This is a genomic window from Agrobacterium sp. A3-95 (assembly GCF_053521785.1).
In genome coordinates, this window is record NZ_JBNWDR010000002.1 from 115,343 (window position 1) to 229,215 (window position 113,873).

Annotated in this window: 103 protein-coding genes, 1 tRNA gene and 1 pseudogene (2 of these 105 running past the window's edge); 66 read left to right on the top strand and 39 right to left on the bottom strand. The window is 58.3% G+C overall.

What is annotated here, in order from left to right; translation table 11 throughout:
* The 10 genes from ACQZ5Y_RS06025 to ACQZ5Y_RS06070 all read left to right on the top strand — a co-directional run.
* Positions 1–234: the end of an ABC transporter ATP-binding protein gene (locus ACQZ5Y_RS06025; protein ID WP_174060147.1), read on the top strand. Its footprint begins 1,407 nt before the window's first position; the window shows 234 of its 1,641 coding nt (coding positions 1,408–1,641); the start codon falls outside the window, past its left edge; the stop codon is at positions 232–234.
* Positions 231–1,112, top strand: coding sequence for a dihydrodipicolinate synthase family protein (locus ACQZ5Y_RS06030; protein WP_038494355.1), 882 nt, complete (start codon positions 231–233; stop codon positions 1,110–1,112). The genes ACQZ5Y_RS06025 and ACQZ5Y_RS06030 overlap by 4 nt, the downstream gene beginning before the upstream one ends.
* Positions 1,113–1,309: 197 nt before the next feature.
* Positions 1,310–1,399: transfer RNA gene (locus ACQZ5Y_RS06035), tRNA-Ser, on the top strand.
* 151 nt (positions 1,400–1,550) lie between these two features.
* Positions 1,551–1,964, top strand: a complete 414-nt coding sequence (locus ACQZ5Y_RS06040) for a DUF6538 domain-containing protein (RefSeq protein ID WP_174060146.1) — start codon at positions 1,551–1,553, stop codon at positions 1,962–1,964.
* Positions 1,961–3,367: a site-specific integrase gene (locus tag ACQZ5Y_RS06045; RefSeq protein WP_174060145.1), complete on the top strand. Its 1,407-nt coding sequence runs from the start codon at positions 1,961–1,963 to the stop codon at positions 3,365–3,367. Before ACQZ5Y_RS06040 ends, ACQZ5Y_RS06045 begins: the two co-directional genes overlap by 4 nt.
* A 193-nt stretch (positions 3,368–3,560) precedes the next feature.
* Entirely contained in the window at positions 3,561–6,770 is a 3,210-nt protein-coding gene (locus ACQZ5Y_RS06050; protein WP_174060144.1) for a helicase-related protein, read from the top strand.
* Positions 6,767–7,552 carry a DUF4391 domain-containing protein gene (locus ACQZ5Y_RS06055; RefSeq protein WP_174060143.1) on the top strand — a complete coding sequence of 262 codons (786 nt, stop codon included), beginning with the start codon at positions 6,767–6,769 and terminating at the stop codon, positions 7,550–7,552. Before ACQZ5Y_RS06050 ends, ACQZ5Y_RS06055 begins: the two co-directional genes overlap by 4 nt.
* Complete coding sequence (locus tag ACQZ5Y_RS06060; protein ID WP_174060142.1) at positions 7,549–9,486, top strand: GmrSD restriction endonuclease domain-containing protein; 1,938 nt, start codon at positions 7,549–7,551, stop codon at positions 9,484–9,486. Before ACQZ5Y_RS06055 ends, ACQZ5Y_RS06060 begins: the two co-directional genes overlap by 4 nt.
* 35 nt (positions 9,487–9,521) lie before the next feature.
* Positions 9,522–11,600, top strand: coding sequence for a site-specific DNA-methyltransferase (locus ACQZ5Y_RS06065; RefSeq protein WP_174060141.1), 2,079 nt, complete (start codon positions 9,522–9,524; stop codon positions 11,598–11,600).
* Positions 11,601–11,611: 11 nt separating this feature from the next.
* On the top strand, positions 11,612–14,644 hold the full coding sequence (locus tag ACQZ5Y_RS06070) for a type III restriction-modification system endonuclease (protein WP_174060140.1): 3,033 nt from the start codon (positions 11,612–11,614) through the stop codon (positions 14,642–14,644).
* Between the two features lie 153 nt (positions 14,645–14,797).
* On the opposite strand, the gene ACQZ5Y_RS06075 is transcribed toward ACQZ5Y_RS06070, so the two are convergent.
* From ACQZ5Y_RS06075 to ACQZ5Y_RS06125, 11 genes are all read right to left on the bottom strand, one after another.
* Entirely contained in the window at positions 14,798–16,636 is a 1,839-nt protein-coding gene (locus tag ACQZ5Y_RS06075) for an ATP-binding protein (protein WP_174060139.1), read from the bottom strand.
* The gene (locus ACQZ5Y_RS06080) at positions 16,633–17,838 is read right to left on the bottom strand and encodes an SIR2 family protein (protein ID WP_174060138.1); all 1,206 of its coding nucleotides are present in this window, start codon (positions 17,836–17,838) and stop codon (positions 16,633–16,635) included. Before ACQZ5Y_RS06080 ends, ACQZ5Y_RS06075 begins: the two co-directional genes overlap by 4 nt.
* Before the next feature lie 239 nt (positions 17,839–18,077).
* Positions 18,078–18,413: a hypothetical protein gene (locus ACQZ5Y_RS06085; RefSeq protein WP_174060137.1), complete on the bottom strand. Its 336-nt coding sequence runs from the start codon at positions 18,411–18,413 to the stop codon at positions 18,078–18,080.
* A gap of 613 nt (positions 18,414–19,026) precedes the next feature.
* Positions 19,027–20,547, bottom strand: a complete 1,521-nt coding sequence (locus ACQZ5Y_RS06090) for an ATP-binding protein (RefSeq protein ID WP_174060136.1) — start codon at positions 20,545–20,547, stop codon at positions 19,027–19,029.
* Between the two features lie 68 nt (positions 20,548–20,615).
* Positions 20,616–20,963, bottom strand: coding sequence for a hypothetical protein (locus ACQZ5Y_RS06095; RefSeq protein ID WP_174060135.1), 348 nt, complete (start codon positions 20,961–20,963; stop codon positions 20,616–20,618).
* On the bottom strand, positions 20,963–21,382 hold the full coding sequence (locus ACQZ5Y_RS06100) for a hypothetical protein (RefSeq protein WP_174060134.1): 420 nt from the start codon (positions 21,380–21,382) through the stop codon (positions 20,963–20,965). The genes ACQZ5Y_RS06095 and ACQZ5Y_RS06100 overlap by 1 nt, the downstream gene beginning before the upstream one ends.
* A gap of 81 nt (positions 21,383–21,463) precedes the next feature.
* Entirely contained in the window at positions 21,464–22,366 is a 903-nt protein-coding gene (locus ACQZ5Y_RS06105) for a hypothetical protein (protein WP_174060133.1), read from the bottom strand.
* A gap of 525 nt (positions 22,367–22,891) precedes the next feature.
* Positions 22,892–23,698: a hypothetical protein gene (locus tag ACQZ5Y_RS06110; RefSeq protein WP_174060132.1), complete on the bottom strand. Its 807-nt coding sequence runs from the start codon at positions 23,696–23,698 to the stop codon at positions 22,892–22,894.
* Positions 23,699–23,872: 174 nt separating this feature from the next.
* A complete protein-coding gene (locus ACQZ5Y_RS06115) occupies positions 23,873–24,001 on the bottom strand; it encodes a hypothetical protein (protein ID WP_272871257.1) in 129 nt (42 codons plus the stop codon).
* A 481-nt stretch (positions 24,002–24,482) separates the two neighbouring features.
* The gene (locus tag ACQZ5Y_RS06120) at positions 24,483–25,727 is read right to left on the bottom strand and encodes a type II toxin-antitoxin system HipA family toxin (RefSeq protein ID WP_174060131.1); all 1,245 of its coding nucleotides are present in this window, start codon (positions 25,725–25,727) and stop codon (positions 24,483–24,485) included.
* 12 nt (positions 25,728–25,739) lie between these two features.
* A complete protein-coding gene (locus tag ACQZ5Y_RS06125; protein WP_174060130.1) occupies positions 25,740–26,006 on the bottom strand; it encodes a helix-turn-helix transcriptional regulator in 267 nt (88 codons plus the stop codon).
* A 368-nt stretch (positions 26,007–26,374) separates the two neighbouring features.
* On the opposite strand from ACQZ5Y_RS06125, the gene ACQZ5Y_RS06130 reads away from it, so the two are divergent.
* The 24 genes and pseudogenes from ACQZ5Y_RS06130 to ACQZ5Y_RS06245 all read left to right on the top strand — a co-directional run.
* Positions 26,375–26,752, top strand: a complete 378-nt coding sequence (locus ACQZ5Y_RS06130; protein ID WP_174060129.1) for an HNH endonuclease — start codon at positions 26,375–26,377, stop codon at positions 26,750–26,752.
* 508 nt (positions 26,753–27,260) lie between these two features.
* Positions 27,261–27,623 carry a hypothetical protein gene (locus ACQZ5Y_RS06135; RefSeq protein WP_174060185.1) on the top strand — a complete coding sequence of 121 codons (363 nt, stop codon included), beginning with the start codon at positions 27,261–27,263 and terminating at the stop codon, positions 27,621–27,623.
* A gap of 296 nt (positions 27,624–27,919) precedes the next feature.
* Positions 27,920–28,597 (top strand): helix-turn-helix domain-containing protein, encoded by a 678-nt coding sequence (locus ACQZ5Y_RS06140; protein ID WP_019564961.1) that lies wholly within the window; start codon positions 27,920–27,922, stop codon positions 28,595–28,597.
* A gap of 96 nt (positions 28,598–28,693) precedes the next feature.
* A complete protein-coding gene (locus ACQZ5Y_RS06145) occupies positions 28,694–29,599 on the top strand; it encodes a class II glutamine amidotransferase (RefSeq protein ID WP_019564960.1) in 906 nt (301 codons plus the stop codon).
* A 35-nt stretch (positions 29,600–29,634) separates the two neighbouring features.
* Complete coding sequence (locus tag ACQZ5Y_RS06150; RefSeq protein ID WP_003511508.1) at positions 29,635–30,321, top strand: GltB/FmdC/FwdC-like GXGXG domain-containing protein; 687 nt, start codon at positions 29,635–29,637, stop codon at positions 30,319–30,321.
* Between the two features lie 16 nt (positions 30,322–30,337).
* Positions 30,338–31,666: an FMN-binding glutamate synthase family protein gene (locus tag ACQZ5Y_RS06155; RefSeq protein WP_003511507.1), complete on the top strand. Its 1,329-nt coding sequence runs from the start codon at positions 30,338–30,340 to the stop codon at positions 31,664–31,666.
* Positions 31,667–31,749: 83 nt separating this feature from the next.
* The gene (glnT, locus tag ACQZ5Y_RS06160) at positions 31,750–33,057 is read left to right on the top strand and encodes a type III glutamate--ammonia ligase (protein WP_065688023.1); all 1,308 of its coding nucleotides are present in this window, start codon (positions 31,750–31,752) and stop codon (positions 33,055–33,057) included.
* A gap of 91 nt (positions 33,058–33,148) precedes the next feature.
* Positions 33,149–34,033, top strand: a complete 885-nt coding sequence (gene purU / locus ACQZ5Y_RS06165; protein ID WP_003511505.1) for a formyltetrahydrofolate deformylase — start codon at positions 33,149–33,151, stop codon at positions 34,031–34,033.
* Between the two features lie 144 nt (positions 34,034–34,177).
* Positions 34,178–34,873 carry a GntR family transcriptional regulator gene (locus ACQZ5Y_RS06170; RefSeq protein WP_003511504.1) on the top strand — a complete coding sequence of 232 codons (696 nt, stop codon included), beginning with the start codon at positions 34,178–34,180 and terminating at the stop codon, positions 34,871–34,873.
* Between the two features lie 183 nt (positions 34,874–35,056).
* Positions 35,057–35,917, top strand: coding sequence for a transporter substrate-binding domain-containing protein (locus tag ACQZ5Y_RS06175; RefSeq protein ID WP_013761897.1), 861 nt, complete (start codon positions 35,057–35,059; stop codon positions 35,915–35,917).
* A 76-nt stretch (positions 35,918–35,993) separates the two neighbouring features.
* A complete protein-coding gene (locus ACQZ5Y_RS06180) occupies positions 35,994–36,683 on the top strand; it encodes an ABC transporter permease subunit (RefSeq protein WP_174060128.1) in 690 nt (229 codons plus the stop codon).
* A 29-nt stretch (positions 36,684–36,712) separates the two neighbouring features.
* Entirely contained in the window at positions 36,713–37,444 is a 732-nt protein-coding gene (locus ACQZ5Y_RS06185) for an amino acid ABC transporter ATP-binding protein (protein WP_025595347.1), read from the top strand.
* A gap of 97 nt (positions 37,445–37,541) precedes the next feature.
* On the top strand, positions 37,542–38,720 hold the full coding sequence (locus tag ACQZ5Y_RS06190; protein ID WP_003511500.1) for an iron-containing alcohol dehydrogenase: 1,179 nt from the start codon (positions 37,542–37,544) through the stop codon (positions 38,718–38,720).
* A 118-nt stretch (positions 38,721–38,838) separates the two neighbouring features.
* Positions 38,839–39,441 carry an amino acid synthesis family protein gene (locus ACQZ5Y_RS06195; protein WP_003511499.1) on the top strand — a complete coding sequence of 201 codons (603 nt, stop codon included), beginning with the start codon at positions 38,839–38,841 and terminating at the stop codon, positions 39,439–39,441.
* 11 nt (positions 39,442–39,452) lie between these two features.
* Complete coding sequence (locus tag ACQZ5Y_RS06200; RefSeq protein ID WP_174060127.1) at positions 39,453–40,298, top strand: alpha/beta fold hydrolase; 846 nt, start codon at positions 39,453–39,455, stop codon at positions 40,296–40,298.
* Complete coding sequence (locus tag ACQZ5Y_RS06205) at positions 40,295–41,233, top strand: flavin reductase family protein (RefSeq protein WP_174060126.1); 939 nt, start codon at positions 40,295–40,297, stop codon at positions 41,231–41,233. The genes ACQZ5Y_RS06200 and ACQZ5Y_RS06205 overlap by 4 nt, the downstream gene beginning before the upstream one ends.
* Positions 41,230–42,270: an LLM class flavin-dependent oxidoreductase gene (locus tag ACQZ5Y_RS06210; RefSeq protein ID WP_174060125.1), complete on the top strand. Its 1,041-nt coding sequence runs from the start codon at positions 41,230–41,232 to the stop codon at positions 42,268–42,270. The genes ACQZ5Y_RS06205 and ACQZ5Y_RS06210 overlap by 4 nt, the downstream gene beginning before the upstream one ends.
* 4 nt (positions 42,271–42,274) lie before the next feature.
* The gene (locus ACQZ5Y_RS06215; RefSeq protein WP_174060124.1) at positions 42,275–43,741 is read left to right on the top strand and encodes an aldehyde dehydrogenase; all 1,467 of its coding nucleotides are present in this window, start codon (positions 42,275–42,277) and stop codon (positions 43,739–43,741) included.
* Positions 43,742–43,745: 4 nt separating this feature from the next.
* The gene (locus ACQZ5Y_RS06220; RefSeq protein WP_111799713.1) at positions 43,746–44,060 is read left to right on the top strand and encodes an NIPSNAP family protein; all 315 of its coding nucleotides are present in this window, start codon (positions 43,746–43,748) and stop codon (positions 44,058–44,060) included.
* 56 nt (positions 44,061–44,116) lie between these two features.
* Entirely contained in the window at positions 44,117–45,127 is a 1,011-nt protein-coding gene (locus tag ACQZ5Y_RS06225) for an ABC transporter substrate-binding protein (protein WP_026330721.1), read from the top strand.
* A gap of 109 nt (positions 45,128–45,236) precedes the next feature.
* Positions 45,237–46,064, top strand: coding sequence for an ABC transporter permease (locus ACQZ5Y_RS06230; protein ID WP_419458307.1), 828 nt, complete (start codon positions 45,237–45,239; stop codon positions 46,062–46,064).
* Position 46,065: 1 nt separating this feature from the next.
* On the top strand, positions 46,066–46,866 hold the full coding sequence (locus ACQZ5Y_RS06235; protein ID WP_013761889.1) for an ABC transporter permease: 801 nt from the start codon (positions 46,066–46,068) through the stop codon (positions 46,864–46,866).
* Positions 46,863–47,945, top strand: a complete 1,083-nt coding sequence (locus ACQZ5Y_RS06240; RefSeq protein WP_174060123.1) for an ABC transporter ATP-binding protein — start codon at positions 46,863–46,865, stop codon at positions 47,943–47,945. The genes ACQZ5Y_RS06235 and ACQZ5Y_RS06240 overlap by 4 nt, the downstream gene beginning before the upstream one ends.
* Positions 47,946–47,981: 36 nt before the next feature.
* Positions 47,982–48,116 (top strand): annotated as a pseudogene (locus tag ACQZ5Y_RS06245) (aldehyde dehydrogenase family protein); the annotation flags it as partial.
* 38 nt (positions 48,117–48,154) lie between these two features.
* Here the strand turns inward: ACQZ5Y_RS06245 and ACQZ5Y_RS06250 are convergent.
* The 3 genes from ACQZ5Y_RS06250 to ACQZ5Y_RS06260 form a co-directional block, all read right to left on the bottom strand.
* Positions 48,155–48,784 (bottom strand): LysE family translocator, encoded by a 630-nt coding sequence (locus tag ACQZ5Y_RS06250; RefSeq protein WP_035199708.1) that lies wholly within the window; start codon positions 48,782–48,784, stop codon positions 48,155–48,157.
* On the bottom strand, positions 48,784–49,239 hold the full coding sequence (locus ACQZ5Y_RS06255; protein ID WP_013761886.1) for an Lrp/AsnC family transcriptional regulator: 456 nt from the start codon (positions 49,237–49,239) through the stop codon (positions 48,784–48,786). Before ACQZ5Y_RS06255 ends, ACQZ5Y_RS06250 begins: the two co-directional genes overlap by 1 nt.
* 147 nt (positions 49,240–49,386) lie before the next feature.
* The gene (locus tag ACQZ5Y_RS06260; RefSeq protein WP_174060121.1) at positions 49,387–50,289 is read right to left on the bottom strand and encodes a LysR substrate-binding domain-containing protein; all 903 of its coding nucleotides are present in this window, start codon (positions 50,287–50,289) and stop codon (positions 49,387–49,389) included.
* Positions 50,290–50,396: 107 nt separating this feature from the next.
* Between ACQZ5Y_RS06260 and ACQZ5Y_RS06265 the strand changes: the two genes are divergently transcribed.
* Genes ACQZ5Y_RS06265 through ACQZ5Y_RS06275 form a run of 3 tightly spaced genes read left to right on the top strand, consistent with a single transcriptional unit; the run spans position 50,397 to position 51,801 of the window.
* The gene (locus ACQZ5Y_RS06265; protein WP_111795509.1) at positions 50,397–50,798 is read left to right on the top strand and encodes a tautomerase family protein; all 402 of its coding nucleotides are present in this window, start codon (positions 50,397–50,399) and stop codon (positions 50,796–50,798) included.
* The gene (locus ACQZ5Y_RS06270) at positions 50,795–51,229 is read left to right on the top strand and encodes a cupin domain-containing protein (protein WP_075807632.1); all 435 of its coding nucleotides are present in this window, start codon (positions 50,795–50,797) and stop codon (positions 51,227–51,229) included. Before ACQZ5Y_RS06265 ends, ACQZ5Y_RS06270 begins: the two co-directional genes overlap by 4 nt.
* Positions 51,226–51,801 carry a DUF4865 family protein gene (locus ACQZ5Y_RS06275; protein WP_174060120.1) on the top strand — a complete coding sequence of 192 codons (576 nt, stop codon included), beginning with the start codon at positions 51,226–51,228 and terminating at the stop codon, positions 51,799–51,801. The genes ACQZ5Y_RS06270 and ACQZ5Y_RS06275 overlap by 4 nt, the downstream gene beginning before the upstream one ends.
* A gap of 47 nt (positions 51,802–51,848) precedes the next feature.
* On the opposite strand, the gene ACQZ5Y_RS06280 is transcribed toward ACQZ5Y_RS06275, so the two are convergent.
* Entirely contained in the window at positions 51,849–52,880 is a 1,032-nt protein-coding gene (locus tag ACQZ5Y_RS06280) for a fatty acid desaturase (protein WP_065662440.1), read from the bottom strand.
* A gap of 570 nt (positions 52,881–53,450) precedes the next feature.
* The gene (locus ACQZ5Y_RS06285; RefSeq protein ID WP_003511481.1) at positions 53,451–54,065 is read right to left on the bottom strand and encodes a TetR/AcrR family transcriptional regulator; all 615 of its coding nucleotides are present in this window, start codon (positions 54,063–54,065) and stop codon (positions 53,451–53,453) included.
* 306 nt (positions 54,066–54,371) lie between these two features.
* On the opposite strand from ACQZ5Y_RS06285, the gene ACQZ5Y_RS06290 reads away from it, so the two are divergent.
* From ACQZ5Y_RS06290 to ACQZ5Y_RS06305, 4 genes are all read left to right on the top strand, one after another.
* Positions 54,372–55,448: an efflux RND transporter periplasmic adaptor subunit gene (locus ACQZ5Y_RS06290; protein ID WP_025595357.1), complete on the top strand. Its 1,077-nt coding sequence runs from the start codon at positions 54,372–54,374 to the stop codon at positions 55,446–55,448.
* Positions 55,448–56,533: an efflux RND transporter periplasmic adaptor subunit gene (locus tag ACQZ5Y_RS06295; protein WP_019564938.1), complete on the top strand. Its 1,086-nt coding sequence runs from the start codon at positions 55,448–55,450 to the stop codon at positions 56,531–56,533. Before ACQZ5Y_RS06290 ends, ACQZ5Y_RS06295 begins: the two co-directional genes overlap by 1 nt.
* Positions 56,530–59,601, top strand: a complete 3,072-nt coding sequence (locus tag ACQZ5Y_RS06300) for an efflux RND transporter permease subunit (RefSeq protein ID WP_174060119.1) — start codon at positions 56,530–56,532, stop codon at positions 59,599–59,601. Before ACQZ5Y_RS06295 ends, ACQZ5Y_RS06300 begins: the two co-directional genes overlap by 4 nt.
* Before the next feature lie 217 nt (positions 59,602–59,818).
* The gene (locus tag ACQZ5Y_RS06305; protein WP_019564936.1) at positions 59,819–60,535 is read left to right on the top strand and encodes a FadR/GntR family transcriptional regulator; all 717 of its coding nucleotides are present in this window, start codon (positions 59,819–59,821) and stop codon (positions 60,533–60,535) included.
* On the opposite strand, the gene ACQZ5Y_RS06310 is transcribed toward ACQZ5Y_RS06305, so the two are convergent.
* Entirely contained in the window at positions 60,504–61,916 is a 1,413-nt protein-coding gene (locus tag ACQZ5Y_RS06310) for an aspartate ammonia-lyase (RefSeq protein ID WP_174060184.1), read from the bottom strand. The genes ACQZ5Y_RS06305 and ACQZ5Y_RS06310 overlap by 32 nt on opposite strands.
* A 289-nt stretch (positions 61,917–62,205) precedes the next feature.
* Between ACQZ5Y_RS06310 and ACQZ5Y_RS06315 the strand changes: the two genes are divergently transcribed.
* From ACQZ5Y_RS06315 to ACQZ5Y_RS06360, 10 genes are all read left to right on the top strand, one after another.
* The gene (locus tag ACQZ5Y_RS06315; protein WP_019564934.1) at positions 62,206–63,663 is read left to right on the top strand and encodes an amino acid permease; all 1,458 of its coding nucleotides are present in this window, start codon (positions 62,206–62,208) and stop codon (positions 63,661–63,663) included.
* Positions 63,660–64,613, top strand: coding sequence for an asparaginase (locus ACQZ5Y_RS06320; RefSeq protein WP_174060118.1), 954 nt, complete (start codon positions 63,660–63,662; stop codon positions 64,611–64,613). The genes ACQZ5Y_RS06315 and ACQZ5Y_RS06320 overlap by 4 nt, the downstream gene beginning before the upstream one ends.
* Before the next feature lie 166 nt (positions 64,614–64,779).
* The gene (locus tag ACQZ5Y_RS06325; protein ID WP_003497749.1) at positions 64,780–64,917 is read left to right on the top strand and encodes a hypothetical protein; all 138 of its coding nucleotides are present in this window, start codon (positions 64,780–64,782) and stop codon (positions 64,915–64,917) included.
* Positions 64,918–64,929: 12 nt separating this feature from the next.
* Positions 64,930–65,019: a K(+)-transporting ATPase subunit F gene (gene kdpF, locus ACQZ5Y_RS06330; RefSeq protein WP_003511473.1), complete on the top strand. Its 90-nt coding sequence runs from the start codon at positions 64,930–64,932 to the stop codon at positions 65,017–65,019.
* A 33-nt stretch (positions 65,020–65,052) separates the two neighbouring features.
* The gene (gene kdpA / locus ACQZ5Y_RS06335; protein ID WP_174060117.1) at positions 65,053–66,756 is read left to right on the top strand and encodes a potassium-transporting ATPase subunit KdpA; all 1,704 of its coding nucleotides are present in this window, start codon (positions 65,053–65,055) and stop codon (positions 66,754–66,756) included.
* Positions 66,757–66,765: 9 nt separating this feature from the next.
* The gene (locus ACQZ5Y_RS06340; protein WP_173994119.1) at positions 66,766–66,930 is read left to right on the top strand and encodes a hypothetical protein; all 165 of its coding nucleotides are present in this window, start codon (positions 66,766–66,768) and stop codon (positions 66,928–66,930) included.
* A gap of 44 nt (positions 66,931–66,974) precedes the next feature.
* Entirely contained in the window at positions 66,975–69,059 is a 2,085-nt protein-coding gene (kdpB, locus tag ACQZ5Y_RS06345) for a potassium-transporting ATPase subunit KdpB (protein WP_035199695.1), read from the top strand.
* A gap of 11 nt (positions 69,060–69,070) precedes the next feature.
* Entirely contained in the window at positions 69,071–69,637 is a 567-nt protein-coding gene (gene kdpC / locus ACQZ5Y_RS06350) for a potassium-transporting ATPase subunit KdpC (RefSeq protein WP_174060116.1), read from the top strand.
* Positions 69,638–69,691: 54 nt separating this feature from the next.
* The gene (locus ACQZ5Y_RS06355) at positions 69,692–72,394 is read left to right on the top strand and encodes a DUF4118 domain-containing protein (RefSeq protein ID WP_174060115.1); all 2,703 of its coding nucleotides are present in this window, start codon (positions 69,692–69,694) and stop codon (positions 72,392–72,394) included.
* 18 nt (positions 72,395–72,412) lie between these two features.
* On the top strand, positions 72,413–73,102 hold the full coding sequence (locus ACQZ5Y_RS06360; protein ID WP_025595366.1) for a response regulator transcription factor: 690 nt from the start codon (positions 72,413–72,415) through the stop codon (positions 73,100–73,102).
* Between the two features lie 36 nt (positions 73,103–73,138).
* Here the strand turns inward: ACQZ5Y_RS06360 and ACQZ5Y_RS06365 are convergent, their stop codons facing one another.
* A complete protein-coding gene (locus ACQZ5Y_RS06365; RefSeq protein ID WP_038494281.1) occupies positions 73,139–74,191 on the bottom strand; it encodes a threonine aldolase family protein in 1,053 nt (350 codons plus the stop codon).
* Between the two features lie 371 nt (positions 74,192–74,562).
* Here ACQZ5Y_RS06365 and gltB point away from each other — a divergent pair, with 371 nt between their 5' ends.
* From gltB to ACQZ5Y_RS06380, 3 genes are read left to right on the top strand one after another with little or no spacing between them, the layout of a single operon-like run.
* Positions 74,563–79,308, top strand: coding sequence for a glutamate synthase large subunit (gene gltB / locus ACQZ5Y_RS06370; RefSeq protein ID WP_003511466.1), 4,746 nt, complete (start codon positions 74,563–74,565; stop codon positions 79,306–79,308).
* A gap of 8 nt (positions 79,309–79,316) precedes the next feature.
* The gene (locus ACQZ5Y_RS06375) at positions 79,317–79,475 is read left to right on the top strand and encodes a hypothetical protein (RefSeq protein ID WP_155846257.1); all 159 of its coding nucleotides are present in this window, start codon (positions 79,317–79,319) and stop codon (positions 79,473–79,475) included.
* Positions 79,476–79,490: 15 nt separating this feature from the next.
* Entirely contained in the window at positions 79,491–80,945 is a 1,455-nt protein-coding gene (locus ACQZ5Y_RS06380; protein WP_003511464.1) for a glutamate synthase subunit beta, read from the top strand.
* A gap of 181 nt (positions 80,946–81,126) precedes the next feature.
* On the opposite strand, the gene ACQZ5Y_RS06385 is transcribed toward ACQZ5Y_RS06380, so the two are convergent.
* The 4 genes from ACQZ5Y_RS06385 to ACQZ5Y_RS06400 form a co-directional block, all read right to left on the bottom strand.
* The gene (locus ACQZ5Y_RS06385) at positions 81,127–82,482 is read right to left on the bottom strand and encodes a sensor histidine kinase (RefSeq protein ID WP_003511463.1); all 1,356 of its coding nucleotides are present in this window, start codon (positions 82,480–82,482) and stop codon (positions 81,127–81,129) included.
* Positions 82,479–83,153, bottom strand: a complete 675-nt coding sequence (locus ACQZ5Y_RS06390) for a response regulator transcription factor (RefSeq protein WP_003511462.1) — start codon at positions 83,151–83,153, stop codon at positions 82,479–82,481. Before ACQZ5Y_RS06390 ends, ACQZ5Y_RS06385 begins: the two co-directional genes overlap by 4 nt.
* 206 nt (positions 83,154–83,359) lie before the next feature.
* Positions 83,360–84,595, bottom strand: coding sequence for a DUF459 domain-containing protein (locus tag ACQZ5Y_RS06395; protein ID WP_174060114.1), 1,236 nt, complete (start codon positions 84,593–84,595; stop codon positions 83,360–83,362).
* Positions 84,596–84,659: 64 nt separating this feature from the next.
* Entirely contained in the window at positions 84,660–85,883 is a 1,224-nt protein-coding gene (locus ACQZ5Y_RS06400; RefSeq protein WP_003511460.1) for a lytic murein transglycosylase, read from the bottom strand.
* Between the two features lie 195 nt (positions 85,884–86,078).
* Here ACQZ5Y_RS06400 and galU point away from each other — a divergent pair, with 195 nt between their 5' ends.
* Positions 86,079–86,966: a UTP--glucose-1-phosphate uridylyltransferase GalU gene (galU, locus tag ACQZ5Y_RS06405; protein ID WP_025595371.1), complete on the top strand. Its 888-nt coding sequence runs from the start codon at positions 86,079–86,081 to the stop codon at positions 86,964–86,966.
* 59 nt (positions 86,967–87,025) lie between these two features.
* Here the strand turns inward: galU and uppP are convergent, their stop codons facing one another.
* Positions 87,026–88,504: a polysaccharide biosynthesis protein UppP gene (uppP, locus tag ACQZ5Y_RS06410; protein ID WP_019564925.1), complete on the bottom strand. Its 1,479-nt coding sequence runs from the start codon at positions 88,502–88,504 to the stop codon at positions 87,026–87,028.
* A 404-nt stretch (positions 88,505–88,908) separates the two neighbouring features.
* On the opposite strand from uppP, the gene ACQZ5Y_RS06415 reads away from it, so the two are divergent.
* The gene (locus ACQZ5Y_RS06415; protein WP_013761857.1) at positions 88,909–89,274 is read left to right on the top strand and encodes a PAS domain-containing protein; all 366 of its coding nucleotides are present in this window, start codon (positions 88,909–88,911) and stop codon (positions 89,272–89,274) included.
* A 60-nt stretch (positions 89,275–89,334) separates the two neighbouring features.
* Positions 89,335–90,330: a KpsF/GutQ family sugar-phosphate isomerase gene (locus ACQZ5Y_RS06420; protein WP_013761856.1), complete on the top strand. Its 996-nt coding sequence runs from the start codon at positions 89,335–89,337 to the stop codon at positions 90,328–90,330.
* 3 nt (positions 90,331–90,333) lie between these two features.
* Here ACQZ5Y_RS06420 and ACQZ5Y_RS06425 read toward each other — a convergent pair whose 3' ends face one another.
* The 6 genes from ACQZ5Y_RS06425 to ACQZ5Y_RS06450 all read right to left on the bottom strand — a co-directional run bounded on the left by ACQZ5Y_RS06425 (position 90,334) and on the right by ACQZ5Y_RS06450 (position 97,421).
* Complete coding sequence (locus ACQZ5Y_RS06425) at positions 90,334–90,801, bottom strand: NfeD family protein (protein ID WP_013761855.1); 468 nt, start codon at positions 90,799–90,801, stop codon at positions 90,334–90,336.
* 2 nt (positions 90,802–90,803) lie between these two features.
* Complete coding sequence (locus ACQZ5Y_RS06430) at positions 90,804–91,853, bottom strand: SPFH domain-containing protein (RefSeq protein ID WP_003511451.1); 1,050 nt, start codon at positions 91,851–91,853, stop codon at positions 90,804–90,806.
* A 60-nt stretch (positions 91,854–91,913) separates the two neighbouring features.
* Entirely contained in the window at positions 91,914–92,948 is a 1,035-nt protein-coding gene (gene hemH / locus ACQZ5Y_RS06435) for a ferrochelatase (protein WP_174060113.1), read from the bottom strand.
* Between the two features lie 355 nt (positions 92,949–93,303).
* Complete coding sequence (locus ACQZ5Y_RS06440) at positions 93,304–95,235, bottom strand: 5'-nucleotidase C-terminal domain-containing protein (RefSeq protein ID WP_174060112.1); 1,932 nt, start codon at positions 95,233–95,235, stop codon at positions 93,304–93,306.
* Positions 95,236–95,452: 217 nt separating this feature from the next.
* The gene (gene omp10 / locus ACQZ5Y_RS06445; protein ID WP_003511448.1) at positions 95,453–95,827 is read right to left on the bottom strand and encodes an outer membrane lipoprotein Omp10; all 375 of its coding nucleotides are present in this window, start codon (positions 95,825–95,827) and stop codon (positions 95,453–95,455) included.
* Between the two features lie 148 nt (positions 95,828–95,975).
* A complete protein-coding gene (locus ACQZ5Y_RS06450; protein ID WP_174060111.1) occupies positions 95,976–97,421 on the bottom strand; it encodes a homospermidine synthase in 1,446 nt (481 codons plus the stop codon).
* A 323-nt stretch (positions 97,422–97,744) separates the two neighbouring features.
* Here ACQZ5Y_RS06450 and ACQZ5Y_RS06455 point away from each other — a divergent pair, with 323 nt between their 5' ends.
* On the top strand, positions 97,745–98,653 hold the full coding sequence (locus ACQZ5Y_RS06455) for a sensor domain-containing diguanylate cyclase (RefSeq protein ID WP_003511446.1): 909 nt from the start codon (positions 97,745–97,747) through the stop codon (positions 98,651–98,653).
* Here the strand turns inward: ACQZ5Y_RS06455 and ACQZ5Y_RS06460 are convergent.
* Positions 98,650–99,285, bottom strand: a complete 636-nt coding sequence (locus ACQZ5Y_RS06460) for an aminotransferase class IV family protein (protein WP_174060110.1) — start codon at positions 99,283–99,285, stop codon at positions 98,650–98,652. The genes ACQZ5Y_RS06455 and ACQZ5Y_RS06460 overlap by 4 nt on opposite strands.
* A gap of 43 nt (positions 99,286–99,328) precedes the next feature.
* Positions 99,329–101,179, bottom strand: a complete 1,851-nt coding sequence (locus tag ACQZ5Y_RS06465; RefSeq protein ID WP_174060109.1) for a M3 family oligoendopeptidase — start codon at positions 101,177–101,179, stop codon at positions 99,329–99,331.
* A gap of 169 nt (positions 101,180–101,348) precedes the next feature.
* On the opposite strand from ACQZ5Y_RS06465, the gene ACQZ5Y_RS06470 reads away from it, so the two are divergent.
* Together ACQZ5Y_RS06470 and ACQZ5Y_RS06475 are read left to right on the top strand one after the other, a co-directional pair.
* A complete protein-coding gene (locus ACQZ5Y_RS06470) occupies positions 101,349–102,893 on the top strand; it encodes a sigma-54-dependent transcriptional regulator (protein ID WP_174060108.1) in 1,545 nt (514 codons plus the stop codon).
* A gap of 176 nt (positions 102,894–103,069) precedes the next feature.
* The gene (locus ACQZ5Y_RS06475) at positions 103,070–104,977 is read left to right on the top strand and encodes a DUF882 domain-containing protein (protein ID WP_019564917.1); all 1,908 of its coding nucleotides are present in this window, start codon (positions 103,070–103,072) and stop codon (positions 104,975–104,977) included.
* Between the two features lie 85 nt (positions 104,978–105,062).
* Here the strand turns inward: ACQZ5Y_RS06475 and pyk are convergent, their stop codons facing one another.
* A complete protein-coding gene (gene pyk / locus ACQZ5Y_RS06480) occupies positions 105,063–106,502 on the bottom strand; it encodes a pyruvate kinase (protein WP_003511440.1) in 1,440 nt (479 codons plus the stop codon).
* The gene (locus ACQZ5Y_RS06485; RefSeq protein ID WP_370647635.1) at positions 106,502–106,906 is read right to left on the bottom strand and encodes a DUF1036 domain-containing protein; all 405 of its coding nucleotides are present in this window, start codon (positions 106,904–106,906) and stop codon (positions 106,502–106,504) included. The genes pyk and ACQZ5Y_RS06485 overlap by 1 nt, the downstream gene beginning before the upstream one ends.
* Positions 106,907–107,179: 273 nt before the next feature.
* Here ACQZ5Y_RS06485 and ACQZ5Y_RS06490 point away from each other — a divergent pair, with 273 nt between their 5' ends.
* The 3 genes from ACQZ5Y_RS06490 to ACQZ5Y_RS06500 all read left to right on the top strand — a co-directional run bounded on the left by ACQZ5Y_RS06490 (position 107,180) and on the right by ACQZ5Y_RS06500 (position 108,698).
* Positions 107,180–107,968 (top strand): N-formylglutamate amidohydrolase, encoded by a 789-nt coding sequence (locus tag ACQZ5Y_RS06490; RefSeq protein WP_035199675.1) that lies wholly within the window; start codon positions 107,180–107,182, stop codon positions 107,966–107,968.
* Positions 107,969–107,983: 15 nt separating this feature from the next.
* Positions 107,984–108,289 carry a DUF1244 domain-containing protein gene (locus ACQZ5Y_RS06495; RefSeq protein ID WP_038494246.1) on the top strand — a complete coding sequence of 102 codons (306 nt, stop codon included), beginning with the start codon at positions 107,984–107,986 and terminating at the stop codon, positions 108,287–108,289.
* Between the two features lie 151 nt (positions 108,290–108,440).
* Positions 108,441–108,698: a DUF2312 domain-containing protein gene (locus ACQZ5Y_RS06500; RefSeq protein ID WP_006314683.1), complete on the top strand. Its 258-nt coding sequence runs from the start codon at positions 108,441–108,443 to the stop codon at positions 108,696–108,698.
* 69 nt (positions 108,699–108,767) lie between these two features.
* Here ACQZ5Y_RS06500 and ACQZ5Y_RS06505 read toward each other — a convergent pair whose 3' ends face one another.
* The 5 genes from ACQZ5Y_RS06505 to ACQZ5Y_RS06525 all read right to left on the bottom strand — a co-directional run bounded on the left by ACQZ5Y_RS06505 (position 108,768) and on the right by ACQZ5Y_RS06525 (position 111,679).
* The gene (locus ACQZ5Y_RS06505) at positions 108,768–109,388 is read right to left on the bottom strand and encodes a tetratricopeptide repeat protein (protein WP_174060107.1); all 621 of its coding nucleotides are present in this window, start codon (positions 109,386–109,388) and stop codon (positions 108,768–108,770) included.
* A 100-nt stretch (positions 109,389–109,488) separates the two neighbouring features.
* Positions 109,489–109,614, bottom strand: a complete 126-nt coding sequence (gene ykgO, locus ACQZ5Y_RS06510) for a type B 50S ribosomal protein L36 (RefSeq protein WP_003497670.1) — start codon at positions 109,612–109,614, stop codon at positions 109,489–109,491.
* 139 nt (positions 109,615–109,753) lie between these two features.
* The gene (locus ACQZ5Y_RS06515; RefSeq protein WP_112496007.1) at positions 109,754–110,842 is read right to left on the bottom strand and encodes a 5-(carboxyamino)imidazole ribonucleotide synthase; all 1,089 of its coding nucleotides are present in this window, start codon (positions 110,840–110,842) and stop codon (positions 109,754–109,756) included.
* Positions 110,843–110,853: 11 nt separating this feature from the next.
* A complete protein-coding gene (gene purE, locus ACQZ5Y_RS06520) occupies positions 110,854–111,321 on the bottom strand; it encodes a 5-(carboxyamino)imidazole ribonucleotide mutase (RefSeq protein ID WP_035202505.1) in 468 nt (155 codons plus the stop codon).
* Between the two features lie 154 nt (positions 111,322–111,475).
* Positions 111,476–111,679 (bottom strand): YdcH family protein, encoded by a 204-nt coding sequence (locus ACQZ5Y_RS06525; protein ID WP_003511431.1) that lies wholly within the window; start codon positions 111,677–111,679, stop codon positions 111,476–111,478.
* 236 nt (positions 111,680–111,915) lie between these two features.
* Between ACQZ5Y_RS06525 and ACQZ5Y_RS06530 the strand changes: the two genes are divergently transcribed.
* Positions 111,916–112,092 (top strand): YdcH family protein, encoded by a 177-nt coding sequence (locus tag ACQZ5Y_RS06530; protein WP_003511430.1) that lies wholly within the window; start codon positions 111,916–111,918, stop codon positions 112,090–112,092.
* Positions 112,093–112,192: 100 nt separating this feature from the next.
* Here the strand turns inward: ACQZ5Y_RS06530 and ACQZ5Y_RS06535 are convergent, their stop codons facing one another.
* Positions 112,193–112,957: a sulfite exporter TauE/SafE family protein gene (locus tag ACQZ5Y_RS06535; RefSeq protein WP_003511429.1), complete on the bottom strand. Its 765-nt coding sequence runs from the start codon at positions 112,955–112,957 to the stop codon at positions 112,193–112,195.
* 103 nt (positions 112,958–113,060) lie between these two features.
* On the opposite strand from ACQZ5Y_RS06535, the gene ACQZ5Y_RS06540 reads away from it, so the two are divergent.
* Together ACQZ5Y_RS06540 and ACQZ5Y_RS06545 are read left to right on the top strand one after the other, a co-directional pair.
* The gene (locus ACQZ5Y_RS06540; RefSeq protein ID WP_003511427.1) at positions 113,061–113,714 is read left to right on the top strand and encodes a thiamine phosphate synthase; all 654 of its coding nucleotides are present in this window, start codon (positions 113,061–113,063) and stop codon (positions 113,712–113,714) included.
* 8 nt (positions 113,715–113,722) lie between these two features.
* Positions 113,723–113,873 carry the start of a tetratricopeptide repeat protein gene (locus tag ACQZ5Y_RS06545; RefSeq protein ID WP_019564913.1) on the top strand. It continues 950 nt past the right edge of the window, so 151 of the gene's 1,101 nt are visible here — the first part of the coding sequence; its start codon is at positions 113,723–113,725; its stop codon lies off the right edge, out of view.

Sequence of the window (113,873 nt, forward strand, 5' to 3'; positions counted from 1 at the left end):
ATCTTCATCGCGCATGACCTGCCGGTGGTCCGCGATTTTGCCGATCACGTCATGGTCATGCAGCGGGGAGAGGTTGTGGAATTCGGGACTGTCCGGCAGGTTTTCGAAGCGCCGCGCGAGGGCTATACGCGCGCACTTCTTTCCGCCAGCCTCGATCCCGACCCCGATATGCAGTCTGTGCGTCGGATCGATGCCGATCACACTATTGGAAATCCAAGCGGAGTTCTTTCATGACCAAACAAGCCTTCGTCGCGCTCGTGACCTGTTTCAACGAGGACGAAACCATCAATTACGAAGCGACCCGTGCGCAGGTGCGCCGTCAGGTGGCGGCCGGCAACAACATCATGTGCGCCGGAACTAACGGCGATTTCACCGCACTGACGCATGAAGAAAAAATCCGGCTGACGGAAGAGGTGGTGGACGAAGTTGCGGGCCGTGCGAAGGTCATCGTCAACGCCGGCATGCCCGCCACTTTCGAAACGCTGCAACTCGCCAAAGCCTTCGACCGCATCGGCGTAGACGGTATTGCCGTCATCACACCCTTCTTCATCGCCTGCACCCAGGATGGGCTGATCCGCCATTTCTCGACTGTAGCCGACGCCGTCGAAACACCGGTCTATCTTTACGATATTCCCGCCCGAACCCAGAACCACATAGAGCCGGAAACCGCCCGCAAACTTGCCGCCCATGGCAACATTGCCGGCATCAAGGATTCGGGCGGTGCGCAGCAGACGCTGGAAGCCTATCTACAGGTAGCAAAGGAGATGCCCGGTTTCGAAGTCTATTCCGGCCCGGATCATCTCGTTCTCTGGTCGTTGCAGAACGGTGCCGCCGGCTGCATCTCCGGCCTCGGCAACGCGCTCCCGGATGTACTTGCCGGCATTCTCAATGCTTTCAACGCCAGCGATATCGCCGAGGCCGAACGCCAGCAGGCGATCTATACGGATTTTCGCACCGATCTCTATGCGCTCGGTTTTGCGCCCGCCATGGTCAAGCGCTCGCTTTACCTTCAGGACCCATCCGTCGGCGCCAGCCGGCAACCCGCCCTTCTGCCGGATCAGGAACAGGACGATCGGATCGTGGAAATCTTACGTCGCTATCACCAGCTGTGACGCCACCGCCCGAATGTGACGTGCAGGAGTGAAGCCGTGTGGCGCCACGTGAAAAATATCCACAAAACGGCCAGAAGCCGAAGCATTTATACAGCCTTGTCCGGGACGAATAATTTGTGACACAAACACGAAATTTCCCTTGTCAGTCCCGCCATTGATGTTTATGAGGAGCGCGCAACGCAAGCGTTCGCGCATGCGGAGAGGTGGCAGAGTGGTCGAATGCACCGCACTCGAAATGCGGCATACCTGCAAGGGTATCGTGGGTTCGAATCCCACCCTCTCCGCCAGAACTTGGGTCACTCTTCCCCAATTACCCGCAAGCCCATGAGTTTCCTAGCCAATTCCTGACCGACTGCCCTAACCAGAGGCACTCCAGTCATGAATGTATCGCGCATTGTATCGCTCCATGTACAGTCCGATGTATCGCCGGACGCGGAAATGATTTCCGCGAAGAAACGGAATCGCAAGCTTAAAACGCGATCTTCCGGGCTCTATCTGGTCAGAAGCGGCGGCATCTACCTTTTTCAGATCAGATTGCCGAAACGCATCGGCGGCGGCGCAGGCTCGCGACCGATACGCATCAGCCTCGGTGCTCTGCCGCATCAGGAAGCCAGGGAACTTGCCGACGCGCTCGCTGCGTTGGCACGGACCGTGTTCAGGGAGATTGAAGAGAGAATGGCTGGCTACGAAGGACCCGATCTGGCGCACATCGTGAGCGGTCTCGCCGACGAGGACATCCCTGCCGACGACTGGCCGTTCGAATTCGCGACGCTGATTCTCAAAGGCGGACTATTCGACTTGCGCGAGCCTGCTCGCGCCCCGACGCCGGAAGAGGCAAAGGTCTCGAGATGATGCGCGGGCTTGTGCGCATCGGTCGGGAGGTTTCGGCGAAGCAGTCCGGGCAGCCTCATGATGAGATGATTGCCGACAACGCAGACATGCTCGTCGCACGGCATATCGCCAAATATGACGAAATGGCCGGGCCTGTCTCGATTCCCGAGCAGCTCTATTCATCGACCCAGATGCCCATGCCATCCGCTCCGACCGCGATGCCAGTTGCGCCTTCGATCAAGCGATCGAAGAAAGGGCCGATTTCGCGTTCGGAAACGCCTGCATTCAAGGAGGATCGCCGAACCGTCGAACGCAAGCCGTCTACGAAACCGCTGTTCAGCCAGATTGCAACCGAGTATCTGACGCTCCGTCAATCGGGCAAGTCTGGGAAAAGCACGGACCTCGACATCGCGGAATTCCGTCTCAATCTGTTCGTCGAGCTGATCGGCGACCATCCGATCGACACATACACGCCGACGGACCTGCAGGCATTCATCGAGCTTCTGAAATTCTGGCCAGCACGGCAGAAAGACCGGGATGAGAGCCTGACGCCGTGGCAGATCATTGCCGAAAATCAGGATTTCCATCTCGAAACACTTGCACTCAAAACTTTGCAGGAGGGATATGTAGCCGTCGTGAAGACGGTTTTCGGCTCCAGAACGACCACCTATGACTATGCCAATCCAGTCGCCGGTGCGAAACTTGTCTACCCGGATTCCGCTCGCGACCCTCTTCGCACAGAGCCGCTGTCGGTCAAGAAGATTGGTCTACTGCTCAAAACAGGTGTCGAGCAGGGCATGATGGATACGGCAATGCTGCCACTGCTCGGTCTTTTGACAGGACGACGGCTCGGCCTGCTGGTTCATCTCCAGGGGATCGATTTCCGCGAAAAGTTCGACGGCGTCTGGGTCGCGCAGACCGGGGGCATCGTCTACCGCGACGGCGTCTGGCGGCGAGTGCCTTACAAAACGGACGCCAGTGTCAGCTTCTTCGTGCTGCACAATTTCCTGGTCGAAATCGGTTTTCCGCAATGGGCGAAAGAGCAGGGCGACGCGTTCATTTTCCGTGAACTGATGAGACTGGACGACCCCAGCAAGAGTGCGTCGTCCTACATGTCACGTCTCATGGAAGAGGCTGGCATCAAGGATGTTGCACAGGAGAAGTTTCACTCGCTGCGGGCAGCGTTCATTTCGACCTCCGGTGACAAAGGTATCGAAGCGCGTGATCGCAAGCTTCAGGCGGGTCACGAGCTGGGTGCCGATGAGCACGAGCTGTATGGCTTCCAAACCTTGACCGAAACAAAGGCCCGCCAGATCGCTTACATGCCGCTGCCCGACATCGATCTGACATCTTACCAGGGCCTGGATTTCGACAGGTTGGCGATGGCGAAGAGAACTCGGGGACGTCGGGCTAAACAGGCTTGACCTCCTCGGTCCCTGAAAACCACCCATGACCTTCTCTATCTTCCCTCGCGCCCCTGTAGCTCGGAGTAGGGGCGTAACATCAAAAAGTTGAAGAATCGGATTTACAATCAGGAGGATAATGAATGAAATGAGCTGATCGAAATATCTGGGGGCTTTTGCCGTCTCCAACAGCTCTAGCCGGCCGGGACTGACTATGGACTTAATCAAGAATACTGGCCGCGAGCGAGTTCTCGACAAGCTGGAGGAGTGGCTGAAGGCAGGCTCGGCGGTCGACATCATGTCCCCCAGCCTGTCGCTACATGCCTTCGCTGAAGTCCGCGAACTCTTAAAGAGGGCAGACTCGGTAAGATTACTGCTAGAGGACCGAGCCCCCCTAACCCCCTTGTTGTTCGGTGGTCATTCTGACATTGGCTATCGGAACAAGCTCCAGGGTCGATGGCACGCCAAATCCACCCTTGATTGGCTTGGACGCCATGTTCAGGTCCGCTACGCTGATAGGCTACCCCAATCCATGGCCATCGTCCGTAACGCTAGCCTGAGCAGGGCCGCGATCGGCGCATGTTCGCTGACAACTGAGGGGTTGGGTATAACACCGGGAAGCCGATTGGGATTGGTGCAGGCAACATCCACGGATGAGGAAACTGCAGCCTTCTCATCATGGTTCCAAAACGCCTGGGATACCGTTCCGCGCAGGCCCGATGCCGATGATCTGGAACGCGTTCTTGCCGACGCAGCATCTCAACGCGCGCCATCCCTAATCTACTTCAAGTTTCTGTTCGAAATGTTCAAGGATTTGGGGGATGAGCTTGATGAGGAGCGCATCGTAAAATCCGCTACTGGCATCCGGAACACTACCGTCTGGAAGAAGCTCTTCAAATTCCAACGAGATGGCGTCGTCGGGGCAATCGACAAGCTAGAGCGCATCGGAGGATGTATCATTGCCGATAGCGTCGGCCTGGGTAAGACATTCGAAGCGCTCGCGGTGATCAAGTATTACGAGCTCCGCAATGATCGCGTCCTGGTGCTCTGCCCCAAGCGGCTACGCGATAACTGGACCCTCTACAAAGCCAACGATCGACGAAATAGCCTTGCGAGCGATCGCTTCAATTACGATGTTCTCAATCACACCGATTTGTCACGGGATGGCGGCACCTCGGGTGATATCGATCTCTCGCACGTAAACTGGGGGAACTACGACCTCGTGGTGATCGACGAGTCCCATAATTTCCGCAACAAGGCGACCCATAAGGACCGCGACACCCGCTACGATCACTTAATGAAGCGCGTGATCAAGGCGGGTGTGAAGACCAAGGTCCTGATGCTGTCTGCAACGCCGGTAAACAACAGGCTAGCGGACCTGAAGAACCAGATCGCCTTCATGACCGAAGGTAGCGATATCGCCCTGATCGATCACGGTATCCCGAGCATTGAAGCAACCATCCGCAAGGCTCAGGGTCAGTTCAATAGGTGGCTCGACCTGCCCGAGGGTGAGCGTCGCACATCGCGCCTGATGGACATGCTGGGTTTTGACTACTTCAAGCTGCTGGACATGTTGACCATTGCCCGATCCCGGAAACACGTGCAGCGCTATTACGGCACGGCAGAGACAGGCCACTTTCCTGATCGCTTGCAGCCGATCAACGTTAAGGCAGATGTCGATCTGGCAGGCGAGTTCCGTCCGATCCGCGAGATCAACAACGAGATCAGGCGGCTTACGCTCGGAGCCTATGCGCCGCTGCGTTACGTGGTGCCGGACAAGCAAGAGGCCTACGACGCGAAATACAGCACCAAGATTCGTGGAGGCGAAAGCTATTTTCGTCAGGCAGACCGTGAGGAAAGCCTTATCCACCTGATGCGCGTCAATCTGCTCAAGCGGATGGAAAGCTCGGTGGCCTCCTTTGCTCTCACGATCAAGCGTCAGCTCGATGACGTGAACGCGTTGCTTGCCAAAATCGAGGCTCATGATGAATCCATTGATGAGCTTGCGATCGACGATGTGGACATCGACGACCCTGCCTTTGAGACGCTCCTCGTCGGCCGCAAGGTCAAGGTTCTCTTGCAGGACGTCGATCGGGTACGCTGGCAGCAGGACCTGATTGAAGATAGGAACCGCCTGGCTACGCTGCTGTCGGCTGCACGCTCTGTGTCCGCAGATCGCGACGCAAAGCTATCGGAGCTGAAAGTACTGATCACCCGCAAAGTTCAGGCACCTATCAACGGCGAGAACAGGAAGATATTGCTGTTCACCGCCTTTGCGGACACCGCTGACTACCTTTACCGTGAGCTCGGCGAGTGGGCACATGCGACGCTTGGAATCCATACCGCCGTGGTAACCGGCACTGGCGCAAACAAGACTACGCTTCAGAGCCTTCGCTCGGACATGAGCTCCATCCTCAGTGCCTTCTCGCCCCGATCTAAGGAACGGCCTCCAGAAATGGCTGGTGAGGGAGAGATCGATCTTCTGATCGGCACAGACTGCATTTCGGAAGGCCAGAACCTCCAGGACTGCGATTTCCTCGTCAATTACGACATCCATTGGAATCCTGTGCGCATCATTCAGCGCTTTGGCCGCGTTGACCGTATCGGCTCGACGAACCAACGTATTCAGCTCGTGAATTTCTGGCCGAACATCGAGCTCGACGAGTACCTCGACCTGGAATCGAGAGTGAGTGGACGCATGGTCCTCCTTGATGTGTCCGCAACCGGTGAGGAAAACGTCATCGAGTTCCAGGCCGGTAATCAGATGAACGACCTGGAATACCGCCGTGCTCAGTTGCAGAAGATGCAGGACTCGGTGATTGACCTCGAAGACCTGTCCAGCGGCGTTTCCATTGCCGACCTCACGCTCAATGATTTTCGCATCGACCTCGCAGGTTATCTGCGCGATCACCGTGAGCGGCTCGAGGCATTGCCACTTGGTACCTACGCTGTGGTTTCACCGCCTGAGGACGAGTTTGTCAGTGCCGAAAACGTAATCTCGCCTGGGGCCATTTTCTGCCTGCGCGCGGTCGGCGAGGCTGCGGAGCGGTTGGCGGAACCGGGCTATCCGCTCAAGCCGCACTTCGTTGTTCATGTCAGCGACGAGGGAGAGGCGCTTTTGCCATACACCCGTGCGAAGCAGGTTCTGGACCGCCTCAAGAAGGTTTCCATCGGACGCGATCTGCCTGATGCCCAGGCCTGCGGCCGGTTCGACAAATCCACCCGCTTCGGGCGGGACATGGAGCCCTATCAAAAGCTCCTGGCTCGGGCCGTCGCCTCGATTGCGGGAAAGAGCGAGGAGCGTGCGGTCGCTAGCCTGTTCTCTCCAGGTGGTACGCATGCATTGAAGGGGGAGTTCGCCGGCATCAACGATTTCGAGGTCGTCGCATTCCTCGTGATCCTTCCGGAGACAAGCGCGGAATGAATGCAGCGGCCTGCATCAGTGCTGTCGTTGACGCTCTCGGGTTACCCGCGAATGCGCGCGTTGACATTCGCGTGCCGAAGAAAATGCTTGTTGAACAGGGCGCACCGACGTCGACCGACAAGCGCGCTATTCAAGATGGCATTGATGAACTGCTGTGGTTCGCGGCCTGCAAGCCCGGAACTGTCGGCGTTCCGACCTTCGCGGACGATGTACGTGAGTATGTTGAAATCGCTGTCATTGGCTGTGCCTTCCGAGCTGGAGCGAAAAGTAGACGGCTAATAGAACTCATCCATCGCGCGATCCCCTATCCTGTCATTTTGATCACGGCGGATGATCAAGGGATCGATGTGTCCATGGCTCATAAGCGGCGCGCCCAAAACGAGGCTGCCAAGGTCGTCGTGGATAGAAATGCAGCCACACGCCTAACCGAACCGACGACGCCGACCCCGAGTGAGAAGGCCTTCCTGGATAGCCTCGAGCTTTCGAAGCAATCGCAACGGGACTTGTACGCACTGTACGACGGATGGCTGGCACGGGTTGAGGCGATGAATGCGGCCAACCTGGTCGGCTCCTTCTCGGTGACGAAGGACGAGCACCAGATCATGCGCCGCCGAGCGGCAATTGAGGACTACGAGAGACTGGACAAAGAAAACTCCCTTTTGCGGTCGCAGGCGGCAAAGGCGAAACAGATCAGTCAGCGCGTCGACCTGAACCAAAAGATAAAGGCGATCGAACGCGAAATGGAACAAGCAAAGCAGGCAATGGGGGGCGAGCAGCCATGAAGATTTCGACCATTCTGGACCATATCGATAGTGGGCATATGGCCTTGCCGGAATTCCAGCGAGGATATGTCTGGAACACCGAACAGGTGCGTGGCCTGTTTACCTCGCTCTACCGACGCCACCCCGTCGGCGGGCTGCTGGTCTGGGCAACGGAAGCCGTTACCGCAAATCATCGCGGCGACGGCCAGCTCGCCTCCGGGATCGTGAAGCTATTGCTGGATGGCCAGCAGCGGGTCACCTCCCTCTACGGTGTCGTCCGCGGCAAGCCACCTGCGTTCTTCGACGGCAACGCCAAGGCCTTTACGGGCCTGTATTTCAACCTTGCCTCGGAGACGTTCGAGTTCTTCCAGCCGTTGAAAATGTCTGGAGACCCTCTCTGGATCGACGTGTCGGCTCTGATGAAGTCAGGCCATGATGGCGTTGGAAAGATCATGGCCTCGCTCGGGCCGACACCACCCGGAGAGTACTATGGCCGCCTAAGCCGGCTGCTGGGCATCCTGGAAATCAACCTTCATGAAGAAGAGGTCACGGGGACGGACAAGACCCTCGACGTGGTCGTCGATATATTCAACAAGGTGAACAGTGGCGGCACCAAGCTTTCCAAGGGCGATCTGGCGCTGGCCAAAATCTGCGCGGAGTGGCCTGAGGCCCGCACGGAGATGAAGGGCAAGCTGAAGGCTTGGAACCGAGCGGGTTACGACTTCAATCTCGATTGGCTCCTGCGATCGATCAACACCGTGCTAACCGGTGAGGCCAAATTCCTCTATCTGCACAATCAGTCCGCCACCGACATTCAGGACGGCCTCAAGCGGGCCACCAAGCGCATTGACGCCTGCCTCAATCTCATTTCCGGCAGGCTTGGATTGGATCACGCTCGGGTTTTCTTCGGTCGCTTCGCTGTTCCCGTGATCGTGCGCTATCTGGATCAAAAGGGCGGTGCGCTGGATGAGGTCGAGCGGGACAAGCTTCTGTTTTGGTTCGCGCAGGCTGGAATGTGGGGCCGTTACTCAGGCTCGACTGAATCCTTCCTGGATAAAGACCTCGAGGCGCTGGAAGGCCCCGACGGCGGCCTCGACAAACTCCTGGAGCAGTTGCGGCTGTGGCATGGTGGATTGCGGGTCGAGAAGGGCCATTTCACTGGATGGAGCCTCGGTGCCCGCTTCTACCCCGTGCTTTACATGCTGACACGGATGGGAGCGTCCAAGGACTGGGGAACGGGTATCGAATTGAAATCCGGGCTGCTGGGCAAAATGAATGCGCTTGAAGTCCACCACATCTTTCCGAAGGCGCAACTCTACAAACAAAAGGTCCCGCGTTCGCAAGTGAACGCGATTGCCAATTTCTGCTTTCTGACCAAGGATACCAATCTCAGCATCCGCGACACGCTGCCTGAGGTCTATTTCCCGAAGATCGAGTCCAAGCACCCGGGCGCTTTGGCATCCCAGTGGATTCCGATGGACGAGTCCTTGTGGAAGATTGACCGTTATGCCGACTTCCTTGAGGCCCGAAAGGAACTGCTGGCGGCCGAGGCGAACAAGCGGTTCGCCTCGCTGCTGCATGGCGATGACAGATGGATTGCCGAACCTGCGCGGGTATCAACGATTTCCACGACGGCTGCGGCCGGTGGCATATCCAGCGCCGATGAGGAGGCAGACCTGCAGGCGATCAATGATTGGGCCGTCGAGCAAGGTTTCACCGACGGTGTCATCGCCTATGACCATTCGAACCCGGAGACAGGCGACCAGATCGCTGTTTTCGACCTCGTCTGGCCAAACGGACTCCAGGAGGAGTTGTCAGAACCGGTCGCCGTGCTACTGAACGAAAACGACGAGACCATTGCCCTTGCGAGTGCCGCCGGCTTCCGCTGCTTCACCAGCGCCGCCGCGTTCAAGGACTACGTCAACAAGGAAATGTTGGGACAACTGGCGGCGTAAGGCGGCTGTTTGGCAATGACTGAAATGGATGTGCGATGAAGAAGCTTGAACTGAACGACCCTGAGACGAAGAGCGCCGATGTTGTCTCGGACAATCTAAGCGCATTGCAGTCGCTTTTCCCTGATGTCTTCCGTGAGGGCAAAATCGATTTCGACGTCCTCAAGCAACTTCTCGGCGATGCGGTCGATGACCGGGATGAGAAGTACGGTTTGAACTGGCACGGAAAGCGGAAGGCGCGTCAGATCGCTCTGACGCCTTCCGTCGGCACCCTTTTGCCTAGCCCCGGGGAGAGCGTTGACTGGAATGCCACCCAGAATCTGATGATCGAGGGCGACAACTTGGAAGCGTTGAAGCTCTTGCAAAAGAGCTACGCTGGAAAAGTGAAGCTCATCTACATTGATCCACCGTACAACACCGGCAAAGATTTCGTTTATCCGGACGACTTCCGCGACAGCATTAAAAACTATCTTGAGCTAACCGGGCAGGTCGATAGCGGTGGCAAAAAGGCGACGTCCAACACTGAGACTTCAGGTCGCTTTCATACTGATTGGCTGAACATGATCCTGCCGCGCCTCAAGGCAGCTAAGACGCTCCTACGACGTGATGGCGTTATTCTCATCAGCATTGACAACCAAGAAATTTCCAACCTCCGACTGCTTTGTGATGAGATATTTGGCGCGGAGAACTTTGTCTCATGCTTCGTGTGGGAGAAGGGAAGGAAGAACGACGCCAAGCTCGTGTCAAACGGCCACGAGTATATTTTGGTCTATGCGAATTCTCTCGGTTATCTACAAGAATTGAAGATTAAGTGGCGAGAAGAGAAGCCTGGAGCCCGCGAAATCTGGGAGAAGTATTTAGAATTGCGTGCGGAACACGGAGGCGACGACCGGGCCATAGAGCGTGACCTCCAAGCTTGGTTCGCGGCACTTCCGAAGACACATCCTGCTAAGAAATGGAGCCGCTACAAAAGGGTCGATAAGAATGGCCCATGGAGAGACCGAGACATCTCATGGCCCGGTGGTGGCGGACCTCGGTACGATGTTCCTCACCCCGCGACAGGAGAAGCATGTGCGGTACCTGAAGCGGGCTGGCGCTATGCAAATTACGCGGAAATGAGTCGTCAAATCAAACTTGGCCTTGTTGAATTCCGGGAAGACCATACAGAGCCACCATTTAGAAAGGCGCATATCCGACCAATCCCTGAGGAAGATGACACGCCCGAGATTGAGGAATTAGAAGACGACAACGATGATGAAGGAGAAGAGGAGTTCGCTACCCAAGTCCGAGGATCGTATTTCTATAAGCAGTCCCAGGTCTCTGTAAAAGCGTTGCGAAATCTCATGGGGGCGCAGGTCTTCAATAATCCAAAGGATTTTGAAGAAATTGCGCGGCTTATTGACTATGCCACGGTTGGCGATCCTACTGCTATAGTTCTGGACTTCTTCGCAGGCAGCGGTACGACTGGCCAGTCCGTTTGGTCGCTAAACGTTCGAGACGGTGGACGGCGTCGATTCATATTAGTTCAATTGCCCGAGCCGCTTGCCCCGTCGAAAAAGGATCAGAAGGCCTCAGCAAACTACTGTGACAAGCTTGAAAAGCCGCGAACTATTGCCGAACTCACAAAGGAGCGCCTGCGTCGGGCGGGACAGAAATTCAAAGATGATACCTCATTTGAAGGCGACCTCGGTTTTCGCGTCTTCAAACTCTCCCGGTCGAACATCCGTGCATGGGAGCCAATCTCGTCCGACGTCGAAGGGACGTTGCTTGCCAATGCCGAGCACATTGTCCCTGGTCGCACCGAGCAGGATATCTTGTATGAACTCCTGCTCAAACTCGGTCTCGATCTCTGCGTCTCTATCGAGACGCAGCAGATAGCCGGCAAATCCGTTCACGCTATCGGCGGGGGCGCACTGATGGTTTGCCTTGCAGACGGATTGACGAAGGATGTCGTTGAAAGCCTTTCGGCGGGCATTGTCGCATGGTGGAAAGACCTTGCCCCGGCCGTTGATACCCGGACCGTGTTCAAGGACTCCGGCTTTGCTGACGACGTTGCCAAAACCAATATGGCGGCGATCCTCAACCAGAACGGCATTCTCGACGTTCGCAGTCTTTAAGGGAGGGCGGGATGAAGCTTCATTTTGAATCCGACCTCGACTATCAAAAGGCTGCGATTGAGGCTGTTTGCCAGCTGTTTCGCGGTCAGGAGACAAACCGCACCGAGTTTACCGTGACGCGACGCTCAGTTGGCGGCGTGCAGGGCGAGTTGGGCCTCGTGGAAAATGCGCTCGGCATCGGCAACCGGCTGACTCTGCTCGACGACGAAATCATGTCCAACCTCAAGGACATCCAGTTGCGAAACGGCCTGCCACCATCGGGCTCGTTGACCTCTGGCGATTTCACCGTGGAAATGGAAACCGGCACAGGCAAGACCTATGTCTATCTCCGCTCGGTCTTCGAACTCAACAAGCGGTTCGGCTTTACGAAATTCGTGATCGTAGTCCCGTCTGTCGCCATCAAGGAAGGCGTCAACAAGACGCTACAGATCACCGAGGATCACTTCAAGGCGCTCTATTCGGGCCAGCCTTACGACTATTTCCTCTACGACTCGTCCAAGCTCGGCCAGGTGCGCAATTTCGCGACCAGTCCGACCATTCAGATCATGGTGGTCACGGTTGGGGCGATCAACAAGCAGGAGGTGAACAACCTCTACAAGGACAGCGAGAAGACTGGCGGCGAAGCGCCGATCGACCTGATCCGGGCCACGCGCCCGATCATCATCGTGGATGAGCCCCAGAGCGTTGACGGTGGCCTTCAGGGCCGCGGCAAGCAGGCTCTCGACGCCATGAACCCGCTCTGCACGTTGCGCTATTCCGCGACCCACGTGAACAAGCATCACATGGTCTATCGGCTGGATGCCGTCGACGCCTATGACCGCAAGCTGGTGAAGCAGATCGAGGTCGCTTCGCTAGAGGTCGAGGGAGGTCACAACAAGGCCTATCTGCGGTTCTTGTCCGCGCGCAATGTGAAGGGAACGATTTACGCCCGGGTTGAAGTCGACGTTCAAAGGAGCGGTCGCGTTCAACGCGAGGAGATCACCGTTCATGATGGCGACAACCTGGAAGAGGAAACCGGCCGCGCCATCTACAAGGACTGCCGCATTGGAGAAATACGCCTCGCGGGCAGCTCGTCCTTTCTCGAGGTCAGAACTGCGGGTTCCGAGGACTTCCTGGAACCGGGGCAAGCCATCGGTGACGTCGATGCCAACGCAATCAAGCGGCTGATGATCCGACGCACCATTCAGGAACATCTGGAGAAGGAAAAACGCCTTGCGCCCCTCGGGATCAAGGTGCTCAGCCTTTTCTTCATCGATACGGTCGAGCACTACCGCTCCTACGACGACAACGGAAATGCGGTGAAGGGCAAATATGCGACGATCTTCGAAGAGGAATACCGCCGGGCGGCCAAGCTTCCGGAGTTCGTGAGCCTGTTCAAGGAGGTGGACGTCAGCTCCGACGCTCAGGAGGTGCATGACGGCTATTTCTCCATCGACAAGAACAAGCGGTGGACGGATACGGCCGAAAACAACCAGGCCAATCGGGATAGTGCTGAACGCGCCTATAACCTGATCATGAGGGAAAAGGAGAAGCTGCTCAGCTTCGACACCAAGCTCAAATTCATCTTTTCGCACTCGGCGCTGAAGGAAGGCTGGGACAACCCCAATGTCTTCCAGATTTGCGCGCTGCGCGAGATGGGCACCGAGCGGGAGCGCCGGCAGACGATCGGACGCGGACTTCGGCTCTGCGTTAACCAGCAGGGCGAGCGACTACGGGGCTTTGAGGTGAACACTCTGACGGTGATCGCCACCGAGAGCTACGAGTCCTTTGCCGAAAATCTTCAAAAGGAGATAGAGGCCGACACAGGCATCCGCTTCGGGATTGTCGAGGAGCATCTGTTCGCGAATATTCCGATGGTTGCCGAAACCCCGCCGCAGCAGGGACCGGGGATGGAAGAGGAAGGCGCAGAATACGATGCGGGCGTTCCTGACGTCCTGGGGTATGAACGTTCTTCGGACATCTATCGCCACCTGCGTGCCTTGGACTTTATCGACCGCCACGGCAAAGTGCAGGATAGCCTCAAGACAGCCATCAAAACCGGGACCCTTGCACTGCCGGCCGGCCTTGAACCATACCTCCCGGCCGTCACGGGAATCTTGCGAAAGGTCGCAGGCCGCCTTGAAGTCAAGAACGCCGACGAGCGCAAGCCGGTGGCGATCCGCAAGGAGGTCTTTCACAGCGAGGAGTTTCGTGCGCTGTGGGACCGGATCAAACATACGACGACCTATCGGGTTCAATTCGACAATGAGAAACTCATTGCCGATTGCGCGCGGCATATCGCCAATGGGCCGCCGATCGCGAAGGCTCGCGTGACGGTACGGAAGGCCGATCTCGCGATCGGCCAAGGCGGGGTTCTCGCCAAGGAGACGTCAACCTCTGGTCCGATCGCCATTGAAGAGGGCGACATCGTCCTTCCCGACCTGTTGACCGATCTTCAGGATCGGACACAGCTAACGCGGCGCAGTCTCGTTACGATCCTGATCGAGAGCGGGCGGCTATCGGACTTCAAGAGGAATCCGCAGGCGTTCATCGAATTGGCGGCGGACATCATCAATCGCACGAAGCGCTTGGCGCTTGTGGATGGCATCAAGTACCAGCGGATCGGTGACCAAGACTTCTACGCCCAGGAACTGTTCGAGCGAGAAGAGCTGACCGGCTACCTGAAGAACATGCTGACCAACACCCAGAAGTCGGTTTACGAGCATGTCATTCACGACTCTGCGGGCGTGGAGCGGACTTTCGCCGAGCAGATGGAAAAGAACGACGCCGTGAAGGTCTATGCGAAGCTTCCAGGCTGGTTCAAAATTCCGACACCTCTCGGCACCTACAACCCCGATTGGGCTGTACTGCTAGAGGTCGACGGCCGAGAGCGCCTGTATTTCGTTGTTGAAACAAAGGCCAGCTTGTTCACCGACGATCTCCGTGACCAGGAGGCCGCGAAGATCGCTTGTGGCGAAGCGCATTTCCAGGCTTTGGTGCGAGACAACAATCCGGCGAAATACGTCCATGCGACAAAGCTCGAGGATGTGTTCGACCACGTTTAGTTAGTGTGCTTGATGTGCTTGACGAACTGCGCTCCCGGCACCGCCAGCGCGCCGGGGGGCTGGCTTTAACAGTTATCTCTGATCACGCGTGCGCTATTCGAGAAGCACATGTGGCAATAACTTCCTGAAGCGGAAATAATTTCCTCTGCATGGCTATGATCGTGACGACATCCGAGTAGCAACTACACCCAACGCTTCCGCGTCCGGAAATCCCTCTGCCCAACCCGCAGCAAAAGATATGTCGTTGGAATTGGGCCGCTTGTCCGGTGGCAAGTGGGTTAATTTGATCCTTGCGGGAAGAGCTGCGGCCTCTCCCACGAATAGGGCCTCACGTCGCGGCAAGGACGGAAGCAGCTTGATGAGACCGGCCATCGTGTCAGGTAAAAAGCGGCCCACATGCTCTTGGTCTCGGCCGTTGGTCAAACGCAAGACTACCCAAGAATTGCACTGCGAAAGCACTGTGCTCTCAACGTCAGATGGACGCTGAGACACGAGCATCAAGCCTATGCCGTATTTCCGCCCCTCACGGGCAATCCTGCGTATTGCATCCTGGGCAGCGGCATACTGGGCCTCGCCGCGGTCAGGGACATATCGGTGAGCTTCTTCGCATACGACAAGAATGGGGTCCTTCTCGCGTTCTTCTCGTGTCTGCGCAAGCTTGTAGGAGAATAGCAACCTAGCTATCGCAGCCGTCAATGGTCCAGCAACCTCGGTCGGAAGGCCAGAAATATCTATGATGCGAATAGGAGCGTCGGGTCTTTCTGCATCAGCCCCTACGAATTGTGCAAGGATGTCGGCGAGGCTCGGATCGCCAGCCACATGATTGCGCATCAGAAAATGAATGCGTGCGTCAAGCCTCAGTACAGACAACTTGTCGAGGATGGATGCAAACTTTTGCTGATACTCACTATCAGTAACCGGCTCCCAACCTCCCTTTGACCAACGGTTATTTTGGCAGACTTCAATGTGTCTTGTGAATTCGTCCAAATCAAAAGGAAGAGGCCAATCTCGGTCGAATGTTGCAATTGCCGTTGGATTTTGATCCGGAGCAGCACGCGGAAGATCAGGGTGTCCTCCTGCTGCCTTTCTCGCCGCATCATTCGCATCGACTACCAGCCCAGCCCTGTGCATTCGAGCATGTGCCAACGCCTTGTAGACAACATTGGCTTGAGATGTCGCTTCGAACTCCCCCTTTCCTACGACCAGTCGGCGGAACTCATCGCTGGACATCAACCAATAGGGCAATTTTATTTGTCGGCTGCCTGCCGCGCTCCCGCCAGCATCATCATATGCACGGAATACAATTGCCTTGTCTCCGAATGCCGAACCATATTCCCCATGCGGGTCAATAATGACCACCCGCGGCTTTGAAACCGGACCGTCTTGAACCGCTTGATGCGCCAACACGGCATGAAGAATGGCAGCCACTGCAGTTGATTTACCCGATCCGGTGGAACCGAGCACTGCAAAATGCTGCCCAAAGAGTTTATCCATGTCGGCATGGCACGCAACGCCTTCAGCTCCGACGTAGCCACCAAAGCTGATAAAACGATTTGGACCGCCGCCACCTTGCTTTTCGATGGCTGTGTAAAGACGGCGTGTCTCCGACGAAGTAACCAGGTAAGCTGCTTGCAACGGAAGTGGCGAATTGCGGACACCCCTATCAAATGACAGAATCTCTTCGGCCCTTTGCCAGCGCGCTTCTCCAAAGAGGTCGGCCTCGAGCACTCGGCGATCCATGGCTTCGGCTGCACCTTGCGCTGCAGCCTCCTCCTCAGTCTGCAATCGCAGGAGCCGCACCATTGCGAAGAGGACGGTTCGCCCCATATGCAGTTTGATAAGACTACCGATCTGCCCGACAGAATATACGGTCCCGCCGTGGGTCTGAACGAGTTCAGTCAGGCTACGCCGAAGAGATATCTTCAACGTCGTACCCGAGGTTTCAAAAACGGTGCCGATCTGCAGATTCGGATCAAGATCAAAGTCGCTCATTCCATCGCCTCTGCAATATCGGTAGGCAAGCCATTCTCCAGCAGTGAAGTGGTGCCCTCAAAGCTCCACCAATCCCGCTTTATGGTGGCTGTGGGCGGGAAGAAGGGTCCCGCACTCCCTCGATAGAGGCCGTCTTCTGCGAGAACGAATACCCTCTCGCCCGCATTGCTTTCTCCCCAGGCTTTCAGTTTGGGAGTGCGGCTTTTGGAGAGCGCTACAAGGGTTGTTTTGCTGTCAACATGAAGCAACTGGTGCTCAATGATTGCATCAATGTGATCGTCGCCGAACGAATAACCGCAGACGAAAAGGACCTGCTGCCGCTCCGCAGACAGAAGACCTCGAAAACGTTGAAACAGGAAGCCAAACGGGTCTTCGCGCGACGCCATATATTTCGTGGACTGCGGATAGATGACCACATTGCCGTTGGCATCGGACCGATCTGGGTAAGCGTCATCATGGCGAACCCTGAATACGCGTCCGCTCTCCTGACCACTTCTGTACCAGTCGATCGAACCGTGGAGCTTCGTGATTACGGCTTTGATGATAGACACGCCCGCCACCAATTGGAGAGACTGCTCATCCCAACCTGCAATTGCGCCGCCTGAAAACCCGTCAACGTAGGGAACAAGCTCGAGCGCTAGCGCATCTTCAATAAGCGTATCGTAATTCGTTGTTATGAATTGGATCGCTTCTCGGCGCTCATCGAGACCCGCCCGATTGACCCTGTATAGCGCTCGAACAAACCGACGGTGGTGCTCGATTTTGACGATTGGTTTGCCAGGCTTGCCTTCCTGCTCGGCTAACGTTCCGGATGCAGGAATGTATCCCCAACGCAAGATGTCCCTAATGTGTCGTAGAATCGTATGATGCGCTGCCTGTAGTTTCGTTTTATGCACCCGATGACCATCGACGAATGCCGAGGCATCTTTTGCGCGTTCTGCAAGCGCCACCAGATCACCGAAATGACTGAGAACATGTTCTATATGTAAGTTGCCGGGCAGATCATCTCGAACCGCCTTGACCAATTCAAACGCTTCTGAATCCTCTGGATTTTTCTCGAGAAGATAAAAAACGCGGTCAGTCAAAGGATACATAAGAGGCAATCCGGCACTGTAGCTAATACCAGCGCCGGTGAGCCATACTTGCCGTGGCGAGCGGATGTGGCGATCCAACTGACGCGCGGCTTCTACATCGCTGCTCATAATTCCCCCTCAAAATGTCCCCGAACTTGATAACTTTTGGTTGAAGCTCCAGCAAGAAATAACTTCTCGCCGAAGGAAACCCGTCCACCAGTGACCCATTATCTCGATTCTTCTGCAAACGCCGTGATCAGGAGTAATGGGGGGAAGACGTTGGGAAGTATGGAACGCCGTTTGCAGAACGATGCTGCAAGCCTTCAGAGGAAGTGCGAGCTGACATCGCCGCACCCGCGCCATCAACATCACGGTTGAGAGCCCAAAGGCCGAGGCTTGAGATGCCATTTGGGCCGAAACGGAAACAGGCCATCCGAGTACCGATCGGCCAGGTCTTCGAAGACATCCTCGCTTTCCCGGACATCGAAGCCCTGGCGTTCGAGCTCGCCGACAATGGCTTCGGACAGCTTGTCCAGTGCAAGTCGCGCATCTTTCCGTCCCTGAGCGGCCGTGATCATCTGCCAAAGCAGCACCCTCGCCAGATCGTCACGAGACGGCCGACGTCGGGCCTTGGCCTCATCCCTGACATTCTGCTGGCGGACCGCCTGCTCTGCGTTGCGTTGTTTCTTCGATTTCCGGGGCATTGCCTGTCTCCTTGTTGTGGAGCCTCAGCCTCGGTGCCGGCCACGCAAGGAACAAGCGCGGCTGCATGTTTGACATTTCGGACAGGGAGGCTGGATCGTCTCCAGTCGCCAGCCGAGCGGCCTCCGCCTGCAAACGCGGTCTGCCGGAATCGCCGACCGCGACTTCGGTAACGACAAAATTGGAACAGGAATCGCGGAAAGGTAAATTGAGATGATGTGTTTCGAGTTGCCCAGAACGTAGACCAAGGCATGGCGCTTTGATCTGATGGGAATTGATTTGCAGCAGAATTGATCCGGCGTGAAGTGCATTGCCGCCACAGTGAGATGCCGCCTTCGTGGGTGGACAGCATCACAACTCTCGGCAACGTACCCTGAAGCCTCCAACCACCTCTCCGGCACACATCGTCATCGTGTTCCTGCCGCCTCCGCCACCTCCGACGGGCTGTCGATGACAAGCAACGGGAACTCGGCGCGACGGCACTCGGGCGGATGTAGGAATCGAACTATCGCAGATCAGAATCGATTTCCGCGACTTCGGAATCGGCATTCGGGAACGGTGAATCGCAGTGGCGCCGGCAGGAATCGCGGTTTCGGAGCCCCCCGTCGGTTTTCGTCAGGTCGGTGGACCAGGGGATGCGATGAGCAGGCGCGTGATCTCCTCGCCCGTCATGACCCCGACGTCAATGCCGGCCAGCGCCTCCGTATCCGGCATGGGAATGGCGACATGCTTTTCGAGCCGTCCGGATCGCAGCAGTGCCGGATCGATCTTTTCGGGGAGGTTTGTCGCCGCAACGACGATCACGCCATCGGTCTTAGAAGTCCCGTCAAGAAGCTCAAGCAGCCGGTTGATCAACGAGCGCCAGTAGTCATCATGCTGCTCCCGTCTACCTGCCGAACGGCTTCCGATGTTGTCGATTTCGTCGATGAACAGGATGACCGGAGCATTTTCCCGTGCCAGCTCGAAGGCACTGGACATGCGCTTCAGGACGTCACCGAGATAACCAGGCTCAAGCCAGGAAGCTACCGACGTCACCAGTAGCGGAATCTGCAAACTGTTGCAGAGCGCGCGGGCATAGGTCGTCTTGCCGGTGCCGGGCGGTCCCGACAGCATCAGTTTCGTACTCATCTCGCTCCAAGCCAGTCCACCGTCGCGCCAGAGCTGAAGGTCTGTCTTGAGGTCGAGCGCCCAGTCGCGAGCATCGCCATAACCCGAAAGCGTCTCGACCCGCAGTTGACGCAGCCGGCTGTGTTCCGGATTGGCCGGATCAACGGATACGCTGCCACTGCCCTCCTCCACAGATGTCTCCGCAGGCATCTCAGGCTGAACGACGTCGATCCCATCCACGGATTTTGGCGAGTCGTCGCCGTCCTTGATCAAAAACCGGCTCTTGACCTTCGGCCGTCCCGACCGATCGCTGCCGCGCCCGGAGCCGCGGCCATCGTCGTCATCATCGCCCGACTTGTCGGCGGAGCGCGCCCGTTCGCCGAGGACTTCGAGGATCGACAGGATGTGTTCGAGACCGCGCCCGGGGCGAATTGCCAGCGCCAGCGCGTCGATCGAAAGACCCTCAAGATCAAGCGCCATCTTTTCCATCCGTCGCAGCGACTGCTTCGGCGCGATGCCGCAGCACGTCTGCAGGAGTTCCGCCATCAGTTCATGATCGAGACCACCGGTCTCAAGAACGAGATCGGCCGTCATCGACGCAAAGGGCGGAAGCGCGGTCTTTGTCTCATCGGCAAGAACCACGGGCGCTGACCGCTCCAGCAGGACATCCACCAGGAACCGGCTCAACGACCGTTCGACCGCCTTCGGCACATCGGTGCCGGCGAGTGTCTTAATCGTCTTACGGGTCTTGCCCCGGCGACGGTCTCCATAGCCATCATACAGCGGACTGCTGCGATGAACGTCTTCGAGTTTCGTCCAGTATGGCAAGATCAAGCCATCTTCAAGTATTAGACCGAATCGGCGCTCGAAACGGCCAACCGGCGCTTTGATCAGCACGAAGGCTCCCGCTTTCCGAAGGACGGCTGAGAGCGCCGAAAGATCAGAAACGCTTGAGCCGACGGCACGGGCAACCAGCAAGGCGACGGCAACATGGGCGACGGTCGGCGGAGCAACGTGTTCCCGAAGCAACGCCAGGAATTCTCTGGACGCCGATGGCGTCTTCTCCGGAACCTTCGCGGCAACGACCGGTCCCGATTTCAGGCGGCCCGCGGCCGCACGATCGGTCCTGGCCTTCGTGGCAGAACGTTTTCATGGGGCGGTTCTCCGGGAAAGTCCTGGATCAGCACGTCAATCGCCGTCGTCTTGTGTGGCGCTTTCCCGAGACGACGCATGAGTTCTGCGCGCGCCCTGGCAGGGTCGGCGTCAAGCAGACGCAAGGATTGCTCCGGGACACGCCAGACCGTGCCGGACGTCTCATCGCCGGCAACGATGAAGTCCGCCTCCAGCAATCCGACGACTGACGCGCGCTCGTACAGATCGAGGATGGCCAGCCGACGGATGCGACCAAGTAGATAGCGTTTGATGTGATCGGTCAGCGTTTCCATCACGCGCCCTCCTCTGTTCCATGAATACCGTGAGGTGTAGGCATCCCATCGACCGCCAGCAGCTTGCGATTGCCCTCGAGCCAATTGCGCAGCATCCGCGCCATCGGATCGCCGGCCGCGCACAGCGTGAAGAGTTGCTCACGGAAGATTTTCGGGACGCTGCTCATAGCGATGCCTTTGCGCCGGGCAAAGCCAATCACAACCTGAGCGACGATGGCTGGATCGGGCAAGGCTGTGGGCGTTGCCCCGCACATGGCCATGGCCTGAGGAATGGCTTGTGACCTGGAAGTCACTCCGCAGTTCGTCGCCTCTTGCAACTTCGCCAGTCGCTTCTGCTGGCTGGATGGCTTCGGCATCGAAGGTACATCGTGCGCAAGGTTGTTTGGGAAAGGGATCACGTTGGAAGGGTGTCGGCTCATGACAGACGTCTCCTGTCGCCGAACAGCACGGTCGGCGCGAACGAATGGAACGGAAGGCGGAATGGAACGTCGGTGGACCGGTTAGCCCGTGCCGGCCTGTGGGACGCGGGCAAACCCGACCCGGATTTGCCCGCGTCCAGCTGGCTGATGGACCTCGGTGATCGAGCCAGAGTCGCACGTCTCGTTTCCGTTGGCGTCTGCAATGTCCGCCGGGGCACCTCGGCGACCCGGCTCCTTAGACCCGGCAAAGGCATTCCGAGCCAGTTTCCAGTTCTCGTCGATCCGGCCATGGAAGCGTTCACGCAGCATACCGATCGCCTTCCCCGCCCCGCCGACCTCGACAAGATGATCGAGATCGCTGAGCGGCCAGACGCCACCGGCAATGTCGGCGCGCTGGTTTTCCGCGTTCAGGATGACGACGCGAACTTCTTCGGCCACCAGCCGATGATGGTCGCGGTACAGAAGATCGGGAACAACGAGGGCCGCCGCGAGCATGCGGGATTTCAGGTCGTTGATGCGGGAGACTTCGTACGAGCCGAGGCTGCGCTTGACATCGATCACATGAGCGAGCTTCGTCTTCCGGTTCACGAGGATCAGGTCTGGCGTATAGGTTTTGCGCCCGCCGGTGTCGGCATCGAGCGTCAGGGATCGAAAATGTTTCGGATCGTTTTTCTCGACCAGCTCGAGCGCCGTCTTGGTGACCGGTAGCCGCAGATTTTGCGTCAGCACCACGAGGTCCGGGTTCAGGTCGGCGATGATACCGATGCCGCGCTCGAGCAGCCGCCCTTCCTGGATGGGAATGGCACGCAGGATCGCGGCCGCGTCAGAGACACCGCCGGCAAGCGCCATGGAAAGAGCGCCGGTAGAGAAGGGCTGCGACGAAAGCTCGTCGATGAGGACGTCGAAGCGCGGCCGGAGGGCGTCGAGATCGACGACGTGCGGATAGGCTGGCGCGCCAGGCGCACCGGAAAGAATGGTCGTCATGGTATTGCTCCTGCTGACGGTAGCGATCGGCCGGTAAACTTCAGGCGCACGGCGTCCGACACGGAAATGATTTCCGCATCCGGTGGCCGGCTGACTTCAAACGAAGCCGTGTCCGAAGTCAGGGACGATCAGTTGAATGAGATCAGGCAAGCGCCAGACCGGAGACGTGCGCGAGCGCACAGCATGCCAACCGGCGCTGCGGCGTAGCGCGGTCATCAACAGGATCAGGAGACGGAGAAGCTTCCCGTTCGGAAGCGAAGCAGATATGGGTCGACATAGCCCAAGGCCTTTCGAGAGAAGGTTGCGGGTCAGGCCCTCGTTGGTGTTGGTAGCACCGGCGGGGGCCGCTAAGTGTCTGCAGATATTCGATTTCTGCTGACCCTGTCGACATAGCCCGGAGAATCGGGTCCGGCAAGCCGGTCAGAACGCATCCGGAACAAAGAGCCCCGGTATGGTTAACGGGGCACACGGCAGCCAGCGGACAAAAAAAGCCCCGCACGGTGGCGGGGCTCCTGGACGTCATCTTCAAGCTGCCAGCGTCTTGTACTGGCGTTTCATGGGCTTGAGATCAAAAACGATCTGGCTCCTGATCTCATTCCGGCGCTCGGGTGACACGACCTCGAGGGCATTCTCGACGGTTGCCTGTACCTTGGAGGGCATGTCTTCGAATGCGAGCAGCCCATCGTCAGCCTCCTTATCGAGCGGAGTGGCGGCATCCGCACGGTCCTCCCCGTCAGCGTCGCCTTGCAAGGCCTCACCGTGGACGACGAAGCGAAGCAGAGGAATGACCTCGGTCTGAAGCCAGGCGACAAAGTCTTCCCTGCCCGGCCAGCCGTTATCTCCACCCATGGCGGAAAAAAGCTCCTGCACCTTGCGCCAGGTCGTGCCTTCCGTCAGCCTGGCCGGCCGCCAGTTGACGCTCGCAACCATCGCCGGCTGCAAGGGGGCCGCGATGCTGTTGATCAGATCATGCGCGTGCTTGCAGTCGTCCATGATCAATTTCTGCAGCGGACCCTTGAACACGGCACGGTTCTGCGCCAGCGGTTCCATGGCCTTCTCGACGCGTTTCAGGATGCCGGTTCTCAGCTGAAGGAACTTCACCGAGTCCTCCTCGACTTTCAGCTCGGCTATCTTGCGCAGACCGGCCATTCCGCCGACGTCGACGACCGCTTCATTCGTCGCCTTCTTCGCGGGCATCGCACCGACCATGGTTTTCACCTGGGCGACGGTGAGGTGCTCGCCAGCTTCGATTGCCGAGATGACCCGCTCGACGTCCGGCTGTTCGGCGTAGGCCAGCACGAACAGAGTGGTCGGTGCGACGGCAGCGGTCACGAGCCGATCCTTGTATTCGGACAGGTGCTCATAAACGGCGATATAGTTGCGCGCCGTCTTCGGCGTGAACTTGCAGATGGCTTTGACCCATGCGCCAAACGCCCTTTCCGGAAGAATGGATTTTGCGCGCGCGAGGTAGCCGCCGAGTTCGAGGGACTGCTCGGTCGTTCGGCGTCAGAGCGACAGGATGCCTTCCCCGAGAACTTTCAGTTCACCTTCCTGCTCCGGGCTGATCTCGTCAGCGCCGGTCGCGGCCTCCGCCGCCAGCCTGGCTGCGATCTTCTTTTGCGTGTATTTTGCCATGTCTTCCTATCTCCATGTTTCATCCGGTCTTCAGTAGCGACCGTGAGATAATGATGACATGAAATTTCGAAAGCCGTTACAACCGACATTGTCAACACATTGAAAAACAATAGTAAACCTGAGGGTTTCCAAATTTATTCCCATTTTGAGACGGAAATTATTCAATGAATCCGGTGTGCATTTTTTCTGAAATTATTCTCAATACAGGAATTTCTAATGCACTGCATGGTTGTTGTCGGGGTTCTCGGATATGGTGTTGACGCCTCCGCTAACCAGGCAGCACGTCTCAAATGTCATGTTCGCCATCGATCGCGAGACCTTGTCGTCGACAACGAGCAGGCAACCTGTTTTTTCCCCGCTGCTTCGGAAAATCCGGCTCCACCCCAGCACGCGGGCGAAATGGGTTTTTGGAGCCAACAAAATCGCTCCACCTCCGCCTTGTCTCCAACCGACGTCAAAGCACGGGGCAGGGCGATACCGGCTACCCGCCAGCCTGTCGTCCGATCCGCTGGCACCTCTTGCGAATGACAAACAGGAGGTTCTCCCCAAAATCTCGATGATACGAGGGATAGCGCTCTGTCTCCCCCAAGGCCTCTTCGAGCTTTGAGGCAACCCTGTCGGAGAGCTCCCGTATCCGTTTTGTCACGACAGCAGGGCTGAGGCCGACGGCCGATGCGAACTGCCGCCAGTCATTGCCGTGAAGTTCGTTGGCATTGCTCTTGATCGCGATCTGTTGTGGGAGCGACTGGTCAACCTGGTTGTAGACTGCCGCGCACATCAGGTCGTAGAGCGGCGCGAGTTTGGCTGTTCCGGCGGCACCGACGAGAACCGAATAGTTCTTGGCGTGGGAATCGGAGTTGTAGATCAGAATGTTGAACATGACGGCGTCCAACAGCTTCAGTCTTTCGGCGGGCGACACGTAGCGCGCCAGCGCGTCAAACATGCGAACCAGCGACGCGCCGCCCCGCTGACCAAGGCCGGTGCGCTCATATTTTTCTGCCGGGAACAGGCCGAGCAACTGGCAGAAATCCTCCTGATGGACGCGGCGGATTGTCCCTTGGGCATCGGCGATGCGGTCGTAGCGCTTGACCAGCAGGTAGTCTCGGCTGCCGGCCCGACCGGTCGTCACCTCGGCGGTCTCCAGTTCACACAACCTGGCGAGGGTCATGCAGAAGGCTTCATTCTGAACACTGCAGGTCAGGCGTCTGATGTCAGGTTTCAGAATATGCGTGGATGGCGTGCCGTCGACTGGGATAGCGATCTTTCCATCTTCAGCAAGGTAGACAGGGAGTTTATCCTGCACACCTGCGAGCGACATCGACACGCCCTGTTCTCCGACCAGGAAGGGTCGCTCAGGCAGTTCATTTAAAATCCGCTCAAGCACCGCCTCGTCCGGCACGACGCGGAAATTATTTCCGTCTCGGCGTGGTTCCCCGATCGAAAAGGCTCCGGCGGTATCGCGGCCAAGGCGCATAAGAAGACCGACGATGTCCTGAGGCGAGACCTTCAGCTGCTGGCCGATCTCGGAGAGGTGTGTTTCCGGAAGAAGATTGGCAAGCCAGGGCATGACCTGCTCAGCACCGTAGGTGCCGGACCGCAAGGGCATGGTCAGCGAGATTGGGAATGCCGAGGCGCGTTGCTCCCAGCTTTGCTCATAGGCGAGCGAAATCCCATCGCGGTCGATGAGATTAGCGACGGGCATGGTCTCGTAGAAGATCGTGGTCACGGCGACGCCTGATCAGGAGAAACGGGGCAGGTAGCCGAGATCGTCATCGGCTTCCGTGGCAGGAGGTGGCGCTGCGGTTTTCAGGTCGCCGAGATCGATACCGACCGTTCGGGCCGCGATGAGGGATTTCTCGAGTTGGCAGCTGGGCTTGCCGTTCTCCAGGTCGACGATGAAGCGTTCACCGGTCCCGCAGCGTTCCGCAAGCTGGGTCTGCGTCCAGCCCTGCTTTTTCCTGTGTTCTCGAACAAGTGCGCCGAACTCCGCGGCTGAACGGATCATGATACGCTCTCCCCATGTGGAGCTTACCGTACAGGAAGAATCGCTAAGAATCCATGAAAACTTACCGAAGAGGAAGGAATCGCATTCCGTCCGGGAAATCCTCCCGATCGGGAAGGCTAGCATCCCGAACTTGATCACCATGGAACTTTTGCTAAGCTGACGATGAATGGAGGCGAGACAAGTTGCTCGCCTGGAGTTTTACACGAACTTGTCAGCGAAACGTCCAATAGGCGCTCGTACCGTTCAAAGACTGCGGAGTGACGTAGATTTACGTCGTCTTGTGCGAGGATTTTCCTCCCAACTGAGGGGTGGCCGCTTTCACGGCCATTGCACGTCCGCTTCAGCAATGAAGCAAAGGACGTGGACTCATGCCATCACAAAATACACTCAAGAAGCTGAGAATAAAGGCCGCCCGGCAACAAGGCTGGCGCTGTTTCTATTGCCGGATGCCGATGTGGGAATCCAGTCCGGAGGAATTCATCGTGCACTATGGACTTTCGCCGGGTGAGGCAAAACGGTTTCGGTGTACTGCCGAGCATGTTGAGGCGAGAAGAGATGGCGGCAAAGACGTCGCGCCCAACATCGTCGCTGCCTGTCGGTTCTGCAACGCAACGCGGCACAAGGCAAAGCGCCCGCTGGATGCCGATACGTACGCGCAACAGGTGCGTCGCAGGCAGGCAAAGGGGAGGTGGCACCCGCCGCAGGTCAAGGCCGCCTTGAGCCAAAGAACAGTGCCACCGGTCTGAGCCGGACAGGCTCCACGATTGTCTCGACAACGAGATCAAATCGGGTCGCATGACGCCCGAAAACGTCGACTTGCCAAAATGTATCGCGCAATGTATCGCTCGAAGTATCGTAATCGGGCTTTTCCGTCAGTATGTTGGCGGAAACCCTTGGATTTGCTGTAATTGGGGAAGAGTCCCACCCTCTCCGCCATAATTTACGCTGAGCCGTAAGATTTTTCCGAGATAGCCTGATTCATTCGTTTGTCGCTTTGATGCTGCAGTCCGCTAGCGAAGCCGGTGCCGCTTTGCGTCAGCGGCGGCAGACTGGTTGAGATAGCCGTTGGCTTCCATTTCGTTGCGTCCCACCCGCGATCTTCAGCACATGTTGGAGGCCCACATGGCCACGCTCCCGAAAAATTGGGATGCCGGCAAGTGCTCTCTCATATCCGCCATTGCCTCTTACGGCAGAGGCGCTATCATAATTGTGTTGTAGGACGATAAGCTTTGGGAGGAGCGATACGTGAGACGGATGTGGCCAGACGAATTTGCCTTTCTGCTGGACGGCGCGGAAGAGGTTGACCTGCATATTCCATCGGGGGCACACGACGACAGTTCGCCCGAAGAAACGATATCCAAGAAGGCTTTGAAAGCCCGCATCAGCCAGCAGGATTTTGAAAAGATTTGGCATCTTGCAGAGGCTCGCTATCGGCTGACCGGCAGGTTTTCGGGCAAGGCGATTACGCTGATCGCCAACAATCCTCACTATCAGAAATGGCATCCCTCCGACGGCGGCAGCGTCGAGAGCGTGTCCGATAGCGGTCAGAAATACACGACGCGCTATGTGATCGTGCATTTTCTCGTTGATGATGTTCGCGAGCTGGTCGACGCCTGAACTCCGCAGGAACGGCTCTTGCCATTGACTGGTCGAGGGGCCTTTCGAAATCCAGCGGTGCCGGGTAATTCTTGGCACCGCTTGGCGGCGTCTTAGGCGTGAGCTTCAATATCTGCGTAAGACTACGATGGACAGTGCGTGTCCGTAGTCCACTGAAATGCCTCTATACTGGTGCCGTCTTTGATCTCTCCGATGGCAGGGTGACGTACTGACCTTCCGCAGGCTTTACCGCTGCTGCGATGTAAAAATTTCCTCTGAATTAAAATAGTTTTCCTTTAAAGAAGGAAAAACGCTTTATGCCGGAGGATCACATGGCAAAGGACAGCACAAAGACCGAGCCTGCGCTTTTGTCGCAGGACCCGCATGCGGTTCGCGAGCCGAGGGTCAATAATCTCGAAATGGCGATCGGCCATGAGGTGCGTGCCTATCGCAAGAAGCTGGGCATCACGGTCACCGATCTCGCATCGGCCACCGGCGTATCGGTGGGAATGCTCTCAAAGATCGAAAACGGTAATATTTCCCCGTCCCTCACCACGCTGCAGACGCTTTCAAAGGCGCTCGGCGTGCCGATCACGGCGTTCTTCCGTGGCTTCGAGGAGCCGCGCAGCGCCACCTTCGTCAAGGCTGGCCAAGGGGTGAACATCGAGCGTAGAGGCACCCGCGCCGGCCATCAGTACAGCCTGCTTGGCCATATCGACAACAATACCAGCGGCGTCACCGTCGAGCCCTATCTCATCACGCTGACGACGGACTCGGATGTATTTCCTACCTTCCAGCATGAGGGCATGGAGTTCCTCTACATGCTGGAGGGAGAGGTGGTTTATCGCCACGGCGAGCAGCTTTTCACCATGCAGGCGGGTGACAGCCTGTTTTTTGATGCTGATGCGCCGCACGGCCCGGAGGAACTGGTGAAGCTTCCCGCTCGCTATCTGTCGATCATTTCCTATCCGCAAAGGCGGCTGACAAATGATTGAAAAGTTGCCTTAGAAGAAAAAAATATTCCTGATAGTTGACGAGATGGAATTCCATATGCTAGCTCTTCATTCAGAAACGAATGGAGGTGCCTGTCGATGTGCGGCATTGTTGGACTATTCCTGAAAGACAAAAGCCTTGAACCGCAGCTGGGTGAGCTGCTTTCAGACATGCTCGTGACCATGACGGATCGTGGACCGGATTCCGCCGGCATTGCGATCTATGGAAGCGCTGCCGATGGCAGGGCAAAAGTGACCATCCAGTCGGCCGATCCCGTCGCCGATTTTTCGGGCCTTGCCGAAGCGCTGAAGGAAAATGGCGTTGAAGCTTCGGTTGCGGTGAAAAGCACCCACGCGGTCCTGGATATTCCATCGGCAAAGCTCACGGAAATTCGCTCGGTCCTCGCCGCCATTCGTCCCAATGTGCGGGTGATGGGCTCCGGCGACAGCGTGGAAATCTACAAGGAAACCGGCCTGCCGAAAGATGTCGTCGCCCGTTTTGGCGTGCGCTCCATGGCGGGCAGCCATGGCATCGGCCACACCCGCATGGCAACGGAATCGGCTGTGACGACGCTTGGCGCACACCCCTTCTCCACCGGTGCCGACCAGTGCCTGGTGCATAACGGTTCGCTCTCCAACCACAATAATCTGCGTCGGGAACTGGTACGCGAGGGCATGACCTTCGAAACCCAGAACGACTCGGAAGTGGCCGCCGCGTATCTCACGGCTGAAATGGCCAAGGGCAAGGATCTGGGCGAAGCGCTGACCGGCGCGCTCGATGATCTCGACGGGTTCTTTACCTTCGTCGTCGGCACCAAATCCGGTTTCGGCGTGGTGCGCGATCCCATCGCCTGCAAGCCAGCGGTGATGGCCGAGACCGATCAATATGTCGCTTTCGGCTCCGAATACCGCGCGCTGGTCAATCTGCCCGGCATCGAAAATGCCCGCGTCTGGGAGCCGGAGCCGGCGACCGTCTATTTCTGGGACCATGAAAAGGCCGCGTGAAACCGTCATCGGCGCATATTGCGAAAGTCATATCCATGCCAGTTTTCGATCTCTCCCACACGCCTTTGCGTGAACTCAACAGTGCGCTCCATGGGCTTTCCTCGGGCGCAAACGACACCGAATTCGAAGTTGTCAATCCGCGCGGCCACCATGCCGTCGCTGTTGGCATCGACAGCCCCGTCATCGTCGATGTTCGCGGCTCGGTCGGTTATTATTGCGCTGGCATGAATGATGGCGGCACCGTCACCGTTTACGGCTCGGCCGGGCCGGGCGTTGCCGAAAACATGATGTCGGGCACCGTCGTCATCGAGGGCGACGCCTCGCAGTACGCAGGTGCCACCGGTCGCGGCGGGCTTCTGGTCATCAAGGGCAATGCCGCTTCCCGCTGCGGCATTTCCATGAAGGGCATCGACATCGTCGTGAAGGGCAATATCGGCCACATGTCCGCTTTCATGGGTCAGTCCGGCCACCTCGTTGTCTGCGGCGATGCGGGCGATGCGTTGGGTGACTCCCTTTATGAAGCGAAGCTTTTTGTGCGCGGCTCGGTCAAAAGCCTTGGTGCCGATTGCATCGAGAAGGAAATGCGGCCCGAACATCTGGAGAAGCTTGCCGAACTTCTTGAAAAAGCCGGCGTCTCCGATGTCAGCCCAAGCGAGTTCAAACGCTACGGTTCGGCCCGCACACTCTACAATTTCAACATCGACAACGCCGACGCGTATTGAGGCGAGGGATTTTCCGATGAGCTATCACAACCCCTTCACCCCACCGCGCAAGTCCGCGACTTTCGATGATCACACGCTGGCGGAAATCCGCCGTGCGGCTGCGACCGGCATCTATGATATTCGCGGCGCAGGCACGAAGCGCAAGGTGCCGCATTTCGACGACCTGCTGTTTCTCGGCGCGTCCATCTCGCGTTATCCGCTCGAAGGCTATCGCGAGAAGTGCGATACGACCGTCACCCTTGGCACGCGCTTTGCCAAGAAGCCGATCACGCTGAAAACGCCGATCACCATTGCCGGCATGAGCTTCGGCGCGCTTTCCGGCAACGCCAAGGAAGCGCTCGGCCGTGGCGCGACCATTGCCGGCACGTCCACCACGACGGGCGATGGCGGCATGACGGATGAGGAACGCGGCCACAGCCAGACGCTGGTCTATCAGTATCTGCCGTCGCGTTATGGCATGAACCCCAAGGATTTGCGCCGTGCGGACGCCATCGAGGTGGTCGTCGGCCAAGGCGCGAAACCGGGCGGCGGCGGCATGCTGCTTGGCCAGAAGATTTCCGATCGCGTCGCCAATATGCGCAATTTGCCGAAGGGCATCGACCAACGTTCCGCCTGCCGTCATCCTGATTGGACCGGCCCGGACGATCTGGAAATCAAGATCCTTGAACTGCGCGAAATCACCGATTGGGAAAAACCGATCTACATCAAGGTTGGTGGTGCGCGCCCCTATTACGACACCGCACTTGCCGTGAAGGCCGGTGCCGATGTGGTGGTGCTTGATGGCATGCAGGGCGGCACGGCGGCCACGCAGGACGTCTTCATCGAAAATGTCGGCATGCCCACGCTTGCCTGTATTCGCCCCGCAGTACAGGCGCTTCAGGATCTCGGCATGCATCGCAAGGTGCAATTGGTCGTGTCCGGTGGCATTCGCTCGGGTGCGGATGTCGCCAAGGCTCTGGCGCTTGGTGCCGATGCGGTTGCCATCGGAACGGCGGCGCTGGTGGCGCTGGGCGATAACGACCCGAAATGGGAAGATGAATACCAGAAGCTAGGCACCACGGCCGGCGCTTATGATGACTGGCACGAGGGCAAAGACCCCGCAGGCATCACCACGCAGGACCCGGAACTTGCCGCACGTCTTGACCCAATCGCCGCCGGTCGCCGCCTCGCCAACTATCTAAAGGTCATGACGCTCGAAGCCCAGACCATCGCACGCGCCTGCGGCAAAAACCATCTCCACAATCTGGAGCCGGAAGATCTGGTGGCTCTGACCATGGAGGCTGCGGCAATGGCGCAGGTTCCGCTGGCGGGAACAAACTGGTTCCCGGGTAAAGGCAGCTTTTAAAAAACACAATGGACGGGCGCATTTGGGAGGATGTGGCCGTCTTTTTCGATGAAGTGTCTGATATTCAAAAAAAGGGGAATGACGTGACACTGGACCTCTCCAAGTTTGCTGCCGAAAAAGGCATCAAATATTTCATGATCAGTTATACCGATCTCTTTGGTGGCCAGCGCGCCAAGCTGGTTCCTGCAGAAGCGATTGCCGATATGCAGAAGGGCGGCGCCGGATTTGCCGGTTTCGCCACATGGTTCGATCTGACGCCCGCCCATCCCGATCTCTTCGCCGTGCCGGACGCCTCCTCGGTCATCCAGCTTCCCTGGAAAAAGGATGTGGCATGGGTTGCTGCCGATTGCGTCATGGAAGACCAGCCTGTGGAACAGGCGCCGCGCGTCGTTTTGAAAAAGCTCATCGCGGAAGCGGCCGGGCAAGGGCTGCGGGTCAAAACCGGCGTGGAACCGGAATTTTTCCTGATTTCGCCGGACGGCGCGAAAATCTCCGATGAGTACGACACGGCGGAAAAGCCCTGCTACGACCAGCAGGCAGTGATGCGTCGTTACGATGTGATCGCGGAAATATGCGACTACATGTTGGAGTTGGGCTGGAAACCCTACCAGAACGACCATGAGGACGCGAACGGCCAGTTCGAGATGAACTGGGAATATGACGATGCGCTCCAGACGGCGGATAAACATTCCTTCTTCAAGTTCATGGTCAAGTCGGTTGCCGAAAAGCACGGGCTGCGCGCGACATTCATGCCGAAGCCTTTCAAGGGGCTGACCGGCAACGGCTGCCACGCCCATATTTCGGTCTGGGACCTGGACGGCGAGGTCAACGCTTTTGCCGACAAGGCAATGCCTTTCGGGCTCTCCGCAAAGGGCAAGACGTTTCTGGGCGGCATCATGAAACACGCCTCCGCTCTTGCGGCCGTCACCAATCCGACGGTTAATTCCTACAAGCGCATCAACGCGCCGCGGACCATCTCGGGCGCGACCTGGGCGCCGAACACGGTGACCTGGACCGGGAACAACCGCACCCACATGGTTCGCGTGCCAGGGCCGGGGCGTTTCGAACTGCGTCTGCCGGATGGAGCCGTGAACCCCTATCTGCTCCAGGCCATCATCATTGCGGCCGGTCTGTCGGGTGTCCGCTCACAGGCCGATCCCGGTCCGCATCACGATATAGACATGTATCGCGAAGGTCATACCGTGACGAATGCGCCGAAACTGCCGCTCAATCTTCTCGATGCGCTGCGCGAATACGAGAAGGACGAGGAACTGCAGCAGGCATTGGGCATGGAGTTCTCAAAGGCCTATCTCAAGCTCAAGCAGGGCGAGTGGAACGCTTATTGCGCGCAATTCACTGCCTGGGAGCACCAGACAACGCTCGACGTTTGAGTTCGGGTTTCCCCGCCGCCCTCGCGGCTTTTCCCCGCGCTCATCAGACAGCGCGGGGTTTTTCCAATATCGATGACAGAGAGAGTGCCGGATGACGAACTTCGTCCTGACCGTAACCTGCAAGTCCACCCGAGGCATCGTCGCTGCCCTTTCAGGCTTTCTCGCTGAAAAAGGCTGCAACATCGTCGATAGTTCGCAGTTTGATGATCTCGGCACTGGCCGTTTCTTCATGCGAGTGGGCTTCATTTCCGAAGAGGGAGCAAAGCGTGACGACTTGATGGCTGGACTGATGCCGATCTCGCAGAAATTCGGCATGGAAGTGGCGCTTCATGACCAGTCCGAGCGGATGAAGGTCCTGCTGATGGTGTCGCGCTTCGGCCATTGCCTGAACGATCTGCTTTACCGTTGGCGCATCGGGGCCTTGCCGATCGATATTGTCGGTGTCGTCTCCAACCATTTCGATTACCAGAAAGTGGTGGTCAATCATGATATTCCCTTCCACCACATTCCGGTGACGAAGGAAAACAAGCCACAGGCTGAAGCCCGGATCATGGATATTGCCGAAAGCACCGGAACCGAACTGATCGTGCTTGCGCGTTATATGCAGGTGCTTTCCGACCGGATGTGCGAGACGATGTCGGGGAAGATCATCAACATCCACCATTCTTTCCTGCCGTCCTTCAAGGGCGCCAACCCTTACAAGCAGGCCTATCAGCGCGGCGTGAAGCTGATCGGCGCGACGGCCCACTATGTCACCGCCGATCTCGACGAAGGTCCGATTATCGAGCAGGATATTGTGCGTATTACCCATGCCCAGAGCGCGGAGGATTATGTTTCGCTCGGCCGGGATGTCGAGGCGCAGGTTCTGGCACGCGCCATCCACGCCCATATCCACCACCGTACTTTCATCAACGGTAACCGGACCGTGGTCTTCCCGCCAAGCCCGGGCAGCTATGCATCGGAACGGATGGGGTGACGCGGCATTGCGACAAGCTGGTCGCGCGCTGTTGCCATAAACATGGTGCGCGGCTAAATAAGTTGGTACGCCATAATATAAAGAGCCAGAACCTGTTTTCACGCCCGGCGGGCGGAAGCGGGATGTGCCAAACGAGGTGATACCATGACCGGTGCTTTGCAGGGAACTGCCATTCGCGTTGAGCGTCCGACCAAGACGCTGAGGGAGCTTGCGCTCGACAAGGTGCGCGACGCCATCGTGAACGGTTACTTCCGTCCGGGAGACCGCCTTGTGGAGCGCGATCTCTGCGCCCAGCTGGGCGTTTCCCGCACCATCGTGCGCGAAGTCCTGCGGCATCTGGAGTCCGAGGGGCTGGTGGCGAATTTGCCGAACAAGGGGCCGATGGTTGCGCTGCTCGATCTCGCCGAGGCCAAGCAGATTTACGAAATCCGCGGTGCGCTGGAGGGAATGGCGGCTCGCCTTTGTGCGGAGCGTCGCGATCCCGCCATTGTCGAGGCGCTTGAGGCTTCGCTCGAGCATATTCGCGAAAGTTACGTTGCCAAGGATATGCCCGGTGTTCTCGCGCATACCTCGTCTTTTTATCATACGCTGTTCAGCAAGATCGACCGGCATGTCGCCTGGGGCGTCGTCAATTTGCTGACGGTGCGAATCAACCATCTTCGCTCCATGACGATCAAGACGAAAAGCCGCGATACCGAAGGTCCGGCCCAGATGAAAAAGATCGTCGATGCGATCCGGAAAGGTGACGGGGACGCCGCTTACAAAGCCGCTCTCGATCATGTCACCAGCGCATGCGCTATCGCCGAAGCCGTTCTCACCGCGCAAAAAACGGCTGACTGACGGTTTTTGGCGCTCCGTTCTGCTTGTTTTGCGGTTGCCCAGCTGGCGGCCGCAAGCTCTTGGTTTTTCGATTTTATGGTTGTTTTACAATAATTTAGAAAAACAAATGACCGCTTATTGACAGGGCAATCCGTTTGGTGTGATGGTATGCCATAATAAATAATATAAAGAGCGGAGCTTAATATGAACTGGAATCCGATTTCCCGGAAATGCATAGCCGTGCGCGCCAAAACCTCTCTGGCGGGCTTTGTCATCAGTCTTCTTGCCGGTGCGGCCGTTGCACAGGACTGCACGCCGAAAATATCCAACGATCACCTCATCAAGCCCGGCCATCTCGTGATGGCGACCAGCCCGACATTGCCGCCCATGGCCTATGCCGACCAACAGGGCGTGCTCAAAGGCCTTCGTATCGAGTTGGGTTATGAAATCGCCAAGCGCCTCTGCTTGAAGCCCGAATATATCAGCACGGAATATGCCACCATGGTGCCGGGCCTGCAGGGCGGCCGCTGGGACATGATCAATGCTGGCCTGTTCGTGACGGCGGAGCGGCGCAAGATCCTGTTCATGATCCCCTATGAGAGTCTCGCCATCAGCATTTCAACGGCCGTCGGTGCATCCGAGCCCATCACCAAGGTGGACGATCTGGCCGGCAAGGCTGTCAGCACCGATATCGGTGGCTATGCCGAGCGCAAGATCAAGGAATTGAACGAGGACTTCAAGAAACGCGGTCTTGCGCCGATGACCATAAACCTGTTCGACAATTACGCGACCGTCTATCAGGCGCTGCGGGCAGGTCAGGTTCAGGCCGCGGTCTCCATCGATCCTGTCGCCAAGCAATACCAGGATCGCGGCGAGTTCACGCATGCACTTTCCGGCATGTACCCTACGCCCGGTTCGCTTTCCTTTGGAAGCAAGGACGTCGCCAGTGCCGTCTCTGCTGCTCTCAAGGAAATGAAGGCCGATGGTTCGCTTGAAAAGCTGATGGGTGGTTATGGCGTGAGCATCGCGCCCGGCGATCTCGCCGTTCTTGGTCCAGAAGGCTGAAATCTCCTCCATCTGAACTGTCAGCGCGGCGGGAGAGTTCTCGCCGCGACCATTCCCGCATGAATTGGAGAAAGACGTGAAGGGTTGGAACTGGGAAGGTTTCTTCGAATATCTGACGAATTATTATCTTTTCGAGGGGGCGATGGTGACGCTCGGCCTCACGGTTTTTGCCATGACGGCGGGTCTTGCGCTGGGCTTCGTCATTGCGGTGATGCGCATGTCGAAATACCGGTTCCTCTCCGGACCGGCCTATTTCTACACCTGGATATTTCGTGGCACGCCGCTGCTGGTGCAGCTCATCATCATCTATACCGGCCTGCCGCAGCTCGGCATCAAGCTGACGGTTCTGCAGTCCACCCTGATCGGCCTATCGCTCTGCGAGGCCGCTTATCTGTCGGAAATCGTCCGGGCAGGTATTGCCGCGGTTCCCAAAGGCCAGATCAATGCGGCGCGCGCCATCGGCATGACCGAGGCGCAGGTGATGCGCTACATAGTTGCGCCGCAGGCCTTCCGCATCATCATTCCGCCGCTTGGCAATTCCGTCAATGGCGTGCTGAAGACAACGTCGATCGCCTCCATCATTTCCATGGAGGAGCTGCTGCGCCGCACGCAGGTTCTTATCCAGGAAAAGTTCCTCGTTCTGGAGCTTTTCATGGTTGCGGCCCTTTATTACCTCGCCATGACGACCGCCTGGGAACTCATCCAGCGCCGTATCGAGAAACGATTGGGCAAGGCCTACGGCCCAATGTCGGCTGACGTACACTAGGGAGAAGTCCGATGTCTCAAGCAACCAGCATGATCGAACTTCAATCCGTCAACAAATGGTACGGTCCGACCTTTCAGGTTCTGACCAATTGCAGCCTGAATGTAGCCAAGGGCGAAGTCGTCGTGATCTGCGGTCCGTCCGGTTCGGGCAAGTCGACGCTGATCAAATGCGTCAATGCGCTGGAGACGATCGGCAACGGCATCATCACAGTCAACGGGGTTGAGGTGACCAACCCCAAGACCGATATGCCTAAGCTGCGCTCCAAAGTAGGCATGGTGTTCCAGCATTTCGAACTCTTCCCGCATATGACGATCCTCGAAAATCTGTGCATCGGGCAGGAGAAGGTTCTCGGCCGCTCCCCTGCGGAGGCGCTGGTCAAAGCCAACGCCCTTCTGGAGCGGGTGGGGCTTACCGCGCATGCGAAGAAATATCCCGGTCAACTTTCCGGCGGTCAGCAGCAGCGCGTCGCAATCGCCCGCGCGCTGGCGATGGATCCGGTCGCCATGCTTTTTGACGAGCCTACATCGGCGCTTGATCCGGAAATGATCAACGAGGTGCTCGACGTCATGGTCTCGCTTGCGCAGGAAGGCATGACGATGATGGTGGTGACGCATGAAATGGGGTTTGCCCGCAAGGTGGCTGACCGCATCGTCTTCATGGATGGCGGCGAGATCGTCGAGATCGGCGAGGGGGACAGCTTCTTCACCAATCCGAAGACGGATCGCGCACGCTCGTTCCTGTCGAAAATCCTGGCGCATTGAGGCCACGGCGACCGGAGCGGGATGGCGAAATCCCGCTTCAGATCGTGTGCCTTAGGCCGTTCCGAACAACGCAGAATGATAGTGGCGGAGAACCGCAATGATAAACCGTGTCCTGATGCCTCGCGAAATGCTCATCGGCGGTGGCAGCCGTTTCCGATTGCCGTCACTGTTGAAATCTCTGGGGGTGAAGCGCCCTCTGCTCGTCTGCGATCCAGTCATGCAGAAACTCGGCCATGCGGATGCGCTTTTGCAGGCGCTTGGCGGCGAGGGTATCGATGCCGCCATTTTTGCGGATGTCGTAGAAGATCCAACGGATATATCCATCGCCACACTGGTGAAACGCGTTTCCGGGGGAGGCCATGATGGTCTCGTCGCACTCGGCGGCGGTAGCGCCATGGATACGGCGAAAGCAGGTGCCATCGTTGCAACCAGTGGCGAAGAGCTGCGGGCGCTGAAAGTTCCAAGGATCGTGGATTTTGCCGTCATGCCGGTAATTGCCATACCCACAACCGCAGGAACCGGATCGGAAGTAACACGCGCCGCCGTCGTGACGGACACGGCTGCCAGCGAAAAAATGCTCATCCTCGGCACTGCCGCTTTGCCCGTGGCGGCCATCATCGATTACGAGCTGACGCTGACCTGCCCTTACCGCGTCACGGTCGATACCGGCATAGATGCGCTGACCCATGCGTTGGAAGCGCTGGTCAACCGCAACGGTAATGCCCATTCCGAGGCGTTGGCGCTGTCCGCGCTGAAACTGATCGGGGCAAATCTCGAAAAAGTCGCGAACGACCCGCAAAACCGGGAAGCACGCGAAGCGATGATGCTCGGGGCGACGCATGCGGGTCTTGCCGTTTCCAACACATCCACAGCGTTGATCCACGGCCTCAGCCGGCCGGTCGGTGCCTTTTTCCACGTTCCGCACGGCATGTCGAATGCGATGGTACTGCCGTTGGTCACACAATTTTCGTTGAATTCCGCTCTACCGCAATATGCCGCCGCTGCCCGCGCACTTGGTTGCGCCAGTTCGACGGACAGTGACCAGATTGCAGGCGCAAAGATGGTGGAGGCTTTCATCGGCCTGAACAGGCGGCTGAAGGTGCCGACCCCGCAGGAATTCGGTATCGACAAAACCCGCTATCTCGATCTTTTGCCGGAAATGGTGCGACAAGGCCTCGCCTCCGGCACACCGGCAAATAACCCACGGGTTCCGACGGCAGCGGAAATGACGCGCCTTTACGAACTGGCCTTTGACGGCCGCATGGAAGGGCCTTGAGCCATAACATCCTGTAAGAACTGTCATTTTTCGCAACTTCAAGCCACAGATTTCCGCCACTTGACACTTACATATTATGGCATACCATAAGACATCATATTTATCGGAGAGAACGCCAATGCCCATCCAGATCCGTAAGACCCTGTTGCAGGTCGAAACAACGTTGATTGAAGGAGGCAAGGCCGCAGCGACACCTTTGAAGCTGTTCACCGCCATCGCGGTCGTGAAAAATCCCTGGGCTGGAAAAGGCTTCGTGGATGACCTCAAACCGGAAATCCACGCCGGGGCGCCGGTGCTGGGCGAACTGCTGACGAAGATGATCCTTGATGCCGTGGGTTCCGGCGAAGCGGTGGAGGCCTATGGCAAGGCGGCCGTCGTCGGGCTGGATGGTGAGATCGAACATGCCTCCGCGCTCATTCACACGCTGCGTTTCGGCAATCACTATCGTCAGGCTGTGGGTGCCAAGTCCTATCTGGCCTTCTGCAATACGCGTGGTCCCGGCAATGCGCCGATCATGATCCCCTTAATGGACAAGAACGATGAAGGCCGCCGTTCGCACTACCTGACTATCCAGACCTCCGTTCCCGATGCTCCGGCTGCCGACGAGATCGTCGTCGCGCTCGGTGCTTCAGTCGGCGGCAGGCCTCATCACCGCATCGGCGACCGGTATCAGGATCTGAAGGATCTCGGTCAGGATGTCGCCAACCCGGCGGGCGTTTGAGGGTGATGCAAATGCAGGAGGCCGCCACCACGTCACGGGTCAATGCTGCAAAGGCAGGTGCTGCCGCGCTCCCTCGCAAGGTGACCGAGGGCGGGGCGGCCTATTTCGAGGCAGGCGCGGGTGAAGACCTGATCCTCATCCACGGTGTGGGAATGCGGCTGGAAGCCTGGAAGCCGCAGATCGAAATCTTTTCGAAGACGCACCGTGTCATCGCGGTAGATATGCCGGGGCATGGAGGCAGTGAACGCCTGCCAGCGGGCAGCACGCTCAAGGATTTTGTCGGCTGGTTCGGCCGGTTTCTTGACGATATGCGGATCGCGCGTGCCAATGTGGCCGGGCATTCCATGGGTGCGCTGATTTCCGGCGGTGCCGCTGCAACCTTTGGAGATCGAATTGCGCGCGTCGGTTATCTGAACGGCGTTTACCGCCGTGATCCGGTCGCGAAGGCTGCGGTTCTTGCACGCGCGGCTGCCATCCGGACCACCGGCGTGGACAAGGAAGGCCCTTTGTTACGCTGGTTCGGCGACGATCCAAAGAGCCAGCAGGCGCGGGAGTTGACTCGAGGTTGGCTGGAAATGGTCGATCCCGAAGGTTACGCGGTTGCCTATACCGCATTTGCGGACGGCGACGAGACCTATGCGGATCGGTGGCCCTCGGTCATCTGCCCGGCTCTTTTCCTGACGGGTTCGGACGACCCCAATTCGACGCCGTTGATGGCCGAGCAGATGGCGGCGATCACACCGCGCGGTTACGCCCGCGTCGTTGAGGCGCACCGGCATATGGTCAACCTGACCGCACCTGAAACTGTCAATGCGATGATGGCCGAATGGCTGGCTTTAGAGGAGGAGCCGCAATGACTGTTGCAACCCTTGATCCGCGCGCTTTGCGCGATGCATTCGGCGCTTTCGTTACGGGAGTAACAATCGTGACCACCCGGGACGATGCAGGAAAGCCCATCGGTTTTACCGCCAACTCCTTCACCTCGGTTTCGCTCGATCCGCCGTTGCTGCTGATCTGCCTTGCCCGCAGCTCGCGCAATTTCATGACGATGACCGGCACCAAAAACTTCGCGGTCAATATTCTGTCGGAAAGCCAGAAGGACCTCTCCAACACCTTCGCCCGGCCGGTCGAAGACCGTTTCGCCACCGCCAGCTGGTTGGATGCGCCGAAGGGCTCCCCGGTCTTTGCAGACGTCGCGGCCTGGTTCGAATGTTCGATGCAGGAGGTTATCGAGGCCGGCGATCATGTCATTCTGCTCGGCCGTATCGAGGCTTTCGACAATAGCGGCCTGAACGGTCTCGGTTATGCGCGCGGCGGCTATTTCACGCCGATGCTGGCTGCAAAGGCGGTATCGGCAGCGGCAGAGGGCGATATCGTCGTGGGCGCCGTTCTGGAACGGCGCGGCGAGATTTACCTCGTTGGCGACGACGTGCTGTCGCTTCCCGGCTGTGTCGTGGCAAGCGGCGATCCGGCCGCGGCGCTGACATCACGTCTCGAAGACCTGACGGGTCTCTCCGTCAAAACGGGATTTCTCTACTCGGTTTATGAGAACAAGACGGATGGGCGCCAACACGTCGTCTATCACGCGCTTGCCGATGGCGATCAAGCGCCGCGCGAGGGCCGTTTTCTGTTGCCCGGCGCGCTGGCTTCGGCAAAATTCGACTCTGGCGCTACGGCGGATATCGTCAATCGTTTCGTGCTGGAAAGCTCGATCGGCAATTTCGGTGTTTATGTCGGGAACGAGACCGCCGGCAAGGTTCATCCCATCTCCATGAAGGGGCCAAAACCATGAAATTCTCCCTCTTCGTTCACATGGAGCGGCTGGACGCCTCCCAGGACCACAAGACACTCTACGAGGAGTTCGTGACACTATGCGAGATCGCCGATCGTGGTGGCATGCATGCCATCTGGACCGGCGAACATCACGGCATGGATTTCACCATAGCGCCCAACCCCTTTGTAACGATCGCCGATCTGGCGCGGCGTACGAAGACGGCACGCCTGGGTACGGGAACGGTGATCGCGCCTTTCTGGCACCCGATCAAGCTTGCCGGAGAAGCGGCGATGGCGGATCTGATCTGTGACGGCCGTCTTGATATCGGCATCGCGCGTGGCGCCTATTCGTTCGAATATGAGCGGCTGCTTCCAGGCCTCGATGCCTGGGGCGCCGGCCAGCGGATGCGCGAGCTTATTCCGGCTGTCAAAGGGGTTTGGGCGGGTGACTACACCCACGACGGCGAATTCTTCAAGTTCCCGGCCACCACATCGGCTCCCAAACCACTGCAGCAGCCTTTTCCGCCCATTTGGGTGGCGGCGCGTGATCCGAATTCACATGAATTCGCTGTAGCCAATGATTGCAATGTTCAGGTGACGCCGCTCTGGCAAGGCGATGACGAGGTGGAAACCCTGATGGGCCGCTTCAACGATGCCTGCGCGAAAAATCCGGATAAACAGCGGCCGAAAATCATGCTGCTGCGCCACACCTATGTCGGTTCCGGTGAAGCCGACATTGCCCAGGCGGCCCATGAGATGAGCGTCTATTACAACTACTTCTTTGCATGGTTCAAAAACGAAAAGCCCGTTCATCAAGGGCTGATCGAGCGTATTGCGCCGGAGGAGATTGTCGCAAACGCCATGCTTTCCGGTGATGTCATGCGCAAGAACAACGTTGTCGGCGATGCCGATGAAGTCATTACCCGGCTTAAGGCCTACGAGGCCATGGGCTACGACGAATATTCCTTCTGGATCGATACCGGCATGAGCTTCGAGCGCAAGAAGGCCTCGCTGGAACGCTTCCTTTCCGATGTCATGCCGACTTTCAAGGAGTAAGATGATGCGCCGTTTCCAATGTTACATCGACGGGCGCTTCGAGGATGGTGAGGCGAGCTTTTCCAGCCTCGACCCGGCAACCGGTGAACCTTGGGCAGAAATGCCGGAAAGCCGCGAAGCGGATATTAGCCGCGCCGTAGAGGCTGCGCATCGGGCGCTTTATGACGATGCCGCCTGGTCGAAACTGACGGCGACGCAACGCGGCAAGCTGCTCTATCGGCTTGCCGATCTGGTTGCCGAAAATGCAAAGACGCTTGCCGAGCTCGAAACCCGTGACACCGGCAAGATCATCCGCGAGACCTCGGCGCAGATTGCCTATGTCGCGGACTATTATCGCTATTATGCGGGCTTGGCTGACAAGATCGAGGGTGCCTACCTGCCGATCGACAAGCCGGACATGGATGTCTGGCTGCGGCGCGAACCCGTGGGTGTGGTGGCCGCGATCGTCCCGTGGAACAGCCAGCTTTTTCTGGCAGCCGTTAAAATCGGCCCGGCGCTCGCTGCCGGCTGCACAATCGTCATCAAGGCCTCGGAAGACGGACCGGCGCCGCTTCTGGAGTTCGCCCGGCTAGTGCAGGAGGCTGGTTTTCCTGCCGGCGTCGTCAATATAGTCACTGGTTTCGGTGCGTCCTGCGGCACGGCACTCACCACGCACCCGAAGGTGGCCCATATCGCCTTTACCGGCGGGCCGGAAACGGCGCGTCAAATCGTTCGCAATTCGGCCGAAAATCTTGCCTCCACGTCGCTCGAACTCGGCGGCAAATCGCCAATCCTCGTCTTTGCCGACGCCGATCTCGAAAGCGCCGCCAATGCGCAGGTCGCGGGAATTTTCGCGGCGACCGGTCAGAGCTGTGTTGCCGGATCACGGCTGATCGTCGAGAGAAGCGTGAAGGATCGCTTCCTCGGGATTTTGAAGGCGAAGGCTGAGGCGATCCGCGTCGGCTCGCCGCTGGACATGGCAACGGAAGTGGGGCCGCTCGCGACCGAGCGGCAGCGCAAGCATATTGTCTCTCTGGTCTCTGCTTCCGAAAAAGCCGGTGCGAAGGTGGTGACGGGCGGTGTGGCGGTGGATGGCGCTGGTTATTTCTACCCTCCGACCATTCTCGATTGTGACGGCATTCGTTCGCCGTCCATGGAAAGGGAGTTCTTCGGCCCGGTTCTTTCGGTTGTTTCCTTCGAAACCGAGGCGGAAGCGATCGCTTTGGCCAATGACACGGTCTATGGCCTCGCCTCGGGCGTCTTCACGCAGAACCTGACGCGCGCCCATCGGCTGATGAAGGCGATCCGCGCCGGTGTGGTCTGGGTGAACACCTATCGCGCCGTCTCACCGATTGCGCCTTTCGGCGGTTTCGGTCTTTCCGGTGATGGTCGCGAAGGCGGGCTTGCGGCAGCGCTCGATTACACGCGCACGAAGACCATATGGCTTAGAACCTCCGATGACCCGATCCCCGATCCATTCGTGATGCGGTGACGCGATGTTTTACGAAATCCGCACCTACCGGCTGAAGAACGGCGCCATTCCGGCCTACCTTCGGGTTGTCGAGGAGGAAGGCATCGAAATCCAGAAAAGCCATCTGGGCGAGCTGGTGGGTTACTTCTTTTCCGAGATCGGGCCGATCAATGAAATTGTCCACATCTGGGCCTTTTCCAGCCTGGATGACCGCGAGGAGCGGCGCGCAAAGCTGATGGCCGATCCGCGCTGGTTATCCTTCTTGCCGAAAATCCGCGACCTCATTGAAGTCGCCGAAAACAAGATCATGAAGCCGGCGCCTTTTTCACCGCTGAAGTGAATCTGCCGGCCGCGAAGTGCATGCCAACAACAAGCTCTAAAACGGAGTAAGGGAACATGAGATCGAAACTGGTATTGATGACATGCGCAGCAATTTTCGCCCTGGGCGCATCCGCACAGGCGAATGATCTGGTTTTTTCCAGCTGGGGAGGAACCACGCAGGACGCCCAGAAGGCGGCCTGGGCCGAAAAATTCATGGTGGCGACCGGCATCAACGTGCTTCAGGATGGCCCTACGGACTATGGCAAGCTGAAAGCCATGGTCGAGGCGAACGGCGTGACATGGGATGTGGTCGACGTGGAGGGCGACTACGCCGCGCAGGCCGGGCCGAAGGGCCTGCTGGAGAAGCTTGATTTCGCCGTCATCGACAAAACGAAGCTCGACCCTCGTTTCGTCACTGATTACTCCGTCGGAAGCTTCTATTATTCCTTCGTCATCGGCTGCAATGTCGATGCTGTAGCCGCCTGCCCCAAGAGCTGGGCCGACCTTTTCGATACGGCAAAGTTCCCCGGCAAGCGCACCTTTTACAAGTGGTCCGCACCGGGTGTGATCGAAGCAGCGCTGCTGGCCGATGGTGTTGCCGCCGACAAGCTATACCCGCTTGATCTCGATCGCGCCTTCAAGAAGCTGGACACGATCAAATCCGATATCATCTGGTGGTCTGGCGGTGCGCAATCGCAGCAGTTGATCGCTTCTGCGGAGGCACCTTTCGGCAGCGTCTGGAACGGCCGCATGACAGCGCTTGAGAAGAGCGGTGTGAAGGTGGAGACCTCCTGGGAGCAGAACATCACGGCAGCGGATTCCCTCGTCGTTCCCAAGGGAACGAAGAACAAGGACGCGGCGATGAAGTTCATTGCTCTTGCGACCTCCGCGCAGGCGCAGGCGGATATGGCGTCTGCCACAGGTTATGCCCCGGTCAATGTCGAATCCGCAAAGCTGATGGATCCGGAAACGGCAAAGACCCTGCCTGACCAGCAGACAGCGAGCCAGGTCAATGCCGACATGAACTACTGGGCGCAACATCGTGACGAGATCGGTGAGCGCTGGTACGCCTGGCAGGCCAAGTAAGGCAACGGCGCGGGCAGCCAAAAGCGCCCGCGCAAATTTTCACCTCCGGGGAGGTTTGGGCATGGTCTCGCTTACCGATGAAACAGAAAGCCCGAAGACGAAGGTGCGGATGCCCTTCCGGCCCGGCAATTTTGCCGCCACCCTGCCGGCATTCGTTCTGCTTGCACTGTTCTTCGTCGTGCCGGTTATCATCCTGCTGTCGCGCAGCGTTACCGAGCCGGTGCCGGGCTTTGGCAATTACGCCGCATTGCTGGGCAGCTCCACCTACCTGAAGATTTTCTTCAATACATTCGCGGTCTCGGCGCTGGTCACGCTCGTAACGCTGGTCATCGGTTTTCCTGTCGCGTGGGCGCTTGCCATCATGCCGTCGCGGCTTGCCTCCGTCGTTTTCGCAATTTTGCTTCTGTCCATGTGGACCAACCTTCTGGCACGCACCTATGCCTGGATGGTGCTGTTGCAGCGGACGGGTGTCGTCAACAAGACGCTGATGGGCCTTGGCATCATCGACAAGCCGCTTGCACTGGTCAACAACCTGACCGGCGTCACGATCGGCATGACCTATATCATGCTGCCATTCATCATCATTCCGCTCTATGGCGTCATCCGCAAGATCGATCCGGCCATTCTCCAGGCGGCGGCGCTGTGCGGGGCAACCCGCTTTCAGGCGCTGACCCGCGTTCTCATTCCACTTGCCGCTCCGGGTATGATCTCCGGCGCGCTGATGGTGTTCGTCATGTCGCTTGGCTATTTCGTCACCCCGGCGCTGCTGGGCGGCACGGCGAACATGATGCTGGCCGAGCTTATCGCGCAATTCGTGCAGTCTCTCGTCAACTGGGGCATGGGCGGCGCAGCGGCGCTGGTGCTTCTGGTGGTGACGCTGACGCTTTACGCAATCCAGCTGAAATTCTTCGGCGCGGCCGGGGCAGGGGGGCGCTGACATGCTTTTGAACTACAACAGCCTTGGCGCATGGAAGTGGCTGCTCCTTTTCATCACAGTGCTGACAGCGGCATTCCTTATCCTGCCGATTGTCTTCATCGCCGCTTTGTCCTTCGGCTCGTCGCAATGGCTGATCTTTCCGCCGCCCGGCTGGACGCTGAAATGGTATGCGGATTTCTTTGCCGATCCGAGGTGGCTGGATGCTGCCTGGACAAGCCTGCGTATCGCCGTGATGGTCACAGTCCTGTCGGTGCTGATCGGCCTCGTCGCCTCCTTCGGCCTGGTGCGGGGGCGTTTCATCGGGCGCGAGGGTCTGCGGGCTTTGTTCATGACGCCGATGATCCTGCCTGTCGTGGTGCTGGCGGTGGCGCTTTATGCTTTTTTCCTGAAGCTCGGCCTTGCGGGCACCACCACGGGCTTTGTCATTGCCCATCTTGTCGTGGCGCTGCCTTTCTCCATTCTGGCGTTGACCAGCGCGCTCGAGGGTTTCGACAAATCGATCGAAGACGCTGCAGTGCTATGCGGCGCGAGCCCGCTGCAGGCCAAAATCCGCATCACCTTGCCGGCCATCAGCCATGGCCTGTTCTCAGCCGCGATCTTTTCTTTCCTCACTTCCTGGGATGAGGTGGTGCTGGCGATCTTCATGGCAAGTCCAACGTTGCAGACGCTGCCGGTGAAAATCTGGGCGACGCTGCGGCAGGATCTGACGCCGGTGATCGCCGCTGCATCGACGCTTCTCATCGCGGTGACCATCATTCTCATGCTGCTTGTCGCGGCTGTGCGAAAAGGACTGAAAACATGACCAAACCGCTCCTGCAAATTCGCGGCATCGCCAAGCAATACGGACCGGTCGTCGCCGTTCAGGACGTCAATCTCGAGGTGCAGCCGGGCGAGTTCATGACGTTTCTCGGACCATCCGGTTCGGGCAAGAGCACGACGCTCTACATTCTGGCCGGTTTCGAACAGCCGACGGCGGGCGACATCCTGCTGAACGGCCAAAGCCTGCTCTCCACGCCGTCGCACAAGCGCAATATCGGCATGGTCTTCCAGCGTTACACGCTGTTTCCGCATCTGTCCGTTGGCGAGAATATCGCCTTTCCGCTGAAAGTGCGCCGAAAGAGCAAGGCGGAAATCGATGCGAAGGTGAAGGAGATGCTGAGGCTCGTTCGTCTCGAAGGTTTCGAGGACAGAAAGCCTGCGCAGATGTCGGGCGGCCAGCAGCAGCGCGTGGCCTTGGCAAGGGCGCTCGCTTATGATCCGCCTGTTCTTCTGATGGACGAGCCGCTCTCGGCGCTCGACAAGAAGCTCAGGGAAGAAATCCAGTTCGAAATCCGTCGCATCCACCAGCAGACGGAAGTAACGATCCTTTACGTCACCCACGATCAGGAAGAGGCCTTGCGTCTCTCCGACCGGATCGCGGTGTTTTCAAAAGGCGTGATTGACCAGATCGGTACGGGGCCGGAGCTTTACGCTCATCCCACCACCCGCTTCGTGGCCGAATTCATCGGTGACAGCGACTTCATCGCCTGCGATCTCCTCGCCGCCTCGGGCGGCAAGGCGACGGTTTCGCTCGGGCAGAATATCGTCTTTGACCAAATTCCGGTTCATGGCGAAGCTGCGCCGGGAAAAAAGGCGGCGCTGATGCTGCGTCCGGAGCGTTTACAGCTCAGCCGCAACAGGCCCGGCTCTTACGCCGGTTTTCAGGCCACCGTCAGCGATATCACCTTCCTTGGCAACAACGTCCATGTCGTCGCCCATACAGGTTCGGGAGAGCCCTTTGCCGTGCGTCTGCCATTTGGCCATGAGGCAATTTCGGGCCTCAACCGTGGTGATCTCGTGCATCTGGCCTTCGATCCCGCGTCGGCGCAGGTTTTCTGTTGAGGGTCGGAAATATGCATCTTAATGATCCCATGCTCTTCGGCGAGCACGGGAGGACATCTCTACCGGCAATGCGCGCCGACCATCAAGAAACTGGGACTGGAACTTGGCGGCAATGCGCCCTTCATCGTCGACGACGCCGATCTCAATGCGGCCGTGGAGGGAGCGCCGATTTTCCCAGAAGTTGGAGCCGCAGATAAAACCGTTGCATTTCAATGAGCCATCATGCCCCAGGCAAGTGAACCTAGGGAAAAAATCCCGAATAAGACAAGGATCACTCCGGACAGGCGGGAAACCCAGCGGGCAAAGGTGGTGGGAAGGCGCTGCCGGGCAAATGCAACGCCGCCGCTCAACATGAACCACCACAATAAAGAGCCTAGAAAAACGCCCGCGACCACAAAAAACGCGCTCGTCGCTCCCGATGCGTCAGCAAGGCCGAGACCCGCGAAAATTGCTGCAAAGGACAGAATCGTCATGGGGTTGGTGATCGTCAGGAAAAAGGTCGCGGTGATGGTGCCGAGCAGATCGCGCGCTCCAACCTTGGCCGCTTCTGCCAGAGGTTTGGGCCTCAGGCTTTTCCAGCCGAGCCACAGCATGAAAAGGCCGCCAACGATTTTGAGCGGCGTATCGATTGTCGCAAGGGTCGCCGCGAAAGCGGAAAAGCCGAGCGCTGCGAGGCTGGCATACACAGCATCCGCTAGAGCAGTCCCAAGGCCACCTGCCACTCCCGCCCAGAACCCGCGCTCAAGGGTCCGGTTGATGCAGAGGGCGCCGATGGGGCCGAGCGGGGCTGCGACCGCAAGGCCCAGCACAATGCTTTTCAAAACGAGCATCAGTTCCATCAGTCCACGCTTTCCTTCGGCATAAATGGTCCCGGCACGACAGAAGACAGTGCGATGATCGTTTCGGTACGGGCAAGGAACCCGTTCTGTTTCATTGTCGCCAGAAAGGTTTCGATCTCCGCCAGCGACCCGACGTGAACTTTGACGAGGTAGGACCACTGCCCGGTCACATGGTGACATTCCGCAATAGCGGACTGCGACGCCGCATAGACACGAAACGCGGCCTCGTCCGCATCCGGCGCCAACGCGATCCACACGAAGGCGATCACGGGCAAATCGAATGCGGATGGATCGGCATCAACGGTGATGCGACGGATCGCCCCGCTGGCCGTCAGGCGTCGGATGCGCTCGTTCACGGCCGAAGCGGAAAGCTCCACGACATTTCCGATATCGGCCAGAGAGCGGCGGGCGTCTTCTGCAAGAAGACTGATGATTTTGCGGTCTGTTGAATCCATGACCGCAGATAATCATGTTTATTATGATAATTAAAGATATTATGCGGAATTTTAGTGAATTGAGCGCAAGCCTTGAGCCGGGGCCAAGATTCCCCCGCAGCTTCGCCGTACCTATAATCTTGGCGGAAGCTTATGCTGTTTCAGAGATTACGGTCGCGCTATCCATGCTTCCGGCAGCGTTTCCTGCAAGGCTTGGCGGATGATCGTGGCGAGATGGGCGCTGATTGGATTTTCGTCTTTTCCGGAGCGAAGAAGGCTGAGCCCCAGCGACGGGAGTTGTGGCAAACCATTGGTGAGTGGATCGAGAACCCGTACGGCAGGCGGCCGGCCGAACGGTGTGCGAAGTGCGATGCCAAGGCCTGCGGCTGTCGCAGCCCACAACCCGCCGAGGCTCGGGCTGACGAATGCAATGCGCCAAGCGATACGCTGTTGATCAAGGTGGTTGCAGGCAATGCTACGTAAAAGGCACGGCGCTTCCAAGACTGCAAGTGGCAGCGGCTCTTTCTCGCCGGTCTGCCAGACAGTTTCTGCTTCCTCCGCGCCCAGCCAGCACAGTGGCATGGATGCAACCGTTTCAGCTGGCGAAGCCGTGTCGTCGTTCCAGGCCAAGGCGAGGTCAAGATGGCCGGACTCGACCTTCTCCCGCAATTCGCTATTGCGAGCGATGCGCCCTTCGATCCGAACCCGTGGATGGGCGCGTGCGAAACGGCCCAGCACCTGCGGCAACACAGTTTCTCCGAAATCCTCCTGAATCCCGAGGCGGATCCAGCCTGCGAGTTCCGGCCCGCGAACGGCGCTGATCGCCTCGTCATTCAGGCTCAATATGCGGCTGGCATAGGACAGCAGCACTTCGCCGCTCTCGGTCAGCGCCAGCCCCCGGCCGGATTTGCGCACCAGAGCAGTTTCGGCCTGGTCCTCCAGCTTCTTGAGTTGTGCGCTGACCGCAGAGGTCGAACGCCCCAGTCTGTCTGCGGCCTGCGCGAACGACCCGGTCTCGATGCCAATCACGAAACTGCGGAGCGCGTCCAGATCCAGATGGGTAAGGCGCAAATTAAATGTCCCTAAAATCAGGACGTAATGTCCTGAATAATTTGATTTTCAGGATGATGATGTCGTTTCATAGTGTGGCTGTCAATCCTCTTGAACGGAGCGCATCCATGCCTTTCACCCGAATATCTCTGCTTGCGGGCAAATCCGCCGACTATCTCAAGGCGGTTTCCGACAGTCTCGACCGCGCGCTTGTCGACTGCTTTGACGTTCCGGAAAACGACCGCTTCGCTGCAATCCACCAGCACCAACCGGGCGAACTGATCTTCGACCGAACATATCGCGGCGGCCCTCGGTCGGATGATTTCATTTTCTTTCATATCACCACGGGTAAGACGCGATCGCCGGAAACCAAGGCGCGCTTCTATGCGAGGCTCGTCGAAAATCTGGCGGTGTCGCCCGGTGTGAGGCCGGAGGATGTGATGGTCGCCATCGTCAACTCGACGTTTGATGACTGGTCCTTTGCATCAGGCGTTTCAGCAGGCACACCAGCGGATGGGAGTGGCCGATGACTGATTTTTTCGACATGCAACCGGCCTGTCCATCCACCATGAGCGTGCGTCGAGCCGGTGACGGAATAGTTGCTGCACCTGAGGGTATCTCCAGCGGATCCTTCCTCGTCCAGATGCTGTTATCGAGCCGGATCGATGGCGAGATGACGGCAATGCGCGCTTTTGTGCCGCCGGGGGTCGTGACCCATTGGCACAGTCATCCGCGCGGCCAGCTTCTCTTCGTGCTGGATGGCATCGGTCTCGTCCAACGCAAGGGTGACGATCCGCGTGAAGTCCGTGCCGGAGATGCGGTGTGGTTTGCGCCCGGCGAAGCCCATTGGCATGGCGCCGCGCCGTCCTGTCCCTTCAGCTATCTCAGCGTCCAGCCGGTCAGGAGTGGAACTGCCGTCCACTGGATGGGACCTGTCAAAAAAGAGGAGAGCACGTCATGATCGCCATGCAATACAGCTTCACGCTGCCTGCCGGCTACGACATGGCGATCATAGACCGGCGCATAAGGGAGAAGGGGCCGCTGCTCGATGGCTTTCCACGCCTGCGTTTCAAGGCCTATCTTTCGGCGAGAAAGCAGGAGGCCGGCTTCACCAGTGCTGAAAACCTCTACGCGCCGTTCTATCTATGGGATGAGCCAGAAGGGATAGACAGCTTCCTGTCCGGTCCAGGTTTTGCGGTTCTGACACGGGACTTCGGCTGGCCGTCGGTGCAGACGTGGCTGGTCTGGCACGCCGACCACGTACCTGATCTTACAGCCTCGCGATATGCCACACGGGAGGTCCGGTCCATAGCGCCCCATTGTGATCTGGCCAAGCTGCGCGATACCGCGACCGCGGACGCGCGTTCAGCAATCAGGGCCGGCGCGCTCGCGGCCATAGCCGCATTCGATCCAACAAAATGGCTGCTGCTACAGTTCAACCTCTGGCCGACAGTGCCGGCCGTTACTGAAACAATGCAAACCTACACTGTTGGCCACGTCTCGTTGGGGTCGGTTCTGCATTTAGCGGAATGATATCTCACGCACCGGCTCAATGGGTATTGCGTCGCTCCAGCTCTCATCTATCGCGGTTGCTTTTCTGCCTCACGTAGCGAAATCAGCCGTTTTGTGGATTCGTCCCACAGAATGAGCTTTACGCAGCCCAGGCTGTCGCGAAGGCTGATGCGACCAAGTTTCGCAAGCTCCGGGTAGTCGTGCAGAATCTCTGGCAACCTGTAAAAAGGTACCTTGCTCGACAAATGGTGGACATGGTGCATGCCGATATTGCCGGTGATCCAACGCAGCGGACCCGGCAGATCGTAATACGAGGCGCCATGCATCGCCGCATGGGGAAAAGTCCATTCCGGAGGCTTGGACCAGTGGGTTTCTTCAAACTGGTGCTGGACATAAAACAGCCAGACACCTGCTGACCCGGCAAGCAGCACTATTGGCAGATGAACCAACAGAAAAGGCACGAGCCCTATCGCCCAGATAAGAAGAATGGCCAATACGGCCACACCGGCATTTGTTGCCATTGTCGAAATCCAGGGCAACGCTCCAGACCGCATCATGCCAAACGGTAGCCTTTGTTTGAACAGAAACAGGAAAGCAGGACCGATGCCGAACATCACCAGCGGATGCCTGTACAAGCGATAACCGAGTTTTCCGCGCGGGGAGAGCGCACGATATTCGGTCACGGTCAGAGTTGTAATGTCGCCAACCCCTCGCTCATCGAGATTGCCAGCTGACGCATGGTGTTCCGCATGCGCGCGGCGCCAATAGTCGTAGGGCGTCAGCGTCAGGATACCGATTGCGCGACCCGTCCAGTCATCCCAGCGACGGCGCCCGAAAAAAGAGCCGTGTCCGCAATCGTGTTGCAGTATGAAGAGCCTCAACAGGAATCCGGCTGCGGGGATCACCAGAAGCAGGCCAAGCCAGTAACCAAAATGAATCGATACCGACGCTGCTGCCCAAAGGAATACAAAGGGAACAAGCGTCACGGCAAGTTCGTACAGGCTGCGGCCCGTCCGGGGTTTGCGATAATTCGAAAGTATTTTAAGCAGGGCCTTTTCACTCGCGCCGCCAGGTAATTGGGCTGTTAACGTCGCGGTCATGGTTGATAGCAATCCTTCTGGTCACCTGCATTTCGAAAAAAGTGTTCACCGCGCTGGCGGTCGTATTCTGGAATAGCCCGATCTCGAGCCAACACGCGTTGCCGCGACGGTTCCGTGCTCTGCTCGGCCCGGGCATTCACTGTTTTGTTCATAAATGTTCGAGCTGTAAGCTCGCTCCTGAAATCTGAAACGGTTAATTAAGTCGATCTGCTCGGCGAGGAACTCGCACAACTCTGCGCGGCTGGAACCTGTTCTGTCTAACTGTACCTGCGCTGTTTGCACAGAGGGGCAGGGTGACCTCAAATTGATTGAATGGTACTAGAATTTAATCGGCACTGGCATTCTCGCGCAGGAGCACAGCTCGACTCGGCAACTAAAATCGCTGAAAAGTTGGAGTGTTGAGCGGGTCTCGGCAACAGGATGGCAATTACTCGTTCAAATACGAGCAATATGCTCGAGGCAATAGACCCTTACCGCAGCATTGTGGCTGTATCGCGCCCGACATTTAAGGTTTCTTGCTATGTATCAGATCGCAGCATCAGGGGTCGTCGACTGGCAGGAGAGTGCCCCTTATGCCAGCAGCCCGCGCATTATCAGTTCGAGATGAATCTTCAGAACGACCTGCTTGTCCAGACTGCGCCGATCGTCGAAAATCAACCGGAAAACCAATGTTCCGACTATGGGTGACATGACGACCTTGGCCAGTTCGGTGGGGTTGGCTCTAAACCTTTTTTTCGCCACGCCATCTTCGAGGATCGTATTGATCCGCTCGAATACCGGCGCCATCACCACGTCATGGTGCTGGTCGATGAGATCGGGGAATTTTGCTCCTTCCGCAACGATGAAGCGAAACAGTTCCCGCATCTTTCTATTGTCGACAAGGGCGTCGAACAGGAATTCAAGAAGCATCCGAAGCTCCTCGACGGGATCATCGGACGTGCGTGCATAGGCCTTGAATGCCTCCTGAAAAGGTGCCGAGGCATGCCTGATCATCGCCTCGAAAAGAGCCTCCTTGGTTTCGAAATAGACGTAGACCGTGCCTTTCGTCACTCCCACCCGCTCGGCAATGTCCTCCACCCGCGTGGCCGTAAATCCTCTCTTGGTGAATTCCTCGAATGCGGCGTCGAGAATTTCCAACGGACGTTGTATCTTCTGTTCTGCGCGTGTCAGTTTTGCTTTTGCCATAACCCCGGATCCCTACGTATTCTTTCGGCACTTGCCTTTTTACCCGTCGCAATCGGCGGAAATGACAGGTGGTTTGCCTATAGCACCGGCGTAAAAACCGGAATCGATTTTTACAAGACGTGGTGCGTGGTTCAATATGTCGGCACATCCCCCGATGCGTCCGAGAGGACGCGCCGGGCAATTCGTAATGATCATTCGGGGAGCCCGGTTTGAAGTCCGGACGGTTCCCGATCGGCGACACAAGAATTTCATTGACTATTCAGTCAGTCAAATATTATAGGGTGAGGCGAAGATCAAGAGGTCACCATGAAAAGCATTCTTTTAGCAATGGCGGTCGGCGGCATTTTCGCCCTGTCGTCCTGCAGCAACGAAGAGCCGCCTGCTGAAAAGCCGTTGCGTGTCGTCGATGTGGTTGCGGCAGCGAAAAAGCCCGTCGGCCGTGGCAGCGTCATCACCGGTGAAGTAAGGGCACGGGTCCAGACGGACCTTTCCTTTCGGGTGAGCGGCAAGATCACCGAGCGGCTGGTGGATGTGGGTACCCCGGTAAAGGCCGGGCAATTGCTTGCTCGCATCGACCCGGAAGAGCAAAAGGCGGATATCGACGTTGCGGTGGCCAACCTGCAATCTGCCGAAGCGCAGATGACGCAGGCGCAGTTGGCATTCGATCGCCAGCAAAGTCTTTTCAAGACGCAGGTGACTTCGCGCTCCGCGGTCGACAAGGCGCAGGAAACCCTGCTCACCACACAAGGCGCCGTCAGATCGGCGCAGGCCCAGCTGGATACGGCGCGCGATGCGCTTTCCTACACCGAACTCAGGGCCGATGCGGATGGTGTGATCACCGCGCGCAATGTCGAAGTCGGTCAGGTGGCGCAGGCCGCTCAGCTCGTTTTCACGCTGGCGCATGACGGGCCGCGCGATGCGGTATTTGATGTCTACGAATCCCTGTTCCTCGAGCGCGATATCGACAATCTCGTCAATGTCAGCCTCCTGTCGGATCCCGCCCGCGCTGTCGAGGGACCGGTGCGGGAGATTTCCCCGACGATCGATCCCGACAATGGGACGATCCGGGTCAAGGTTGGCCTGAACGGCGATATGACCATGCCGCTCGGAGCACCGGTATCGGGTCATTTCCGCTTCAAGCAGGTGGAGGCGATTGAGCTTCCCTGGTCGGCAATGGCATCGCAGAACGGCCTTCCCGCCGTCTGGGTGGTCGATGCGCAGTCCTCGGAAATCGCCATGCGCCGGGTTGAGGTCTCCGACTATGAGACGGGTCAATTCGTCGTGGCGGAAGGACTTCTTCCCGGCGATCTCGTCGTGACCAGCGGGACCAAATTTCTCCGCACCGGTGAAAAGGTCGCCTATGAAAAGGGGCAGGCACAATAATGTTCAGGATAAACAGAAGCTTGTTTTTGCTGCTTCCGGCGATTGCGGTCTCGTCCTGCCAGGAAAAGCAGGAAGCGCCCGCTGAGGCGCCGCGCCCGGTGCTCTCCGTTGTCGTAGGGGAGACGCGCGCCGATGCGCTGCGGCTGACCGGCACGGTGGAATCGAGAATTCAGACCGATCTCGGCTTTCGTGTTCTCGGCCGGATCATTGCCCGCAATGTCGATGTGGCCGATCTGGTCAAGAAAGGCGATGTGGTGGCCTCGATCGATCCGCTCGCGCTGGAACTTTCGGTAAAGAGCGCCCAATCCGATCTGTCCAACGCCGAAGCGCAACTGGCCAATGCGGTGACGACCGAGCAGCGTCAGCGCGTGCTGGCCGAGGCCCGCAGCGGCACGGAAGCAGCACTTGAAGAGGCCGAGCAGGCCACGCGAACGGCCAATGCCGCCGTCGCCAAAGCCCGTGCAAATCTTGATAAGGCCGAGGAGCAACTGGGCTATACGCAGCTACACGCGGAATTTGACGGCGTGGTGACTGCGACATCCGGTGAAATTGGCCAGGTCGTCTCTGCCGGACAGACGGTCGTGACCATTGCCCGCCCGGAAGTGCGGGATGTTGTGGTCGATGTTCCGCAATTTGCGGCGCAGCGACTTGATATCGGATCGACCTTCGATATCGCCCTGCAACTGGACCCAAAGATACGCACCACCGGCGTGGTGCGTGAGATTGCCCCAGAAGCCGAAACCGCAACACGCACGCGCCGCACGAAAATCAGCCTTCAGGATGCGCCGCCGACATTCCGGCTCGGCTCGGTCGTCACGGCCTCAGCAATTGCCGCCTCCGAATCGCAGATCATGCTCCCCTCGTCGGCCCTGCTGAAAACCGAAGACGGTTGGAGTGTCTGGATCGTCAATACCGATACGGCCACGGTCACCTCGCGCCCGGTCAAAATAGAGGGCGAGCCCGCTGAAGGCGGCAGTGTGCGCATCACCGGCGGCGTCAAGCCCGGCGAACGTGTCGCCAGTGCCGGCGTTCACAAGCTTAAGGATGGTCAAGCCATCAGGATCGATCAGGAGGTCCATCAGTGAAGAAATTCAATCTTTCCGACTGGGCGCTCGAGCACCGTTCGCTCGTCTGGTACTTCATGCTGGTCTTCGTTCTTGCCGGTGTTTTCTCCTATCTCAACCTCGGACGTGAGGAAGATCCGAATTTCACCATCAAGACAATGGTGATCAGCGCGCAATGGCCCGGCGCTTCCGCGGAGGAAGTGGCCAGGCAGGTGACCGACAGGATCGAGAAGAAGCTCGAGGAACTCGACAATCTCGACTATCTGCGCAGCCAGACAGTCGCTGGCAAGACGACGATTTTCGTGGAACTCGTGCCGGAAACCAAAGCCAAGAATGTCGAACCCACCTGGGTGCGCGTGCGCAACATGATCGGCGACATCAAGGGCGACTTCCCCTCGGGCGTTGTCGGCCCGTTCTTCAACGACCGTTTCGGCGATGTTTATGGCAATATCTACGCCTTCACCAGCGACGGTCTCAGCCAGCGGCAATTGCGCGATCTGGTGGAGGACGCGCGTGCCAAGGTTCTGACTGTCGACAATATCGGCAAGGTTGATGTCATCGGCGCGCAAGACGAGGCGATCTATCTGGAGTTTTCCACGCGGCAGATCGCAGCGCTGGGCATCGATCAGCAATCGATTATCAAGACGCTGCAAGCCCAGAATGCTGTCACCCAGTCCGGCTTCGTCAATGCCGGGCCGGAACGTGTTGCGCTGCGTGTCAGCGGCCAGTTCACCTCGGAAGACAGCCTTCGCGCCATCAATCTGCGCGTCAACAACCGGTTCTTCCCGCTGACGGAAGTGGCGACGATCCGGCGCGGTTATGTCGATCCGCCGTCTTCGCTGTTCCGCTTTAACGGGCAACCGGCCATCGGTCTTGCCATAGGCATGAAAACCGGTGCGAACCTCGTACATTTCGGCGAGGAGCTGGATGCACAGATGAAGCGTATCGTGGCGGATCTGCCTGTTGGCGTCGATGTGCACCGCGTGTCCGATCAGCCGGCCGTGGTCGATGAGGCGGTCTCCGGCTTCACTTCGGCGCTGTTCGAGGCAATTGCAATCGTTCTCGTCATCAGCTTCATCAGCCTCGGATTGCGGGCGGGCATGGTGGTTGCGGTCTCCATACCGCTCGTGCTGGCGATCACGTTCGTCTATATGGAATATACCGGCATTTCGCTGCAACGCATCTCTCTCGGCGCGCTTATCATCGCGCTCGGGCTTCTCGTCGACGATGCTATGATTGCTGTCGAGATGATGGTCGCACGCCTCGAGGTCGGCGATGATCTCAGAAAAGCGGCGACCTATGTTTATACTTCGACCGCCTTCCCGATGCTGACCGGTACGCTGGTCACCGTTGCCGGCTTCATTCCCGTCGGCCTCAACAACAGCGCGGCGGGTGAGTTCACATTCACCCTGTTCGTGGTGATCGCCGTTTCGCTGATCGTATCGTGGATTGTCGCGGTTGTGTTCACGCCACTGCTTGGCGTGGCGATGTTGCCCAAGACGATGAAATCGCACCATGAGAAGAAGGGCCGTTTTGCCTCTGGCTTTTCCTGGCTTCTAGCCCGGGCGCTGCGCTTTCGCTGGGTAACGATCATCCTCACGGTTGCGTTGTTTGCCCTTTCAGTTGGTGGCATGAGCCTCGTGCAGCAGCAGTTCTTCCCGGCCTCCGACCGTGTGGAACTGATCGTAGACTGGAACCTGCCACAGAACAGCTCGATTGCCGAAACCAACCGGCAGATGGCACAGTTCGAGCAGGAAGCGCTGGCGAAAAACCCTGACATCGACCACTGGACGACCTATGTCGGTGAAGGCGCACCACGTTTCATCCTCTCCTTTGACGTGCAGACGCCTGATGTCACCTTCGGCCAGACAATCATCGTCACCAAGGGGCTTGATGTGCGCGACAAGGTGCGCGCTGAGTTGCAGGACTATCTGAACCGGACGTTTACCGGCACCGACGCCTTCGTGAAATTGCTCGACATCGGCCCTCCGGTCGGAAAGCCGGTGCAATATCGCTTGAGCGGCCCGGATATCCAGCATGTCCGCGAACTAGGCCAGCAGCTGGCGGGCATCGTCGGCGAGCATCGGCTGCTGTCCAACATGGTCATGGACTGGAATGAGCCGACGCGGGTGGTCAAGGTCGACGTTTTGCAGGACAAGGCCCGCCAGCTCGGCGTCTCTTCGGAAGACATCGCCAATGCAATGAACAGCATTGTCGAGGGTTCCACCGTGACGCAGGTCAGGGATGATATCTACCTCGTCAATGTGGTGGCGCGTGCGCAGCTGGCGGAGCGCGGCTCCATCGAAACATTGCAGAACCTGCAATTGCCGGCCACGAACGGCAAGGCCGTGCCGCTGTCGGCAATCGCCAATTTCCGCTACGAGCTGGAACAGCCGACCATCTGGCGTCGCGACAGAATTCCGACAGTCACGGTCAAGGCTGCCATCATCGGCCCGACGCAGCCGGCGACGATCGTGGAGCAGTTGAAGCCGAAACTCGAGGCTTTCGAAAAGTCGCTCCCCGTGGGGTACAAGGTGGAAATAGGAGGCTCGGTGGAATCCAGCGCGGATTCGCAGGCGCCAATCGTAGCCGTGGTGCCTCTGATGCTGTTTGCGATGGCAACGATCCTTATGGTTCAGTTGCAGAGCTTCAGCCGGCTGTTTCTTGTCTTTGCCGTTGCTCCGACGGCGCTGATCGGCGTGGTGGCAGCGCTGCTGCTCTCCAACGCGCCGATGGGTTTCGTCGCCATTCTCGGCATATTGGCACTGATCGGTATTCTGATCCGAAACTCGGTCATTCTCGTCGTTCAGATCGAACATCTCAGAAGCGAGGGGGTCTCGGCCTGGCGCGCCGTCATCGAGGCGACCGAGCATCGCATGCGACCGATCATGCTGACGGCTGCGGCGGCAACACTTGCCCTCATCCCCATATCTCGGGAGATATTCTGGGGTCCGATGGCCTATGCCATGATGGGCGGCATCGTGGTTGGCACGGCGCTCACGCTGCTGTTCCTTCCGGCACTCTATGTCGCGTGGTTCCGCATTCCGCGCGAGCATGACAAACAGGAAGCACAGGAAATCAAGACGTAATTTCCTGTGAGACAGCCACACCCTCGTGATCGCGAGGGTGTGGCGCCGGCAAAGCCACTGTCCCGCTTAAATTCTGCAAATGTGCCCGCCATCGTTGTTCCTTCGGCGCAGATAGTGTTAGGAAGATCGGCTTAGCTGCGGGAGCGGCGCTGTCCTTCAATAGATAAGCGTTTGCTTCTGCGTCGTTGACAGACCAAGGGTGCCGGAGGGTTCAAGGATGGGCGGGTTGTCGGATTGGCTTGCGGACGCAAAGCCGATCAATCGCAAGAATGCCGCAGAAGTGGTGTTCGAAGATATCCGTTCGGCCATCACCTCTGGTCAGCTCGTGGTCGGAACCCGGCTGCCCTCCGAAGCCCATCTGGCGGAAAGATATGGTGTCAGCCGGCCGATCGTGCGCGAGGCGTTGCGATCTCTCCAGACTCTGGGGTTGACGCAGACGCGCACGGGTAGCGGCACCTATGTAATGACCGCCACACCGCCTGCTGAATTGAGTTACGGAGCATATTCCGCCCGTGACCTGATCGAGGCACGCCCCTTCATTGAGGTGCCGGCGGCCGGTTGGGCGGCGCTACGGCGCACGGATGCCCAACTAGAGACCCTGCTCGAACTCTGCGACAGGATGGAGGCTGAGGAAAGGCCGCATCCGTGGGTGCTGCTGGACGGGCAATTTCATTGCGCCATTGCGGAAGCCTCGTCCAATGCACTGTTTGCCAAGGTTGTGGCCGATGCGCGCGAGGCTCTTTCCCAACAGTCCGAGATGGTCAACCTGATGGCTGGCCGGCGCGTTGCATCGAATTTGGAGCACCGCCGGATCGTCGAGGCGATCCGGCGGGGTTCGTCCCCCGATGCGCGCGAAGCGATGGAGCTTCACCTGGGTCAGGTGAAGCAGGTGGTAACGACCATTATTGGAGAAGATCGGGCTCGACACCCGTAAGCGCGGGTAGGTTGGCGAGGTGGCGGGGGCTCAGTGCCTGATGAAGTTGCGCCTCCGTCAGATAGCCGCGCTCCAGCACCACCTGCGGGACGGTGCGGCCGCTGGCCAGCGCCTCCCTTGCGACGTCAGTTGCTGCATAGTATCCGATCAGCGGGTTAAGCGCGGTTGCGAGACCGATCGATTCCTCCACACGCTGTGCCATGATGGCGGGATTGGCGACGATGCCATCGACACAACGTGCCGCCAAAGTCCGGCAAGCGGCGCTCAGCTGGCTGATGCTCTGGGAAAGGGCACGCACCATGATCGGCTCGAAGGCGTTCAGCTGTAGCTGCCCGGCTTCGGCGGCCATTGTGATGGTGATGTCGTTGCCGATTACCGCATAAGCCACCTGATTGACCATTTCGGGAATGACCGGATTGATCTTGCCCGGCATGATGCTGGACCCCGCCTGAACGGAGGGCAGGGTGATTTCGCCGATGCCGGCGCGCGGGCCGGAAGAGAGCAGGCGAAGGTCGTTGCAGGTTTTTGACAGTTTGACGGCGACACGTTTCAACACGCCGGACAGATGCACAAATGCGCCGGGGTCCTGCGTCGCTTCGATCAGGTCGGCGGCCGTCACCAGCGGGCGTCCGGTCAACCGCGCCAGATGCTGGCAGGCAAGCGCCGCATAACCGCGCGGTGCATTGAGCCCGGTGCCGATGGCGGTGGCGCCGAGATTGATCTCGTGCAGCAGGGCTGCGGATTCGATGAGGCGGGCCTGATCCTCGCCCAGCATCACCACGAAAGTGCGGAACTCCTGACCGAGCGTCATCGGCACGGCATCCTGCAATTGCGTCCGTCCCAGCTTGATGAAGCCGGAAAACTCCTGTGCCTTGCGATCGAACGCGTCTTTCAGCACACCCATCGAAGCCGCGAGATCGTCGATCGCTTCGATCATTCCTACATTGACCGCCGTCGGATAAGCATCGTTGGTGGACTGGCTGAGATTGACGTGGTCGTTGGGGTGAAGGTGGGCATAATCGCCTTTCGCGTGGCCGAGCAGTTCAAGTGCCCGGTTGGCGATGACCTCGTTGGCGTTCATGTTGGTGGAAGTGCCAGCACCGCCCTGAATTTCATCCACAACGAACTGCTCGTGAAGCGCACCCTCACGAATTTCGCGGCAGGCTCTGACGATTGCTTCCATCCGCTCCTGGTCAAGCAAGCCAAGCTCGTGATTGGCGAGGGCGGCGGCCTCCTTCACATAGGCAAGTCCCCTGACGAGATAGGGGTTGTGGCCGATCGTTACGCCGGTGATCTGAAAGTTCTCCACCGCGCGTGCCGTGTGCACGCCCCAATAAACATCTGCCGGAATTTCCTTCGTTCCGAGCAAATCATGCTCCATGCGCGTCACGCCCACTTTTTCCTCCAATAGCTCAAAGCGTTACCAAAATCTGTAAAGCTGTCTTACAGATTTTTCGACCTTAATCCTTCGCCGTACGAAGGTCAATAATGCTTCGATCCCCTTGACGAACGGCATTCTCTGCAATTATGAGGGCAAAAATCTGTCATGCAGCTTTACAGCGATGCATGAGCTTGCTGGCGCTGTATCCAGCGCCGAGCATGCCAGTTCCAATTTTGATTTCCGGCGTATCGCCGACTGCAAAGCAAATTCATTGGGAGGAGAAATATCAATGAAATCTGTAAAAACGGCACCTGCCGAACGCGAGGTCTTCACGGAAGAAGACCTCGGATACCACAAGGCACTTAAACCGCGTCAGATCCAGATGATCGCGATTGGTGGCGCAATTGGCACCGGGCTGTTCCTGGGCGCCGGTGGACGGCTGGCGCAGGCCGGTCCGGCGCTGGTGTTTGTTTATGCGCTTTGCGGCTTCTTTGCGTTTCTGGTGCTGCGTGCACTTGGCGAACTTATCATGCATCGCCCGAGTTCCGGCTCGTTCGTGTCCTATGCCCGCGAGTTCTATGGCGAGAAGATGGCTTTCTTTGCCGGCTGGATGTATTGGTTGAACTGGGCAATGACCTCGGTGGCCGATGTGACCGCCGTTGCGCTCTATATGAACTTCTTCAAGCACTACGTCCCCTGGCTGGCGGGCATCGACCAATGGGTGTTTGCGTTGACGGCACTTCTGGTTGTGCTGGCGATGAACATGCTGTCGGTGAAGGTTTTTGGCGAGCTTGAGTTCTGGTTCAGCCTGATCAAGGTGCTGGCGCTTGCGATCTTCCTCGTCGTTGGCGTCTATTTCGTCATCTTTGGCACGCCCATTGAAGGGCATGTGACAGGCTTCAGCATTATCACCGACAATGGCGGCTTCTTCCCGAACGGCATTCTTCCTGCCTTCGTCATCATTCAGGGGGTAGTGTTCGCTTACGCCTCGATCGAACTGATCGGCACGGCGGCAGGGGAAACCGAAGACCCTCGCAAAGTCATGCCCCGCGCCATCCGCGCCGTGGTGCTGCGCCTCGTGGTGTTTTATGTCGGCTCGGTATTGCTGTTCACGCTGCTTCTGCCTTATACCGCCTATAAGGCTGGCGAGAGCCCCTTCGTTACCTTCTTCGGTTCCATCGGTGTTCAGGGTGCGGATGTGATCATGAACCTTGTGGTGCTAACCGCCGTGTTGTCTTCGCTCAATGCCGGACTTTATTCTACCGGCCGGATTCTTCATTCGATGGCGGTCTCTGGATCGGCGCCGGCAGCGCTGGCAAAGATGAACAAGGCTGGCGTGCCCTATGGCGGTATTGCGGTGACCGCCGCCGTCACCGTTCTCGGTGTGGCGCTGAACGCCGTCGTGCCAGCTGCGGCCTTCGAAATTGCACTCAACCTGTCGGCGCTCGGCATCATCTGCGCATGGGCCGTCATCGTGCTCTGCCAGCTCAAGCTGTGGCAGCTTTCCAGGCGCGGCGAACTGGCTCGCCCGGATTTCCGCATGTTCGGTGCGCCTTACACTGGCATTCTCACACTCGTCTTCCTGTTCGGCGTGCTGGTGCTGATGGCTTTTGATTACCCTGTCGGCTCGTGGACCATCGCTTCGCTGCTGGTCATCATCCCGGCGCTGGTCATCGGCTGGTATATGCTGCGTGACCGTATCCACCGTCTGGCCGGCGAACGTGCAGGTGCGGGAGCATCGCATTGAGCGGGCATGGTGAAGCTCCACTGGTGGCGGTCATCGCCACCGGTGGTACCATCGCAAGCAGGCGCGGCGCCGATGGCGCCAGCACACCAAGCCTTTCGGGTGAAGACTTGCTTGCACTGGTTCCGCAAATCAACGCGAGGCTGAAGCCGGTCGATCTGATGGCGAAGGATTCCTCCAGCCTGACATTGGCCGACATGCAGCGCATCAGCGATGCGGTAGGCGTGGAGCTCAATGATCCCGCTGTCACCGGTGTCGTCGTTCTGCATGGAACCGATGCGATGGAAGAATCCTCGCTGCTCGTGCATTTGCAGCATGCCATCACCAAGCCGGTTGTCTTCACCGGCGCACAGTTTACGGCCGACCATCCGAATGCGGACGGGCCGTCCAATCTGGCCGCGGCCATAGAAACGGCGCTTGATCAGACGAATGCCGAACGCGGCGTGCTTTTATCCTTCGGCGGCAGATGTCTGCCGGCATGGGGGCTATACAAGCTGAGCGCGGATGCGGCGGATGCGTTCCGCTCTGCGCGGCCGGCGGCCCATGCCGCAGCGCTGGAGCTTGCTGCGCCCCTCGCCGATCTGCGGGTTGATATCGTTGCCATTTATCCCGGTTGTGATGCCGCCCATATCGAGGCAAGCCTGCAGGCCGGTGCGGATGGGATCGTGCTTGCCGCACTTGGCTCCGGCAACGCCAATCCGGGCATCGCTGTGGCGGTGAAGCGCTGTGCCGAGCGAGGCGTTCCCGTCGTCGTCTCCAGCAGGGTCCCGGAAGGACTGCTGGTGGCGAGTTACGGCGGTGGCGGCGGTGGTCACGATCTGGTCGCGGCCGGTGCCATCCATTCGTCAACGCTGCGCCCCGGACAGGCGCGTATACTGCTTGTGGCGTTGATTGCCGCCAACAGCCCGGCGGAAAAGATCGTTTCCGCGTTCAAAGACGGCTCGCTCTCTTAAGCAGCGGCTGCAAGGCCCGCATTGGCGAGCATCGAAATTCCTATGGGATTCCTATTTTATTCCATCTGCGGCCGTCTCGAACCTTTATGCGGTTCGGGTGCATTCTTCTGTGCGGGAAGGGATGGTGTTTCTTCCCAGCCAGAAAGAATGAAAAGCGACGTCCCACATGACGGCGCTTTTCTTCCTGTCCGGCTCCTCGGTTAAAAAAGGAGTCCCATCGATGATGGACGTTATTCTGATCGGTGCAGCCACGGTGTTTTTCGCGCTCTGCTTTGCCTATACGCGCGCCTGCGACCGGCTTTAGGCGGAGGTCGAGATGTTATTCGATTATGTTTTGAGCGGTGCCGTCACCGTCTTTATCGCCGCCTACCTCACCTATGCTCTCATTCGCCCCGAACGCTTCTGATCGGGAAGCGGCGGCTATTGAAAGTTCAATACCATGACCCTCAATGGATGGTTTCAGATCCTGCTTTTCTGCGGGATCGTTGTCGCGCTGGTGAAGCCTCTCGGCTTCTATATGGCGCGAGTCTTCAATGGCGAACGCACCCTGCTTTCGCCGGTTCTCGCACCCGTCGAGCGCGGCCTTTATGCCCTTGCCGGGACAAGTGAGCGCGAAGAACAGCACTGGACGACCTATGCGTTTTCCATGCTCCTCTTCAACCTCTTCGGTTTTGCCCTGCTCTACGCCCTGATGCGCTTTCAGGGTATGTTGCCATATAATCCGGAAGGAATGGCAGCAGTCGGGCCGGAACTGTCTTTCAACACGGCAGTCAGCTTCGTCACCAATACCAACTGGCAGAATTATGGTGGCGAAAGCACCATGTCCTATCTGACCCAGATGGCTGGTTTCACCGTGCAGAACTTTGTTTCTGCCGCGACGGGCATGGCGATTGCAATCGGGCTAATCCGCGCCTTCGCGCGCGCTTCCGGCAAGGCCATCGGCAATTTCTGGGTGGATATGGTGCGCTCGACGCTCTACATCCTGCTGCCTGCCTGTATCGTGCTGACCCTGGTTTACGTATGGCTCGGCGTGCCGCAGACGCTTGGCGCTTATGTCGGTGCCCAGACGCTTGAAGGCGCGCGGCAGACGATCGCAGTCGGCCCGGTAGCGTCGCAGCTGGCGATCAAGATGCTCGGCACCAATGGCGGCGGTTTCTTCAATGCCAATTCCGCGCATCCGTTCGAAAACCCTGATGCCATCTCCAACATGATCCAGATGGTGTCGATCTTCGCGATCGGTGCTGCCTTCACCAACGTCTTCGGCCGTATGGTCGGCAACACCCGTCAGGGCTGGGCAATCCTTGCTGCCATGGGTGTTCTGTTCATCGCCGGTGTTGCAGTGACCTATTGGGCGGAAGCAGCCGGAAATCCGCTGATGCACAGCTTCGGCCTTGCCGGAAGCAACATGGAAGGCAAGGAAGCTCGCTTCGGCGTGGTACTCTCGTCGCTCTTTGCGGTCATCACCACCGCTGCCTCCTGCGGTGCGGTCAACGCCATGCATGGTAGCTTCACGGCGCTCGGTGGTCTCATTCCGCTCATCAACATGCAACTGGGTGAGGTAATCGTCGGCGGCGTTGGCGCGGGTTTCTATGGCATTCTTCTCTTCATCATCATCGCCATTTTCGTGGCGGGGCTGATGGTCGGGCGCACGCCGGAGTATCTCGGCAAGAAGATAGAGGCCAAGGAGATGAAGATGGCGGTTCTGGCCATTCTCTGCCTGCCGCTCGCCATGCTGGTTTTCACAGCCACCGCCACCATCCTGCCCTCGGCGGTCGCGTCGGTCGGCACAGCCGGACCGCACGGGTTCTCCGAGATTCTTTATGCCTATACCTCGGCTGCTGCCAATAACGGCTCTGCCTTCGGCGGCCTCACGGGCAACACGACCTGGTACAACATCACGCTTGGTTTTGGCATGTTGATGGGACGTTTTCTGGTGATCATCCCGGCGTTGGCGATTGCCGGCTCGCTGGTTACCAAAAAGACCGTTCCGGCATCAGCCGGCACCTTCCCCACGGACGGCCCGCTCTTCGTCGGTCTGCTCGTCGGCACGATCGTGGTCGTCGGTGGCCTCACCTTCCTGCCGGCCCTGGCGCTTGGTCCGGTCGTGGAACATCTGGTCATGGCCGCCGGCCAGGTATTTTGAGGTGGTGCCATGACGAAGGATACTCCCCGACGTAACCGCACCCTTCCTGTCCGCACTGGCGCTCCTGTTCGCGGGAGCGCCGGCCCGGGCGGCTGGTGCGCATCCAATCTCATTCTTGCAATGATGGCGGCTCTGTTCGCCGCCGTCTGCGCTCTCGAAGTTCTCACGGGCTGATCGACCCTCATCGGTCGCCCTGTTTCAAACGCTGGAGTCTCTTCATGAGCCAGTCCAAACAAGCGAGCATCCTTGATTCTCGCATTCTCGTTCCGGCAATTGCCGACGCATTCAAAAAGCTCAATCCGCGCACGCTTGCGCGCAATCCGGTCATGTTTGTCGTGGCAACGGTATCGGTGCTGACTACCGTGCTGTTCGTTCGCGATCTCATCATCGGCAATGCAAATCTCGGCTTTTCCTTCCAGATCAATCTGTGGCTTTGGTTCACCGTTCTCTTCGCCAATTTTGCCGAGGCCGTAGCCGAAGGGCGCGGCAAGGCGCAGGCGGATTCGCTGCGGAAAACCCGCACGGAAACCCAGGCGAAACTTCTGACCGGTGATGATCGTAGCCAATACACGATGGTAGCCGGCGCTGGCCTCAAGGTGAACGATGTCGTTCTTGTCGAGGCTGGCGACATCATTCCGTCCGACGGTGAAGTCATTGAAGGTGTTGCCTCAGTCAATGAAGCGGCAATAACGGGCGAATCCGCCCCTGTTATCCGCGAATCCGGCGGCGATCGCTCGGCTGTCACCGGTGGTACGCAGGTGCTGTCGGACTGGATAAGGGTTCGCATCACCGCTGCTGCCGGCTCCACCTTCCTCGACCGGATGATTTCGCTCGTTGAAGGCGCCGAGCGCCAGAAGACGCCGAACGAAATCGCGCTCAACATTCTGCTTGCGGGCATGACGCTCATCTTCGTTCTGGCCACCGCGACCATTCCGAGCTTTGCGGCCTATGCCGGTGGCTCCATCCCGATCATCGTGCTGGTGGCGCTGTTCGTGACGCTCATCCCGACGACCATCGGCGCTCTCTTGTCGGCGATCGGCATTGCCGGCATGGACAGGCTGGTGCGTTTCAACGTGCTTGCCATGTCCGGCCGCGCGGTGGAAGCCGCCGGCGACGTCGACACGCTGCTGCTCGACAAGACCGGCACGATAACGCTCGGCAACCGCCAGGCAACCGAATTCCGCCCCGTCACCGGTGTTTCCGAACAGGAACTGGCCGATGCGGCGCAGCTTGCATCGCTTGCCGACGAAACGCCGGAAGGCCGTTCCATCGTCGTTCTCGCCAAGGAAAAATACGGCATCCGTGCCCGCGACATGCAGAAACTGCACGCCACTTTCGTGCCCTTCACCGCCCAGACCCGCATGAGCGGTGTGGATTTCGAAGGCTCTTCCATTCGCAAGGGGGCTGTCGATGCCGTTCTTTCCTATGTCGATGGCGGTGTTACGCAGCAAGGCAATACGGCGCTTGCCGTTAAAACCGAAACGGATGTAACGCGTGACATCCGCACGATCGCGGAAGAGATAGCCAAGACAGGCGGCACACCGCTTGCCGTCGTGCGCGACGGAAAGCTGCTCGGCGTCGTGCAGCTGAAGGATATCGTCAAGGGCGGAATTCGCGAGCGTTTCGCCGAACTTCGCCGCATGGGCATCCGCACGGTGATGATCACCGGCGACAATCCCATGACGGCCGCTGCCATCGCGGCGGAAGCAGGGGTGGACGATTTCCTCGCCCAGGCGACCCCGGAAAACAAGCTGGAGCTTATCCGCGAGGAACAGGCCAAGGGCAAGCTCGTCGCCATGTGCGGTGACGGCACGAACGATGCGCCCGCACTGGCGCAGGCCGATGTGGGTGTCGCCATGAACACAGGCACGGTCGCAGCGCGCGAGGCTGGCAACATGGTCGATCTCGACAGCGATCCGACCAAGCTCATCGAAATCGTCGAAATCGGCAAGCAATTGCTGATGACGCGCGGCGCGCTCACCACATTCTCCATCGCCAACGACATCGCCAAATATTTCGCCATCATCCCGGCAATGTTCCTGGCCTTCTATCCGCAGCTTGGCGTGCTGAATGTCATGGGTCTTTCGACACCGCAAAGTGCGATCCTGTCTGCCATCATCTTCAACGCGCTCATCATCATCGCGCTCATCCCGCTCTCGCTGAAGGGCGTCAAATACCGCCCGATCGGGGCCGGGGCGCTGCTGTCGCGCAATCTGGTCATCTATGGTCTGGGCGGCATCATCGTGCCCTTCATCGGCATCAAGGCCATCGACCTCGCCATTACGGCGCTTGGTCTCGCCTGAGGAGTATGGAAATGTTGAAACAGCTACGTCCCGCACTGGTGCTGATCCTTGCCACCACCGCAATCACCGGCCTTGCCTATCCTCTTGGAATGACGGGCCTCGCACAGGCTATCTTTCCCTTCCAGGCAAATGGCAGTCTGATCGAGAAGAATGGGACTGTTGTCGGGTCGCAATTGATCGGGCAGGCCTTCACCGGCGAGAAATATTTCCACGGCAGGCCGTCGGCTGCCGGCGACGGCTACAATGCCGCGTCGTCTTCCGGCTCCAACCTGGGACCGACGAGCGCAAAGCTTATCGGCCGGGTGAAGCAGGACTACGAGGCTGCTAAAGCCGAAAATTCGGCAGCCGAGGTTCCCATTGATCTGGTGACGGCATCGGGCAGCGGTCTTGACCCGCATGTGTCGCCTGAGGCCGCCTATTTTCAGGTCTCGCGTGTCGCCAAGGCAAGGGGCATGAACGAAGCGTCACTGCGCGCCGTCGTCGACGCCCATGTGGAGGCGCCTGAATTGGGCTTCATGGGCGAGCCCGTTGTAAATGTGCTGGCTCTCAACATGGCTCTTGACGCAGCCGGCTCATGAACTGAAATGGCTATGGCTTCTTTGGAAGCCATAGCTTGTCCACTGGTGGGTTAAATGCCTGACGATAATCGTGATATGCCGAGCAGACCATCGCCGGATGCGCTGCTTGAAAACGCCCGGCGCGAGGCGCGAGGGCGGCTGAAGATTTTTCTGGGCGCAGCTCCCGGTGTCGGCAAGACCTATGAAATGCTGATGTCTGGCCGGGCAAAACTCGCAGATGGTGTCGATACCATTATCGGTGTCGTGGAAACGCATGGCCGCAAGGAAACCGAAACACTTGTGCAGGGTTTCGAGATCATTGCGCGCCGGAACATTGATTATCGCGGCCAGTCGCTGAACGAGATGGATCTCGACGCCATTCTCGCCCGTCGACCGGCGCTGGTTCTGGTCGATGAGCTGGCCCACACCAATGCGGCCGGCAGCCGGCATCCCAAGCGCTATATGGATGTTCAGGAAATTCTCGCGCAGGGCATCGATGTCTATACGACATTGAACATTCAGCATGTGGAAAGCCTGAACGATGTGGTGGCGCAGATCACCCGTATCCGCGTGCGCGAAACGGTGCCGGACAGCATCATTGACCGGGCTGACGATGTTGAGATCATCGATATCACCCCCGACGATCTGATCAAGCGCCTGCAGGACGGCAAGGTCTATATGCCCCGCACCGCGCGGCGCGCCATCGAGAACTATTTTTCGCGCGGCAATCTGACGGCCCTGCGCGAGCTTGCGCTGCGGCGCACAGCGCAGCGGGTGGACGAGCAATTGCTCAACCACATGCAGTCGCACGCCATCTCCGGGCCGTGGGCTGCGGGAGACCGTGTTCTGGTCTGTCTGGACCACGGCGGCAACGGCCCCGGTCTGGTGCGTTATGCCCGAAGGCAGGCCGATCGCCTGCGCGCGCCGTGGACGGCACTGCATCTGGACACGCCTCGCTCTCAGCAATTGTCGGAGGCAGAGAAGGATCGGCTGGCCGGCACCATGCGGCTCGCGCAGCAGTTGGGCGGCGAGACAGTAACCCTGCCGGCGCTCGACCTGACGCATGAAATCATATCCTATGCCAACGCCAATAACTTCACCCACATCATCATCGGCCGTCCCAGAAGGTCGTGGTGGCAGAGAATTCTGCAGCGTTCGCTGACGCATGATTTGATAGACCATGCCGGCGATATCAGCGTGCATGTCATTTCCGGCGACAAAAACGCGGAGAAGCCGGTCCAGACCGTGAAACCGGCAACGGCTCAATCGCGGTTTTCGATACTGCCCTATCTCAACAGTACCCTCTTTGTCGGACTGGCAATCGTGGCCGGCATCGTGCTTGACCAAGCCCTTGATGTTCAAAATCTGGCGCTGGTGTTCCTGATGGCGGTTTTTGCGGCAGCCGTGCGCGGAGGGCTGGGGCCTGGCCTTTATGCTTCCCTGCTTGGTGCCTTTGCGTTCAATTTTTTCTTTCTTGAACCGCGTTATACCCTGACTGTCCGCGATCCCGAAAGCGTTGTGGCGCTGCTGTTCTATCTCGGTGTGGCGCTTGTCGCCTCAAATCTGACTGCGGCGGTGCAGCGGCAGGCCGCAGCTGCACGGATGCGTGCGCGAACCACGGAAGATTTGTACCTTTTTTCCAAAAAACTCGCGGTTACCGGCACGCTGGATGACGTATTGTGGGCAACCGCGTTCCAGATGGCGTCGATGCTGAAAGTCAGGGTCGTCCTGCTTCTGCCCGAAAACAATTCGATCACCGTCAAGGCGGGCTATCCGCCCGATGACACGCTCGTGGATGCGGACATTGCGGCCGCTCACTGGGCCTGGGAACATAACAAGGCTGCAGGCCGGGGCGCCGATACGCTCCCGGGTGCCAAACGCCTTTATCTGCCGCTGCGCACCGGCAGCGGCGCCGTCGGGGTGGTGGGGCTGGACGACGACCGGCTTGGCCCGCTTTTCACACCTGAGCAGCAGCGGCTTTTCGATGCGCTGGCGGATCAGGCGGCACTTGCCATCGAGCGCATCCAGCTGGTTTCGGATGTCGATCGGGCAAGGCTTGCGGCGGAAACCGACCGGCTGCGCACCGCGCTTTTGACCTCCATCTCCCACGACCTGAAAACGCCGCTCGCCGCCATTCTGGGTTCCGCCGGAACGCTGAAGGATTTCGCCGACGACATTCCGCTCGAGGCGCGCACCGAACTGCTTCTAACCATCGTCGAGGAATCCGAACGGCTGAACCGCTTCATTTCCAACCTGCTCGATATGACGAGGATCGGTTCGGGCGCGATGGAGCCGAATTACGGATTGCATTTTGTTGGCGATATGGTCGGAACAGCGCTTTCACGCGCGGCGAAAATCGCTGTCAGGCACGAGATCGTTCTGGACATTCCCTCCGATCTGCCGATGCTGAAGGTCGATCCGGTGCTTTTTGAGCAGGTTCTGTTCAATCTGATCGACAATGCCGCCAAATACGCGCCCGAACGAACCGTAATCCAGATTCGCGGATGGCGGCAGGGCAGGCATGTCTTCCTGTCCGTTGCCGACGAGGGGCCGGGTATTCCCCCTGATGATACCGAGCGGGTGTTCGACAGTTTCTACCGTGTGCGCAAGGCGGATCATGTGCAGGCCGGGACCGGCCTCGGGCTATCCATCTGCAAGGGGTTTATCGAGGCCATGGGTGGATCTATTCGCGCTGAAAACAGATCAGGTCGCACGGGCGCGCAATTTACCATAAGCCTGCCCGTTCCCGCCGAAGTGCCGGTGCTGAACCATGACTAGGGCTGAAGGAGATCGGCAATGACCAATTCCGCCGTTCGCATTCTGATCGTCGACGATGAACCGCCGATCCGCAAACTTTTGCGGGTCGGTCTCTCGACGCAGGACTATGCGGTCAGCGAGGCGATGAATGCCCGCGTCGCGATGGAGTTGATGAACGAGGACAAGCCCGATCTCGTGGTCCTTGATCTCGGTCTTCCGGATATGTCGGGACACGAGCTTCTGGAGAAATGGCGGGGCGAGGGACTTTCCCTACCCGTCATCATTCTTTCCAGCCGCACTGACGAGGCGGGTATCGTCAAGGCACTGGAGCTGGGTGCCGACGATTACATCACCAAGCCTTTCGGCATGAACGAGCTTGTTGCCCGCATTCGTGTCGCTCTGCGCCATCGCCTTCAGAGCCAGGGTGAGAGACCGGTGTTTCATACCGGCGATCTTTCGGTCGATCTCGTCAGACGCATCGTCAAGGTGGAGGACCGGGAGGTGAAACTCTCGCCCAAGGAATATGATATTCTGCGGGTCCTGGTCCAGCATGCGGGCAAGGTGCTGACGCACCGTTTCCTGCTGGAGCATGTGTGGGACGAGTTGACCGACGTGCAATATTTGCGCGTTTATGTACGCCAGCTTCGCCAGAAGATCGAAAAAACTCCGGATCAGCCGCGCTATATCCTCACGGAAACCGGTGTCGGCTACCGGCTGCAGGAGGTTTGAGGGCGCCGTTACGACACGGCGCCCCCGAATGTTTTGTCAGACGGCGGCGCAGATCGACAGGAAGTCGTCGACATCAGTCTCGGTCGTTGCGAAGCTGGTGACCATGCGGATCAGCACCTCGTCCTTTCCAACCTTTTCCGGCATATCGCGGGGCACCAGCCAGTCGTAGAACTTCGCGCCTTTCTCCGTTGCCGCTTCAGCGGCAGCCTTCGGCAGAATGGCGAAAACCTCGTTTGCAGTGGTCGGCCATGCCAGACGGGCACTGTTAAGCGAGGCGAAGCCGGCGCGCAGCCGATTGGCCATGGCATTGGCGTGGCTTGCGAGACCCAACCAGAGATCGTCCTGCAGATAGGCTTCGAATTGTGCGGCGATGAAGCGCGACTTCGAAAAAAGCTGGGCGGTGCGCTTGCGCAGGAAAGCGAAGTCTTTGGCGAGCGCGGGGTCGAAAAACACGATCGCTTCCGCGCACCAGCAGCCGTTTTTCGTGCCACCGAAAGAGAGCACATCAACGCCGCGTTTCCAGGTCATTTCGGCGGGCGTGGTGCCGAGTGCGGCAAGCGCATTGGCAAAGCGCGCGCCGTCCATATGCAGCGGCAGGCCGTTCTCCTTGGCGATTTTGGCAATCGCGTCGATTTCATCGAGCGTATAGACAGTACCGGCCTCGGTTGCCTGTGTCATCGTAACCGCTGCGGCGCGTCCGTGATGAACGGCGTCCTGCGGATAGCGCGAAATGCGCTCGATCAGATTTTCCGGCAGCATTTTGCCGTTCGGTCCCTCGACGGCAACCATGCGCATGCCGGAGAAGAAATCCGGCGCTCCACATTCATCCTCGATCACATGGGCCTCGGAATGACAGAAGGTCAGGCCGCCGGGGCGGGCAATGCTTGCCAGCGAAAGAGAATTGGCCGCCGTACCTGTGGCGACGAAAAACACCGCCACTTCGCGTTCGAATATTTCATTGAAGCGCTTTTCTATGGAAAGGTCGAGGGCGCTGGTGCCATAGGCAGCCGCAAATCGGGTGGATTCCCGCGAAAGGCGCTCGTTGATGGCAGGGTGGGCGCCGGCCCAATTGTCTGAGGCAAAAAACATCTCTGAAAGCTTTCCGATGGCTGTTGTGCTGGTGTTGGGAATGCGTTGACGATGACCCGCAAAGTTCTAGGACCTAACCTCGCGGTTGGCAAATCCGGCAATGAAAGCAACGGCCCGAAGCGTTTTGTGACAAGAAAGTTTCGCGCAATGGGTCAGTATCGAAACTTCGCTGCAAATCGGCACTGCGACTAATTGGATTCGCACCCTTGCTAAATCCGCGGGTTTCTGCCAAAATTCTCTCGAATTGAGACAGCTTTGCTGTCCTAAATTTGATCGAGCCGGATTGAATGCGGATTTTTCGGAAAGCGAAATTCGTGTCGAGCCGGATCTTCGCATGAAACCATGCAAGTAATTTTGCAGGAGGGACGAAAATGACAAACAAGCTGCAGGCAGACAACGTCGCCGCAACCCTGACCACAGACTGTCCCACCGCGGCTGCGGCCGCACCCGTTTCTGCGAAGGGGCGTTTCGCGGGCGGCCTGCCGGAAAAGCAGGGTCTTTACGATCCGCGCAATGAGCACGATGCCTGCGGCGTCGGCTTTGTTGCCCATATGAAGGGTCAGAAGTCGCACCAGATCGTCAAGGACGGCCTGTTCATTCTCGAAAACCTGACGCATCGCGGTGCTGTCGGCGCTGATCCGCTGATGGGCGATGGTGCGGGCATTCTCGTGCAGATCCCCGACCGCTTTTTCCGCGAGGAAATGGCGAGCCAGGGTGTGACGCTGCCGAAAGCTGGCGAATATGCCGTTGGCCACATCTTCATGCCGCGCGATCCGTCCCGTATCGATCACTACAAGAAGGTCATTGTCGACGTGATCGGCGAGGAGGGACAGCAGTTCCTCGGCTTCCGCGACGTGCCAGTCGATAATTCTTCCCTTTCCAAGGCACCTGATATCGCCGGCACCGAACCGCACCATGTTCAGGTTTTCATCGGCGCCGGCCGCGATGCCGCGACCAATCATGACTTCGAGCGCAAGCTGTTCCTGATCCGCAAGGTTCTCTCCAACCGCATCTACGACGAGGGCGGCGGTAAGGAAACGCAGGATTTCTATCCAGTCTCGCTGTCCTCCTCCACCATAGTCTACAAGGGCATGTTCCTCGCCTATCAGGTTGGAGCCTATTACAAGGATCTGGCGGACCCGCGTTTCGAATCCGCGGTTGCGCTGGTGCACCAGCGTTTCTCCACCAACACCTTCCCGTCCTGGAAGCTCGCGCATCCCTATCGCATGGTCGCCCATAACGGCGAGATCAACACGCTGCGCGGCAACGTCAACTGGATGGCGGCGCGTCAGGCGTCTGTTTCGTCGGCGCTGTTCGGTGACGATATCTCCAAGCTCTGGCCGATTTCCTATGAAGGCCAGTCGGACACCGCCTGCTTCGACAACGCGCTCGAATTCCTCGTGCGCGGCGGTTACTCCATGGCCCATGCCGTGATGATGCTGATCCCGGAAGCCTGGTCGGGCAATCTGTCCATGTCGGCTGAACGCAAGGCTTTCTACGAATATCATGCCGCGCTTATGGAGCCGTGGGACGGCCCGGCCGCCGTTGCCTTCACCGACGGCAAGCAGATCGGCGCAACCCTCGACCGTAACGGTCTGCGTCCGGCGCGCTATCTCGTCACCGACGACGACCGCGTCATCATGGCGTCGGAAGCCGGCACGCTGCCGGTGCCGGAGGAACGCATCATCAAGAAGTGGCGCTTGCAGCCGGGCAAGATGCTGCTGATCGACATGGAAAAGGGCTCGATCATTTCCGACGAGGATGTGAAGCACGAGCTTGCTGCCAAGCACCCCTACCGCACCTGGCTCGACCGCACCCAGCTCATTCTTGAGGATCTGAAGCCGGTGGAGCCCCGGGCGCTGCGGCGTGACGTGTCGTTGCTCGATCGCCAGCAGGCCTTCGGTTACACCAGCGAAGATACCAAGCTCCTGATGTCGCCGATGGCAACAACGGGCCAGGAAGCCATCGGCTCGATGGGCACCGATACGCCGATTTCGGCCATGTCGGACAAGTCCAAGCTGCTTTACACCTATTTCAAGCAGAACTTCGCGCAGGTCACCAACCCGCCGATCGATCCGATCCGCGAAGAACTGGTGATGAGCCTCGTTTCGTTCATTGGCCCACGCCCGAACCTTCTCGATCACGAGGGTGCGGCCCGTGCCAAGCGTCTGGAAGTGCGCCAGCCGATCCTCACCAATGGCGATCTGGAAAAGATCCGCTCCATCGGCCACACCGAAGACCGTTTCGATACCAAGACGCTCGACTTCACCTATGATGTGGAGCGCGGCGCCGAAGGCATGCCTGACATGCTCGACCGCCTGTGCGAGCGGGCTGAATCCGCTGTTCGTGGTGGTTACAACATCATCGTTCTGTCCGACCGTCAGCTCGGCCCGGACCGGATTGCGATCCCCGCGCTGCTGGCGACGGCTGCCGTGCATCACCACCTGATCCGCAAGGGTCTGCGCACCTCGGTCGGCCTCGTCGTTGAAACCGGCGAACCGCGCGAAATCCATCATTTCTGTCTGCTCGCTGGCTATGGCGCGGAGGCCATCAACCCCTACCTCGCCTTCGACACGCTGCTCGACATGCACAAGCACGGCGCCTTCCCGAAGGAAGTGTCGGACGACGAAGTCGTCTATCGCTACATCAAGGCGGTGGGTAAGGGCATCCTCAAGGTCATGTCCAAAATGGGCATTTCCACCTACCAGTCCTATTGCGGCGCGCAGATTTTCGACGCCATCGGCCTGTCGTCGGAATTCGTCGAGAAGTATTTCTTCGGCACCGCCACCTCCATCGAGGGCGTGGGTCTGACCGAGATTGCCGAAGAAACCGTAACGCGCCACACGGCGGCTTTCGGCAAGGATCCGATCCTTGCCAACACGCTCGATATCGGCGGCGAGTATGCCTATCGCATGCGCGGCGAAAGCCACGCCTGGACGCCGGATGCCGTCGCCTCGCTGCAACACGCCGTGCGCGGCAACAGCCAGGAGCGCTACCGTGAATTTGCCGACATGGTGAATGAGACGGCGCTGCGCATGAACACCATTCGCGGCCTGTTCAAGGTCAAATCGGCGGAAGCGCTCGGCCGCAAGCCGGTTTCCATCGACGACGTCGAACCGGCGGTCGATATCGTCAAGCGGTTCTCGACGGGCGCCATGTCCTTCGGCTCGATCAGCCGCGAGGCGCATACGACGCTTGCGATTGCGATGAACCGCATCGGTGGCAAGTCCAACACCGGCGAAGGCGGCGAAGAATCCGACCGTTACATGCCGCTTCTGAACGGCAAGCCGAACCCCGAGCGTTCCGCCATCAAGCAGATCGCATCCGGCCGCTTTGGTGTGACGACGGAATATCTCGTCAATGCCGACATGTTGCAGATCAAGGTCGCGCAGGGTGCCAAGCCCGGCGAAGGCGGCCAGCTGCCCGGCCACAAGGTGGATGCCACGGTTGCAAAGACCCGTCACTCCACTCCGGGCGTCGGCCTCATTTCGCCGCCGCCACACCACGATATCTACTCCATCGAAGATCTGGCGCAGCTGATCTACGACCTGAAGAACGTCAACCCGGAAGCAGATGTTTCTGTGAAGCTCGTGTCGGAAGTGGGCGTTGGCACGGTTGCGGCGGGTGTCGCCAAGGCGCGCGCCGACCATATCACCATCGCCGGTTTCGATGGCGGCACCGGTGCTTCGCCGCTGACGTCGCTGAAGCATGCCGGTTCGCCCTGGGAAATCGGCCTTGCCGAAACCCAGCAGACGCTGGTGCTGAACGGCCTTCGTTCGCGCATAGCGCTGCAGGTGGATGGTGGTCTGAAGACCGGCCGCGACGTCATCATCGGCGCGCTGCTTGGTGCGGATGAATTCGGCTTTGCCACCGCGCCGCTGATTGCTGCGGGCTGCATCATGATGCGCAAGTGCCATCTGAACACCTGCCCCGTCGGCGTCGCAACGCAGGATCCTGTTCTGCGCAAGCGCTTCAAGGGGACGCCGGAACACGTCATCAACTACTTCTTCTTCGTGGCTGAAGAAGTGCGCGAAATCCTCGCCTCGCTTGGCGTTACCAAGCTGGACGAGATCATCGGCGCTTCCGAACTCCTCGAAAAGGATGAGATGCTGGCGCACTGGAAGGCCAAGGGTCTGGATTTCAGCCGCATCTTCCACAAGGTAGAGGCTCCCAAGGAGGCAACCTTCTGGACCGAGCGTCAGAAGCACCCGATCGACGATATTCTCGATCGCAAGCTGATCGAGAAGTCGCTACCGTCGCTGGAAAACCGCGAGCCTGTCGTTTTCGAAGTGCCGATCAAGAACGTCGACCGTTCCGCCGGTGCCATGCTGTCAGGCGCGCTTGCCAAGCGCTGGGGCCATAAGGGTCTGAAGGACGATACGATCCACGTGACGCTGCGCGGCACGGCCGGTCAGTCCTTCGGCGCGTTTCTCGCTCGCGGCATCACCTTCGATCTGGTGGGTGACGGCAATGACTATGTCGGCAAGGGTCTTTCGGGTGGCCGCATCATCGTGCGCCCGCCGGAAAACACCCGTATCGTCGCGGAAAACTCGATCATTGTCGGCAACACCGTTCTTTACGGCGCCATCACCGGCGAGTGCTATTTCCGTGGTGTTGCGGGTGAGCGCTTTGCAGTGCGCAACTCCGGCGCGGTCGCGGTTGTCGAAGGTGTCGGCGACCACGGTTGCGAATATATGACGGGCGGTATTGTCGTGGTGCTCGGCGAGACGGGCCGCAACTTCGCAGCCGGCATGTCCGGTGGCGTGGCTTACGTTCTCGACGAGAAGGGCGATTTCGCCACCCGCTGCAACATGGCCATGGTCGAGCTGGAGCCGGTTCCGGAAGAGGACGACATGCTCGAGAAGCTGCACCATCACGGTGGCGACCTCATGCACAAGGGACGCGTTGACGTCTCCGAGGACATGACACGTCACGACGAGGAGCGGCTCTACCAGCTGATTTCCAATCACTTCCACTACACCAACTCTGCACGCGCCAAGGATATACTCGACCGCTGGAGCGAGTTCCGTCCGAAATTCCGAAAGGTCATGCCGGTCGAATACCGTCGTGCGCTTGAGGAAATGGAGCGCATGCGCATGGGCGTCGCGGCGGAATAATCCGCCGCGTGAGGATACTACACCAACTGGTCTCGCTGATGATCGCGGTCGCCGTTCCCATGGTGATCTATTGGACAAGCGGCGAGACCGGATTTGAATTCATCGTATTGGGGGCGGCTTTCGGTTTCGCTTACTGGTACTGGGGCCCGACAGGCGCTCCGCTTTGATGTGAGGACATAAACGTGGGCAAGGTTACAGGTTTTCTTGAGATCGACCGGCAGGTGGGCAAGTATCAGCCCGCATCGGACCGTATCCGCCATTTCCGCGAATTCACCATTCCGATGTCGGATGCCGAGGTGCAGAAGCAGGCGGCGCGCTGCATGGATTGCGGCATTCCCTACTGTCACGGCCCGACGGGCTGTCCCGTGCACAACCAGATCCCCGACTGGAACGATTTGGTTTATAACAACAATTGGGAAGAGGCGATCCGCAACCTCCATTCTACCAACAACTTCCCGGAATTCACCGGCCGCGTCTGTCCGGCACCCTGCGAGGAAGCCTGCACGCTGAACCTCGAGGATGCACCGGTCGCCATCAAGACCGTCGAGCAGGCGATTGCCGACAAGGCCTACGAGCTGGGCTTTATCGTGCCGAAGCCGGCGACGATCCACACCGGCAAGAAGGTCGCCATCATCGGTTCCGGTCCTTCCGGCATGGCGGCAGCGCAGCAGCTTGGCCGTGCCGGTCATGAGGTCCACGTTTACGAGCGTGAATCGAAGCCCGGCGGTTTGCTGCGTTATGGTATTCCGGATTTCAAGATGGAGAAGAACTTCATCGACCGCCGTGTCGAGCAGATCAAGGGTGAAGGTGTTACCTTCCATTGCGGCGTCAACGTCGGCGTGGATGTAACGGTCGAAGCGCTTCTGGCTGATCACGATGCGGTTCTTTATTGCGGCGGTTCGGAAACCCCGCGCCCGGCTGGCATCGGTGGCGCCGATTTCAATGGCGTTTACGACGCCATGCCCTATCTCGTGCAGCAGAACCGCCGCGTTGGCCGCGAAAACATCGACAGCATCGGGTGGCCGGCCGATCCGATCCTCGCCGGCGGCAAGCATGTCGTCGTCGTCGGCGGTGGCGATACGGCGTCTGACTGCGTCGGCACGGCCTTCCGTCAGGGTGCGGTTAAAGTCACACAGCTCGATATCCGCCCGATGCCGCCGGAAAAGGAAGACAAGCTCGCCGTATGGCCCTTCTGGGCAACGAAAATGCGCACCTCTTCTTCGCAGGCAGAAGGTGCCGTTCGCGAGTTCCAGGTGGCCACGCTTGAATTCGTCGGTGAAGACGGCGTTTTGACGGGTGTGAAGTGCTGTCAGGTGGACGACCGGCGCAAGCCCATTGCCGGTACGGAATTCATCATCAAGGCTGATCTTGCCTTCATCGCCATCGGTTTCTCCGGTCCTTTCACCGATAGCGTGCTGAAGGAAATGGATGGCAAGCTGTCGCTCAACACCGATCGTCGCGGTTCCACCAACGTGATCGCCAACGAAACGGACTACAAGACCTCGGTCGACAAGCTGTGGGCGGCAGGCGACGTTCGCCGTGGCCAGTCGCTGGTGGTCTGGGCAATCCGCGAAGGCCGTCAGGCCGCACGTGCGATCGACGAAGAGCTGATGGGCGCAACCGTCCTTCCGCGCTGAGCGAGTTGACGCGGCACAAGCCGTCGTAACGAAAACAAAAAGGCCTGTTGTATTTTACAACAGGCCTTTCGTTTGACTGGATAACCGAAACGCGATGGAGGTTTCGCATTCAGGGGGATGGGCAACATATCGCGCCTGAGAATTGCAATGACATTACGTGTTTCCGAAGACAGGATTCGTTTCAGCAATAGGGAAGGCTGATGCGGAAGGAGGCGCCGCCGGATGGGGAATCACTGATGCTGATCTCGCCTCCATGGTAGCGGACAATTTCCTGCACGAGGTTGAGACCGAGCCCGGTACCGCGATCCTTCGGTATCAACCGGTGAAATGCGTCAAACACGGCTTCCCGGTCCTCTTCGGGAATTCCGTTGCCTTCGTCGGATATGTCGATCACGCGGTTGGCGCCCAGTTTTATTGTGATCGTTCCGCGATTACCGCCATGTTCGATGGCGTTTTGCACGACGTTCATCAGGGCGCGTTGCAGCGAGGCGTCATCGGCAAGGGCGAGGATCGGCTCTTCGTCCGGCTCGAACGAAAGTTCGTAGCCTTGAGAGATTGCAAGCGGCGCCATATCAGCGACGACAGACCGGCAGAGGCCAACAAGATCTAGTGGAATAAGCGGCGCCTTTTGCCCGCCAAGTCGTTGCAGATCGAGCAACTGTTCGGCAAGCACGGCGATACGGCTGGCATCGGCTAGTATCCGGCTCCGGTCCGGTCCGTCCAGCAACGTTTCGACACGGGTCTGGAGAATGGCGACAGGGGTCCGCAATTCATGGGCGGCGTCGAGAATGAACCGCTTGTGCCGCTCGTAACCATCGTCCAGACGTTTCAGCGCGCCGTTGACGGCATGCACGAGCGGCTGCACCTCCCATGGAATATCGCCATCCGGCAATCGATATCCGCGCTTGTCGATGTCGATGCTTTCCGCCGTTCGCGCAATAGCGGAAAGTGCGAAAAATTCCCGACGGATGATCCATGGAATGGTCACGATTGTCACAATGGACATGATAAGGAGGATCGGCATGATCAGTATGTTGGAGAACAGCAGGACGGGGAATGCCATACTGAAGGCTCCGCCCTTGCCGACCATAACGAATTCGCCCGCCGGTCCCGATGCACGACGCACGACGGCGATTCGCAAGACAGCAAGATAGGAGTAGGACAATGCCGCATCGCGTACGTCCGACACTTTGACGTCGCTAAGCTGTTGATCCATGTTGCTAAAGGCCTCAGGCACCGGCCCACCCTGCACGATCTCACCTTTCTCGCTGACCGCAACGAACCAGAAACCGGGCATGCTGTCGCGCAGCTCGACAAATTCATTTGTTTCGTCAAGCATCAGCCGGCCATCCTTGTCACGCATGATGGCATTGGCTGTAATCTGGGCCGCTGCCGGGCTGAGAAGGGCGCTGCCCGAAGCGCCGCTGGACAGGTAAGCGACGAAGGCGGCAGTAACGATGAAAAGGCTGCCGATCTGGAAAAGCAGCAATTGAATGGTCAGGCGGCGCTTGAGCGATTTCCTTCCGGCCGATTTCATGAGGCCGCCCTCAGCAGATAACCGACGCCGCGAATACCGTGAACCTCCAGACCCGCATCCGCTGCCTGCAATTTGCGGCGCAGACGGGAGATATGGGAATCAAGCGCATTCGACTGGATTTCATCGTCGAAATTATAAACCGCCTCTTCCAGTACCGATCGCAGCACCGTTCTGCCCTGCCGACGCAACAGGGCTTCAAGGATCAGCAATTCGCGTCTGGTCAGGGGAATAAACTCTCCCTTGATGCGGACTTCGCGGGTTTCGAAGCAAAATTCCAGCTTGCCCAGTTTCGCCGTCATCGTTACGCTGCCGGCTGGCCGGCGCATCAGGGCGCGGATGCGCGCAAGGAGTTCCTCGACAGCAAAGGGCTTGGCCAGATAATCGTCCGCACCAAGGTTCAGGCCGTTCACCCGATCCGCAAGTGTGCCTTGCGCTGTCAGCACGATGACGGGCGGTGTGACGGGCAGCAGACGCAGATCTTCTATAAGCTGGATGCCATCGCCATCGGGCAATTGCCGGTCGAGTACGACAAGATCGTGAACACCGTCCATGATCGCATGCCGGGCGAGATCGAGCGTGCCGACATTGTCCACGATGATATCGAACCGGTGCAGGGCGGCGGAAAGGGCTGCTGCCATTTCGCGTTCGTCTTCAACAAGCAGCAGGCGCATGAATTGTTCTCGGCAGTGTCTGGCGTACGCCTTCCCGGAGAGGAAGGGGCGCGGGGGCATCGGATAAACATCACCGTGCAGTAAGACGCGGGCAGGGGAGGGCAATTGGCCGAACCCGCATTTGCTGCAAAGCTGAATTTATCCTGCCATTGCCGGGTTGCCTCAACATTACGCCGGTTCGAGCCGTAGCGACGGCGAAGAAGTGGCTACTGTCTGGCCTGAGCAGTATCCGGGACAATCCGGTAGTCATCGATACGACCCGCCGGTGCATCGGCCATCTCGCCCCGCTTGGTCAGCCGTTCGCGTGGCGATTCCACCACCGAGACACGTGTCGATACGGTCGTCGAAGGGACATCGCCAAGCAGCTTGTCACCGCCATCGAGGTTCGGATCGGTCAGGCTGATCGGCTGGGTGCGCACCTGTCCCGCATCGATGCCAAGCGCGGGCAGGGAGGTGAGTGCAGGCAAATTGCTGCCGTCCAGTTTCACGAGGTCCGGTCCGGCGCTGTCGAGGTGCCTGCGCACGAATTTCTCGACGTAAAAAGCAAGCTTGCGTTTGCCGGCCTGCGTCATGCCGACGCCATCTGCCTCACGCAGACGGGCCTGCTGGCCGTTCATGTCGTAGCCGGTGATGACAAATTTACCGGCCTCGTCGACAAAGCCGTCCCAGACATCGACGAATTCGCCGCCGTATTTTTCGATATGGCTGCGATAAAGCCGGTTGAAGCCGACGAGATCGGCCGAGAGTGAGGTTGACTGGAAGGCCGGCAGGCCAACCCACAGTAGCGGCACCTTCGGCCGGCCGGCAAGGGTCAGAAGTTCATCGATCCGCCGCTCATATTCCTTGAACCAGACATCGGTGCCAAATTTTTCCCTGGTATCGCCGATCTGCATCTGCTGGCGATCGTTCGATCCCATCATGATGACGATCGTGGCGGGATTTGTTTCGGTTATGAACTGCGGCAGATTGGCGAACCAGTCGTAATAGTCCGTGCGTACGAGGCCCGAAGAACCATTCGCGCGCACATCGACCGAAATTCCCGGAGAGCTGGCGAAGGCATTGACCAATTCTTCCCCCATGCCACCGGCCAGAAAATCACCGACGACCAGAACACGCCTTGCATTTTCAAGCTTGGCGGTCGGCTCCGGTTTTATGGTTCGCATCTGAACCACCGAAGGCGCTTTTCTTGCGGGTTGCGGGCGGGTGACTGATTTTTCACGCGGGGCAGCCGGGAAATCCCGGCGACTGCGGGGCTGGTATTCGCGGCCGGGCGTGTCCTCCCGGCCCACGGGCCGGCCAAACAGCATTTCGAACAGGGTGCGTCGCTGTTCCTGGGCCAAGGTTTGCGAAGGGACAAGCGGCGTGCACAAGACAGCACAAAGAATGATGGCGCAGATGCGCCAGCCCGTACTTGTGCTTTTCGCCGCAGGTTTCCTACTCATGACATCGATCCTTCCGGATGCTTCGGCGGCGTTGAAGACCGCCGCCGAATTCACCGGCATATTATCAATTCCGCAGTGCTCTCAGCAATCGCTGCGACGGCTGACCGTCGGTTTCCAGACCCATGCGCGACTGGATGGCGCTGATCGCCGCCTTCGAGCCGGAGCCGAAATTGCCATCGACTTCGCCATCGTAATAGCCAAGTTCTTTCATGCGGGTCTGGAGTTCGAATTTTTCACGAATATCCAGCGTGCCGTCCGGACGCGGCCATTTCTGCTGCATGCCGCCATAACCGGCGATCTCGTCAGCAAGCAGGCCAACGGCCAGCGCATAGCTGTCGGATGCGTTGTATTTCTTGATGGTGAAGAAGTTTTTCATCATCAGGAAACCGGGACCATTTGCCCCACCCTGCAGTTTCAGCATGGCGCGATCGGAGCCGCGGGTGAAATTCTTGCCGTTCGGGCGGGCAAAGCCAAGCTTGGTCCATTCCGCAATGGACTTCGTCTGCCCCTCATAACGGGCGCCGCCACGCGGCACGGCTGTTTCGTAACCCCAGGTCCGGCCGGGTTCCCAGCCATTCTTGGCGAGTAGATTGGCGGCCGTCGCCAGCGCGTCCGGAACCGAGTGCCAGATGTCGCGCTTGCCATTGCCGTCAGCATCGACAGCATAGAGCAGGTAGCTGGTCGGAATGAACTGGGTATGGCCCATCGCACCCGCCCAGGAACCCGTCAGCTGCTTGGGCGTGACATCGCCTGCCTGCAGGATTTTGAGTGCGGCGATCAATTGCGTGCGCGCGAACTTGGCGCGTTTGGGGTCGGAATAAGCGAGCGTGGCCAGTGCCTGCGGAATATTGTGCAGGCGCTCCGGCTTTTCGAGAACCGCGCCGTAATTCGATTCCATCGACCAGATGGCGAGAATAATATGTTTGTCGACGTTGAAGTTACGCTCGATCCAGTTGAGCGTCGTCGCGTGCTTCATCTTCATCTCGCGGCCGATGCGCACCGTATAGGGGTTAACGCGGGAATCGAGATAATCCCAGATCTGGGTGGTGAATTCCGGCTGGAAGGTCGCCTTGCGCAGCGCATCCGGATCCGGCTCGCTGACACCAGCAAAGGCTTTCTGGTAGGTCGCCTTGCTAATGCCTTCTTTCGCGGCTGTTGCGTAGAACTGGTTGATCCACTGCTTGAACCCAGCATCGGCCCGGGCCGAGACGGGGGCCAGCGAGATCGCCAGACCTGCAACCATCATGCAGCCGAATTTGCGGACATTTGAAAGGATCATCTTTGTCATCGTCAGTCTTTCGTTCTCTCGAATATCATTTCGATTGCGAAAACGCATCGGGCGTCGTCATGCATAACAAAAGAATGTCAACAAATTCTTTACCATTAATAGATGGTAGCGTCACCCTTTACAAAACGTTGTTATTTTTGAAATAACAACACTGTGCGGGGATTGTGATCAAGTTTTATCTCTCAGGAGGGATATGTGGTAGAACATAAGAAAATTCGGAAGGCCGTATTTCCGGTCGCAGGTCTGGGTACGCGTTTCCTGCCCGCAACCAAGGCGGTTCCGAAAGAAATGCTCACTGTCGTTGACAAGCCGGTCATTCAATACGTCGTCGACGAGGCGGCGGAAGCGGGCATCGAGCATTTTGTATTTGTCACCGGCCGCGGCAAGGCGGTGATTGAAGATTATTTTGATATTCAATTTGAACTCGAACAAATGCTGCGCGAGCGCAACAAGAATGCCGAGCTTACATTGCTGGCCGGCCTTCTGCCCAAGGCGGGCACGGCAAGCTTCACGCGTCAGCAGGTGCCGCTCGGTCTTGGCCATGCGGTCTGGTGTGCGCGTGATATCGTCGGCGACGAGCCTTTCGCCGTTCTGCTGCCTGATATGATCATGCACTCACAGAAAAGCTGCCTCAAGGGCATGGTCGAACTTTATGACCAGACCGCCGGCAACGTCATCGCGGTGCAGGAATGCGCTCCCGATCAGACGCATAAATACGGCATCGTCGGCGTGGGTAACGCCGTGGGCGAGGGTTTCAAGATCACTGAAATGGTCGAGAAGCCTGCCAAGGGTACGGCACCTTCGAATTTCTACATCAACGGTCGCTACATCCTTCAGCCTGAGATTTTCGACATTCTGGAAAATCAGGAACGGGGCGCCGGCAACGAAATCCAGCTGACGGACGGCATGTTGACGCTTGCCAAGTCCCAGGAATTCGCTGGCTATCATTTCCGCGGGCAGACGTTCGATTGCGGCGCCAAGGATGGTTTCATTCTTGCCAACGTCGCTTTCGCGCTCGAACGCTCTGACATCCGCCCCGCAATCGAGGAGCCGATCAAGGCTCTTATCGACGGACTGAAGTAATTTACCAACTGGACAACGGGATCCCGGCCTTCGCGCCGGGATTTCTGTTTGGGGCGACGTTATCGTTTCAGGACAAGACCCGCGCCGACGCGCAGTTCGTTGCTGTCATAAATCGGCGTCCACTGATAACTAACGTCCGCCGTCAGATCGAGATAGCGGTTCAGCCCCCAGGTTAAGCCAGCGCCTGCGGTGTATTCCACAGCATCCTCGATATCGGAGGAGGGAAATGTCCGGTGCACGATCTGCCCGGTCAGCCGCGCGACCAGATTGCTGCGCAACTCATGGGTCAGCCCGGCATCCAGCCGATAGGAAATCCAGCCGCCCTGCGGTCCGCCGGCGAAATCCTCTATCGTCGTGCGCAGGCCAAGATTGACGTTGGTGCCGCGCTGCGGCGACCAGTTCAGTTCGCCGTCCAGTGTCAGCGCGCCGATGGAAGCGATGCGGTCGTCGTCATATTGCTTGCGTAGATAGCCGATGGCGGCCTCGCCGCGGGTCTTCTCGCCAAGATCGACCTCGGCTCCAATTTTGGCGCCGTAGGAATTCGAGGACCGTGCGTAACCGGTATTGTCCAGGCGCCTGTCATATTTGGTCGTTCCCGCGTTCAATTCGAGGAACGGGATCAGGGCCGGTGACAATTCGTAGCCGATGCGGCCGCGCAGGTTCGCGCCGTTCTGGTCGCGATCGCTAAGACTGATCGGCTGGCCGTTTATGCCCTTTGCATCCGTGTAGACCGTACGCGACAGATCGAGCGCCGCCAGCCCGCGCAGCTTGCCGAAATCCCGTTGGATCGATGCGCCGGTCGTGAAACGGTGTTCTCCGCCCTGCACGGCAGCGCCGGTCAAAGCGTTGGGGTCCGTGGTGCCTTCACGACTGAATTCGTAACCCGCCTTGAGATTAGCCGTCGTTTCTTCGCCGAGATCGAGGCGCAGATCGGCTTCTATCCGCGCCCTCGGCTCTTCACCATTCTTGCTGCCGAAATTTTTCTCCCAGGCGCCATCGCCTGTTACAGTCAGCGCATGGCGGGACCAGTCGCTGGTTAGCGTGCCGCGAATACCCGTCGTCAGGTAGTTACGTCTGGAAGGGCCGCCGGTGTTCGTCTGCTTTTCCGTATTGATCGTCTGGCTGATCGAGGGCCGCAGCAGGAATGTACCGAGCCGGATGCCGGGGGTTTGTCCGGGTTCGGTGGCTCTTTGCGGGTTTTCACCGCCGTCTACCGTTGGCTCATATGGGTTTTCCGCGTCGGCATAAGGCTGGCCCGCTTCTTCCTGCTGTTCGGAAATCGGGTCGCCCGGATTATTCGAGGGGCGCCATAGTTGCTGCGGCGGTGCTGTTCGCACCGTGCTTGTGTCGTTTTCAGCTGTCGTTGTCGGGTTCTCGGCCGGCGTTGCATCGCCGGATGGAACTGCGACCGGCAGCCGCGTGGCCGCTGTTTGCGCGAAAACAGTTCCCGGGGTGTAGAGAAGCGTACAGGCAAGCAGCAGCAGGGTTGCTGCTTTCCGCGACGTCGGCAGACGTGTGGCGGTGCCCTTCACAATCATTCCTCTTCACCCGGCGCATTTGGCCCATGTCGGATCGAAAGTTCGTCTCAGCATTTCCTGAATCCGAATGAGCGGCAGACAGATGAAGTGGACGACCAAGAGACCAGACACGCGACGCAAGTTTTAATATCGCTTTAACAATAGGATTTTTATGGTTAACAGTTGATAAAGACCTCCCCGATTTCACCACATCTGTGGCTGCGGCAAAGCTGGGGGGCTTCCTCGTTCGATCTGGCCGCTTCGGCACCGCGACTGAAGAAAATTTGCCGAGATGCCCAATATTTCGAATATGATCAGATTTAAACGTTTCATTTTGATACGGAATCGCCCTATGATTGGGTGGAACTCATCCGTTTTATTTTAGCAATCCAATTGATTTTTATTTTGTGTCACAGCGTCGTTTCATGAATCCCGTTTTGAACGTCAAGCAGGTCGGTTTTTATTGCTGGGATATTACCAATGACCGATTCTATCTAGACGAAGTCTGCGCTGAACTCTTGGGCATTCCTTTGCGGCAGGCGATGCAGGGCATCAGCATTTTTCAGATGCTCGAAAAAGTGGATATCGGCCATCGCAATCATGTGATCGAAACGGCGCTCACGACGCTCAAGGCCGCCAGCTTTTACCATCAGGAATATGCCGTGCGCCGTGATGACGGCTCTATCTCGTGGATAAGGACAGTCGGGCGATATCTGGTCGATGAAGAGAACATCCCTTTCAAGCGGATGGGAACGATGGAGGAGATTTCTCCGCCGAACCTGCGCCACTAAAGAGCGGCGATTTTCGGCTGTATAGTGGACTTATTCCGGTTGAAATAGTAACAGTCGGCCATGATTACGAGAGCCGTGAAACTGGTTGAAGACAATGCGATTGAATCCGCCGTGCGGACGATTTCGATGGAGAGGGCTGGCCTTGCCGCTCTTGAAGAGGCCCTCAGGAACGGGCTTTCCGAACCTTTCTGCAAGGCGATCGAGACGATCGGCCAGTCTAATGGCCGCCTCATCATCACCGGTGTTGGTAAAAGCGGCCACATAGGCGCCAAGCTCGCGGCCACCTTCGCCTCCACGGGAACGCCTGCGTTTTTCGTGCATGCGGCAGAGGCCAACCACGGCGATCTGGGCATGATCGGCGGTGATGACGTAGTGCTGGCGATCTCCAAAGGCGGTGAAAGTTCAGAGCTGCGTAGCATCATCAACTATTCGCGCCGTTTCTCCATCCCGCTGATTGCACTTACATGTTCGGAGAGTGCATCGCTGGCGAAGGCAGCCGATATCGTGCTTCTGGTTCCAAATGAACAGGAAGCCTGCCCGCTCGGTCTTGCGCCTACCACCTCCACATTGATGCAGCTGGCACTTGGCGATGCCCTTGCCGTTGCGCTTCTGGAAGCACGCAATTTCACTGCCGGTGATTTCAAGGTGTTTCACCCCGGCGGCAAACTGGGCGCGGGCCTTACGCTTGTCAGCGACATCATGCATACCGGCGACCGGGTGCCGCTAGTCGGCAAGGGAACTTCCATGCCGGAAGCAGTCAGTGTTCTTTCCCGCAAGCATTTCGGCTGTGTCGGTATTCTGGACGAGGATGGCCGTCTGTGTGGCATCGTCACCGAGGGTGATATGGCGCGCAACCTGTCGCGCAACCTCGCGGAATTGACGGTGGACGACATCATGACCCGTACTCCGAAAACGGTCAAAAAATCCGTGCTGGCGACCAGCGCTCTCGCGACACTGGAAAAATTCCACATCGGTGCGCTTATCGTCGTTGATGACGATAACCGCCCGATAGGGCTGGTGCATTTCCACGATCTGTTGAGAATCGGTGTGGCCTGATCGCTATGGGCGGTCGAGCGGCTCTATCGTCAGGGTGCGGCCACGCGCGGCTGCGATCCTGACACGTGTTCCGGCTGGCATGTCCTCACCGTTAACGGACCACCAGGTATCGTCCAGCCTTATGCGGCCGCGTCCTTCGACAACCGGCTCCTGCAGGGTCGCTGTGCGGCCAACAAGGCTGGCTTCCCGTTGATTGAGGAAGGGTTCGTCGCTTGCCTCACGGTTTTTGCCGAAATATTTCCGGCCAAGCAGGGCGAAGGCGATGGAGAGGGCGGCAAACAGCACCAGTTGCAATTGCCACGCCCAGAATGCAGCATCCCAAAACAGCAGGGAGAGAGCGCCGATCACCAGCGCGGCAATGCCAATCCAGATCAGAAACACGCCCGGAGCGACCAGCTCGGCAGCCAGCAGAATGAAGCCGGCAATCCACCAGCTCCATGGTCCCAGTTCCGTGGCAAGCCGTTGCAGCATCGTCACTTCTCCGATGAAGAGCCGAAGGGATTACCGGGAATTGTCACGTTGATGGCCTGGGCCGAAGGCCGCGACGGCGGCACCGAGCGGGAAGATGCGGGGACGGCGGGCGCCGTTGGTGCATCGCCCTTGTCGCCGAAGACGTCGCGGGCGATTGCCCCTATGCCGCCGAGTGAGCCGATCAACGCAGAAGCCTCCATCGGCATCAACACGATTTTCGAGTTTTTGGCTGTGCCGATATTGGAGAGCGCTTCGGTATATTTCTGAGCAACGAAGTAATTGATCGCGTGGACATTGCCGGCAGCGATGGCTTCCGACACCATACGGGTGGCGCTGGCTTCGGCCTCGGCCAGACGCTCGCGGGCCTCGGCATCGCGAAACGCCGCTTCGCGCTGGCCTTCCGCCTCGAGAATGGCAGATTGTTTTGCGCCCTCTGCACGCAGAATCTGAGCATTGCGCGCGCCCTCGGCCTCCAGCACCTGCGCGCGTTTTTCACGCTCCGCCTTCATCTGCCTTGCCATGGAATCGACGAGATCTTTCGGCGGCGCGATATCTTTGATCTCGATGCGCGTGACCTTGATACCCCATGGTCCCACCGCCTCGTCCACCACGCGCAGGAGGCGATCGTTGATGGCATCACGGTTCGACAATAACTCATCGAGATCCATCGAGCCCATTACCGAGCGGATGTTGGTCATGGTGAGGTTTTCAATAGCCATTTCCAGATTGGTGATCTGGTAAGCGGCCTGTGCGGCATTGAGGACCTGATAGAAAGTGACGGCATCAGCCGAGACACTGGCATTATCGCGGGTGATAACTTCCTGTGTCGGTATATGCAGAACCTGCTCCATCACATTCATCTTCGAACCGATGCTTTCGAAGAACGGCACGATGAGGTTGAGGCCCGGCTCGAGTGTGCGGGTGTAGCGCCCGAACCGTTCAACCGTGTAGCGATGTCCCTGCGGTACGGTCTTGATGCCCGCAAAAAGCACCAGAATGACCAAAACAACCGCCGCTATGACGACGATATCGAAACCGCCCAATGCAATCATCACTTCCTCCTCCAGCACCACAACCTTTTGGGATCTTACACCCGCATCGTTATGGCAAGATTACACCCAACCTTGCAACTCTTGTCGTACAACCTTTTCGAGAACTGTCATACCCTCGACGCTGTCGTTGAGACACGGGATGTGGGTGAATTTCTCGCCGCCATTATGCAGGAAGATTTCTCCGGCCTCACCGGCAATTTCCTCCAGCGTTTCAAGACAATCCGATACGAAACCGGGGTTCATGACGGCGATGCGTTTGATGCCCTCGGATGCCAGCTTTTCCATGGTCTTGTCGGTATAGGGCTGCAGCCATTCTTCTGGCCCAAAACGCGACTGGAAGGTGATCATGAAGTTCTTCTCGGTCCGTCCCAGCGCTTCCTTCAGCAGACGGGCGGTCTTCTGGCAGTGGCAATAATAGGGATCGCCCTTCCTGAAGTAGGATTGCGGAATGCCGTGGAAGGAGGTGATCAGCATCTCCGGTTCCCAGTCCAGCGTTGCCAGATGGTTTCTGACAGAGGCGGCAAGCCCCTCGATATAGGCAGGATCGTCATGATAGGGCGGAACGGTACGGATGGCGGGCTGCCAGCGCAGCTTCATCAGATGTTCGAAAGCCTTGTCGTTCACCGTTGCCGTGGTCGATGCGGCATATTGCGGATAGAGCGGGAATAGCAGGATTTTCTCGCATCCCTGCTCCTTCAGCGCGTCGATTTTCGAGGCGATGGAAGGCTGGCCGTAGCGCATGGCCCAGTCAACGACGACATTCGGCAAATCCTTCAGCGCCTGTGCCATCAGTTCGCCCTGGCTGCGGGTATAGGTGCGCAAATAGCTTTCGTTGCGATCGCGGTTCCAGATTGCCTCATAGGCCTTGCCGACCTTCTGCGGGCGCTTGTTGAGGACGATGCCGTACAGGATCGGATACCAGTAGAGGCGCGACCATTCGATCACGCGTTTGTCGCTCAGAAATTCCGCCAGATAACGTCGCATCGGCCAATAGTCCGTACCATCCGGCGTGCCAAGATTGACAAGCAGAACGCCAACCTTGCCAAATCTTACGCGGGGATGGTCTACGGGAAGTGCGGATAATTCTGTCGTCATGAATGACACCCTGAACTCGTACTGGTTGCGTGAGAACGTTTCCGTTTGGGATAAAGGGCGGAAACGCTCCATTTTTTGTTTTTATACATGGCCGGACGTAAACCGTGACGCGGTTTTGCCGGAAATGCTCAAGCTATATGCTCGTGCCGTCAATTTGTTCACGTGTTCTAGACGAAATTTGTAAGGATTGAACCACCTGCGGAGGTGATTTCCGAGGTGCGGTAACGGACGCATTGTCTTTTGATAAAACGCAGCCTGTAATGATCTGTTTTTAAAGGGAAAATAAGAAGCCGGCCTCATGGTGCGAGGCCGGCTTCCCGTCTGCGGCAAATTGCCCTGTCTGTGTGTTCGCGGCTTATTGAGCCGGAACGTCCAGTTCCTCGCCGATCTCGATATGGTTCGGATGCTTCAGCGTGTTTGCCTTGGCAATCCTGGTCCAAAGGGCACCGTCGCCATACTTCTCCGCCGCGATCTTCCAGAGCGAATCGCCCTTTGCGACGACATATTTGCTGGCGGCAGCCGCGGCCGCTGCCGGCGTGGTGGTGGCAGGTGCAGTCGCAGCAGGTGCTGCGGGAGCCGGGGCTGGTGTGGCGGCCGGAGCGGTTGCAGTTGCCGCCGGTGCTGTTGCGGCAGGCGCTGGTGCAGCGGGCTTTGCCGGAGCCACATAACCGGCAGGCGTCACTTCGGTGATGCGGCCGTCCGTGAAGGGCTTATAGGGGCTGTTGGCCGTAATATATGCAGCTACAGCCTCTTCGAGGTTGGGGCCGAAGTCATAGGCGTTGATCGCCTTGGTCGCGAATACCTTGAAGCCATCGCCGCCGGTGCGAACGTAATTATTCGCCGCAACAGTGTAGGTCTTTGCCGGGTCGAGAGGCACGAAAGCGTCGCCCTCCTTGACCTCGACCGCAGTAACACGGCTGCCGGCCGGCTTGGAGCGGTCGAAGGAATATTTCATGCCTGAAACCTGCATGAAACGACCTGCGCCATCGTCGATCTGGCTGACGCCGTTTTCGAGGGCAGCGCGAATATCCTCGCCCTTCAGCTGGAAAGTTGCGACCGTGTTCTGGAACGGCAGAACCGTCAGGACTTCGCCCATCGAGACATCGCCGCTATCGATGGAGGAGCGCAGGCCACCGCTATTTGCGAAAGCGATGGTGACGCCCTGATCCTTGACGCGGGCAAGGGTCGCATCCGCTACCAGATTACCCATGGAGCATTCTTTGACGCGGCAAACCTTGCGGTCACCTTCGATCGGGCCTTCCGAAGTGCCGACGACCTTCGATTTCAGCGCCTCGATCGGTGCTTTCAGTTCATCGATACGCTTGAGCGTTGCTTCGTCGGGTTTGAAGGATGAATCGATCAGGATCGGATCGCCCTTGCTTTCCTTGACCACGCCGCTGTCATCGAAGACGACGCGCAGGTCACCCAGATATTTGCTGTATTGCCCTGCCTGAACGACCGGAACCTTGTAGCCGCCGGGATTGTCGACGACTGTCGGATAAGGTCCTTCGGCCTTCTGATCGGTGTTGGAGAGCAACGTATGCGAGTGGCCGCCGACAACGACGTCCACATCCGGGATTTTCGCGATGAATTCGAGGTCGCGCGGATATCCGACATGGGTCAGGGCAATGATCTTGTTGACACCCTCGCCTTTCAGCTTCTGCACCTGTTCGCTGATTTTCGCGACATCTTCCGCAATGGTGATGTTGGGGCCGGGGGTCGCAAGTTCCGCCGTGTCGTTGGCGACAGCGCCGACAATACCGATTTTCTGGCCGCCGACTTCAAGGACGATGGACGGCTTGACGCGATCGCCGATTTTCGAGGCGGCGCTGGCAACCACATTGGCGGTCACGACCGGAAACTGAACCTTGTCGAGGAAGCCCGCAAGCCCGTCTTCGCTATCGTCGAATTCATGGTTGCCGACGGTCATGGCGTCGAACTTCATGGCGTTCAGCACTTCGGCTTCAACGGTACCCTTGTAGGTGGTGTAGAACAGCGAGCCTTGAAAATTGTCGCCGGCATTGAGCAGGAGAACGTTCTTGCCTTGAGCCTTGAGCGCGTCCCTTGTCTGGTTGATTGCGGTCAAGAGGCGCGCGGCGCCGCCAAAGCATTCGTTTTTGCCTTCCTCTTCCGCTGAGCAGGTCGAGTCGAATTTATTGATCGATTCGATACGGGAGTGAAAATCGTTAATGTGAAGAATGTTGAGTTCGTAGTCGGCCAGAGCCGCTCCGGCTGAAAGCGTTATCGCGGAAACGCTCAGCATACTCAGTCTCAAAATTTTCTTCATGGTCCCTCTCTCCTGTTCAAAGCGGAAGCCTTGGCCGGTCGATCATCATCAGGCCGTGCTCATTCTCTAGTCTGAAAGTATGTCAGTCTTTCAAAGCGCGATGTTTCCATTTAGCGGCAGCTGCCGCAAGCGGAAATTGTGACAGTGGCGCAATAAAGCAAAACGCACGCTTGAGGCGTGCGTTTTAAAAGCTCATACCATTGAAAAGTCTGTGTTATCAGCCCTGACGAGTCAGCGAGAACTGGCTGTTGCTGTCTGTCGTGCAATTCAGTTGTGACGGGGAGACGAGCGCGCAGTTGACGCGCGATTGCGTGTTGCGCACCAACGACGTCATGTTGATTTCATAGAGCGTCGGCGAAATCGTGACATAGGTGCCTGATGCCAGAAGCGTGTTGGTATCGGTCGAACGGGTGGAGAAAGCACCGTTCTGGAATGTCGATACGATGCCGTTGCGGTCGATCCAGCGGCCATCCACGGCCGGGCCGCGGGCAAGCGAGGGTGCCATCGACGTCTGCTGGGAGGGACCCGGCGCAACGCATGAAGACACCGCGATTGCGGCACAAAGCAAAGCAGCGCTTGTCTTGAAGTTCATGAGCCTGTTCTCCTGCGATTCGATGAAACCCTGATGTTTCGACCATGCCGTGAAGCGTTATTTATTTCAAGGCAACGTTGTTTGCTCTCCCGGGTTCCTGACACCCGTCATGAAAACACCTGCGTGACAAATATGAGACGCCATGTCCTCAGCGTACGAGGATGTTGCGGAACTGCCAGGGATCCGAGGTGTCGATATTGTCTGGAAACAGCCCCGGGCGACCGTCGAGCGGCGTCCAGTCCGTGTAATGTCCTTCGACCGGTCCAAGATAGGGACGCTGCACCTCAAGGCAACGGCGATAATCCATTTCATCCGCCTCGACGATGCCGGCCTGCGGATTTTCAAGCGCCCAAACCATTCCGGCCAGTACCGCGGAGCTGACCTGCAATCCGGTCGCGTTCTGGCTGGGGGCGAGCGCCCGTGCCTCCTGCAAGGTTAGCCGCGAGCCATACCAATAGGCATTTTTGTCATGGCCGTAGAGAAGAACACCCAGCTCGTCGGCACCATCAACAAGCTCGTCTTCGCCAAGCACATGCTGGATCGGCTGCGGCGTGCCGCCATTACCGAAAAGTTCGTGCAGGGAAAGGACGGCGTCGTTGCAGGGGTGGTAGGCATAGTGACAGGTGGGCCGGTAGATCAGGTCGCCATCGTCATTGCGGACGGTGAAATAGTCGGAAATCGAGATCGCCTCGTTGTGGGTGACCAGAAATCCATATTGCGGCCCTTGTCCGGGACACCATGTCCGTACCCGCGTATTGGCGCCGGGCTGATCGAGATAGATCGCTGCCTTGCTGCCCTTTTTTTGTTTTTTCGCGTTTTTCGGCATCCAGTTTTCATGCGTTCCCCAGCCGAGTTCGGCGGGCTGAAAACCTTCGGCGATAAAACCCTCGACGGACCAGGTGTTCCAGAATGCGCCGAATGGCTTGGGATTTTTTGCCCGCTGCGTATCGCGCTCTGCCACATGCACGCCCTTGACGCCGAGCTGCTGCATGAGCTTTGCCCATGCCTGCCGGTCATGCGGTTGCGGCTCTTCGATGTCGAGACCGCTATCCTTGGCGAGATTGACCAGCGCCTGTTTTACGAACCAGGACACCATGCCGGGATTTGCACCGCAGGTGGAAACGGCCGTTGTGCCGCCCGGTTTCCGAGCCTTTTCTTTCAGCATGGTCTCGCGCAGCGAATAATTGGTACGGGAGGCATTGTCGGCGTCTGCATCGAAGTAAAAGCCGGGCCACGGCTCCACTACGGTGTCGATGTAGAGCATGCCATGTTTGCGGCAGAGCCTCATCAGATCGACGGATGCGGCATCGACCGAAAGATTGACGCAGAAGCCCTGACCCTGAACCCCTTTAAGGAGTGGCTTGAGCACCTCCTTGTAGTTTTCTTTGGTCAGATGCGTACGGATATGGCGAATGTTTCTCTCGGCCAGATACGCTGCGATATCCTCGCGCGGGTCTATGACGACGAGCCTAGTCTTGTCGAAGTTGAAATGACGTTCGATCAACGGAAGAGTGCCGCGCCCGATGGAGCCGAAGCCGATCATGATGATGGGGCCGTCAATATCGCCGTAAATCGGATGGTTTGCGTCCGTCATTCGTCATTTTTCCTTTTTAAGCCAATAAGTAAGCTAGATCATAAAAGCGTGCCACAATAAAGGGCAGGTGCATGACGGACATATGACGGTGGCGCAAGCCCGGGATGCGAAAGTTGTGACGTGTTGGTGTGTGGTGATCCCGTTCTGCGCGGTTGCGATCCGGCGAGATTGAAGTCGAGACCTTCCGACCGCATTCTTCCCCTTCGCATTTTAGAGACTACGTTTATAATCAAGTTCTTCTTTTCGTGTATATGTCCTAGGGCTTGGGGGCTTTTGCAAGATGACGAAAAGGGGGCTTTTCGTCATCACAGGAGTGTTGCCTGTTGAATAGTCTTATCGAGCGTGTCGCAGCGCTTCAGAGCGCCACCCCCGTTCTTATTGCACTTTACGATTCCGAAGACCGGTTGCGGCATGCCAACCCGTCGTTTCGGCAGAGCTTTCAGCTTGCCGACGATGATTTTTCGACCTGGGCGGAAATCATGCGCTTGAACCACCGTCTGCGAACCGGCGTGGTCGTCAGAAACAGCGATTTCGAGGGCTGGCTTTTGTCGGCGCAGTCCCGGCGCGGCAAGCTGCCGTATCGTGCCTTCGAGATGGACATGTATGACGGCCGCTGGTTTTGGATGACGGAGACGGTGCAGCAGGATGGCTGGATGCTGTGTGTCGCAAGCGATGTCACCGAATTGCGCCAGGGCTACAGAACCCTGCGGCAGGACCGGGATCTGGCGGTGCGCGCCTCGCAGACCGACGAATTGACGGGAACGGCGAACCGGCGTTTTGTTTTCGCCAAACTCGCGCTGCAGGTGGAGCGGGTCGGCAAGGGGCTTGAAGCGCCCTTTTGCCTTTGCACGCTCGACATCGACTTTTTCAAGCACATCAACGATCGTTTCGGCCACAAATGCGGCGATGCGGTGCTGCGCGATTTTGTCGGGATCGCCCATTCCGTCGTCCGGCGGGTGGATTGTTTTGGCAGGATCGGCGGTGAGGAATTCATGCTCATCTTGCCGCGCAGTTCGGTTGTTGAGAGCCGGGAGATCGTCGAGCGGCTACTGCAAAAGGTGCGTCTTTCCAGACCTCTGGCCGAGTTTCCGGATTTTTCCTATAGCTGTTCCGCTGGAATGACGACCTATCGGATGGCAGAAAGTGCCGACGATGTTTTCATGCGCGCCGATCAGGCGCTTTACGCTGCCAAGGAAAAGGGCCGCGACCGGCTTTTGGCGGTGACGGTTTAGACCAGCTCCGCCGCAATCAGCCCATGCAGCGAATTTCCCACGAACAGCCGTCGACCGGCAATATCCTCCGGCTTCAATGTCTGCCCGCGTGCCTTGCGCTGGCGGATGAGATCGGCACGCAGGACGCCCGGCAGAATACCGCTGTCGAGCGGCGGCGTCAGCAATTGCCCGTCCGGCATTTCGACGAAGATGCTGGTCGATGATCCCTCGCACAACTCGCCGCGCTCGTTGAGCAGCAGAACCTCGTCTGCATCCCCGGCTGAAAATTCGGCGCGGGCGGCATCATAGGGTTCCCGGCGCGATGATTTGTGGCGATAGAAGGTGTCGGTGGAATCAAGCCTGGTTTGCGTCGCGATGCGGATCCGCCAGACGGTTCCCTCCTGCAACGGCCGAAAGTCGGCCGTTTCGATATCGAGCTCACCCTTGTAGTTCATGACCAGCTTCACGCAGAGCGGACTTTCGCCGCCCACCTTCTTCTCCAATACCTGAACCGCGTTGACCGGTGCTCGGAAACCGAGCGCATCGGCTGAGCGCAATAGCCGGCGCATATGCTGGTCAATGCGCTGAAAGCCCGATTGCGGCTCCCAGCGCAGCGTTTCTCTCAAGGTCAGATCGGCGGGTTTGCGTTTCATTGCCTTTGCTCGTCGCCTGTCATCGGTATTTTTTTGGAGGCGATCAGGCCTGTTTGCTGTCAAGCGCTTCCAGTTCGTCGATCAGCCCTTCGATCATGGCAAGACCCTTGTCCCAGAAGGAAGGATCTGTCGCATCGAGGCCGAATGGTTTCAGAAGTTCCGAATGGTGCTTGGTGCCGCCTGCTTTCAAAAGCTCGAAATATTTCTCCTGAAAGCCGGTCTCGGCCTTCTGGTAAACGGCATAGAGCGAGTTCACCAGGCAATCACCGAAGGCATAGGCATAAACATAGAAGGGAGAGTGGATGAAATGGGGGATGTAGGTCCACCAGGTCTCATACCCTTCGGAAATCTTGATCGCCGGGCCGAGGCTCTCGGCCTGAATGGAAAGCCACAATTCACCGATCTGTTCGGAGGTCAACTCACCCTGCTTGCGGGCGGTGTGCAGCTTGCGTTCGAATTCATAAAACGCGATCTGTCGCACGACCGTGTTGATCATGTCCTCGACCTTGCGGGCGAGCATGGCCTTGCGTTCCCTGACGTCCTTCGTGTCGTCAAGCAATTTGCGGAAGGTCAGCATTTCTCCGAAAACGGAGGCAGTTTCGGCAAGCGTCAGCGGCGTCGCGCACATCAGCGCGCCTTGGTCGCCGGCCAGCACCTGGTGCACGCCGTGGCCAAGCTCATGGGCAAGCGTCATCACGTCGCGCGGTTTGCCGAGATAGTTGACGAGGACATAAGGATGGGCCGAAGGCACGGTCGGATGCGCGAAGGCGCCCGGCGCCTTGCCGGGCCGGGCGGGGGCGTCGATCCATTGCTCATCGAAGAAACGGCGGGCGATATCGGCCATCTCCGGCGCAAAATCGCCATAGGCGGACAGCACGGTATCCTTCGCCTCATCCCAGGGAATGATCGTATTCGATGTATCGGGAAGCGGCGCGTTGCGGTCCCAGTAGTTCATCTGTTCCATGCCGAGCCATTTCGCCTTCATGGCGTAATAACGATGCGAAAGGCGCGGATAGGCGTTTTTCACGGCGGCAGCCAGAGCGTCTACGACCTCGCGCTCGACACGGTTTGCCAGATGGCGGCTGTCGGCGATGTCTTCGAACTTGCGCCAGCGGTCGGAAATATCCTTGTCCTTGGCCAGTGTGTTGGTGATGAGGGTGAAGACCCGCAGATTACTGGTGAAGGTGGTGCTGAGCGCCTGTGCCGCCTTCTTGCGAGTTTCCGGCTCCGGCTCCTGAAGCATATTGAGCGTTACTTCCAGCGAAAGGCTTGCGCCGTCTATATCGAAGCGCAGGTCGGCCATCGTCTCGTCGAACAGGCGGTTGAAGGCGCTGGCACTCGTCATCGATTTTTCGAGGAATAGCTGTTCGAGCTGGTCATCGAGCTGGTGCGGCTTGTCCTTGCGCAAATCCACCAGCCACGGCCTGTAGTGCCCAGCTAAGGCATCGTTTGCCATGCAGGCATCCATTACGGCGTCGTCGATGCGGTTCAGTTCAAGCGTAAAGAACAGCAGATGGGCGGAAATATCCGTCAGTTTCGCCTGGGCGTCGCCGTAAAGCTTGCCGTTTGCCGGGTTGGAGGTATCTGAAAAATACGTCAGCCCCGCAAAGGAACCGATGCGGCCGATAAGATCGTCCAGCGCTTCATATTCCTTGAGAGCAGCGCCGATGCCGTTGGCGCCCGTCGCCTTTGCAGCGTCTTCAAGCTTGCCCTTCCATTTATCCTCGAAAGCCGCCGCCAGCGCCGCCGCCTTCTCAATGTCGCCCTTGTATTCCGGCGAATCGCCCGAGGGATAGAGATCCGAGAGTTTCCAGCCGGGCAGGTCGCCAAGGGCAGGGCCGGAGGTTTCGGCAAGCGAAAATACGGGGTGCGGTGTTGGGCGATTGAGGTTCATCGAACGCGTCCTTGTCGTTATGCCTGCGCAGCATATGGGGCCTTTGTTTCCCGCAGCAATGGATAAAATGCAAGCAAATCTCAAAACTGGATGTTCAAATCTCCCGTGCCAGAGTGCGCCACAAGGGACCGCATGACGCAGGTCCATAAACCGGAAACCGGAGCCAAAAATGACCGCGCATGTTCTCGTGATAGACGATGATCCCGTCCAGCGCCGCCTGCTCAAAAATGCGGTGGAACGTTATGGGCATCTGGCCTTGCTTGCAGAAAACGGCAGGGCGGGGCTGGAGCTGCTCAAGCAATATAGCGGCGAGATCAATGTTGTCGTCCTCGACCTGATGATGCCGGAAATGGATGGCCTCGCCTTCCTGAAAGCCGTTGGCGAACTCGGCACCGACGTCCCGGTCATCGTCCAGACGGGGCAGGGCGGCATCGATACCGTCGTGCAGGCCATGCGCGCCGGCGCCTTCGATTTCGTCGTCAAGCCGGTCTCGCCGGAACGGATCGGCGCCGCCATCTCCAGTGCCCTCAAGCTCGACAGGAGAGAGGCAAAGGCCCGCACGGGCAGGCGCGGACGGAGCAATGCCGTGAATTTTACTGATATCGTTTCCGCAAGCCCGGCCATGCTGAGGGTGATAGAACTGGCGCAGCGCGCCGCCCAGTCCAGCATTCCCGTGGTGCTGGAAGGCGAATCCGGCGTCGGCAAGGAAATGGTCGCCCGTGCAATCCAGTCGGCTGGCGACAGGGCGAATAAACCATTCATCACCGTCAATTGCGGCGCTATCCCGCACAACCTGGTGGAGAGTATTCTTTTCGGTCACGAGAAGGGCGCTTTTACCGGTGCCACGGAAAAACACGTTGGCAAGTTCATGGAAGCGGATGGCGGAACGCTGTTCCTCGATGAAATCGGTGATCTGCCGCTCGACGTGCAGGTAAAGCTACTGCGGGCAGTTCAGCAGGGCGAGATCGAAACTGTCGGTTCCGCGCGTGTGCAGAAGGTGAATGTCCGCCTGATTTCCGCCACCAACAAGAATCTCATCGAAGAGGTGAAGGAAGGCCGCTTCCGCGAGGACCTGTATTACCGCCTCAACGTCTTTCCTATCACCATTCCGGCGTTGCGCCGGCGCAAGGAGGATATTCCCCATCTGGCACGGGTGTTCGCGGAGCGTTTTTCGGTGGAACAGAAATTGCCAAATCCCGTCGGCCTCGATGCCAGCGCGCTGGCACTGCTAACGGCCTATGACTGGCCGGGCAATATCCGCCAGCTTGAAAATGCGGTCTTCCGCGCCGTCGTGCTGTCGCAGGGCGAGGAACTGGCTGATTCCGATTTTCCGCAAATCGCGCTGCAATTGCCGGAATTCGCAGGTGGGGACGATGCGGGTGAGTCGATCCGGTCGCCGTCTGGATCGTCGCTGAAACTCGCCGCCTATTCTCCGCCGCCGCCGGCCGCCGAAAGTCACGCCATTCTGGATGAGGCGTCAGATATTTCCACCACGATATACCGGGGAGGAAACCTGATCTCCAGCATGGACGATTCAGGCAATATCAGGAAGCTGGCCGAGATCGAAGAGGAGCTTATCCGTTTTGCCCTTCGTTTTTATCGCGGGCAGATGAGTCAGGTCGCAAGGAAACTTGGTATCGGCCGCTCGACGCTTTATCGCAAGCTGAAGGATTATGGCATTGATCCGGACGATCCGTTGCGGGATGCGGCCTGATTGCACAAACCGCCTATTCGACGGCAGATAGCAAGATTCGTTAACTTCTGAGCAAGGATATCCGCTTACCGTCTATAAACCTCTTGTTAGTGGCTGATTCACTATATAGAGGAAGGTTGCATCTGTGTGGCAATTTTGCCATCGTGTCACCGTATTTGACGTTCATTTGAGGCAATGTGACAGAAATTGTCTTCCAGGCGGGGATCGAATTGCCATATCTGCATCGAAATATCGCGCTGTCGACCAAGATCGCGCGCGGCTTGATCAAGGATATATGCACGAAGCTGTCGGCACGCGCTGTCACCTTTGCCTGCTTGATGCTCGCCGCAATGCCATTCGCAGGTGTCTCGGCGACGGAAGCTTTCGCCGAAACGCGCAGTCTCAAACTGTATTATATCCATACACGCGAGAAGGCGGTCATAACCTTCAAGCGCAACGGAAAATACGACCAGAAGGGTCTGCAGGAGCTGAACCGCTTTTTGCGTGACTGGCGTCGTAACCAACCGACGCGGATGGATCCGCGTCTTTTCGATCTTGTCTGGGAAGTCTACCGCCGCAGTGGCGCGACCGATTACATCAACGTCGTTTCGGCCTTCCGTTCGCCTGAGACTAACGGCCTCCTGCGCACGCGCACCAAGGGCGTGGCGGAAAAAAGCCAGCATATGCTCGGCAAGGCCATGGATTTTTACATTCCGGGCGTGAAGCTTTCCACACTGCGCGAAATCGGCATGCAGATGCAGATTGGCGGCGTAGGTTTCTATCCGACCTCGGGTTCTCCCTTCGTGCACATGGATGTCGGCGGCGTTCGTGCCTGGCCGCGCATGAGCCGTCAGGAACTCGTGCGTATCTTCCCCAAGGGCAATACGCTGCACGTTCCTTCCGATGGCAATCCGCTTCCCGGTTATGAACAGGCCTTGGCTGACTACAAGAAGCGCGTCAATTCCTCTTCCATTCAGGTTGCTTCCAGCGCCGGTGCCGGCCCTGCGTCCTCCGGTGGTGGCGGCAAGCGCAAGACACTGTTGCAGGCGCTCTTTGGCGGAGGCGACGAGGATGAAGATCCCGATAGCATCGCTACGCCGCAGCCCGCAGAACGTCCGGCTGTCGCTCGCCCTGCAACGCCACCGCCTGCTGCACCTGAGCCAGAACCGACGATTGCCGTTGCTTCCGCCCAACCGCTTCCCGGTGTGAGCACTGCGCCGCTGCCCATTGCACGTCCAGCTTTCGGCAACCAGCCTCCGGCCAATACGGGCCTTGCCACCGCGCTTTATTCTCCTGCCCGTAATGCGGCGCAGGATGCCCTCCAGGCTGCGACAACACCGACGCCGACCTCTGCTCCGGCCGAGCGTCAGCAGTTTGCCGATCTGGCTGAGGTATCCGTGCCTGTGCCGACGCTTCTTGGGCCGCGTGGCATGCGTGGCGACGCTGAAGGATCGATCCTGACCGCATCCGCAGATGGTGCGACACCCGCAGCGAGTGGCGAACTTGCGTCTATTCCGGTGCCGGCCAATCGTCCGGCTGTGGCGGAAGCCCTGCTGGCACAGGCCAATGCTGATCCGGAAGGCGACGAAGATCTCGCCGAAGAGCGGAAAGATACGCTTTCGCCGACTGTGGTTGCTGCTCTGGAACAGAGCGGTCAGGCTGCCCGTTCGCAGATCAATTCCGCTACCGTGCCGACAGCCGCGCCGTTCCCGGCTGCCGTCAACCACAAAGTTACAGTCGCGCCCGCCGAAACGGCGAAGGCTGAGCCAGAGGCAGGTTTCGGTGACGCCTTTGATCTGAAACCCTCCATCAATGGTGGGCTGACGGCCGGCTTGCCGACCAAGGGCTCACGCCCGAGCAGGCAGGATGCCGCCGTTTCCCATCAGGCCATGGTCGGCGGTGGTCGTCTGACGCAGGATCTGATCTCTGACTGGGCGCTCAACCAGAACAAGGGCTCGACCGGCCGTTCGGTGAAGGCGCCGCGCGTCGTCGCCAACCGTATGCTCAGCCACGACATGTCGGCTTCGGCCACATCGGCAAGCTTCAAGCCCGGTGCAGCGGCGATCGAGTCCAGCCGTTTCAGCACGCCGGTGAAGATGCACTGAGCCCCGCTTTCTGCAACGCGGCCGAAAGGCCAACAAAAAACCCGCCGGTGACGGCGGGTTTTTTATTGTGCTTGATATCGCGATATCAGACGCCGCTCTGGCCGTCCGAACCGATATAGGCGATGCGCACCATGTTGGTCGCGCCCGGGGTGCCGAGCGGCACGCCGGCGGAGATGATGATGCGGTCGCCCGGCTTGCCGAAACCTTCGGACACGACGATGCGACAAGCGCGGTTCACCATATCGTCCAGATCGCTGGCGTCACCGGTGACCACGCAATGCAGGCCCCAGACGACCGACAGACGGCGTGCGGTCTGGATGATCGGCGAAAGCGCAATGATCGGAACCTGTGGCCGCTCGCGCGCGGCGCGCAAACCCGTTGTGCCGGACGAGGTGTAGGTGACGATCGCCGCGAGCTTAAGCGTTTCGGCAATCTGGCGGGCAGCAAGCGAAATGGCGTCTGCACCCGTCGCTTCCGGCTGTGGGCGCTGCGCGTAGATGATGTTGGAATAATAGGGGTCCTGTTCCACCGTGCTGGCGATGGATGCCATGGTCGATACGGCTTCGATCGGATAATCGCCGGAAGCGGACTCGGCCGAGAGCATGATGGCGTCGGCGCCTTCGAATACGGCAGTCGCAACGTCCGAAACTTCCGCACGGGTCGGAACCGGAGCTGTGATCATCGATTCCAGCATCTGTGTGGCAACGACAACCGGCTTGCCGGCACGACGGCAGGCGCGGGTCAGCTGTTTCTGGATGCCCGGAACTGCTTCCAGCGGCATTTCCACGCCGAGATCGCCGCGTGCGACCATCAATGCGTCGGAAAGCTCGATGATTTCTTCGATGCGCTCAATAGCCTGCGGCTTCTCGATCTTGGACATCAGGCCAACGCGACCGCGCGAAATCTTGCGCACTTCGGCCAGGTCTTCCGGGCGCTGAACGAAGGAAAGGGCAACCCAGTCCACTTCGTTGGTTGCAAGAACGGCGTCGAGGTCGACGCGGTCCTTGTCGGTCAGAACGCCGACGCCGAGCAGGGTGTCGGGCAGGCTAATGCCCTTGCGGTCGGAAATCCGGGTGCCCGAAACGACAGTGGTGACGATGCTCTTGCCGTCGCTCTTCTCAGCGCGCAGATGCAGCTTGCCGTCATCGATCAGCAGGCGGTGGCCAGGCTTAACCGCTTCGAGAATTTCAGGATGCGGCAGGAAAACGCGGGTGTTGTCGCCGGGCGTATCGTTATTGTCCAGCGTGAAGGTCTGGCCGGGAACGAGATCAACCTTGGTTTCGGCAAATTTACCGACGCGCAGCTTGGGACCCTGCAAGTCGGCCAGAATGCCGATGGGACGGCCGTTACGGCTTTCGACGGAGCGAATACGCTCAATCAGCGTCCGCATCACGTCGTGGCTCGCATGGCTCATGTTGATGCGGAAGAGATCGGCGCCGGCCAGATGCAGCTTTTCGATCATTGCCTCGTCGGAAGAGGCGGGGCCGAGAGTTGCAAGAATTTTGACTTTGCGGTTACGCTTCATCAGTTTTGATTTCCCTGTGTGCCTGGCGTATCGGAAAGCTGGACCATCCAGCTGCCCTGTCTGCCCGTGTCATATTCCTTGAAACCCATTCTCTGGAAGCTGCGGGCATAACAATCGTCTACGCCGGCGATTTTGAACTCGTTTTCCGCCACGCACATGTTGACGTCACCGGTCCAGCGGCCGCCGTGAGCGGCGTCCTCGGCATAAAGATAATAATAACGCGACTGCAACTCACCCTCTATCAGCGTTGCGCAGGTGGAGGAGGGGACCTGCCACCAACCTTCACTGACCCAGCCGTCCTGCGCCCGGTAGCCGATTGCGACCCCCACGAGGTTTTGCGTGCTGTTGCAGACGCGGAAATCCGCATGCGCGGCCTCCACGAATACAAACGGGGTCAGAAACAATGCCGCTGCGGAGAAAAGACGGGCAAGATGCCGAAAGTGGCGAGGAAGAGCGAGAGATGACTGAGTCACGGCTTCCATCCGGATTCCATGGTTATAATGAACACACTTCTTGGCGTGGCCGCCAAAGAAAGTCAACGCGAGTTTAATCGATTATATTGTTCGTGGGATCGTGAGTGCGATAAGGTAGATGGCTGTTCTGTCGCCGAAACTTGCGCCCGGCCTCAAGCCATGCCATCAAGCTTTTCTCCTCAATCCTGCCCCAGAAAATTATCGATGAACGACTTCATACCCTATGAAATCATAGAAGGCGATTATGACAAAGGCATGGTTCTTCTGGCGGACCATGCCATGAACCTCCTGCCGGCACACTACGGCAAACTTGGCCTTCCGCAAACCGCTTTTCATCGTCACATCGCATTTGATATCGGCATTGAAGGGCTGACGCGCTCTCTTGCGGCCCGCCTCGGCGTGCCGGCCGTGCTTGGGCGATTTTCGCGCCTCCTGATCGACCCCAATCGCGGCGAGGACGATCCGACCCTTATCATGAAGATTTCGGACGGGGCGATCATCCCCGGCAACCACCCGATTTCGGATGATGAATGGCAAAGACGGATCGAGTTTTTTCATCGTCCCTATCACAATGCCGTGGATCGCGTGCTCACCGGTGTAGCGCAGTCGTCGGGGGAAGCGCCGCTTGTTCTGTCGCTGCATTCGTACACGCCGTTCTGGAAAGAAACACCGCGGCCCTGGCATGCGGCGGTTCTGTGGGACACGGATAATCGTGCGGTCGATCCGCTTCTGGCGCATCTGCGCGCGACCGGCGACATTCTCGTTGGTGACAACGAACCCTATGACGGGGCGCTGAAGGGCGATACCATGTATCGCCATTGCATGATGAAGGGCATACCGCATGCGCTTCTTGAAGTTCGGCAGGATTTGATCGCGGATGAGGAAGGGATTGCCGAATGGTCGGACCGGCTCGCTCCCATTTTCGCCGCAATGAACGACGATCCCATTTTGCATGAATATGAGCTGTTCACCTCTCGCACCGGCCCCTACTGAGCCTGGAGCTGCCCCATGACGACACCGAATGACAAACAGCAGATTGAATTCGAGGCCGCCGCATTCCGCCGTCTCGTCGAGCATCTTCGCGAGCGTCACGATGTGCAGAACATCGACCTGATGAATCTCGCGGGCTTTTGCCGCAATTGCCTTTCCAACTGGTATGGGGAAGCCGCGAACGAGGCCGGCGTTGCACTCACCAAGGAGCAATCCCGGGAAATCGTCTACGGAATGCCCTATGAGGAGTGGAAGGAAAAATATCAGGCGGAGGCGAGCGACGCCCAGAAAGCTGCCTTTGAGCAGAACAAGCCAACGGAATAACCCCAGATCGACGGAAACGACTTGACGTGAGGCCCGTCAGTGGGCAGGTCACAGGCCGGAATTTTTGCTGCCCGGCTGGCGGCGACCGGCGAAGGCTTCGCCTGGATTTAATGAACAAGGCTCACCCGAGCTGCTACCAATGAAGGATGATATGATGGACGAAACGAGCACCACCGAAACCGTCGCCGCCGCCGAACTGCGTCAATTCATCGAGCGCGTCGAGCGTCTCGAAGAGGAAAAGGCCGCCATTCAGGGAGACATCAAGGATGTCATGGGCGAGGCGAAGGGTCGTGGCTACGATACCAAGGCGATCCGCACCATCATCCGCCTGCGCAAGAAGGACGCCAACGAGCGTATCGAGGAAGAAACCATTCTTCAGACCTATATGGCTGCGCTTGGCATGGAATGATCGGTTGACGGTCCCACAATGAAAAATCGCCGCTTTTGCGGCGATTTTTGTTTGGATCGTCTGCGATATTCAGCTGCGAGTGCCAGCCAGCTTTTCAGAAAGGTCAGCGGCCTCTTTGCGGGCGTCCTTGTCCACGGGATAGAGCGCGAGATAGCGTTCCCAGGCTTTCAGCGCCAGATCGTCACGGCCTGAGGCTTCGAGGATGTTTGCAAGGCTTGCCAGTGCCGGAAAATAGCGCGGCTCCTTCTCCAGCGTCAGATTGATATCCGCCATCGCCTTTCGGGTGTCGCCATCCGCAAAATGCACCATGGCGCGGCGATAGGGCGCCTGCACGTAGTCCGGATCGAGTAAAATAGCCTGGTCGAGAAAATCGTAAGCGGCGGCGTTGCGCTTCTCGTCTGCGGCTTCGCCTGCCCACTGCATCAGGAGATTGATTGTCGCGCTGCCGGAATCGTTCCATTCGGAAGCGATCTGGTTGGCAATGCTGCGCGCCTTGACCGCATTCCGCTCTTTTTTCAACGATGCGAAAAGACTGTCAACTGTCTTTGCAGGTGAAGGCGCAGCCTCCAGGGCTGCGGGAGGCTGACCATCTGCCGCATGACCAAGGGACGCCATTCCTGAAAGCAGGAGGCCCGAAAGCAGGAAACCCTGAGCGACGATGATAGCCGTGCAAAAACGATTTGGGCGCATGGGTTAAAGCTTAACCCGACTGCGCCCAATATCAAATGCAAAGTTCTGCACTGTCAACAAAGTGATCCGCGATGTGATCGCGAACCGCAGTGGCACTCAATCAGCCCTGACGAGCCTTGAAGCGCGGGTTCTGCTTGTTGATGATGTAGACGCGGCCCTTGCGGCGAACCAGGCGGTTATCGCGATGACGGGCCTTAAGCGCTTTAAGCGAATTCTTGATTTTCATTTTACTGGTCCGCAGTTTTGCACGGCTTTTACCGTGCTTATTCAAACAATCAAAAGCGCGCAACGGGGCGCGCTCTTTTCGGTTGGCAGGCAAATACCCGTTTGACCCCTGCCTGTCAACACTTCCAGACGTCTTTGCCTTAAAAGACTGAGGCTTTTCCTGTGTGCAAAAGCTCGGTCACATGGCCCATCTTGCGGCCAGGCCGTGCTTGTGTCTTGCCGTAAAGATGCACGAGACAGTCTTTTTTCGAAAGCCATGCTGGCACATCATTGATGTCATCGCCGATGAGGTTCGTCATGACGCAATCCGAATGGCGGGCCGTGCTGCCGGGGGCAAGACCGGAGACGGCTCGTATATGCTGTTCGAATTGCGAGACCACGCAGGCCGCTTCCGTCCAGTGGCCGGTATTGTGCACGCGCGGCGCCATTTCATTGGCAACGAGCGAACCATCTGGCAGCACGAAAAACTCGATGCCGATCACGCCGACATAGTCGAGCGCGGCCAGAAGCTTTTCCGCCGATTGCACGGCAACCGCCTTCGCCGCATCGGAGAGCGCTGCCGGCACCGTGGATGTATGCAGAATGCCGTTCAGATGAATGTTTTCGGCCGGATCGTAGCAGGTAACGGTGCCATCCATGAAACGGGCGGCAATGATCGAGATTTCCCGCTCGAAAGCGACGAAGCTTTCGAGGATGAGCGGCACACCACCGAGTGCTGCGAAGGCGCCTGCGATGTCCTCACCACCCTTGAAAAGCCTCTGGCCCTTGCCGTCATAGCCCATGCGGCGGGTTTTCAGTACACCCTTGCCACCAAAAGCGGCCAATGCCGCCTCCAGTTCTTCCTGATTATCCACGGCGCGGAAATCGGCGGTCGGAATGCCGCAACCATTGAGGAAGCGTTTCTCCGTCAGCCTATCCTGCGAGGCGCTGAGAGCCTGCGGCGGGGGATAAACGGGAACGGAAGCGCTCAGCGTCTCGGCTGCGGTGACGGGTACGTTCTCGAATTCGTAGGTCACGACATCGCAAAGGCGAGCGAGTTCCGCAAGCGCCGTCTCGTCACCGTATTCCGCGACAATCTGGCTGTTGCAGACCTGCGCCGCTGGACAATCGGCTTGCGGTTCGAGAACGATGGTGCGGTGGTTGAGGCGCGCGGCGGCCATTGCCAGCATGCGGCCAAGCTGCCCGCCGCCGATGATGCCGATGGTGAGATTATTCGTATTCATCGTCATGTCAGAGGCTGTCACTGGGCGCTGTCCATGGGATATTCGGCAACGGCCGCTGACTGGCGCGCGCGCCATGCATCGAGCCGGTCTGCCAGGTCCTCGTCGCCCAGCGCCAGAACCGCAGCTGCCAGAAGTGCGGCATTGATAGCGCCGGCCTTGCCGATGGCAAGCGTTCCGACGGGAATGCCAGCGGGCATCTGTACGATGGAATAGAGGCTGTCCTGCCCGGACATCGTCTTGGATTGTACCGGGACACCGAAAACCGGCAGCGGGGTCATGGCGGCGGTCATGCCCGGCAGATGGGCGGCGCCGCCGGCACCCGCGATGATGACCTTGAAGCCTTCGTCTTTCGCGCCATTGGCAAATTCATAAAGGCGATCAGGCGTGCGGTGGGCGGAAATGATGCGGGCTTCGTATTCCACGTCCAGCGCATCCAGCGTATCGGCGGCATTCTTCATGGTCTCCCAGTCGGACTGGCTGCCCATGATGATGGCGACGGGGGGTGTCTCTGCTGTCACTTCGCTTCTCCGGCTTACAGCATAGGCGCAAAAATCGATTTTGATTTCTGCAAGGCACGATGCGTAAATTCAATAGATTAGAGCGCCTCTCGTGCATCCGGCAGGAAGCACGCAAGCCACTCTAGGCAATGATATCGGGAATGACCTGATCTTCGATCTGGGTCATCTTGTCCTTGACGGCCAGCTTTTTCTTTTTCATGCGTTGTATTCTCAGCGCATCGCAGTTGGTCTGGATCATCGCGTTGATCGCAGCGTCATAATCCTCATGCTCCTGGCGCAGCCGCGCCAGCGTAAGCCTGATGTCCGCCTGGTCCTGATCGGGCATCTTGTCATCCCCATTTTATGCCAGCCGGAGAGCCTCCGGCGCGTATGTCATCGGTCCTCGAGCCTCTATCATCAAATCGCGGTAACGGGAAGTTATCCCTTGCGACCAAATTGCCCACTTATTGCCTTCATTTCGCCTTCGACAAGACCAACGATCCATGTCACATTGTCGTCGCAAACCTGAAACTCCAGCGATGGAGAGCTGGAGGTAGGCTTAAAAATGGAAGGACGTGCCGCATGACCATTCAGGCTCATATTGCATCGCTCGAAAAGAAACACGGTGCTCTGGAGGAGGAGCTCGAAAGTATTCTTGCTTCCCCGTCCTCTGACGATAGAGAGATCGCCGATCTCAAACGCCGTAAACTGCGCCTGAAGGATGAACTACAGAGGCTTCGCGCCTCCACAAGGCATTGATTGATGCCATTCCCCAGCCTTCGATGAAGGACTGACGGATTCTTTTTCGGCCCTGGCGGTACGTGCGTGCTGCCAGGGCTTTTTAGTGGCCGCCTTGGGTCTAGAAAGGCAGCCCGTCCCACAGCAGTTTCAGCGCCGCGATCAGCGCCATGGTATACATCAGCGGGTAGAACACTGATGGTTTCAGATATTTCACCACCCTTGCGCCGGCAAGCGTTGCCAGCATTGCCACCGGCAACAGGCTCGCCGATGTCTTGAGGTTGGTGGCATCAAGCGCTCCCAGCGCGAAATAGGGAATGAGCTTGATTGCATTCATGATCGCGAAGAAACGCACGCTCATGCCGGTATAGGTCTTGGGATCGAGCTTCAGCGGCAGAACATAGATCTGGAAGGGTGGGCCACCCGCATGGGCCACGAAACTCGCATAACCGGACAGGCTGGACCAGAGCGTTGCGGCCACCGGACGCTGCGGTCTGGCCGGAATCTCCTGCCCTTTGCGGCTTTTGAAGCTCTCCTGGAAATAACGCAGTACGAACAGGATCGTCACCGAGGCGACGACGAGGCGCATGGCGTCTGCCGAGATGAGGCTTGAGGTCGCCCAGCCGAGAGTAATGCCGGCGATCGCGCCCGGAAGCATGATGAGGAGCGTTTGCCGGTGGTTGTGGTGCCGCCAGGCCCATAGCGCCACAAGATCCATCACGATCAGGATCGGCAGGAAGATTGCCGCCGCCTGCACGGGCGGGATGGCAAGCGCCATCAGCGGCACGCCCATCAGTGCCAGCGCACCGCCCAACCCGCCCTTGGAAAGGCCGACAAGCACGACTGCGGGGATGGCGACGAGGAAAAAATGAAAATCGGTCAGCATGGATGAAGGTTGATCCTTTCGCCGGTCCGGTCTATCGGATTTATCATATCAAAACGAGTGCAGATAACGCCGAAAGTGTCTTCTGCCTGAAATGGACGAACCGATGACCAAAGTTGATAACCGTTGCCGCCTTGTTCTGATCGTCCCGCAATTGGACGACGCGCAAAAGCAGGCGACAGAATTGCAAGAAGCACTGCGAGGCGGCGATGTGGCTTCGGTCATCATTCCGCAATATGATCTGGATGACGCCACTTTCCAGAAACGCGCCGAATTGATCGTGCCGATGGTGCAGGAGGCTGGTGCCGCTGCCCTTATCGCGGGCGACAGCCGCGTTGCGAGCCGGGTGAAGGCGGACGGCCTGCATGTGGCGGGCAATGCCGAGGCGCTTGCGGAGGCCGTGGAAAATTTCGCGCCGAAGCTGATCGTTGGAGGCGGCAATGCCGATGATCGCCATAAGGCTCTGGAGATGGGTGAGTCCAATCCGGACTACGTGTTTTTTGGAAAGCTCGAAGGCGACATCAAGCCGGAAGCGCATCCCAAAAATCTGGCACTCGGCGAATGGTGGGCATCGATGATCGAGATTCCATCCATCGTCATGGGCGGCACCGATATCTCTTCGGTGGTTGCTGTGGCCGAAGCCGGCGTGGAATTCGTGGCGATGCGCAGCGGCGTTTTTGACAATGCCTCGGGTGCTGCCCAGGCCGTTTCTGAAATCAACGCGTTGCTTGACGAAAAAGCGCCACGGTTTGACGGTTGATACAGGCGATGTTGATGCGCTCGGTTCACGTCTGCCTTTCTATTTCGCTGCTGGCGCTGTCTTTAGGCGCGCCGGCGGGCGTTGCTTTTGCCCAATCCGGACCGCAAAGCGAAAGCAACGCGCTTTCCCGCCAGTTGGAGGATGAGGCGCAGCCTTCCC

What these genes read in the sequence shown, in the direction of transcription:
- ACQZ5Y_RS06030 (WP_038494355.1), top strand. Translation starts at nt 231, where the DNA reads ATGACCAAACAAGCCTTCGTCGCGCTCGTGACCTGTTTCAACGAGGAC.
- ACQZ5Y_RS06040 (WP_174060146.1), top strand. Translation starts at nt 1,551, where the DNA reads ATGATTTCCGCGAAGAAACGGAATCGCAAGCTTAAAACGCGATCTTCC.
- ACQZ5Y_RS06045 (WP_174060145.1), top strand. Translation starts at nt 1,961, where the DNA reads ATGATGCGCGGGCTTGTGCGCATCGGTCGGGAGGTTTCGGCGAAGCAG.
- ACQZ5Y_RS06050 (WP_174060144.1), top strand. Translation starts at nt 3,561, where the DNA reads ATGGACTTAATCAAGAATACTGGCCGCGAGCGAGTTCTCGACAAGCTG.
- ACQZ5Y_RS06055 (WP_174060143.1), top strand. Translation starts at nt 6,767, where the DNA reads ATGAATGCAGCGGCCTGCATCAGTGCTGTCGTTGACGCTCTCGGGTTA.
- ACQZ5Y_RS06060 (WP_174060142.1), top strand. Translation starts at nt 7,549, where the DNA reads ATGAAGATTTCGACCATTCTGGACCATATCGATAGTGGGCATATGGCC.
- ACQZ5Y_RS06065 (WP_174060141.1), top strand. Translation starts at nt 9,522, where the DNA reads ATGAAGAAGCTTGAACTGAACGACCCTGAGACGAAGAGCGCCGATGTT.
- ACQZ5Y_RS06070 (WP_174060140.1), top strand. Translation starts at nt 11,612, where the DNA reads ATGAAGCTTCATTTTGAATCCGACCTCGACTATCAAAAGGCTGCGATT.
- ACQZ5Y_RS06075 (WP_174060139.1), bottom strand. Translation starts at nt 16,636, where the DNA reads ATGAGCGACTTTGATCTTGATCCGAATCTGCAGATCGGCACCGTTTTT.
- ACQZ5Y_RS06080 (WP_174060138.1), bottom strand. Translation starts at nt 17,838, where the DNA reads ATGAGCAGCGATGTAGAAGCCGCGCGTCAGTTGGATCGCCACATCCGC.
- ACQZ5Y_RS06085 (WP_174060137.1), bottom strand. Translation starts at nt 18,413, where the DNA reads ATGCCCCGGAAATCGAAGAAACAACGCAACGCAGAGCAGGCGGTCCGC.
- ACQZ5Y_RS06095 (WP_174060135.1), bottom strand. Translation starts at nt 20,963, where the DNA reads ATGGAAACGCTGACCGATCACATCAAACGCTATCTACTTGGTCGCATC.
- ACQZ5Y_RS06100 (WP_174060134.1), bottom strand. Translation starts at nt 21,382, where the DNA reads ATGAGCCGACACCCTTCCAACGTGATCCCTTTCCCAAACAACCTTGCG.
- ACQZ5Y_RS06105 (WP_174060133.1), bottom strand. Translation starts at nt 22,366, where the DNA reads ATGACGACCATTCTTTCCGGTGCGCCTGGCGCGCCAGCCTATCCGCAC.
- ACQZ5Y_RS06115 (WP_272871257.1), bottom strand. Translation starts at nt 24,001, where the DNA reads ATGGCAAAATACACGCAAAAGAAGATCGCAGCCAGGCTGGCGGCGGAG.
- ACQZ5Y_RS06125 (WP_174060130.1), bottom strand. Translation starts at nt 26,006, where the DNA reads ATGATCCGTTCAGCCGCGGAGTTCGGCGCACTTGTTCGAGAACACAGG.
- ACQZ5Y_RS06130 (WP_174060129.1), top strand. Translation starts at nt 26,375, where the DNA reads ATGCCATCACAAAATACACTCAAGAAGCTGAGAATAAAGGCCGCCCGG.
- ACQZ5Y_RS06135 (WP_174060185.1), top strand. Translation starts at nt 27,261, where the DNA reads ATGTGGCCAGACGAATTTGCCTTTCTGCTGGACGGCGCGGAAGAGGTT.
- ACQZ5Y_RS06140 (WP_019564961.1), top strand. Translation starts at nt 27,920, where the DNA reads ATGCCGGAGGATCACATGGCAAAGGACAGCACAAAGACCGAGCCTGCG.
- ACQZ5Y_RS06145 (WP_019564960.1), top strand. Translation starts at nt 28,694, where the DNA reads ATGTGCGGCATTGTTGGACTATTCCTGAAAGACAAAAGCCTTGAACCG.
- ACQZ5Y_RS06150 (WP_003511508.1), top strand. Translation starts at nt 29,635, where the DNA reads ATGCCAGTTTTCGATCTCTCCCACACGCCTTTGCGTGAACTCAACAGT.
- ACQZ5Y_RS06155 (WP_003511507.1), top strand. Translation starts at nt 30,338, where the DNA reads ATGAGCTATCACAACCCCTTCACCCCACCGCGCAAGTCCGCGACTTTC.
- purU (WP_003511505.1), top strand. Translation starts at nt 33,149, where the DNA reads ATGACGAACTTCGTCCTGACCGTAACCTGCAAGTCCACCCGAGGCATC.
- ACQZ5Y_RS06170 (WP_003511504.1), top strand. Translation starts at nt 34,178, where the DNA reads ATGACCGGTGCTTTGCAGGGAACTGCCATTCGCGTTGAGCGTCCGACC.
- ACQZ5Y_RS06175 (WP_013761897.1), top strand. Translation starts at nt 35,057, where the DNA reads ATGAACTGGAATCCGATTTCCCGGAAATGCATAGCCGTGCGCGCCAAA.
- ACQZ5Y_RS06185 (WP_025595347.1), top strand. Translation starts at nt 36,713, where the DNA reads ATGATCGAACTTCAATCCGTCAACAAATGGTACGGTCCGACCTTTCAG.
- ACQZ5Y_RS06190 (WP_003511500.1), top strand. Translation starts at nt 37,542, where the DNA reads ATGATAAACCGTGTCCTGATGCCTCGCGAAATGCTCATCGGCGGTGGC.
- ACQZ5Y_RS06195 (WP_003511499.1), top strand. Translation starts at nt 38,839, where the DNA reads ATGCCCATCCAGATCCGTAAGACCCTGTTGCAGGTCGAAACAACGTTG.
- ACQZ5Y_RS06200 (WP_174060127.1), top strand. Translation starts at nt 39,453, where the DNA reads ATGCAGGAGGCCGCCACCACGTCACGGGTCAATGCTGCAAAGGCAGGT.
- ACQZ5Y_RS06205 (WP_174060126.1), top strand. Translation starts at nt 40,295, where the DNA reads ATGACTGTTGCAACCCTTGATCCGCGCGCTTTGCGCGATGCATTCGGC.
- ACQZ5Y_RS06210 (WP_174060125.1), top strand. Translation starts at nt 41,230, where the DNA reads ATGAAATTCTCCCTCTTCGTTCACATGGAGCGGCTGGACGCCTCCCAG.
- ACQZ5Y_RS06215 (WP_174060124.1), top strand. Translation starts at nt 42,275, where the DNA reads ATGCGCCGTTTCCAATGTTACATCGACGGGCGCTTCGAGGATGGTGAG.
- ACQZ5Y_RS06220 (WP_111799713.1), top strand. Translation starts at nt 43,746, where the DNA reads ATGTTTTACGAAATCCGCACCTACCGGCTGAAGAACGGCGCCATTCCG.
- ACQZ5Y_RS06225 (WP_026330721.1), top strand. Translation starts at nt 44,117, where the DNA reads ATGAGATCGAAACTGGTATTGATGACATGCGCAGCAATTTTCGCCCTG.
- ACQZ5Y_RS06230 (WP_419458307.1), top strand. Translation starts at nt 45,237, where the DNA reads ATGCCCTTCCGGCCCGGCAATTTTGCCGCCACCCTGCCGGCATTCGTT.
- ACQZ5Y_RS06235 (WP_013761889.1), top strand. Translation starts at nt 46,066, where the DNA reads ATGCTTTTGAACTACAACAGCCTTGGCGCATGGAAGTGGCTGCTCCTT.
- ACQZ5Y_RS06240 (WP_174060123.1), top strand. Translation starts at nt 46,863, where the DNA reads ATGACCAAACCGCTCCTGCAAATTCGCGGCATCGCCAAGCAATACGGA.
- ACQZ5Y_RS06250 (WP_035199708.1), bottom strand. Translation starts at nt 48,784, where the DNA reads ATGGAACTGATGCTCGTTTTGAAAAGCATTGTGCTGGGCCTTGCGGTC.
- ACQZ5Y_RS06255 (WP_013761886.1), bottom strand. Translation starts at nt 49,239, where the DNA reads ATGGATTCAACAGACCGCAAAATCATCAGTCTTCTTGCAGAAGACGCC.
- ACQZ5Y_RS06265 (WP_111795509.1), top strand. Translation starts at nt 50,397, where the DNA reads ATGCCTTTCACCCGAATATCTCTGCTTGCGGGCAAATCCGCCGACTAT.
- ACQZ5Y_RS06270 (WP_075807632.1), top strand. Translation starts at nt 50,795, where the DNA reads ATGACTGATTTTTTCGACATGCAACCGGCCTGTCCATCCACCATGAGC.
- ACQZ5Y_RS06275 (WP_174060120.1), top strand. Translation starts at nt 51,226, where the DNA reads ATGATCGCCATGCAATACAGCTTCACGCTGCCTGCCGGCTACGACATG.
- ACQZ5Y_RS06280 (WP_065662440.1), bottom strand. Translation starts at nt 52,880, where the DNA reads ATGACCGCGACGTTAACAGCCCAATTACCTGGCGGCGCGAGTGAAAAG.
- ACQZ5Y_RS06285 (WP_003511481.1), bottom strand. Translation starts at nt 54,065, where the DNA reads ATGGCAAAAGCAAAACTGACACGCGCAGAACAGAAGATACAACGTCCG.
- ACQZ5Y_RS06290 (WP_025595357.1), top strand. Translation starts at nt 54,372, where the DNA reads ATGAAAAGCATTCTTTTAGCAATGGCGGTCGGCGGCATTTTCGCCCTG.
- ACQZ5Y_RS06295 (WP_019564938.1), top strand. Translation starts at nt 55,448, where the DNA reads ATGTTCAGGATAAACAGAAGCTTGTTTTTGCTGCTTCCGGCGATTGCG.
- ACQZ5Y_RS06305 (WP_019564936.1), top strand. Translation starts at nt 59,819, where the DNA reads ATGGGCGGGTTGTCGGATTGGCTTGCGGACGCAAAGCCGATCAATCGC.
- ACQZ5Y_RS06310 (WP_174060184.1), bottom strand. Translation starts at nt 61,916, where the DNA reads ATGGAGCATGATTTGCTCGGAACGAAGGAAATTCCGGCAGATGTTTAT.
- ACQZ5Y_RS06315 (WP_019564934.1), top strand. Translation starts at nt 62,206, where the DNA reads ATGAAATCTGTAAAAACGGCACCTGCCGAACGCGAGGTCTTCACGGAA.
- ACQZ5Y_RS06325 (WP_003497749.1), top strand. Translation starts at nt 64,780, where the DNA reads ATGACGGCGCTTTTCTTCCTGTCCGGCTCCTCGGTTAAAAAAGGAGTC.
- kdpF (WP_003511473.1), top strand. Translation starts at nt 64,930, where the DNA reads ATGTTATTCGATTATGTTTTGAGCGGTGCCGTCACCGTCTTTATCGCC.
- kdpA (WP_174060117.1), top strand. Translation starts at nt 65,053, where the DNA reads ATGACCCTCAATGGATGGTTTCAGATCCTGCTTTTCTGCGGGATCGTT.
- ACQZ5Y_RS06340 (WP_173994119.1), top strand. Translation starts at nt 66,766, where the DNA reads ATGACGAAGGATACTCCCCGACGTAACCGCACCCTTCCTGTCCGCACT.
- kdpB (WP_035199695.1), top strand. Translation starts at nt 66,975, where the DNA reads ATGAGCCAGTCCAAACAAGCGAGCATCCTTGATTCTCGCATTCTCGTT.
- kdpC (WP_174060116.1), top strand. Translation starts at nt 69,071, where the DNA reads ATGTTGAAACAGCTACGTCCCGCACTGGTGCTGATCCTTGCCACCACC.
- ACQZ5Y_RS06355 (WP_174060115.1), top strand. Translation starts at nt 69,692, where the DNA reads ATGCCTGACGATAATCGTGATATGCCGAGCAGACCATCGCCGGATGCG.
- ACQZ5Y_RS06360 (WP_025595366.1), top strand. Translation starts at nt 72,413, where the DNA reads ATGACCAATTCCGCCGTTCGCATTCTGATCGTCGACGATGAACCGCCG.
- ACQZ5Y_RS06365 (WP_038494281.1), bottom strand. Translation starts at nt 74,191, where the DNA reads ATGTTTTTTGCCTCAGACAATTGGGCCGGCGCCCACCCTGCCATCAAC.
- gltB (WP_003511466.1), top strand. Translation starts at nt 74,563, where the DNA reads ATGACAAACAAGCTGCAGGCAGACAACGTCGCCGCAACCCTGACCACA.
- ACQZ5Y_RS06385 (WP_003511463.1), bottom strand. Translation starts at nt 82,482, where the DNA reads ATGAAATCGGCCGGAAGGAAATCGCTCAAGCGCCGCCTGACCATTCAA.
- ACQZ5Y_RS06390 (WP_003511462.1), bottom strand. Translation starts at nt 83,153, where the DNA reads ATGCGCCTGCTGCTTGTTGAAGACGAACGCGAAATGGCAGCAGCCCTT.
- ACQZ5Y_RS06395 (WP_174060114.1), bottom strand. Translation starts at nt 84,595, where the DNA reads ATGAGTAGGAAACCTGCGGCGAAAAGCACAAGTACGGGCTGGCGCATC.
- ACQZ5Y_RS06400 (WP_003511460.1), bottom strand. Translation starts at nt 85,883, where the DNA reads ATGACAAAGATGATCCTTTCAAATGTCCGCAAATTCGGCTGCATGATG.
- uppP (WP_019564925.1), bottom strand. Translation starts at nt 88,504, where the DNA reads ATGATTGTGAAGGGCACCGCCACACGTCTGCCGACGTCGCGGAAAGCA.
- ACQZ5Y_RS06415 (WP_013761857.1), top strand. Translation starts at nt 88,909, where the DNA reads ATGAATCCCGTTTTGAACGTCAAGCAGGTCGGTTTTTATTGCTGGGAT.
- ACQZ5Y_RS06420 (WP_013761856.1), top strand. Translation starts at nt 89,335, where the DNA reads ATGATTACGAGAGCCGTGAAACTGGTTGAAGACAATGCGATTGAATCC.
- ACQZ5Y_RS06425 (WP_013761855.1), bottom strand. Translation starts at nt 90,801, where the DNA reads ATGCTGCAACGGCTTGCCACGGAACTGGGACCATGGAGCTGGTGGATT.
- ACQZ5Y_RS06430 (WP_003511451.1), bottom strand. Translation starts at nt 91,853, where the DNA reads ATGATTGCATTGGGCGGTTTCGATATCGTCGTCATAGCGGCGGTTGTT.
- hemH (WP_174060113.1), bottom strand. Translation starts at nt 92,948, where the DNA reads ATGACGACAGAATTATCCGCACTTCCCGTAGACCATCCCCGCGTAAGA.
- ACQZ5Y_RS06440 (WP_174060112.1), bottom strand. Translation starts at nt 95,235, where the DNA reads ATGAAGAAAATTTTGAGACTGAGTATGCTGAGCGTTTCCGCGATAACG.
- omp10 (WP_003511448.1), bottom strand. Translation starts at nt 95,827, where the DNA reads ATGAACTTCAAGACAAGCGCTGCTTTGCTTTGTGCCGCAATCGCGGTG.
- ACQZ5Y_RS06450 (WP_174060111.1), bottom strand. Translation starts at nt 97,421, where the DNA reads ATGACGGACGCAAACCATCCGATTTACGGCGATATTGACGGCCCCATC.
- ACQZ5Y_RS06460 (WP_174060110.1), bottom strand. Translation starts at nt 99,285, where the DNA reads ATGAAACGCAAACCCGCCGATCTGACCTTGAGAGAAACGCTGCGCTGG.
- ACQZ5Y_RS06465 (WP_174060109.1), bottom strand. Translation starts at nt 101,179, where the DNA reads ATGAACCTCAATCGCCCAACACCGCACCCCGTATTTTCGCTTGCCGAA.
- ACQZ5Y_RS06470 (WP_174060108.1), top strand. Translation starts at nt 101,349, where the DNA reads ATGACCGCGCATGTTCTCGTGATAGACGATGATCCCGTCCAGCGCCGC.
- pyk (WP_003511440.1), bottom strand. Translation starts at nt 106,502, where the DNA reads ATGAAGCGTAACCGCAAAGTCAAAATTCTTGCAACTCTCGGCCCCGCC.
- ACQZ5Y_RS06490 (WP_035199675.1), top strand. Translation starts at nt 107,180, where the DNA reads ATGAACGACTTCATACCCTATGAAATCATAGAAGGCGATTATGACAAA.
- ACQZ5Y_RS06495 (WP_038494246.1), top strand. Translation starts at nt 107,984, where the DNA reads ATGACGACACCGAATGACAAACAGCAGATTGAATTCGAGGCCGCCGCA.
- ACQZ5Y_RS06500 (WP_006314683.1), top strand. Translation starts at nt 108,441, where the DNA reads ATGATGGACGAAACGAGCACCACCGAAACCGTCGCCGCCGCCGAACTG.
- ACQZ5Y_RS06505 (WP_174060107.1), bottom strand. Translation starts at nt 109,388, where the DNA reads ATGCGCCCAAATCGTTTTTGCACGGCTATCATCGTCGCTCAGGGTTTC.
- ykgO (WP_003497670.1), bottom strand. Translation starts at nt 109,614, where the DNA reads ATGAAAATCAAGAATTCGCTTAAAGCGCTTAAGGCCCGTCATCGCGAT.
- ACQZ5Y_RS06515 (WP_112496007.1), bottom strand. Translation starts at nt 110,842, where the DNA reads ATGACGATGAATACGAATAATCTCACCATCGGCATCATCGGCGGCGGG.
- purE (WP_035202505.1), bottom strand. Translation starts at nt 111,321, where the DNA reads ATGGGCAGCCAGTCCGACTGGGAGACCATGAAGAATGCCGCCGATACG.
- ACQZ5Y_RS06525 (WP_003511431.1), bottom strand. Translation starts at nt 111,679, where the DNA reads ATGCCCGATCAGGACCAGGCGGACATCAGGCTTACGCTGGCGCGGCTG.
- ACQZ5Y_RS06530 (WP_003511430.1), top strand. Translation starts at nt 111,916, where the DNA reads ATGACCATTCAGGCTCATATTGCATCGCTCGAAAAGAAACACGGTGCT.
- ACQZ5Y_RS06535 (WP_003511429.1), bottom strand. Translation starts at nt 112,957, where the DNA reads ATGCTGACCGATTTTCATTTTTTCCTCGTCGCCATCCCCGCAGTCGTG.
- ACQZ5Y_RS06540 (WP_003511427.1), top strand. Translation starts at nt 113,061, where the DNA reads ATGACCAAAGTTGATAACCGTTGCCGCCTTGTTCTGATCGTCCCGCAA.